This window comes from Noviherbaspirillum soli (genome assembly GCF_015352955.1).
Lineage (GTDB): Bacteria > Pseudomonadota > Gammaproteobacteria > Burkholderiales > Burkholderiaceae_D > Noviherbaspirillum_A > Noviherbaspirillum_A soli.
Genome location: NZ_JACYOX010000025.1, coordinates 1 through 90,686 on the forward strand (window position 1 = coordinate 1; position 90,686 = coordinate 90,686).

General features: G+C 61.8%; 69 protein-coding genes, 3 tRNA genes, 2 pseudogenes and 1 riboswitch. Of the genes and pseudogenes, 38 read left to right on the forward strand and 36 right to left on the reverse strand.

Features of this window, described 5'->3' with window-relative positions; genetic code table 11:
• Positions 1-194: 194 nt before the first annotated feature.
• Together IGW04_RS16810 and IGW04_RS16815 are read right to left on the reverse strand one after the other, a co-directional pair.
• The gene (locus IGW04_RS16810; protein ID WP_194714245.1) at positions 195-2,021 is read right to left on the reverse strand and encodes a PHA/PHB synthase family protein; all 1,827 of its coding nucleotides are present in this window, start codon (positions 2,019-2,021) and stop codon (positions 195-197) included.
• Positions 2,022-2,113: 92 nt separating this feature from the next.
• The gene (locus tag IGW04_RS16815; protein WP_194714246.1) at positions 2,114-3,757 is read right to left on the reverse strand and encodes an ATP-binding domain-containing protein; all 1,644 of its coding nucleotides are present in this window, start codon (positions 3,755-3,757) and stop codon (positions 2,114-2,116) included.
• 601 nt (positions 3,758-4,358) lie between these two features.
• On the opposite strand from IGW04_RS16815, the gene IGW04_RS26070 reads away from it, so the two are divergent.
• Both IGW04_RS26070 and IGW04_RS16825 read left to right on the forward strand, forming a co-directional pair.
• Positions 4,359-5,681 (forward strand): hypothetical protein, encoded by a 1,323-nt coding sequence (locus IGW04_RS26070; RefSeq protein WP_194714247.1) that lies wholly within the window; start codon positions 4,359-4,361, stop codon positions 5,679-5,681.
• A gap of 104 nt (positions 5,682-5,785) precedes the next feature.
• Positions 5,786-7,150 carry an erythromycin esterase family protein gene (locus IGW04_RS16825; protein WP_228527157.1) on the forward strand — a complete coding sequence of 455 codons (1,365 nt, stop codon included), beginning with the start codon at positions 5,786-5,788 and terminating at the stop codon, positions 7,148-7,150.
• A gap of 93 nt (positions 7,151-7,243) precedes the next feature.
• Here IGW04_RS16825 and IGW04_RS16830 read toward each other — a convergent pair whose 3' ends face one another.
• The 3 genes from IGW04_RS16830 to IGW04_RS16840 form a co-directional block, all read right to left on the reverse strand.
• Positions 7,244-8,230: a hypothetical protein gene (locus tag IGW04_RS16830; RefSeq protein WP_194714248.1), complete on the reverse strand. Its 987-nt coding sequence runs from the start codon at positions 8,228-8,230 to the stop codon at positions 7,244-7,246.
• Between the two features lie 173 nt (positions 8,231-8,403).
• Positions 8,404-8,664, reverse strand: a complete 261-nt coding sequence (locus IGW04_RS16835; protein WP_228527158.1) for a hypothetical protein — start codon at positions 8,662-8,664, stop codon at positions 8,404-8,406.
• Positions 8,665-8,798: 134 nt separating this feature from the next.
• Entirely contained in the window at positions 8,799-10,244 is a 1,446-nt protein-coding gene (locus IGW04_RS16840; RefSeq protein WP_194714250.1) for a hypothetical protein, read from the reverse strand.
• Positions 10,245-10,500: 256 nt separating this feature from the next.
• Here IGW04_RS16840 and IGW04_RS16845 point away from each other — a divergent pair, with 256 nt between their 5' ends.
• Positions 10,501-11,199, forward strand: a complete 699-nt coding sequence (locus IGW04_RS16845) for a hypothetical protein (RefSeq protein ID WP_194714251.1) — start codon at positions 10,501-10,503, stop codon at positions 11,197-11,199.
• A 212-nt stretch (positions 11,200-11,411) separates the two neighbouring features.
• Here IGW04_RS16845 and IGW04_RS16850 read toward each other — a convergent pair whose 3' ends face one another.
• The 3 genes from IGW04_RS16850 to IGW04_RS16860 form a co-directional block, all read right to left on the reverse strand.
• The gene (locus IGW04_RS16850; RefSeq protein WP_194714252.1) at positions 11,412-13,166 is read right to left on the reverse strand and encodes a tannase/feruloyl esterase family alpha/beta hydrolase; all 1,755 of its coding nucleotides are present in this window, start codon (positions 13,164-13,166) and stop codon (positions 11,412-11,414) included.
• A 141-nt stretch (positions 13,167-13,307) separates the two neighbouring features.
• Entirely contained in the window at positions 13,308-15,443 is a 2,136-nt protein-coding gene (gene fusA / locus IGW04_RS16855; RefSeq protein WP_194714253.1) for an elongation factor G, read from the reverse strand.
• Positions 15,444-15,451: 8 nt separating this feature from the next.
• Positions 15,452-15,892 carry a CBS domain-containing protein gene (locus tag IGW04_RS16860; RefSeq protein WP_194714254.1) on the reverse strand — a complete coding sequence of 147 codons (441 nt, stop codon included), beginning with the start codon at positions 15,890-15,892 and terminating at the stop codon, positions 15,452-15,454.
• 306 nt (positions 15,893-16,198) lie between these two features.
• Between IGW04_RS16860 and IGW04_RS16865 the strand changes: the two genes are divergently transcribed.
• Positions 16,199-16,501, forward strand: a complete 303-nt coding sequence (locus tag IGW04_RS16865; protein WP_323744872.1) for an HU family DNA-binding protein — start codon at positions 16,199-16,201, stop codon at positions 16,499-16,501.
• 56 nt (positions 16,502-16,557) lie between these two features.
• On the opposite strand, the gene IGW04_RS16870 is transcribed toward IGW04_RS16865, so the two are convergent.
• The 3 genes from IGW04_RS16870 to IGW04_RS16880 form a co-directional block, all read right to left on the reverse strand.
• On the reverse strand, positions 16,558-17,445 hold the full coding sequence (locus IGW04_RS16870; protein ID WP_194714256.1) for a hypothetical protein: 888 nt from the start codon (positions 17,443-17,445) through the stop codon (positions 16,558-16,560).
• 214 nt (positions 17,446-17,659) lie between these two features.
• Positions 17,660-17,736 (reverse strand) — tRNA-Arg (locus tag IGW04_RS16875).
• Positions 17,737-17,817: 81 nt separating this feature from the next.
• The gene (locus tag IGW04_RS16880; protein WP_194714311.1) at positions 17,818-18,069 is read right to left on the reverse strand and encodes a hypothetical protein; all 252 of its coding nucleotides are present in this window, start codon (positions 18,067-18,069) and stop codon (positions 17,818-17,820) included.
• Between IGW04_RS16880 and IGW04_RS16885 the strand changes: the two genes are divergently transcribed.
• From IGW04_RS16885 to IGW04_RS16895, 3 genes are all read left to right on the forward strand, one after another.
• Positions 18,062-18,454: an NUDIX hydrolase gene (locus tag IGW04_RS16885; protein WP_323744869.1), complete on the forward strand. Its 393-nt coding sequence runs from the start codon at positions 18,062-18,064 to the stop codon at positions 18,452-18,454. The genes IGW04_RS16880 and IGW04_RS16885 overlap by 8 nt on opposite strands.
• A 338-nt stretch (positions 18,455-18,792) precedes the next feature.
• Positions 18,793-20,193 (forward strand): DUF2142 domain-containing protein, encoded by a 1,401-nt coding sequence (locus IGW04_RS16890; protein WP_194714258.1) that lies wholly within the window; start codon positions 18,793-18,795, stop codon positions 20,191-20,193.
• Between the two features lie 57 nt (positions 20,194-20,250).
• Positions 20,251-21,666: a hypothetical protein gene (locus IGW04_RS16895; RefSeq protein ID WP_194714259.1), complete on the forward strand. Its 1,416-nt coding sequence runs from the start codon at positions 20,251-20,253 to the stop codon at positions 21,664-21,666.
• A 27-nt stretch (positions 21,667-21,693) separates the two neighbouring features.
• Here the strand turns inward: IGW04_RS16895 and rnk are convergent, their stop codons facing one another.
• The gene (rnk, locus tag IGW04_RS16900) at positions 21,694-22,098 is read right to left on the reverse strand and encodes a nucleoside diphosphate kinase regulator (RefSeq protein ID WP_194714260.1); all 405 of its coding nucleotides are present in this window, start codon (positions 22,096-22,098) and stop codon (positions 21,694-21,696) included.
• A 306-nt stretch (positions 22,099-22,404) separates the two neighbouring features.
• On the opposite strand from rnk, the gene IGW04_RS16905 reads away from it, so the two are divergent.
• Positions 22,405-22,674, forward strand: a complete 270-nt coding sequence (locus tag IGW04_RS16905; RefSeq protein WP_194714261.1) for a hypothetical protein — start codon at positions 22,405-22,407, stop codon at positions 22,672-22,674.
• On the opposite strand, the gene IGW04_RS16910 is transcribed toward IGW04_RS16905, so the two are convergent.
• Both IGW04_RS16910 and IGW04_RS16915 read right to left on the reverse strand, forming a co-directional pair.
• Positions 22,666-22,754: transfer RNA gene (locus tag IGW04_RS16910), tRNA-Ser, on the reverse strand. The two genes, IGW04_RS16905 and IGW04_RS16910, sit on opposite strands and share 9 nt — an antisense overlap.
• A 167-nt stretch (positions 22,755-22,921) precedes the next feature.
• Positions 22,922-24,187 carry an ATP-binding protein gene (locus IGW04_RS16915; protein ID WP_194714262.1) on the reverse strand — a complete coding sequence of 422 codons (1,266 nt, stop codon included), beginning with the start codon at positions 24,185-24,187 and terminating at the stop codon, positions 22,922-22,924.
• A gap of 195 nt (positions 24,188-24,382) precedes the next feature.
• Here IGW04_RS16915 and IGW04_RS16920 point away from each other — a divergent pair.
• Positions 24,383-25,191 (forward strand): IS5 family transposase gene (locus IGW04_RS16920; protein WP_194714263.1). Its coding sequence is split into 2 segments (ribosomal slippage): positions 24,383-24,728 and positions 24,728-25,191, totalling 810 coding nucleotides; the frame shifts between segments, so codons are not numbered across the junction.
• A gap of 75 nt (positions 25,192-25,266) precedes the next feature.
• Here IGW04_RS16920 and hxsC read toward each other — a convergent pair.
• The 4 genes from hxsC to hxsA2 form a co-directional block, all read right to left on the reverse strand.
• Positions 25,267-26,475, reverse strand: coding sequence for a His-Xaa-Ser system radical SAM maturase HxsC (hxsC, locus tag IGW04_RS16925; RefSeq protein ID WP_194714264.1), 1,209 nt, complete (start codon positions 26,473-26,475; stop codon positions 25,267-25,269).
• Positions 26,469-27,944, reverse strand: a complete 1,476-nt coding sequence (gene hxsB, locus IGW04_RS16930; protein ID WP_194714265.1) for a His-Xaa-Ser system radical SAM maturase HxsB — start codon at positions 27,942-27,944, stop codon at positions 26,469-26,471. The genes hxsC and hxsB overlap by 7 nt, the downstream gene beginning before the upstream one ends.
• 8 nt (positions 27,945-27,952) lie before the next feature.
• Entirely contained in the window at positions 27,953-28,270 is a 318-nt protein-coding gene (hxsD, locus tag IGW04_RS16935) for a His-Xaa-Ser system protein HxsD (RefSeq protein WP_194714266.1), read from the reverse strand.
• Positions 28,271-28,410: 140 nt separating this feature from the next.
• Positions 28,411-28,698 carry a His-Xaa-Ser repeat protein HxsA2 gene (hxsA2, locus tag IGW04_RS16940; RefSeq protein ID WP_194714267.1) on the reverse strand — a complete coding sequence of 96 codons (288 nt, stop codon included), beginning with the start codon at positions 28,696-28,698 and terminating at the stop codon, positions 28,411-28,413.
• A gap of 432 nt (positions 28,699-29,130) precedes the next feature.
• On the opposite strand from hxsA2, the gene IGW04_RS16945 reads away from it, so the two are divergent.
• A complete protein-coding gene (locus tag IGW04_RS16945; RefSeq protein ID WP_194714268.1) occupies positions 29,131-29,271 on the forward strand; it encodes a hypothetical protein in 141 nt (46 codons plus the stop codon).
• 115 nt (positions 29,272-29,386) lie between these two features.
• Here the strand turns inward: IGW04_RS16945 and IGW04_RS16950 are convergent.
• From IGW04_RS16950 to pepN, 3 genes are all read right to left on the reverse strand, one after another.
• A tRNA-Thr gene (locus IGW04_RS16950) sits at positions 29,387-29,462 on the reverse strand.
• 62 nt (positions 29,463-29,524) lie between these two features.
• Positions 29,525-30,535 carry a class 1 fructose-bisphosphatase gene (locus IGW04_RS16955; protein ID WP_194714269.1) on the reverse strand — a complete coding sequence of 337 codons (1,011 nt, stop codon included), beginning with the start codon at positions 30,533-30,535 and terminating at the stop codon, positions 29,525-29,527.
• Positions 30,536-30,586: 51 nt separating this feature from the next.
• Positions 30,587-33,259: an aminopeptidase N gene (pepN, locus tag IGW04_RS16960; RefSeq protein ID WP_194714270.1), complete on the reverse strand. Its 2,673-nt coding sequence runs from the start codon at positions 33,257-33,259 to the stop codon at positions 30,587-30,589.
• Positions 33,260-33,534: 275 nt separating this feature from the next.
• Between pepN and IGW04_RS16965 the strand changes: the two genes are divergently transcribed.
• Entirely contained in the window at positions 33,535-35,169 is a 1,635-nt protein-coding gene (locus tag IGW04_RS16965) for a leucine-rich repeat domain-containing protein (RefSeq protein ID WP_194714271.1), read from the forward strand.
• 79 nt (positions 35,170-35,248) lie between these two features.
• Here the strand turns inward: IGW04_RS16965 and IGW04_RS16970 are convergent, their stop codons facing one another.
• A complete protein-coding gene (locus IGW04_RS16970; protein WP_194714272.1) occupies positions 35,249-36,979 on the reverse strand; it encodes an alkaline phosphatase D family protein in 1,731 nt (576 codons plus the stop codon).
• A gap of 413 nt (positions 36,980-37,392) precedes the next feature.
• Between IGW04_RS16970 and IGW04_RS16975 the strand changes: the two genes are divergently transcribed.
• The 3 genes from IGW04_RS16975 (at position 37,393) to IGW04_RS16985 (ending at position 41,051) form a co-directional block, all read left to right on the forward strand.
• Positions 37,393-38,481 (forward strand): acyltransferase family protein, encoded by a 1,089-nt coding sequence (locus tag IGW04_RS16975; RefSeq protein WP_194714273.1) that lies wholly within the window; start codon positions 37,393-37,395, stop codon positions 38,479-38,481.
• A gap of 139 nt (positions 38,482-38,620) precedes the next feature.
• Positions 38,621-39,376 carry an endonuclease III domain-containing protein gene (locus IGW04_RS16980; protein ID WP_194714274.1) on the forward strand — a complete coding sequence of 252 codons (756 nt, stop codon included), beginning with the start codon at positions 38,621-38,623 and terminating at the stop codon, positions 39,374-39,376.
• Between the two features lie 124 nt (positions 39,377-39,500).
• On the forward strand, positions 39,501-41,051 hold the full coding sequence (locus IGW04_RS16985) for a methyl-accepting chemotaxis protein (RefSeq protein WP_194714275.1): 1,551 nt from the start codon (positions 39,501-39,503) through the stop codon (positions 41,049-41,051).
• Between the two features lie 75 nt (positions 41,052-41,126).
• Here the strand turns inward: IGW04_RS16985 and IGW04_RS16990 are convergent, their stop codons facing one another.
• From IGW04_RS16990 to IGW04_RS17000, 3 genes and pseudogenes are all read right to left on the reverse strand, one after another.
• Entirely contained in the window at positions 41,127-42,290 is a 1,164-nt protein-coding gene (locus IGW04_RS16990; protein WP_194714276.1) for a hypothetical protein, read from the reverse strand.
• Between the two features lie 208 nt (positions 42,291-42,498).
• Positions 42,499-43,425: a UDP-glucuronic acid decarboxylase family protein gene (locus tag IGW04_RS16995; protein WP_194714277.1), complete on the reverse strand. Its 927-nt coding sequence runs from the start codon at positions 43,423-43,425 to the stop codon at positions 42,499-42,501.
• A 92-nt stretch (positions 43,426-43,517) separates the two neighbouring features.
• A pseudogene (locus IGW04_RS17000) lies at positions 43,518-44,450 on the reverse strand (carbamoyltransferase C-terminal domain-containing protein); the annotation flags it as partial.
• 125 nt (positions 44,451-44,575) lie between these two features.
• On the opposite strand from IGW04_RS17000, the gene IGW04_RS17005 reads away from it, so the two are divergent.
• The 7 genes and pseudogenes from IGW04_RS17005 to IGW04_RS17040 all read left to right on the forward strand — a co-directional run bounded on the left by IGW04_RS17005 (position 44,576) and on the right by IGW04_RS17040 (position 51,875).
• Entirely contained in the window at positions 44,576-44,770 is a 195-nt protein-coding gene (locus tag IGW04_RS17005; protein ID WP_194714278.1) for a hypothetical protein, read from the forward strand.
• Positions 44,771-45,009: 239 nt separating this feature from the next.
• Positions 45,010-46,716 carry an ABCB family ABC transporter ATP-binding protein/permease gene (locus tag IGW04_RS17010; protein WP_228527159.1) on the forward strand — a complete coding sequence of 569 codons (1,707 nt, stop codon included), beginning with the start codon at positions 45,010-45,012 and terminating at the stop codon, positions 46,714-46,716.
• Between the two features lie 130 nt (positions 46,717-46,846).
• Positions 46,847-48,328 carry a glycosyltransferase gene (locus IGW04_RS17020; RefSeq protein ID WP_228527160.1) on the forward strand — a complete coding sequence of 494 codons (1,482 nt, stop codon included), beginning with the start codon at positions 46,847-46,849 and terminating at the stop codon, positions 48,326-48,328.
• On the forward strand, positions 48,279-49,064 hold the full coding sequence (locus tag IGW04_RS17025) for an SDR family oxidoreductase (protein WP_194714279.1): 786 nt from the start codon (positions 48,279-48,281) through the stop codon (positions 49,062-49,064). The genes IGW04_RS17020 and IGW04_RS17025 overlap by 50 nt, the downstream gene beginning before the upstream one ends.
• A 16-nt stretch (positions 49,065-49,080) precedes the next feature.
• Positions 49,081-49,646, forward strand: a pseudogene (locus tag IGW04_RS17030) (D-glycero-alpha-D-manno-heptose-1,7-bisphosphate 7-phosphatase).
• Complete coding sequence (locus IGW04_RS17035) at positions 49,643-50,707, forward strand: glycosyltransferase family 9 protein (protein ID WP_194714280.1); 1,065 nt, start codon at positions 49,643-49,645, stop codon at positions 50,705-50,707. The pseudogene IGW04_RS17030 and the gene IGW04_RS17035 overlap by 4 nt, the downstream one beginning before the upstream one ends.
• Before the next feature lie 238 nt (positions 50,708-50,945).
• Positions 50,946-51,875, forward strand: a complete 930-nt coding sequence (locus IGW04_RS17040) for an IS5 family transposase (RefSeq protein ID WP_194714281.1) — start codon at positions 50,946-50,948, stop codon at positions 51,873-51,875.
• A 34-nt stretch (positions 51,876-51,909) separates the two neighbouring features.
• On the opposite strand, the gene IGW04_RS17045 is transcribed toward IGW04_RS17040, so the two are convergent.
• Positions 51,910-52,713 carry an RHS repeat domain-containing protein gene (locus tag IGW04_RS17045; RefSeq protein WP_323744871.1) on the reverse strand — a complete coding sequence of 268 codons (804 nt, stop codon included), beginning with the start codon at positions 52,711-52,713 and terminating at the stop codon, positions 51,910-51,912.
• Positions 52,714-53,390: 677 nt separating this feature from the next.
• Entirely contained in the window at positions 53,391-54,464 is a 1,074-nt protein-coding gene (locus IGW04_RS17055) for an RHS repeat-associated core domain-containing protein (protein ID WP_194714283.1), read from the reverse strand.
• A gap of 68 nt (positions 54,465-54,532) precedes the next feature.
• Here IGW04_RS17055 and IGW04_RS17060 point away from each other — a divergent pair, with 68 nt between their 5' ends.
• Entirely contained in the window at positions 54,533-54,736 is a 204-nt protein-coding gene (locus IGW04_RS17060; protein ID WP_194714284.1) for a hypothetical protein, read from the forward strand.
• Positions 54,737-54,753: 17 nt separating this feature from the next.
• Here the strand turns inward: IGW04_RS17060 and IGW04_RS17065 are convergent, their stop codons facing one another.
• The 6 genes from IGW04_RS17065 to IGW04_RS17090 all read right to left on the reverse strand — a co-directional run bounded on the left by IGW04_RS17065 (position 54,754) and on the right by IGW04_RS17090 (position 67,894).
• Complete coding sequence (locus IGW04_RS17065) at positions 54,754-57,966, reverse strand: RHS repeat-associated core domain-containing protein (protein WP_194714285.1); 3,213 nt, start codon at positions 57,964-57,966, stop codon at positions 54,754-54,756.
• Between the two features lie 20 nt (positions 57,967-57,986).
• Positions 57,987-58,358, reverse strand: a complete 372-nt coding sequence (locus IGW04_RS17070; protein ID WP_194714286.1) for a hypothetical protein — start codon at positions 58,356-58,358, stop codon at positions 57,987-57,989.
• Positions 58,359-58,368: 10 nt separating this feature from the next.
• Positions 58,369-59,112 (reverse strand): RHS repeat-associated core domain-containing protein, encoded by a 744-nt coding sequence (locus IGW04_RS17075; protein WP_194714287.1) that lies wholly within the window; start codon positions 59,110-59,112, stop codon positions 58,369-58,371.
• A 61-nt stretch (positions 59,113-59,173) separates the two neighbouring features.
• Positions 59,174-59,464: a hypothetical protein gene (locus tag IGW04_RS17080; protein WP_194714288.1), complete on the reverse strand. Its 291-nt coding sequence runs from the start codon at positions 59,462-59,464 to the stop codon at positions 59,174-59,176.
• 3 nt (positions 59,465-59,467) lie between these two features.
• Positions 59,468-64,894: an RHS repeat-associated core domain-containing protein gene (locus IGW04_RS17085; RefSeq protein ID WP_194714289.1), complete on the reverse strand. Its 5,427-nt coding sequence runs from the start codon at positions 64,892-64,894 to the stop codon at positions 59,468-59,470.
• A 267-nt stretch (positions 64,895-65,161) separates the two neighbouring features.
• The gene (locus IGW04_RS17090) at positions 65,162-67,894 is read right to left on the reverse strand and encodes an IPT/TIG domain-containing protein (protein WP_194714290.1); all 2,733 of its coding nucleotides are present in this window, start codon (positions 67,892-67,894) and stop codon (positions 65,162-65,164) included.
• Between the two features lie 600 nt (positions 67,895-68,494).
• Between IGW04_RS17090 and IGW04_RS17095 the strand changes: the two genes are divergently transcribed.
• The 14 genes from IGW04_RS17095 (at position 68,495) to IGW04_RS17160 (ending at position 83,022) form a co-directional block, all read left to right on the forward strand.
• Entirely contained in the window at positions 68,495-69,661 is a 1,167-nt protein-coding gene (locus tag IGW04_RS17095) for a cytochrome-c peroxidase (RefSeq protein WP_194714291.1), read from the forward strand.
• A gap of 363 nt (positions 69,662-70,024) precedes the next feature.
• The gene (gspG, locus tag IGW04_RS17100; RefSeq protein ID WP_194714308.1) at positions 70,025-70,456 is read left to right on the forward strand and encodes a type II secretion system major pseudopilin GspG; all 432 of its coding nucleotides are present in this window, start codon (positions 70,025-70,027) and stop codon (positions 70,454-70,456) included.
• Between the two features lie 46 nt (positions 70,457-70,502).
• Entirely contained in the window at positions 70,503-71,705 is a 1,203-nt protein-coding gene (locus IGW04_RS17105; protein ID WP_194714292.1) for a type II secretion system F family protein, read from the forward strand.
• Complete coding sequence (locus tag IGW04_RS17110; RefSeq protein ID WP_228527161.1) at positions 71,702-73,414, forward strand: GspE/PulE family protein; 1,713 nt, start codon at positions 71,702-71,704, stop codon at positions 73,412-73,414. Before IGW04_RS17105 ends, IGW04_RS17110 begins: the two co-directional genes overlap by 4 nt.
• Positions 73,407-74,228 carry a hypothetical protein gene (locus IGW04_RS17115; RefSeq protein WP_194714293.1) on the forward strand — a complete coding sequence of 274 codons (822 nt, stop codon included), beginning with the start codon at positions 73,407-73,409 and terminating at the stop codon, positions 74,226-74,228. Before IGW04_RS17110 ends, IGW04_RS17115 begins: the two co-directional genes overlap by 8 nt.
• The gene (locus IGW04_RS17120) at positions 74,225-74,776 is read left to right on the forward strand and encodes a hypothetical protein (RefSeq protein ID WP_194714294.1); all 552 of its coding nucleotides are present in this window, start codon (positions 74,225-74,227) and stop codon (positions 74,774-74,776) included. Before IGW04_RS17115 ends, IGW04_RS17120 begins: the two co-directional genes overlap by 4 nt.
• Positions 74,777-74,808: 32 nt before the next feature.
• Complete coding sequence (locus IGW04_RS17125; protein WP_194714295.1) at positions 74,809-75,396, forward strand: hypothetical protein; 588 nt, start codon at positions 74,809-74,811, stop codon at positions 75,394-75,396.
• A complete protein-coding gene (locus IGW04_RS17130; protein ID WP_228527162.1) occupies positions 75,393-75,911 on the forward strand; it encodes a hypothetical protein in 519 nt (172 codons plus the stop codon). Before IGW04_RS17125 ends, IGW04_RS17130 begins: the two co-directional genes overlap by 4 nt.
• 47 nt (positions 75,912-75,958) lie before the next feature.
• Entirely contained in the window at positions 75,959-78,334 is a 2,376-nt protein-coding gene (locus IGW04_RS17135) for a cohesin domain-containing protein (protein ID WP_194714297.1), read from the forward strand.
• Positions 78,335-78,336: 2 nt separating this feature from the next.
• Positions 78,337-78,825 carry a type II secretion system protein gene (locus IGW04_RS17140; protein ID WP_194714310.1) on the forward strand — a complete coding sequence of 163 codons (489 nt, stop codon included), beginning with the start codon at positions 78,337-78,339 and terminating at the stop codon, positions 78,823-78,825.
• A gap of 40 nt (positions 78,826-78,865) precedes the next feature.
• Positions 78,866-79,243, forward strand: coding sequence for a type II secretion system protein (locus IGW04_RS17145; RefSeq protein ID WP_194714298.1), 378 nt, complete (start codon positions 78,866-78,868; stop codon positions 79,241-79,243).
• Positions 79,243-79,740, forward strand: coding sequence for a type II secretion system protein (locus IGW04_RS17150; protein WP_194714299.1), 498 nt, complete (start codon positions 79,243-79,245; stop codon positions 79,738-79,740). Before IGW04_RS17145 ends, IGW04_RS17150 begins: the two co-directional genes overlap by 1 nt.
• Positions 79,741-79,979: 239 nt before the next feature.
• The gene (locus IGW04_RS17155; protein WP_194714300.1) at positions 79,980-82,523 is read left to right on the forward strand and encodes an excinuclease ABC subunit UvrA; all 2,544 of its coding nucleotides are present in this window, start codon (positions 79,980-79,982) and stop codon (positions 82,521-82,523) included.
• A 112-nt stretch (positions 82,524-82,635) separates the two neighbouring features.
• Positions 82,636-83,022: a cupin domain-containing protein gene (locus IGW04_RS17160; protein WP_194714301.1), complete on the forward strand. Its 387-nt coding sequence runs from the start codon at positions 82,636-82,638 to the stop codon at positions 83,020-83,022.
• A 34-nt stretch (positions 83,023-83,056) separates the two neighbouring features.
• Here the strand turns inward: IGW04_RS17160 and IGW04_RS17165 are convergent, their stop codons facing one another.
• On the reverse strand, positions 83,057-85,375 hold the full coding sequence (locus IGW04_RS17165; protein ID WP_194714302.1) for an EAL domain-containing protein: 2,319 nt from the start codon (positions 85,373-85,375) through the stop codon (positions 83,057-83,059).
• A 159-nt stretch (positions 85,376-85,534) separates the two neighbouring features.
• Between IGW04_RS17165 and IGW04_RS17170 the strand changes: the two genes are divergently transcribed.
• Positions 85,535-86,173: a glutathione S-transferase family protein gene (locus IGW04_RS17170; protein ID WP_194714303.1), complete on the forward strand. Its 639-nt coding sequence runs from the start codon at positions 85,535-85,537 to the stop codon at positions 86,171-86,173.
• Between the two features lie 585 nt (positions 86,174-86,758).
• Positions 86,759-87,406 (forward strand): PEP-CTERM sorting domain-containing protein, encoded by a 648-nt coding sequence (locus tag IGW04_RS17175; protein WP_194714304.1) that lies wholly within the window; start codon positions 86,759-86,761, stop codon positions 87,404-87,406.
• Between the two features lie 144 nt (positions 87,407-87,550).
• Here the strand turns inward: IGW04_RS17175 and IGW04_RS17180 are convergent, their stop codons facing one another.
• Together IGW04_RS17180 and IGW04_RS17185 are read right to left on the reverse strand one after the other, a co-directional pair.
• Positions 87,551-89,392 carry a S8 family serine peptidase gene (locus IGW04_RS17180; protein ID WP_194714305.1) on the reverse strand — a complete coding sequence of 614 codons (1,842 nt, stop codon included), beginning with the start codon at positions 89,390-89,392 and terminating at the stop codon, positions 87,551-87,553.
• A 144-nt stretch (positions 89,393-89,536) separates the two neighbouring features.
• Positions 89,537-89,624, reverse strand: a riboswitch (cyclic di-GMP riboswitch).
• Positions 89,625-89,795: 171 nt separating this feature from the next.
• Positions 89,796-90,224, reverse strand: a complete 429-nt coding sequence (locus IGW04_RS17185) for an OsmC family protein (protein ID WP_194714306.1) — start codon at positions 90,222-90,224, stop codon at positions 89,796-89,798.
• Between the last annotated feature and the right edge of the window lie 462 nt (positions 90,225-90,686).

The following is a 90,686-nucleotide window of genomic DNA, read 5'->3' on the forward strand; positions in this document are numbered from 1 at the left end:
TGCCGCTCAAAACCTTGGTCTGCCGCCATCGCCAGAGTCTGCTGTTTCATTATTCATCGCCATGCTTGTTGTTATCGGTCCTTACAACGTTTTACGTCCTCAATCCGTTTACTTATTCAGCATTGCCCTAACCCGGGGCCACGCATGGTGCTGAGCCTGCAGCATGAGGCTAGGCTGGCCAAATTCGCTCCAGTTCACGCTTCCATCACATACCTGCCCGGCGCATCGCACAGCGCTTCGCCCATTGGCGGCGGCGCAATCATCTCGCCGGCATGCCTGGCCAGCCAGTACTCCCAGGCCGGCCACCACGAGCCCTGCTGCTCGGGCACCGAGTTCATCCAGGCTTCCGGGTCGACGTAGGCATCGCGGTGCTCGCGCGTGGCAATCCGGTAATGGCGGTTGGCCTTGCCGGGCGGCGACACCACGCCGGCATTGTGGCCGCCGTTGGTCAGCAGGAAGGTGACTTCGGTATCGGTCAGCAGATGGATCTTGAAGGCCGAGCGCCACGGTGCGACATGGTCGGTCAGCGTGCCTACCGAAAAGATCGGCGAGCGGATGTCGGTCAGGGCAACCGGCCGGTTGTCTATCAGGTAGCGGCCTTCGGCCAGGTCGTTTTCCAGGAACAGGTGGCGCAGGTATTCGGTATGCATGCGGTACGGCATGCGGGTGGCGTCGGCATTCCAGGCCATCAGGTCATTCTGGATGTCCGGCTGGTTCAGCAGATACTGGTTCACGAGGCGCGACCAGATCAGGTCGTTGGAACGCAGCAGCTGGAACGCGCCGGCCATCTGGGTGGTGTCCAGGTAGCCCTGCTGCCACATGGCCGCTTCCAGCATCGCCACCTGGCTTTCGTCGATGAACAGCGACAGCTCGCCTGGCTCCTTGAAATCGACCTGCGAGGCAAACAGGCTGATGCTGGCCAGCCTGTCGTCCTGATCGCGCGCCATCGCCGCCGCCGCGATGGACAGCAGCGTGCCGCCCAGGCAGTAGCCGACTGCATTCACCTTCTCCTGGCCGGTAATGGCATTGATGGCGCCGAGCGCGGCCATCACGCCCAGCCGCCGGTAATCATCCATGCCCAGGTTGCGCTCCTTGTGGCCCGGGTTTTTCCAGGAAATCATGAACACCGTATGGCCCTGGCCGACCAGGTAGCGCACCAGCGAGTTTTCCGGCGACAGGTCGAGGATGTAGTACTTCATGATCCAGGCCGGCACGATCAGGAGCGGCAGCGCATGCACCTTGGGCGTGGCCGGCTCGTACTGGATCAGTTCCATCAGGCGATTGCGCAGCACCACCCTGCCCTTGCTGACCGCGACATTCATGCCGGGCCGGTACAGGTCGCTGGCCGGCGGCCGCTGGCCGCTCAGGTGATGCATGGCATCGAGCCAGAACTGGGCTGCGCCCTGCAGCACGTTGGCGCCGCCGGTCTGCATGGTATGCCGCAGCAGCACCGGATTGGTGGCGATGAAATTGGACGGCGCCGCCATGTCCAGCAACTGGCGCATGGTGAAGGTGACCACATCCTCATGATGGGCGGCCACGCCGCGCACGCCGAAGGTGGCGCGGTGCCACCACTGCTGGTTCAGCAGGAAGCTCTGCGAGATCACGTTGAAGGGCCAGTGCTGCCAGGCCGGATCGTCGAAGCGCCGGTCCTGCGGCAGCGGCGACACCGGCGCACAGGGCGGCCTGCCGAACTGCGCGCAGCACAGCGCATACAGGCCCAGCCGGGCGAAGCGGCTGCCGGCCTCGGTCAGCAATTCCTGCTGCTTGGATGGCGAGATCTGCAAATGCACCACCCAGTCGAAAAACGCCATGGCCAGCGAGGCCGGCGAGATGGTGCCGGTAAACCGTGCGATCCAGGCATGCAGCATGTGGTCGATATCGCTGGCCGCCGGCGGCGTTTCGGCATGCGCGGGCGCGCCCAGCCAGGCGCTGGCCTTGCGCTCGGGCTGCTCGTGCGCGGGCAATTCAGGCGGCGCAGCCAGGGCCTGCTGCAGCGGCGGGGATGTGATGTCGTTCATTGGATGCTCCTTGCTCCGTCGTACCGGATCGGCGCACCTTAACCCCTATCCGCCAGCGAAAAATTGACCCATGTCAAGCCGGCAGGACAGCCTCACCCGGCATGCAGCCGGGCGCGCAGCAGCGCCGCCGCGCGGTCGCTGATGACCAGCACCAGCTTCAACCGGGCGCGCGTCATGCCGACGAACAGCTTGCGCACCGCGCGGTCGTCCAGCGCCTCGAAGTCGATCTCGGCCAGGATCACCGCCGGCGCCGACTGGCCCTTGAAGCGGTACACCGACTCGGCCAGCAGCTGGCCGTCGCGGTAGACCGGATTGCCCAGCAGGTCATAGCCGCCGGTGAAGGAGCGCAGGGTGTGCTGCCCGAGCCGGTCGGCCTGCAGCAGCGCCGAATGGGCGCGCCCCTGGAACGACAGCAGCGCAATGTCGCTGCGGGCGAAGTTGGCGGCCAGGCAGCGGGTGATGGCCTGCTTGGCGGCTTCGGCCATGGCGACGGCGTCGTTGTCGGGATAGACCAGCCAGTCCACCTCGACGCCCAGGAACGGGCTGGCTGCCTGGATGCGCTCGGTGTCGGGCACGATGGCGGTCAGCAGGTCGACGATCTGGCGCGGACTGCGGTAATTCGACTGCGAATGCAGCGTGACCCAGCCCGGCAGCGGCACCGGCGAGCGGCCGTACAGGTTCTGCAGCGGATCTTCCAGCCACAGCGCCCGGCCTTCGGGCCGCAACAGGCGCAGCATGGCGTCGCGCCAGGGCTCGGCGAAGTCCTGGCCTTCGTCGATGATCAGCACATCGTGCATCCACGATGGCGGGATGGGCGCGCTGTCGAAGGCCTTTTCCATGTCGGCCCAGGCGCCGGGCGCGCTGTAGTCGGGCGTTGCGCCCGACTCGCGGGCAAAGGTGTCGCACAGCATGTGGAAGGTGCCGACCCGGCCGCCGGCCGGCACCAGATGCTGCACGCGGTCGGCCAGGGGCCGGTTGTAGCAGACATACAGCGGCCGCAGGCCCGCTTCCACCGCGGCCTGGAATTCGGCCAGCGCCAGTTGAGTCTTGCCGCTGCCGGCGGTGCCGACCACGCGCAGGCGGAATGGCGAGAACTCCAGCTGCCGCGCCCACACTGCCAGGCCCTGCGACAGCCGCGTGACCAGTTCCTCGGCGCGGCCCACCATGGCGCTGGCATCCGGCGTCAGCTGCAGCACATCGCCCAGGAACTTGCGCACCCGGCCGTGCTGCGGCGTCTCGGCCGTCACCGGCAGCAAGGCGGTGATCAGTTCGACCAGCCGGGTCCGGTTGCCGGCATCGACCACGCGCGACGGCTCGATGCCGGCCAGCGCCGGGTTCTTCACCTTATAGTCGGGAAAGTAAAGCAGGTAATCCACATCCAGCCTGTCGCCGCCGGTCTTGTCGAAGCGCGCCGCCAGGCCTTCCACCATCTGCAGCATCTGCTGGCGCACATGCTCCGTGCGGCCCGGATAGTTTTTCACCAGCCCTTCCGGCGTTTCCGACAGGAAGCCGGCCTTCTGCTCGATCAGCAGCATGCGGCCGTTGGGCGCGACGATGATGAAGTCGATCTCGCCATAGACCGAAAAGCCGTTCTCGATCTTGGTCCAGTGCACGCCATGGTAGACCGTCAGCGCATCCGGCAGACGCGCCGCGAACAGGTTCAGGGTTTCGATTTCACGGGCGGCGGCGCCGGTGACGGCCAGCTCGCGCCAGCCGGAAGGATAGATCTGCGGCATGCATTCGGGCGCCTGCTGCGGCGCGATGTTGGAATGGCACGATTGTATTGCAGGCGCGAAGGAGTGCTGTCCTCGAATCCGCAAGTCAAGAGCGCATGGGACATTATTTTCAAACCAGGCGGTGCCAGGCACTACGGCGATAACCCATCTGTTTATGCGAATGACCCGATGCTTGATGCTTGATGCTTGTTACCGTCAGTTGACATCGTGGCGCATGCAACGGGGTTGTCTTGTCCTGGCAGAAAAGTACGTCCTTTCCCGGCAATCGGCATCAACCCACGGCAGGGGCTGGGTCTCTTTGGCGCATGGTCCGCACATTGCACCAAACCTACGCTTCATGATGACTGCCGGCCATACGCGCACTTGAAAGCTTTCGTCGCCTTTCGGGAATACAAGCGCGAACAAGCCATTTCAGGATTAACCCATGCCCGTTGCGCCGAACCAGGGCCATGCCACATGGTCAAAATCAGTGCAGGTCCCACCAGGCGCGTTATTCATAAAACTTCTCCCTTTGTCCTACATCGATACGCGCTACGCGCCGACATACCTGCTCAACTGTATTGTCTAAACTGCAATCCTTCATTCAAACAAGGAGATCGACATGGCTGATACATATGAGAACAAGAATCCACGCATGGTGACCGGCCTCTTCAACGACCGTGAAAGTGCGGAGCGTGCCTATAGCGCAGTCTCGGAACGCGGCTACACCAAGGATGACGTCAACCTGGTGATGTCCGACGAGACCCGCAACCGTTACTTCGCAGGCGACCAGTCGATTGAAACCGAACTGGGCAGCAAGGCGGCAGAAGGCGCCGGCATCGGCGCAGGCATCGGCGGCGCGCTGGGCGCGATCGCGGCAGCCGTTGCGGCAGTGGGCACCACGATTGCCCTGCCGGGCCTGGGCCTGGTGATCGCCGGCCCGCTGGCAGCGGCACTGGCCGGCGCTGGCGCCGGCGGCGTGACCGGCGGCCTGCTGGGCGCGCTGATCGGCTCCGGCATCCCAGAGGAACGCGTGAAGCACTATGAGGAAGGCATCCGCCGCGGCGGCATCCTGATGGGCGTGAATGCACGCTCGGACGAGGATGCAATGCACCTCGAACAGAAATGGCGTGAGAGCAGCGGCGAGCATGTGGTCGGCACGGGCCTGGGCGCCACTGGCGGCGCGCTGGCTGGGGCTGCAATGGGTTCCCCTGCAGGTCCGGTAGGCATGGCGGCAGGCGCAGCCATTGGCGCGGTATCGGGCGGCCTGGCTGGCAAGGGCGCGGCTGAAGTCGTGAATCCGAAAGCCGGCGATGATCTCGGCGACCACAACATGGCCAAGGGCGTAGGCGCTGGCGGCGGTGCGATGGCAGGCGCGGCAGTCGGCGCGGCCGGCGGCCCGATCGGCATGGCGGCAGGCGCCGCGGTTGGCGCGGTTGCCGGCGGCATGGCTGGCAAGGGCGCTGGCGAAGTGGTGAACTCCAAGCCGCAGGATGACCGCGGCGAGCACAACCTCTCCACCGGCGTTGGCGCAGGCGGTGGCGCCATGGCTGGCGCGGCGGTTGGCGCAGCCGGCGGCCCGGTGGGCATGGCGGCAGGCGCTGCCATCGGCGCACTGGCTGGCGGCGCAGTCGGCCATGGTGCTGGCGCAATGGTCAATCCGGCCGAGGAAGACGCCTACTGGCGCAATTCCTATGACCGCGAGCCGTACTACACCTCGGGCTATTCCTACGAGGACTACGCGCCGGCATACAGCCTGGGCTACAACAGCCGCAGCCGCTACAACAGCGACTTCGACACGGCCGAGCCGCAACTGCGCAGCGAGTGGGACAACGTGCGTGGCGCGTCCCGCCTGAGCTGGGACCAGGCCAAGCATGCCAGCCGTGCCGCATGGCATCGCGTCGAGCGCGCGATCCCGGGCGACCTGGACCGCGACGGCAGGTAAGCAGGCAGCAAGCGGAAAAGCCGGCCTTCACAGGCCGGCTTTTTTTCGTCCGCATCAAACCTCTGCGGTATGGCAGCGGCACTTCCCCGGCTTGCCGCAGTCACATGGCCATCAAGCTCACAGGAGAACAGGCCATGTTCGACCGCACCGTGATCAAGGCCATCAAGGCCGCCGCCGTGCCGCTGCACGGCGTCACCGACACCGATGCCATCCTCGATGCCATCGGCGACGCCGACATCGTGCTGCTGGGCGAAGCCACCCACGGCACCCATGAGTTCTATCGATCCCGCATGGAGATCAGCCAGCGCCTGCTGCGCGAAAGGAGTTTCGCCGGCATTGCCGTCGAATGCGACTGGCCGGACGCCTTGCGGGTAAGCCGCTATGCCCAGGGCCGCGGCAACGATGCCAGCGCCGAACAGGCGCTGGGCGACTATGAGCGCTTCCCCCGCTGGATGTGGCGCAACCATGATGTGCTGGACCTGGTGGCATGGCTGCGCGAGTTCAATCGTGGCATCGCCGAGGAAAGGCGCCAGGTCGGCTTCTACGGCCTGGACCTGTACAGCCTGCGCCGTTCGATGTCATCGGTGGTGGAGTATCTGAACCGGGTCGACCCGGAAGCGGCGCGACGCGCGCGCGAACGCTACAGCTGCTTCGACCACCTGGCCGAAGACCCGCAGCGCTATGGCTATGCCACCACCTTCGGCATGAAGAAGGATTGCGAGACGGAAGTGATGCGCCAGCTGATGGGCATGACGGCCAACCTCGAGAAGTATGCCGGCATCGACGGCGTGCCCGGCTTCGATGAAGCGTTCTATGCGCATCAGAACGCACGCGTGGCGCAGAATGCCGAAGCGTATTACCGCGCGATGTTCGAGGGCCGCAATGCCTCCTGGAACGTGCGCGACACCCATATGGCCGACACCCTGGATGCGCTGCGCGAGCATCTGGCGCGGCGCCGCGGCGAGGATGCGAAGCTGGTGGTCTGGGCGCACAACTCGCATATCGGCGACGCCCGCTGCACCGAGATGGGCTGGCATGGCGAGGTCAACCTGGGTCAGCTGGTGCGCCAGCGCCATGGCGAGCAGCACGCCTTCCTGCTGGGCTACACCACCCATGCCGGCACGGTGACGGCGGCATCGGAATGGGACAGCCCGGCGCAGTTGAAGCACGTGCGGCCGTCGCGCGAGGACAGCCATGAAAACCTGATGCACCGCACCGGCCATGATTTCCTGCTGCCGCTGCGCGGCAATGCCGAACTGCAGAAGCAGCTGGGCCAGCGGCTCGAGCGCGCGATCGGCGTGGTCTATCTGCCGGAGTCGGAACGGGTCAGCCATTACTTCCAGAGCGAACTCGGCCGGCAGTTCGACGCCATCGTGCATTTCGATACCACCCGTGCCGTCAAGCCGCTCGATGCGCCCGCCGACATGGTGCATGACGAACTGCCGGAAACCTATCCAACCGGCATTTAACCCGCAGAGGGCGAAAGCAACGCGGACACGACAGGACGCTTTGCCAGGCAGTGCGGCCGCCGCCCCTCCTTCGCACCGGGCTGCGCGGAGCGTCTAGAACGGCATCGACATGCGCGCGATTTCCCAGGCGGCGGCTTCCTCGGTCTTTTCAAGAGGCACTGTCTGCTGCCATTCCCTGAGCGTGCTCCAGGCAATGGCGCGATCGCCAATCACCGCGATCCTGGCTGGCTCGACCGTGGCCAGCAGGTTGGCATCCCAGCCGTGTTCGCCGGGCTCGTCGCAGCGCCGGTTCTCGTGGCCAAACCATCCCCAGTAACGCTGCCTGGCAAGGCCGGCGCATGTGCCCGCCAGCTCGCCATCGAATCCGTGCAGCATGCCTTTGGCCAGGCTCAGCTGCACCAGGCACTTGCCGGGGAAAACAATCTCGGCGCAGCGGATGCGCTCACGGCTGATCACGCCCAGGTCGGAGCCTCCCAGCACGAGGCGCCACGGCCGATCGGAAATCAGGGTGTAGTTCAGCGCCATGTTGCGGGCATGAACCGCCTCGCGCCCCTGCAGCGAAAACCGGGTCAGCCAGAGTTTTTCCTGCACGTGTTCTTCATCGGGATCGTAGAGCGACACCACATTGGCAAAGCGTGCGCCGCCGGGAGTGCCTGGCGCAAGGCTTGCCGGGCCGGCAACAGGCTCGTCATGGCTTGCCTGCATCAGCAGTTGCGCCTGGATGTCGGCAACGGGCTGGCCGACGCGGCATGCCATGCCCCTGGAGACCATCAGCAGCTGCTGAATCTGATGCGGCATCAGATCGCTGGCGCGCGGACCAGGACCGGTGCGGACGGCAGCGCCGGCCGTGCTGGCGGTGTTGCCCGTGTTGGCTGTATTGGGAGTAGTGGCCATGTTGCCCGTGTCGGCGGGCTTGTCCGGCCCGCTGCTGAAGTCCAGGCTGTAATAGCGCCGCACTATGGGATGCGGCCTCGGCAAAACGCTGGTTCGCGGTGAAGGGAGCACGGCCTTGCGGCTCTGCGCCGGCCCGCGGCAAGCGGGGCGGCCAATACGCTGCATGGAATGGATGGTGGCTTGCATGGATGGCTCCTCCTGATGATGGGAGGCCCGATGCTAGCCGCAGACGGACTGCCGGCGGCATCAACCAGCGCCCGGGCTGAGCCAGCTCACGCGGCGTGTGCGGATATCACATCATTGCGGGGATGTTCCGCCAGGTGGGGACCGCGTCGCCGCAAAAAGCATGTCCTGCCGCTTCAGGCGCCACCACCACCACCGCCGCCGGCGCTGCGCCTTCGGTGCACTACCTGCACGAAGCAGGCCCATTCCCATTCCTCGCGGTAGACATCGCAGCCATGCTCGATGAAGGCATGCACCGGGCCGCAACAATCCGGACAGTCCAGCTCGGCCAGCGCCTGCGCCATGCGGTAGGCGAGTTGCCGCAGCTCCTGCTCCAGCGCCTCTTCCCTGCTCTGTTTCTGCACTTGGTTCTGCTCGTCGTCATGCTGTCGATTCATCATTGGCTCCGCTTGCTTTAACACGCAGGTATGGGCGCGACGGGCTTATACAACCCGTGGCATGGACAAGCCCGTTCCGCCCCGGATCAGGTGCGCTTGCCCGCTCGCAACAGACTTGCCTGACAGACCATGCATCATGGCCGGTACAGCAGGATCACTGTCGCCAGCAGCAACACATAGCCGATCGCATAGGGCAGATTCCACCAGGCCAGCCGGTAACTTGAAATCCGGGTCAGCGACTGCATCAGGCCCAGCGTGCCGCTGAATGGCCCCAGCATGTAGGTCAGCACCGAACTGCCGATCAGGGTCACCGCCAGCAGCTTGACATCGATGCCCAGCACTTCGGGCTTCAGCGACTCGCCCAGAAGCGCGATCGCCACCAGCGGATGCACGCCCAGCATGGCAACGGCCAGCGCCATCAAGGGCATGGAAATCAGGAACAGCCGGGTGCCCAGCGTATTGTGCAGCGCCAGGAAAGCCTGATTGACCGCATGGTCGACGCCGGAAAGATGCATGGCGCTGACAAAGAAGCCGGCCGCCAGAAAGATGGCGAACTGGTCCGCCATGCGCGGCAGCCGCGAGGCCATCTGCACCCTTGCCGCGCGCAGGAAGTCGCCGCCTTTGCCCAGCGTCATGCTCCAGGCCAATGCAAACGGAATCGCCAGCAGCGTCACCACGGTGAGCATGCCGATGCGCAGCAGATGGTCCAGCACGCCGATGGCGGCCACCATCAGCACGATGGCCAGCAGCATCTGCCCGAGATGGCGCAGGGCCGGCCGCAACTGCGGCAGGTCGGCCGCCGGCTGCGCCGGCGCCTTGATCGCGGCCGGCTGGCCGCGCAGCTCGAACAGCCAGAACAGCACCCAGTTCAGCAGCAGGCCGGCCAGCGACATGGCCATCAGCAGGGGCAGCAGCGCTGTCCATTCCAGCTTCAGGCTGTGCAGCACCACGCCGACCACGCCCGACACCGGCGTCCACAGGATCGGCAGCACATAGCCGAACACGGTGGAGACCGTGGCAAAGCGCACCGGGTCGCGCAGCGGATAGCTGCCTGTCACGGGCGAGATGCTGGTCATCATGATGGGCACCGCCGCCAGGCTCATGAAGGAGCCGCACAGGAAGGCCAGTACCGTGACCACGCAGTTCAGCTGGAACAGGCCGGCGATGCGGGCCCGCAGCACCGCCTCGATCGAATGGCCGTAACGCCCGAGCTGCACCGGAATGGATAGCAGCGGCAGCACCGAGAACAGGGCCATCAGGTAGAGCATGCTGCCGTGGGCCAGCAAATAGTCGGACCACGGCCGGCCGCTGCGCCACAGCATCAGGTAGCCGCCGCCCAGAAACAGCAGCGCCAGGATGCGGGCAATCGGTCCGCAGGACGGCAGGGACACGAGAATCGACAGCAGCGCCAGCAGCGCGGCCGCCGGCATCAGCGCCGGCAGGTGCGCCACCGTGGCGAGCAGGAAGGTGACGATGGCGGCGAGATAGAGCAGACCGCGCCATGCATCGGCCGTCGCTTCCATGCCGGCTACGCCCGGCCTATCCGACGCCAGTGCCATGACCACCAACAACCCATCCAAGCCGCATGCCTTGTTCTCCCTGCGTTGCGCCGATCCTGTGAGCAAGGCCCATGCCGCGCCACCTCCGCGACCTTAGAGGCTGCCGCATGGAGTGTCAACGCGGGCGCGCGCATGCTGCCGAATCGAGCAAGAGCGCAGGACGTTGCGCTTGCCTTCATGTTGCAGGTTGTGACGGCGGCGTGCCTGACTTACCATTCAATTGGTCAACATGGTTGACGTCAGCCTTTCCACCGCCGCATACACCAGGAGACACCTCATGCGTCTTACCCGCAATCGCCATGCCCGTCTTGCCCTCTGCCTTGCCCTTGCCGCTGCTGCCGCCGGCTGTGCCGGCAGCCGTTACGCACCGGGCGACAATGCCTCCGCGCAGGCGGGCAGCCCGATGACCTTCTTCGTGACCAGCGCCGGCAGCGGCAAGGGCGCCAACCTGGGCGGCCTGGCCGGCGCCGACCAGATCTGCCAGACCCTGGCCGCCAAGGCAGGCGCGGGCGACCATACCTGGCGCGCCTATCTGAGCACGAGCGCCAACGGCATGGGTCCGGCGGTCAATGCGCGCGACCGCATCGGCCGCGGCCCGTGGCAGAACGCCAAGGGCGTCGTGATCGCGAAGGACGTGGAAACCCTGCACGGGACCAATAACCTGAACAAGGAAACCGCGCTGACGGAGAAGGGTGAAAAGGTCAACGGCCGCACCGACCAGCCCAACTTCCATGACATCCTGACCGGCTCGCAGCCCGACGGCCGCGCCTTCGGCGGCGAAAAGGACATGACCTGCAGCAACTGGACCAGCAGCGGCGAAGGCGCCGCGATGGTGGGCCACCATGACCGCATGGGCCTGAACACCGAGCCGCCGGCGCTGTCATGGAATTCCTCGCATCCGAGCCGCGGCTGCAGCCAGGAAGCGCTGCGCGGCACCGGCGGCGCCGGCCTCCTGTACTGCTTCGCGGCCAAGTAGAAAAATCCGGGCGGAGCGCAATGCGTCAGGCTTGCTTGACACGCCATTGATGTCGCATGGTGGAATGCCCCGAAGGGATATTCCACCATGCGTGGACCAGGGAAGGTCCTTGGCATGACCTCTGCAGCATGCAACCGCGGTGCAATGCCCTTCGGGTATTGCACCCTACGAATCGCGGTGCGGCGCTGCCCAAGGCAATCTGGCCTGGCCGCCTATTGCGCCGCGCAGGTAAAGCTGGCCGCCGCGTTGATGTCTCCCGTCAGGTTATAGCGCGGGAAGGTCGGATACTCGCACAGCGGCCGGGTGCGGCCGGGCACGCCGGTGCGGTCGGCCACCACCTGGGCCGGCGGCGCAATGCCTTTCTCCACCCAGTTCTCCAGCGTCGTCACCGAGTCCCATGCGGCATTGAACACCGTGCTGGTGGAATGGCCATAGCCGGGGATCTCGTAATAGCGCATGAAGCCGGTCACCGCGGCCGCGCCCATGGTATTGCGGATGCGGTTGAAGTATTGCTCGGTGGCGCGGGTGCTGACCAGCGCATCGTGCGAGCCGTGCGCCATCAGGATCTTGCCGCCGCGCGCCTGGAAGGCCGACAGGTCGGTCCTGTTCGCATCCTGGATGCCGCTCAGCTCCACGATCCGGTTCTGCCAGATGGTGGGGTTCTGCGGGCCCAGCTGCAGCGAATTGAAGTTGGGGTTGCGGGTGACGAAATACTTCACCCACTGGTCCCAGAAGGTGCTGCCATACGGCGGCATGCTGGTCGCGGTCACCGCCGGCATCGGGTTGGCCGGCTGCTCGGTGCCCATCGACAGCGTCAGCACCGCGGGCTGCAGCGGATCGTTGCCGGGGTTGCCGAAGTCGGTGCCCCAGGTATTGAAGCCGGGATAGCTGCGCTCGCCGCTGGCCAGCGCATAGTTCAGCTGCAGCGGCGTGTTGATCACATTGAAGGAAGCGATCTGCACATCCGACAGGCAGGTGTCGCCGCTGTCGGCGCCGTTGGCGCAGCGCACCGGCTGACCGCCCGGCGAGGCGTCGACGGTGGCGGTCGTGGGATTGAAGCTGGCATTGCAGGCGACCACATTGCTGATCACGCCGTCGCGGGCGCCGTCCAGCCCGTCGCAGGCCGCGATGGCAGCGTCGTACAGCACGCGGCGCTTGGCGCGGTTCGGATACGCATTCGGCAAGGCCAGCTGGCGGGTGATGCGGCCGAACTGCAGGTCGAGGCTGGCCGCATTCCAGGCTGGGTACAGCACGATGGCGCCGTCGAAGTCGGACGGCCAGTTCTGCACCGCCAGCAGCGCTTCGCGCCCGCCGGTGAAGCCGCCGGCGAAATAGGTCTTCTGCACCGCGTCCGCATAGCGCGCCTTGATGATGGCCATGGCAGTGTCGCGGGTTTTCTTGATGGCGTTGCCGGCGAAGTTGCGAAGCGCCTCTTCATTGACGCCGAAGCTGCCGTCGCGGCTGCCGTTGGCATTGGCCTGGTGGCCGGAATCGCTGCCGAAGGTGGCATAGCCGCGTCCAAGCGGCACCTGCCTGTCGGTCGGGCCGGCTGGCACATTGGCCACGCCGGTGGCGATGGTGCCGTCATAGCCGCTGCCGCCGAACATCATGGCCTTGCGGTTCCAGTTTTCCGGCAGGTTCACCTGGAACTTGATCTTCGGCGCGTTTGCATCCACCGGATTGATATCGCCCAGCACCCGGCAGTATTGGCCGACCGCGCTGGCGCCGCTGCCGGCTGCCGGGACCACGGTCGCGCTGGTCACCGTGGCGCCGGTGGTGGCCAGGCCGATGCTGGAAGCCGGTATCGTCATGCCGGCCAGCTGGGCGCAGGCCACGGCGGCCTGCGTGGGCGCCAGGTTGCTGTCATGCCTGCTCCCGCCGCCGCAGGCGGACAGGCCCGCTGCCGCCAGCACGGCGATAGTGATGATGATGGGCGCGGCCTGGCGTTTCCTCGTGTTGAAGCGCATGTCTCCTGCTCCTGCTCCTGTTCGTATCGTTATGGCCGCAATGGCGGCACGACCATCATAGGAAACAACCAGCCAGGAAAGATTGAGTCGGCGCAATGTGCGCAGAGCGCAAAGCGGCGCCCTGCCCGCTGCCTGGAAGCCTTACCGGGCCTGCCTGCCGCCAGCCACCGCCTGCGCCAGACTGGCGGGCAGCCTTGCATAGCGCAGGAACTCCATGCTGAAGCTGGCCCTGCCCTGCGTCAGCGAGCGCAGCGTGGTGGCGTAGCCGAACATCTCCGCCAACGGCACCTCGGCCCGCAGCAGCCGGCCGCCGGCGATCTCATCCATGCCGCGCACCTGGCCGCGCCGGCTTGCGAGGTCGCCCAGCACGTCGCCGGTATGCTCGTCCGGCGTCTCCACGCCGACCGCCATCACAGGTTCGAGCAGCACGACGCCGGCTTTCCTGCAGCCATCGCGCAACGCCATCGCGGCCGCCACCCGGTAGGCGTTTTCGCTGGCGTCGACCTCATGCCAGGAGCCGCCGGTCAGCGTGACCGTCAAATCCGTCAGCGGATAGCCGGCCAGCACGCCGCCGGCCATCGCGTCGCGCACGCCCTTTTCCACCGCGGGAATGAATTCGTGCGGAATGGCGCCGCCCCTGACCGCATCGACGAAGGTGAAGCCGGCGCCGGCCGGCAGCGGCGCTATCCTCAGCACCACATGGCCATACTGCCCGTGGCCGCCTGACTGGCGGATGAACTTGCCCTCGCTGGCCTCGCAGATGCCGCGCACGGTTTCGCGGTAAGCCACCTGCGGCGCGCCGACCTGGGCATCGACGCTGAATTCGCGGCGCATGCGCTCCACCAGGATTTCCAGGTGCAGTTCGCCCATGCCGGAGATCACGGTCTGGCCCGACTCGGGATCGATGCGCACATGAAACGACGGGTCTTCCTGCGCCAGCCGCTCCAGCGCATGCGCCATGCGGTCATGGTCGGCCTGGGTGCGCGGCTCCACCGCCTGCGCAATCACCGGCTCCGGGAAGGCGATCTGCTCCAGCATCAGCGGGTGCGTTGGGTCGCACAGGGTGTCGCCGGTCGACACGGTCTTCAGGCCGACAGCGGCGGCGATGTCGCCGGCATGGACTTCGCTGATCTCGGTGCGATGGTTCGCATGCATCTGCAGCAGACGGCCAATGCGCTCGCGCTTGCCGCGCAGCGTGTTCCATACCGTGTCGCCGGCATGCAGCGTGCCGGAATACACCCGGAAGTAAACCAGCTGGCCGGCGAACGGGTCGGTCATGATCTTGAAGGCCAGCGCGGCGAACGGCGCCTTGCTGTCGGGCGCGCGCTCGACCGGCCTGCCCTCGCTATCGATGCCGACCACCGGCGGCAGGTCCGACGGCGCCGGCAGATAGTCGAGCACGGCGTCGAGCAGCGGCTGCACGCCACGATTGCGATGGGCGCTGCCGCACAGCATGGGCATGATCTCGCCGGCGATGGTGCGGCGCCGCAGCGCCTGCCTCAACTCCTCGACGGAGATGTCGGCGCCGTCGAGGTATTTCTGCAGCAGCGCGTCGTCATCCTCGACCGCCGCCTCCACCAGCGCGGCGCGCCACTGCGCAGCGCGTTCCAGCAAGTGCGCCGGGATCTCGGCCATATGGAAGCGCTGCCCCTGCCCTTCCTCGTCCCAGACGATGGCGCGCATCGTCAGCAGGTCGATCATGCCGTTGAAGTCGGGGCCTTCCTCCAGCGGCAGCTGGAGCGGCACCGGCGTGCCCTTGAGCCGGTCGATGATCTGCTGGCGCACCCGGAAGAAATCGGCGCCGGCCCGGTCCATCTTGTTGACGAAGGCAATCCGCGGCACCCGGTACCGGGCAGCCTGGCGCCACACGGTTTCCGACTGCGGCTGAACCCCGCTGACAGCGTCGTACAGCATGCAGACGCCGTCGAGCACCCGCAGCGAGCGCTCGACCTCGACCGTGAAATCCACATGGCCGGGCGTGTCGATGATATTGATGCGGTGCGCCGGCCGGCCGCCGTCCATGCCTTGCCAGTAGCAGGTGGTGGCGGCGGCGGTGATGGTGATGCCGCGTTCCTGCTCCTGCTCCATCCAGTCCATCGTGGCCGAGCCTTGGTCGACCTCGCCGATGCGGTGGCTGATGCCGGCATAGAACAGGATGCGCTCGGTCAGCGTGGTCTTGCCGGCGTCAATATGGGCGGAAATGCCGATGTTGCGGTAGCGCGTGACCGGCGTGGCCGCCGCGACGCCATCGGACCGCGCAACGGGTCCCGTGGCCATGCGTCACCTCAGGCATGCTGGCCGCTGATGTAGTGTTCCAGCTGCTCGATGGTGAACTGCTGGTCCGAGATGATGTCCTTGACCAGGTCGCCCATCGAGATCAGGCCGATCAGCCGGCCGCCCTCCATCACCGGCAGGTGGCGCACCCGGCTGTTTGCCATCAGCGCCATGCAGTCTTCATTGCTCTGCTGCGGACGCACGTACAGCACCGTGGGACTCATGATCTCGCGCACCGCGGTCTGGTCGGAATTGCGGCCCATCAGGATGACCTTGCGCGCATAGTCGCGCTCGCTGACCATGCCGACGATGGCGCCGCCTTCCATCACCACCAGCGCCCCGATGCCATGTTCGGCCATGCGGCGGATCGCCTCCAGCACGGTCTCGCCGGGACTGATGGTGTGCACTTCGGTCCCGCCCTTGGCATGCAGTATCTGGGAAACGGTCTTCATCGTTCATCCTTTCGCTGGGTTGGTCATACGGAAAATGGCTTTGCCTGCGGTGTGCTGCCGCGCCGGAAGACAGCTGCATTCTGCCGGCGAATGACGAATCGGATGGAAGCAGTATAGACACTATCGCCCGCTTCATGGGCGTCGATAAAGCGCTGTTGGCGTGGATCAGGCCGGCGGCGGCGGCATTTTTGGGCCCGATCCGGCTTTCATGCGGCCAGATAGGCACATCCCGCGTTTTATTTGCAAGAAAAGCGGGCTGACGGCTACTGTTTTCGCTTGTTATTCCGCTAAAATTCAAGCCCCTCTATCTCACAGGCAAGTACCATGAAAAAATCAGAAATGATCGATCACATCGCGCAGACGCACACCCTGACCAAGGTCGAAGCCAACCGTGTGCTCGACACCGTGATTGGCATCATCCACACCGACCTGAAGAAGGAAGGCCGCTGCTCGATTCCCGGCCTGGGAACCTTCAGCGTGACCAAGCGCGCCGCCCGCACCGGCCGCAACCCGGCCACCGGCGAAAAGCTCAAGATCAAGGCGTCCAAGAACGCCCGCTTCAAGGCCGCACCGGCCCTGAAGGAAATCATCGCCAAGGTAAAGATCTGAGCCAGGCTTGCTGAGAAGTCCATGCGCGGCGCAACGCGCCGCGCAGTTTTTCCCGCCTAGCGCGGTTCCCGCTGCCGCTGATATTCGGCGCGCTTCATGTCCATGTAGTCTTCCCGCTCGACCTCGCGCAACTGGCGCGCGTAACGTTCGGTCGCGCTGAACCAGTCCTTCAGCCGTCGCTCGAACTGCTCGCTTCCTGGCGCATCCACTTCCTTCAGATAGGAATCGATTGCCAGGTAATAGCGCATGGTGTTGCGCTCCACCACGCCGCGCACGCCGCCGATATAGGCTGGCTTGCCGCCCTCGTCGCCGGTGACGGTGAAGCCGACCTTGTTGGCGCCGACGGTCGCCAGGTAGCCCTGCATGCCCAGCTTGCCGGCCATGCCGTAGGAATAGGAATAGGTCAGGTGCAGCAGCGTCCTGCGGCTGTCGACCGCGCCGGCCTCGACCAGGATGCGATAGTCGCTGGTGCCCACCGGCCCCTTGTCGGCCGACATCTTCACGTCGAGGTAATCGGGCGTACTCTCGGCCTTGTAGCCGAAGTCGACGCGGTAGGCCTGGTCCAGCGGCTGCGGGTCCTTCTTGCCGATATAGACCGTCAGGCCCGGCCCGCCATCGACTTCGGCCGCGCGGCAGTACTTGGTGTTGAGATGCAGGATCAGCACGTCGCACCACTGCTCGCGCGTCTTCAGCGCGGCTGCGACTTTCTCCAGCGGATAGTCGAGCAGCGCATAGGCTTCGCCCTTCAACTGCTTGGGATTCTCGGTGGATTCGATATACAGCGGCTGGCCGAACTGGTTGCTGGCAAGCCGGGGCTTGAGTTCCGCATACTTCTGGCGCAGCGCCTCGGCGCCGTCGGCGGCATGGGTCAGGGCCGCGGCGGCAAGGCCGACGGCAAACGAGATGGCCTGGAACAAGCGCAGGCAGCGGGAACGGTAGGCCATGATGGTGGCGGCACATGGCCCGCGAGCTTGCTCAAGGCACGGTGCCGCAAGATGTGTTTGAAAACCTTATCTTAAATCCGCTATGGCAGAGCATCGGTACGACAGCGCACATCCTCTATTGAGGTACCTCCAACAAGGTCGTCGACAGGAAGGTATGGAGGGGAAGGAAAACACAAAAGAAAAAGGGCCAGATCTTGCGATCTGACCCTTAAATTGGTGCGGCTGGCAGGAATCGAACCCACGACCCCTTGGTTCGTAGCCAAGTACTCTATCCAGCTGAGCTACAGCCGCTTGGTAATGCACCGTCTTTTTAAAACGGTTTGTCAGGCTCTGACGGCATTGCCGTCATCAATGACTGTTTCTGCGACTCGGTTACTGCTGTTCGTCGTCAGGAGCCGGGATTCTAACAAAGGTTTTCACGATCGGCAATGCCCAGGGAAATTTTTGTGATGTGGCAAACTGCGGCTGCCACCACAAAACCATGCAGGCCGGCGCCGACCTGCCTATAGTAGCGCCGTAGCGCAAGGCCATTCCCATCCCATCCATCGTTGCCATCGACACCATGCCTCCCAGGTCCGTTTCCAGCAAACCCGTTCCTACTTCCTGCGGCACGCTGGTGATCAATCAGCGCGGCCAGATCCTGCTCTGCCATGTCACCGGCACCCGCAACTGGGATATTCCCAAGGGCATGCAGGACCCTGGCGAGTCCACGCTGCAGGCGGCCATGCGCGAGCTGGTCGAGGAAGCCGGCCTGGCCTTCGACAGCGACGCCTTCGAGGATCTCGGCAGCTTCGACTACCGGCCCGACAAGCGGCTGCATCTTTACAAAGTGCGCGCGCCCGAGACACTGGATTGCCTCGACCATCTCTGCTGCACCAGCCATTTCCCGCATCACATTACCGGCAAGGCCACGCCCGAGGTCGACGGCTTCCGCTGGGCTGCCCGCGATCAGGTACGCAGCCTGTGCTGGCCGCGCATGGCGCAGCGGCTGCTGTCACTGGACTGGTAGATCGATTCGGCTACCACTGCAGCCCGCACCAGGGGCAGCCAATCGCCAAACTGTTGAGCGCAATCTCCTTCGATGCGCGAAGTGGCAACTAAAGCATGCGCACCTTGTCAGACTGCCATGTTCGCCTGGCAAGGCAACAGGTTTATTGACGCCGCACGAGTGCTTTCGACAGTGGCGGCCACCTTGGCCGCCCTGCGCCTGGCCTGTGGCGAACAGGCATTGCCGTAATAAGGCCTGCGCGCATCTGCGCTGATAAAGGGCTTTGTTGCCGGCCGCCTGCGGGCCAGTAGCGATGGCCCGGCAAGCCATGCCTGGCCATCGCGCTTCACAACGACAACATGAATACACACATCGCCACATTCCATTCCATCCGAACAAGGAGCATTCTTCTTCTGAACCGAAGAACGCAGCTGATCGCCTGCCTGATCTTCATCGGCACCATGCTGTCGTCCATCATTCCGCCGTTCCAGTCGCCGGATGAATTCGACCATATCAAGCGCGCCTACCTTCTGTCGCAGGGGCAGTTGATCCTGGTCAGCCCGCCCAACGCCAGTTCAGGCGGCTATATCGACAACGGCCTGCTGCAGTACATGGATGGCTTCACCCATCTGCCATTCGAAGAAAAACACACGGTGGCGCGCGAAACGATAGAGCATGCCAGGCAGTCGCGCTGGCAGCACACGGCCAACTTTTCGATCGCACCCGGCACCGGCTATTACTTCCCGCTGGTCTATCTGCCCCAGGCCGCAGGCCTGCTGATCGGGCAGGCGCTCGATCTGTCGGTCGACCTGTCCTACCGCCTGGCGCGGCTGCTGGCGCTCAGCGCCACGCTGGGCCTGCTGTTCTTCGCCGCCCGGATTTACCCGACCAACCTCCTGACGCTGGCCCTGCTGGCGCTGCCGATGACGGTGTTCCAGATGGTATCGGCCACATTGGACGGCACCACGACCGCGCTGGCGATCCTGTGCCTCTCGCTGTTCATGCGGGCCTGCGACCGCAGCATGGCCTATCCGAAGTGGATGTCATGGTTGCTCGGGATGGCGCTGCTGCTGCTGGTAAACAGCCGCACGCATCTGCTGCCGCTATTGGCGCTGCCGCTGGTGATCTATTTTTTCCGCAAACGCACGCTTGACCTCGCGCTATGCGCCGGGCTGACGGTGACGGCGCTGGCATGGCTGTTCATCGCCATGCGCTACACGATAGACCTGCGGGTGGCGCGCAGCGCCTCCCTGGGCGAAATCATCGGCTATTACCTCAGCAAGCCGCTCGCCTTTCCCTCGGTGCTGTGGGCGACCTTGATGGATAGCGAGACCAGGCAATACTATCAGCAGGCCTTTGTCGGCAAGCTGGGCTGGCTCGACCTGCAATTCCAGGACTGGTTCTACAACCTGTCCCTGCTGTTCTGCGCCGCGATGGCCGCGCTATCGGTGCAATGGTCCACCCTGCGCCAGGACTGGCGGGTGCGCGTCTGCCTGGCGGCCTGCGCCGGCATCTCACTGCTGCTGGTGTTCTTCCTGCTGCTGGTGACCTGGAGCAAGCATCCGGCCGCACTGATCGAAGGCGTCCAGGGCAGGTATTTCCTGGTGCCCTGCATCCTGCTTGCCTATGCGCTCAAGGGCCAGGCCACGCTGGTGTCGGGCAACCGCAGGATCATCGGCCTTTTGCTGCTCTATCTCTATCTGCTGATGCTGTCCGTCGTCATGCCGCAGGAACTGATCTACCGTTATTTCGCCAACTGACCTGCTGGCCGGCGCCGATTTGCGCCGGCCAGCAAGCTCCACACCCGTTACCGACCTATGGATGCACACCCTCAAGCAGCAGTCCGGCCACGCGGCAATGCCAGAAAGGCCGGGCTGGTTTGTCTGATTGCCCTGGCCTGCGCGCTGGCCCTGGCCTATGAATTTTCACCGGGCTTCATGTCCTTCGACACCCTGTACCAGTACCGGCAGGCAAAAGGCCTGGCCGCGCTCAACGATGCGCATCCGGTCATCATGGTGATGTTGTGGCGCTTCTTCGACAGCGTAAGCGACAGCACTGGCGCCATGCTGCTATTTCACCAGTTGCTCTACTGGCTGACAGTCGCGCTGTTTGCGCTGCTGGTGGCGCGCCGCCTGGCCTGGCGCATCGCACTCCTGCTGGCCATCGGCTTTTGCCCGCCTCTGGTGATTACCTCGCTGCACATCTGGAAGGACGTCGGCATGATGTGCATGCTGGCATTGGCCTGCGCGGCCCTGCTTGGCTACCTGCGTTACCGACATTGGGGCTGGCTGCTGCTGGCTGCGCTGGCACTGTTCTATGCAATCGCCGTCAGGATCAACGGCTTCATTCCCGGCGTGTTCCTGATGGGCTTCCTGGCCTACGCGGCTGTATCACGCGCACGCCTGCCAGTGCTGAAAAAGACGGGTATGGCCCTGCTTGCGGTGGCGGCGCTGAGCCTGGCTTACTTCCAGGGCATTGCCGTCCTCAATGCCAACGCCGAGAAAAGCAATGGCCTGGGCACCCTGCTGGTGTGGGACCTGGCCGAAATCTCGCTGGCGCGCGGCGAGGACGTGATACCGCCCTACATCCCGCGCGTCGGCACCGGAGCGCTGCTGCAGGATCTGGCGCGGGTCCGCGTGCCGGACACCAATTACCCTTACTGGGCCGTAGTCTGGCCTTTCCCGCCACAGGAGTTCCAGGGCCGCCTCCTGCCCGACTGGCTGAAGGTAGTGGCTGCAAATCCCGGCATCTACCTGAAGCACCGCAGCCACCTGTTCCTGACCATGCTGGGGATAGGCGTGCCGAAGATTTATTACCCCTATCATCCGGGCATCGATGGCAACGAGTTTGGCTTCCGCTTCAACCACATCAGCGAGCAGCGCGCCGGCAGCTATTTCCGCGCCTTCGACCGCCTTGCGGCGACCCTCTTCTACAAGCCCTGGCTTTATCTGTTGCTGTGCATCGCGACACTGGGGCTGTCCTGGCAGCGCTTCCGTGGCGCACGCGGCAACCGGGATGAAAACCTGCTGGCCGCCACGGTGGCCGTGAGCGGCATCGCCAACATGGCGTCCTTGTTTTTCCTGGCGACAGCGGCGGACTATCGCTATGTAATCTGGACCGTGTTCGCCGGTTTGCTGGGCGGGGTGATGGTGGCGGCGGACATGCTGCGGGAACGCAGGATGGGAAGCGTTGCGGCGCAGGCCATGCCGCGTCGGGAACGTGGCATGGCCTGAGGCGGGCTCAACGGAGCGGCCAGGCTTTCAACGGGAAAAGTCCCCGGCCCGCTCCGGCTGATAAATCACCTCGACGATCCTGACCTTCACCAGGCGCCCGTCCGGCCCCGGCCAGTCGATGCTGTCGCCGACCGACAGGCCCAGCAGCGCGGTGCCAACCGGTGTGAGGATGGAAATGCCGTCAGGCACATCCGGCATTTCCCTGGGATAGGACAGGGTCAAGCAAAACGTTTCCGGCGACTCGTCGATCTGGAACCGCACCGTCGAGCGCATCGTCACCACGGTCGGCGGCATGTCTTGCGGCGCGAGAATGTCAGCCCTGTCGAGTTCTTCGAGAAGGGACTGCGCGGCTAGGGAATCGGGCGGCAGGGTATCGAGCAGGCCCTCGATCCGTTCGAGGTCCGTCGAGGACACGATGATGGATGGTTTCATGGTTGGAACTCCCGGCAGGCCTTAAGCCTGACAATTGATTGAAGGGATGGACCGGCGGTACGCCCCGGACGCCATTTGCGCGGAGCGGACAAAGCCAGTCAGATGCCGTTTGCCGGAGATGCGCGACAGCTCAGCTATCGGCGGCGGCACAGCGGCGAAGCTGTTGCGTCGGGGCAGGCTCGGGAGGCTGGAAAACCCGGGAGGGTTATCAGGCGCTCACCGAGCCCAGGAAAGGCAGGCAAGATCCCGGACGGACAAGGATGCCGTGCCGATGCGTGGAAACGGCACGGCGGGCGTAGCGAGGCGATGCGCAAGAAGATCGCCGGCAAGGACGCGCGGCAGCGACTTCCCCTGTTTCAGGGAAGAACAATCGTCATTCAGGGGAATGCGGGGCTTGTTCACTGTGAAGTCTGCGGATGCGGGCTGGCCGGAATGGTCGAGTATATAGGCTTTGGCCGGATCTTCAATGACATGACGGGCTGCGTTTTGTGCCAGGGCGCGGCTCCCCCAAGGCATCGCCAGAAACGGAAAAGGGGATTGGCTTCAAGTCAACCCCCCTTCAATCCCTGGTGCTGATGAGACGAATCGAACGTCCGACCTACTGATTACGAACCAAATATCGAATTTTAAACACGTATATCAATTAACCACTTAGCGCGCTTGCCCAAGGTTAGGCCTATATCGACTCAGTCACGAACCGCATTAGTTAGGTTATCTCTCGACACAAACTTGACACACCATTTCACTGACACCTTAGCGACGCAAAGGAGAATAAACTAGAGACTGGCACATTGCTTTCTAATTCTAGAAGCAGACAACCTATTTAAACTCTATCCATTGGAATCTTGTCCACTTTGTCGCCTTCGATCCTTAACATGGCACGGATGCACATGCGAGACTGAGGGTCGACAAAAATGAAGGCGTCACCGTTTGCTGCCTTGCGAAGTACCGGTTTTATATGCTCTTCTGGTTTATCTTCAGCTAGTTCAGATAAACAATTGCCTACACCGCCGATAGCGGTCCCCGAGTCATTCTGATAAAAAATCTTACGAATTTCAGCCTCGACTCTGGCTGTCTTAAATTCATTCTCAGGCAGCTGCCCCAGTACATAAAGCACTTGGTTCCGTCTTTGAATCTTAGTATCGCGTTCGTTGAGGTGGCTTTCAATCAAGGTATAAGAGGAACTTAACGTTCCATCTAACCATTTTCTATCCGCAAGCTCAACAGCGGTTTTGTTGACGATGGCATCTTTTTCGCATACCTGAGCGAGCTCAAGACAATACTCATGTAAAGCTTGTGGGATTTTGTCAGTAACCCAAAGTATATGACCTAACAATTCTTCTTGGAAAGCTGGCGCAATTTCATAACCCAGTTCAGTCTTAAATCCTCGCAGGACAATGGCTTCCGCTTCGGCTTTTGAAAGGCGAGCTACCTCCTTCAATTCAATAAGACGATTTGCTACTGTCCTGTAACTGGGCGTCTTATTGAAGAAATCCTTAATTCCATTTGGCACACCAACTATAAGGAACTTAACGTTTTCTTTAACGAAGTTTGGGTCATCTGCAACAGTAATGATGTCTGCGAGCTCATCCATGAGCTCGCGTTTATCGAAGATGCGTTCAAGGTTGTCGAGGACAATAAATGCTTTTTTATTGCCTGCGTCTTTGCGAGCTTGCTTAATCGCATCCTGCAACGGGTCTTCGTCCGTAATTTGGTACTTCTTGTTGTGTTCGAGTCCGCCCGAGGCTACCCCGGGAAGGCCCGCTTGAGCCGCTTTCTTTTCATCATATCCAGTCACTCTAGCAGCGCCAGGAGTTTGCATCGCTTTCTGCAACTCTTTTGCAATGCTCTTATTTCGGCTTGCATGAGCCAAATTGACTACTTTGTAGTAGACGTTATTCTTTTTAAAGAAGTCGGTATATAGCCAAGATTTTCCGCAACCGCTTTCACCGTAGATGATTATGTGTTCCTTTCGCAGAATTTTTTTTTCGAAGTCGTCCTCAAGCTCCGAACGATTTGCATACATCTTTGGGTTGTATTCACCACGAGGCGTAAACACTTCTTGTGGCTGGGGTCTTTTGGTTGCCATTCAAATTCCGTGCGTTGATTGTCCCGATAAGTAACGCAGAAGCGCGTAACTACAAAGCGGTATAATTGCAAATCTACCACATACGGTTAGCGACCACTAACAAACAGAACATTTTTCAGGAATAGTAAGAGCATCTAACAAAATGGAATTTTCGTTGTCATAGCAACTCGTCGATAATTATCGTGGCGAGGCAATATGGCACGCGAACTGGTTGATGATGAATTGTGGGAAACAGTCCGACCCCTACTACCAGTCAGGCGACGGCGCAAGACGCATCCCGGCCGCAAGCCGTTGGACGATAGGCGTGTACTGACGGGCATTCTGTTTGTTTTGCAGTCTGGAATTCCTTGGGAAATGCTGCCGCAGGAAATGGAATGCGGCTCTGGCCTGACCTGCTGGCGGCGTTTGCGTGCTTGGCAAACGGCCGGGGTATGGCGCAAGCTGCACTGCGTCCTGCTAGACAAATTACGTGGCGCCGACAAGCTCGATTTCTCCCGGGCTGTTGCCGACAGCTCGTCGGTACGTGCCGTGCACGGCGGAAAAAAAGTGGACCGAACCCAACCGATCGCCGTAAGGCGAGCAGCAAGCACCACCTCCTCGTCGATGCACAGGGCATTCCGGTCAACGTCAGTCTGACCAAGGCCAACCGGCATGACGTCACGCAGTTGTTGCCCTTGGTCGATGGCGTCCACCCCATTCGAGGAAAACGCGGGCGGCCTTTGAAAAAGCCCAAGTCCGTTCAAGCCGATCGTGCCTACGACAGTCGCGCCCACCGCCAAGCATTGGAGCAGCGCGGTATCGGGCACCAGATTGCCAAGCGCCGAACAGCGCATGGCAGTAATTTGGGAAGGACCCGGTGGGTAGTTGAACGCACTATCGCCTGGTTGCATCAGTTCCGGCGACTACGTGTACGCTACGAACGACTGCCCTCGATTCATGAAGCATTCCTTCACTTGGGCTGCGCCCTTATTTGCTGGCGCATTTTGAAAAACTCATTTTGTTAGATGCTCTTAATCATACGAAATCAAAAAGCATATATGTTCAGTGGATATCCGCATTGCGGATATCCTTTTAAGTAGCTATAGAAAAGGGCTGATATTCTCGCTGTGTCTGTACATCACTTGAGTAGAAAAGAAGCCACCACATTCAGATTTTCTTGCGCAACTGCCGCATTGAGGAAGGTATTCATTTTTCCAATCTGAAATAGATTTCCGATAAACGTCTTCAACATCCCGGTTTACCAAGCACAACTGATGGTTGTAAACAGAGCAGTGCATGCCATAAGCGCGAAGAACTTCAATAGCTTCCGACAAGGTATCCCGGTATGTGTAAGGGTCAGCCCAAAGGCTATCGAGATTGGCACGGGTAAAACCGGTAATCTCCAGCCCCATCAACGCGACATGGTCAACGAACAACAGATTGCGAGCAATGAACTCGCAGGTCTGCACCAGCCGAGGAAGCGACTGCTGATGCACCACGACGCGAACTTCGACGCGAACGCCATGGCGTTTGAGATTAAGAATGCCATGAATTGTCTCGTCAAAGGCTCCTTGTGACTGCACGATATAATCGTGACGCACAGGGTCGTCCGAGTAAAGCGGAATACCAAGCTGCAGATCCGGATGCTTCACACGTCCCAATTTTTCGGCGTAAGCCTCATTCTTGAAGCTCCGGCCGTTTGTGAGAACGTCCAGAGACGTACCGGGTAGGCTAACTTTGGCCGTGTTCACGAGTTCAATAAATCTGTCTCCGTAAGTGGTCGGCTCGCCGCCGGTGAATCCAATATTCTCGGTTCCCTGTGGAATCATGCGAATTAACTCGAACGCGTCATCCATCAACCATGAGTCGTCAGCGCTTTTCGGCGGCTGGCTACACATTAAGCAGAGGTGGTTGCAGCGTTCCGTAAGCAAGATAGAATTGTTCGGCGCATTTTTCCGGAAGACCGCGGAAATGCTTTGCCCACTGGGGTTCAGGCGAACGATGTCCCCTTCATCTAAATACCCGTAGTCGCTTGGCAGGAGATAAACATCCAATACTGCATCGGCTATATGTTTTACAAGGTCCAACTCCTCATCCGTCCCGCATAGAAGCAATGCGGAAAAAGGTTTGGAGCTACGAATGGATACTACGAAGTCCTCTGTCAGCTTTCGGACATCGGCGCCTTTGAGCAAGAGCGCAGTTTTCTTACGCAACGCTGCCGGAAGATTTGCATTTCGAGTCACATGCGCCAAGCTTGGGTGCAACGTGGTGGTGTTGCGCGTCTCGACTTTTCCTCTTAATTTCAGCATATATTCGCCCACCTTGTGAATAATCGGCGCACAAACGAATCAGCTTCCATTCTTCGAATGAGCCCTCTGTAAATGTGCATATTACGTTGGCAGAATTCGCTCTCAGGCTTACGCCCGACCATGTCTTGCTGCTGCCCCCAATGGAAAATAGGGTCGGAACCGCACCAAGGCTCAAAGGCGCAGTCATTACACATGGGTGCCGAGTAAGCGAAGCTTTCATCCAACGCTTCTAGGAATGTCTCATTGGTGAAAAGTGTTTGGAAGCTATCGTCAACGGTACCCAGTTTAAACTTTGTGTCCTTCATTTCAGCCAGCATGCGCGCTTCATCGCTGGCGTATACTGCACCGTCATAGTTGTAGACGACTGCCCCTAAGCCAATGCCGGCAGGAGACATCAAGTCGACGTAGCCGGGGTCGCGGCACGTAAGCATTTTGGTCAGAATGGTCGCGGCGTAATATTCGCGAAATTCGATTCCTTGCCGGTTCAGTTCTATGATGTAGTCCAGCGCCTCATCATAGAACTGCAGCCAACGCTCAGCGTTGTAAGCGCGGTAGAACTTCGTTTTAAGGGCAAAACCGTACGGCGATAGCGGACGTAGAAAAATGCCGCTGAATTCCTGCTCCAGATATTCATCAATTATTTCGTGAACTAGAGGAAGGCTCGCTTCGGTGGTAGTCATGAGTGCGCTGACCGACCGACGGCCGAGACGCTGCCGCACCTTGGAAATTCCCGCAATTGTGCGTTCGTAAGAATCGCCACCCGGACGCGGCCGATTTTTGTTATGCAGTTCGCGTGGGCCGTCTAAGGACGTTGAAATGCCGATGTCATGTTCTGCGCAGAAGTTGAGCATTTCATCGTCAATGACCGCCAAATTGGTCGCTGCAATAAAGGTCAACCCCTTGGGCTGGGGCAGATTTTGATTGGCGGCCTTCGCCCTCAGTACTACATACTTCATCATCTCAAAATTTAAAAACGACTCACCGCCTTGGAATTCAATCTTCACTGCGGGGTTGGGAGACTGCAGCACCAAGCCGATGGCTTTTTCCGCATGTTCTCGGCTCATGTCGAAGGTCGCCTTGTCCTCGGACTGCCGGGATACTTGGCAATAGGGACAGGCGTGTTCACACCGAAGGGTAAGCACGAAGATATGAAGTCCCGTCCAGTTCGCTAACTGCTCATGGCGGGTGCGGACCTTAATCGCTAGCAGGTCAGGCGCCATGCGAGAGTGCGCGTCGGTCAGGAAATGCCGCGCGCGTAAGTCGGCATAATGTGGGTCCTCTGCTCGCATTTGCCCGCTTACGAGGCGCTGTAGCGGTTCGCGTTCGATGAGCGCGTATTCCCCAGCGAGGTTGGTAGCAACATAGCGGGAGTCGTCCAGCGCGGTGAAGCGAAATGGCAAAATGTCGTACTGCGCGGGTCGGTCAACCGGGATACGGTTGAAAAACGTCATTGGCTGAAATTTGCTCATACCAATCCTCACACCGCTGGAGCTGCGCCATCCGGCGCAATGAGGCCCGTTTTGGAGAATGCATGCGCCAAGATAAGGTTGCGCACTCCTTCTGTCTGAATGCGTATTTGCTCACGCAACTGCTGGTCGAGTGCTTCGTTACGGAGCAGTTTTCCAAGATGGTCAAGCCCCTCCTCTGACTTCATCCCAAGGGGGCTAGCCGTGACGATGATGCAATTTTTACCGTCTCGTGATTGCAAATTGACTCCAAAAGAAGCGACGGCTGTGAAACGGTGGCAAGCTTTCTGAATCGCCAAAAGCGAAAATGCATTGGCGTCAAATTCCATTACAAGTGGTTCTTTCAAAATATTCTCTGAAAAATGGGATGGATAGTGCCCACGCGTATTGATGGCGGAAGCGGGTGGGAAAAGAACATATGAATGGAAACGCCCCAACTTCTGGGGCGTTTATGCGAGGCTTAGCTGAATTAATACCCCGAACGGTGACTGTGGTGGCTGCTGTGAGACGAATGCGAAGAATGCGAACTATGCCAAGCAAGCATTTGGCCCGCCTCGGAACGCTTCATCATCAGCGAATGCAGTTCTCCATCTTTGACGTAGAAGCTCTCGGTGGTGCCAAGCGCTGCTATGTTGGTGGCAGACGCCGCCTTAATGTTGTCAGTTACAGGGTTATCGGTAGCCACTTTCGCCTCCACTTGGCCGCTTAGTGCAGCCGCAGCTGCAGCAACTGGTATCAAAAATGTGAATTTTTTCATCCTGTCCTCAGTTTTTGTTCGTTAATTTCGTGGTATTGCCGCTCTAGTATATATAACAATATAAATTTGAAACATGATTTTTTGAAACTTTTTATGCAGGAACTAACCGCTCTCGCATCGTTGCTGGCGAGATTCATTCGCGACAATTTCATTGGTTTAAGAGTTGCGAATTATCTATTCTTGCGAGGGGAAACAAGGTAGCGAATTACACGTTTAATATGCGCCATGGGCAAGGTGAGAGCGCAATCGACGGTTTCGATGGGCTTCATTCGAGGTGAGGACCGCTGTCAGAGATGCCATGCTGGCAAAAAAATATGCCTGCATAAGTTGCGTAAAATACAAAACATATTCCAAAAAGTGGAAGTGTCGTTTCTCCGACCTAAGTTTGTGGAAACAAAGGTACTGCATTGAATATTGTTAAACGGATTTCGCATGTATGTGCTGGAAAATATAAAATTTCCCAATGCCAATGCCAATGTAAATGCATCGTATCGACTCCGTTACCCGTTGGGGCAGGTGAGCATGCCAATTGCAGGCCAGGCCGATGCTGATGCTGAAAGTACAAACTTATAACAGCCAACGACTTGCTTCGTCGGCTGCAATCCCAAAATGGGTTACACAGTAGTTACACGGAGACCAGAAAGCAAAAAGCCCAACCTTGTGGGCTGGGCTAAATGCTTGATTCTATTGGTGCTGATGAGACGAATCGAACGTCCGACCTACTGATTACGAATCAGTTGCTCTACCGACTGAGCTACATCAGCGAAGACGCGTATTCTAACAAGAAATCCGCGCAACTTGCCACATCAATCTTGATCCGCGCGGATCAGGCGTCGCGGTGGTAGGACGTTACCAGGTCCACCTCGTTCTTCGAGCCCAGGAAAACAGGCACGCGCTGGTGCAGCTTTTCGGGCTGGATGTCCAGGATGCGCTGCTTGCCGTCGGTGGCGGCGCCGCCGGCCTGCTCGACGATGAAGGCCATCGGGTTGGCTTCGTACATCAGGCGCAGCTTGCCTGGCTTGTCCGGGTCGCGGGCGTCGGCCGGGTACATGAAGACGCCGCCGCGGGTCAGGATGCGGTGCACGTCGGCCACCATCGAGGCGATCCAGCGCATGTTGAAGTCCTTGCCGCGTGGGCCCGTCTTGCCGGCCTGCATTTCGTCAACGTAGCGCTTGACCGGCGCATACCAGTGGCGGGCGTTGGAGGCGTTGATCGCGTATTCCTTGGTATCTTCCGGAATCTTCGCCTCTTTCTGCGTCATCACCCAGGAACCCATCTCGCGGTCCAGCGTGAAGGACTGCACGCCGTTGCCGGTGGTGAGCACCAGCACGGTCTGCGGGCCATACACCGCGTAACCGGCGGCGACCTGCTGGCTGCCGGGCTGCAGGAAGGCGGCTTCGGTCGGGACCGTCATGCCGTGCGGCGCCTTCAGCACCGAGAAAATGGTGCCGATCGAGACGTTGACGTCGATGTTGGACGAGCCGTCGAGCGGATCGAACAGCAGCAGGTACTCGCCCATCGGGTAGCGGTTGGGAATCGGGTGGATGGTTTCCATTTCCTCGGAAGCCATCGCGGCCAGGTGGCCGCCCCATTCATTGGCCTGCAGCAGGATGTCGTTGGAAATGATGTCCAGCTTCTTCTGGATCTCGCCCTGCACGTTTTCGCTCTCGGCTTCGCTGGTGCCCAGCACCTCGCCCAGCGCGCCCTTGCCCACCGCGTGGCTGATGGTCTTGCAGGCGCGCGCGACGACTTCGATCAGAAGCCGCAGTTCGGCGGGAATGGTGTTGTGCAGGCGCTGCTCTTCGATAAGGTGCTGGGTCAGGCTGATACGTTTCATGTTGGCTTTCTTGACGGCGTTAATCGTTAATCGTTGATCACTGACTGGTGATCATTCATCGGCGGCGAGTGCCTTGCTGACCACTTCATAGACATCCTTGGACAGGCGCGGCGTGGCGGCGACCCGCTGCAATGCTTCCTGCATCTGCTCCTGCAGCGCCGGCGCGTACTTGCGCCAGCGATCCAGCGTGCGCGCAAGGCGGGCGGCAACCTGCGGGTTCAGGGTGTTCAATGCAATCACCTGCTCGGACCAGAACAGGTAGCCGCTGCCGTCGGCGGCATGGAATTGCGCCGGGTTGCCGTTGCAGAAGCTGAAGATCAGGCTGCGCGCCCGGTTCGGGTTCTTCAGGCTGAAAGCCGGATGCTTCATCAGCCTGCGCACCGCATTGACGTCGGTGGCGGGCGCCATGGCCTGCAGCGAGAACCACTTGTCGATCACCAGCGGCTCATCCTCGAATTCGCTGTAGAAGCGCTCCAGCGCATCCTTCCTGCCGGGAGCGCTGCTGTTCTGCAGCGCGGCCAGCGCGGCGATGCGGTCGGTCATGTTGCCGGCCTGGTCGTACTGTGATTGCGCAATCGCGTGGCTGTCGGTGTCGTCCAGTTCGGCCAGGTATTGCAGCGCAACGTTCTTCAGGCCGCGCTTGCCGGCCGACAGCGCATCCGGGCTGTAGTCGCCGGGCGTCTGGTTCAGCTGGTGCAGCTGCACCAGCTCGTTGCGCAGGGTGCGCGCCAGCAGGCGGCGCATGAACTGGCGGGCGGTGTGGATGGCCTGCGGGTCGATCACGTCCATCTGCTCGGCCAGCACGCCTTCGCTGGGCAGGGTCAGCACCAGTTCGCGGAAGGCCGGGTCCAGCGTGCTGTCGGCCAGGGTCTTGTGCAGCGCCGCCGCATAGGTTTCCAGGTTGGCGGTGGATTCGCGCATCGGTTCCTGGTTCTGCACCATGCGGGTCAGGCTCAGCAGCCGGCGGGTGGCCAGGCGCTGGCCGGCTTCCCAGCGGTTGAACGGGTCGCTGTCATTGGCCATCAGGAAGGCCAGTTCCGCGTCGCTGTATTCATAGTCCAGCACCACCGGCGCGGAAAAGTCGCGCAGCAGCGAAGGCACCGGCTTTTCCGGCACGCCGACGAAGCGGAAGGTCTGGCTTTCCCCGGTCAGTTCCAGCACGCGGGTGGTCGGCGCGTCGGCCACATCCTCGCCTTCTGCCGTCAGCGGCAGATCGGCGCCGACGGCATCCAGCAGGCCGACCTTGACCGGGATATGGAACGGCAGCTTGGTCTTCTGGCCGGGCGTGGGCGGACAGGACTGGCTCAGCGTGATGTCGTAGGTGCGGCTCTCTTCGTCGTAGCGGGTCTTGACGGTCACGCGCGGCGTGCCGGCCTGGCTGTACCAGCGCTCGAACTGGTCGAGGTTGCGGCCGTTGGCATCGGCCATCGCGGCGCGGAAGTCGTCGCAGGTCACGGCCTGGCCGTCATGCCGCTGGAAGTACAGGTCCATGCCCTTCCTGAAGCCGTCGCGGCCCAGCAGGGTCTGGTACATGCGCACCACCTCGCTGCCCTTCTCGTAAATGGTGACGGTGTAGAAGTTGCTGATCTCGACATAGCTGTCGGGCCGCACCGGGTGCGCCATCGGGCCGGCATCTTCCGGGAACTGGGCCTGGCGCAGCACCCGCACGTCGTCGATGCGCTTGACCGCGCGGCCGCTCTCGGTGCCCACCATGTCGGCGGAGAATTCCTGGTCGCGGAACACGGTCAGGCCTTCCTTGAGCGACAGCTGGAACCAGTCGCGGCAGGTGACGCGGTTGCCGGTCCAGTTGTGGAAGTACTCGTGGCCGACCACGGCTTCGATGTTGGCGTAATCGGCATCGGTGGCGATGCGGGAATTGGCCAGCACATACTTGGTGTTGAAGATGTTCAGGCCCTTGTTTTCCATCGCGCCCATGTTGAAGTCGCCGACGGCGACGATCATGAAGCGGTCCAGGTCAAGCTCCAGGCCGAAACGCTCCTCGTCCCAGCGTATGCTGTTCTTCAGCGAGTCCATTGCATGCTGGGTCTTGTCGAGGTTGCCCTCCTCCACCCACACCTGCAGCAGCACCTCGCGGCCCGACTGCAGGGTATAGCGTTCCTCCTGGCAGACCAGGTTGCCGGCCACCAGCGCGAACAGGTAGGACGGCTTCATGAACGGGTCTTCCCACAGCGCGTAATGGCGGCCGTCGCCCAGGTCGCCTTCCTCGATCAGGTTGCCGTTGGACAGCAGCACCGGATACTTCTGCCGGTCGGCGCGCAGCATCACGGTGTAGCGCGCCATTACATCTGGCCGGTCGGGAAAGTAGGTGATCTTGCGGAAGCCCTCGGCCTCGCACTGGGTAAAGAAATTGCCGTTGGACACATACAGGCCCATCAGCGAGGTATTGGCGTCGGGATGCAGCGCGGTCTCGATTTCCAGCGTGACATTCTCTGGCGCATCCGGGATCACCAGTTCGCCGCCGTTCAGGCGATAGGCGCGACGGTTCAGGAGCTTGCCGTTCATGCGCAGCGCCACCAGTTCCAGGGTGTCGCCATGCAGCACAATATCGTTGGCGCGGCCATCGGGATTGCGGGTCATGGTCAGGCGCGCCGCGACCCGGGTCAGCTTGGGATCGAGGTCGAAGCCCAGTTCGACGGTTTCTACACGGTAGTTCGACGCGGCATAGTCGCTGCGATAGATTGCCTGGGAAGTATCGGTTCGCATGGGATGTCGGGACGGGTGAAAAGGCGAACGGGCATTTTACCAATGCACGGCGGGCGTGCATTGATTTTATGGCCATCCCTTGCGGCAATGCGGGGGCTAGTCTGGCTGGTGGGAAAGGCGGCTTCGCATGCGCTTTCCGGAAAATGCGCATCGGGCTTGCCCTGCCATTAGGCGTGCGAACAAGGAACATCGCCTGGGGCAGGCGTACTTACCGCCTCGTCCTCCAGGTCTTTCAGTCTTCTTTTTTAAATCCCACCATATGCAGGAGCCAATTCATGCAACCCGTCAGTCCACGCACCAGAAACAACCAAACGTATGACAACACCGAAGCAGGGAACTTATCATCCAGCGAACAGCGCACGAGCGCAGGTACCTGCAAGGAGGAAAAACCGCCCCGTCCTCCCTTGCGCAGGCATCCAGCGACTTACGAAGGGCTAAATCAGCCAAAATGGCTTACAGCCTTCATGGAAGGCAACGTGCCGCCCTATCGGAAAAGAGAGGACATCGCCAAGTTTTTATGGAAAGAGAGCGGCACAAAAGAGCCTTTCGAAGCGTGGGATAAAAAGCCCGATAGTGAGGAAGCTATTCACGAGTATTGGGAGAACAGCCAATCTCTTGAGCGCTGGTGCATTGACAATAATGAGCCGGCAGCCCTGCTCTGGCTGCTTGAAACATCAAATATGCACCAGCTGCACTGGAATTTAAACGCGATTTCCAATGAAGACGCAGCTGTCTGGTTTGAAGCAATAGCAAAGGATGTGAACATTACCACCTTGTTTTTCAACAACGCGACGCTTGATGGGGAAATGGCGAAGTTGTTCGAAAGTTGCCTAAGCAGAAAAAAGAATCTTGTCGACCTTGCCCTCCGAAATGTTCACATTCCCCAAACGCCTTCCGGCGCATGCAGCGGATTCCTTCTGGCGAACGGGATCGCGGCTAATCAAGGTTTGAAAGCGCTTTTCCTGGCAGGCTCCGATATCGAGGAGACGGATTGGATATTTCTTATGGAAAAAATTCGTAATCACAGCAGTCTCCGTGTTGTCCATATCAGCAATGTCGCCATAACGAAGAAACAGCTAACGGTCATTATTGATAACATTAATTTAAATCCCCACATCCAGGAGCTTCATTTTTCCCACGTCAAATTGGATTCAAAGCAGGCTCAGGTTATCGCCAATTTCCTTTCCAACAATTCGTCTTTGAAAATACTAGCGATTGAAAATGCTGATCTCGAGGCGGCTAGCGGTTGCCTGATCGCCGAGGGGTTGGTCAACAATACTTCGCTTACCGAACTGAATCTTTCCGAAAACAAGCTGAACGAAGAATTCGCCGCCACATGCGCCACGCTTCTGCAAAAAAACAATCATCTTGAAACGCTCATTCTGAGTGTGAACAAGCTAGGCGACAAAGGCGCCGAAGCACTTGCAAACGCATTGCGGACAAACGAAAAGCTTTCTTATCTGTGCCTTCAGTCGAATAACATCGGTGAAAAGGGAGGGCTGTCGATTGCCAACATGCTGGCCTCGAATCCTTCGCTTTCCCAGATGTTCATTTCCAACAATGCTTGCGGGCCGAATGTAGTCAAGGAATTGTCGCTTAGCCTGCAAACCAACTCGTCGCTTCAGTACCTGCAGCATTCCGAATGCGGATTCGAAGAAAAGGATGTGGAGTTCATTGGCCAGGTCGTGACACGCAACACGGAAACACACGCCAGCAGAGACCACGACGCCATACTGTTTAGCCGTTCTGGCGCCGGTCCGGGAGGCTGGCTCCCCCCTGAAATCAGCTACCAGATCATGAACTATCTGCGGATGCAATCGGCCAACAGGGACGAATACGAATCAACTGCCACCGCCATAGAGCTTGCGATCAACGCCATGAAGGTACCGCCACAGGAAAAAGCCAGTTGAAAACTTGCCTTGCTGACGGTCAGCGCCGCGTTCCTCACGACCTGACAGGTGCCCGCATGAAGCCAGACGTCTTACCGCCTCAGGGCGCCGGCGCCGGCGGGTTGGGCCGCGGCGCGGTCTGTACGCCATCGCTGACGTGGTTGGCGCCGGCCAGCACCTGCACCGCGCGGCCGAAGGCCTGGTTGGCGCTGCGGCCGGCGATGGTGTCGACATACCACCATTCCGCCACCACGCGGCTGGCATTGATGTCGAGCAGCATGTAGCCGCGCTTGTCGAGTTCGACGTACTTGACATGCGGGTTGACCAGCTTCACCGCCGCGGCGATGGCGCCGCGCTCGTCATCGACCGCGGGTGAGGTGACCGAGGTGGCGATCAGCTCCACGCCATGCGAGCCGGCGCCGGTGTCGGCGTTGTAGCCACCTTGGGCAACATTGCCGTTGTTCGGGTCCTGTGTGAGGTCGGCGGCCCATGCGCTGTGGATGTCGCCGGTGAGGATTACCACATTGCCTACCGCCGGCGCGCCGGCGCTGCCCTTCAGGATATTGAAGACACGGTCGCGCGCCGGCTGGTAGCCGTCCCACTGGTCGGGGTTGAGAAAGGTGCCGCCATCGGGCAGCACGCCGGGCCTGGCCTTTAACTGCGCAAACATCACGCCCTGCCCGACCAGCTTCCATGTGGCGCCAGAGCCGCGCAGGCGCTCGGCCAGCCAGCCCTCCTCTTCCGTACCCAGCATCTGGCGCGCCGGGTCGGCGAAGGCGCCCGTCTGGGTGAAGGTGCTCGCACCAAGGATGGTGTTGATGTTGATATCGGGCGTCGGCTGCGCCTGCTGCGAGCGGGCATTGAAGCGCTCTTCCAGCATGATCAGGTCGGCCAGCTTGCCCAGCGCAAAGCTGCGGTTATTCTTTTTCAGGTTGGCCGGATCGACTACCCGCACCGGCATCCATTCATAGTAAGCCTGCAGCGCGGCGGCCACGCGCGCGCTCCAGCTGCCTTCCACGCCTTCGGTATGGTTTTGCGCGCCGCCGGCCCAGGCATCATTGGCCACCTCATGGTCATCCCAGATTGCCACCATCGGGTGCTGGCGATGCACTTCCTGCAAGTCGGCATCGCGCTTGTACTGGGCATGCCTTGTACGGTAATCCGCCAGCGTGATGGCCTCGGTGGCAGGCTCGTAGGACCGCAGGCTGCCGTACTGGCCGTTGCCGTATTCATAGATGTAATCGCCCAGGTGCACCACCAGATCGAGGTCGGCACGCTCGGCGACGCGGCGATAGGCATTGAAGAAGCCGTGGGCCAGGCTGGCGCAACTGGTCACGGCGATGCGAAGGTTGGCCGTATCGCCGGCAGGCAGGGTCCTGGTGCGGCCGACCGGCGACTGGCCGCCGGATGCGGAAAAGCGGTAGTAATAACTGGTGCCGGGCTGCAGCCCGCCGACGTCGACCTTGACGGTGTAGTCGCGGCTGGCATCGGTGCTGATGCTGCCGCGCCTGACCACATTGGCCAGGGCCGGGTCGGTGGCCACCACGTAATCGACGCTGACCGCGGCATTGCCGGCCGGGCTGACCCGCGTCCAGAGCAGCACCGCATCGGACAGCGGATCGCCGCTGGCCACGCCATGCAGGAACTGGTTGCCGCCGGAAGGCGTCGCGCCGCCGGTGCCGGTGTTGCCGGTGTTGCCGGCGTTATCGTCGTCCCTGCCACCGCAGGCATCGAGCAGCGGTATGGCCAGCATGGCGGCGCCGGTGCGCTTCAGGAAATCGCGGCGGCTGGGGCCGCGACGGCGGGGCTTGAGATTGCGGGGGCGTCCCATGGCATTTCCTTCCGAAGCGACGCGGCCGGGGCATCCATCCGTTCCGGCCTGCCCGTGTGCCGCTTTCCAATGATGGCGCGAGCCCCAACGCTAGCCTGCCTGCAATGAACCCGGTTTAAGCCCGCGCAAAGGGCGTGGCATGCGGCTTGCGACGCACTGGCCTGGCTCGCCGGCGGCATTGCATCGCCCCGGCATGAGCGTGCATGAGAGGCTGGTCAGGGGATAAGGCTGCAATTCGATGTCATCGGTCCGGGAGCGGCATGCGCCGTTGCATGCGGCATTGCCGTGGCGCATCCACGGCAATGCAATGGCGAATCGATCAATATCCCTGTCCAAGGCAGTCACTGCTTGTCTGAACAACAAGTAAGCTTTGGCGCTTCATCGACCTGTGATCATTTGTCCCCAAAGAAACAATGCCGCTGAACTTTTCTTCTTACCTGGACGTGGTTCGCTTCCTGGCTGCCATGGTGGTCTTCCTCGGCCATGCCTCCGGCATCCACTGGACTGCCGGATTGCTCTGGCAGCTGGGTGACTATGGCGACACCTGCGTGGTGATCTTCTTCGTGCTGTCGGGCTTCGTGATTGCCTATGTCACCGATGTAAAGGAGCGCACCTGGCAGGCCTATCTGAACAGCCGCGCGTCGCGGCTATGGTCGGTCGTGCTGCCGGCGCTGGCGCTGACCTTCGTGATCGACTGGTTTGGCGTGCGGGTGGCGCCGGCGCTTTACCTCGGACAGCCGTGGTTTGCAGGCGACCATCTGCCGTTGCGCTATCTCGCTTCCCTGCTGATGCTGCAGGAAGTCTGGCATCTCAAGCTGGTGCCGGGCATCAATGCGCCCTTCTGGTCGCTCAGCTATGAAGCCATCTATTACCTTCTGTTCGGCATCATCTTCTTTTCGAAACGGCCGGTGCGGTGGTTGTGGGTAGCGCTGCTGCTGGCGCTTTCCGGCCCGGTGATCGCGGCGCTTTTCCCGCTATGGGGCCTGGGCTTCCTGGCCTACCGGTTCTGCAAGAAAAGAACGCTGCCCAAGGCATGGTGCTGGCTGCTGGCCATCGCCGGGCTGATCCTTCTGGTGGCGTCGCCGCATGTGCGCTACCTGGCGCCGGCACAGTTGCGCATCATGGATGAGGAGATCGTCGGCCGCTATATCGATGCGCTTGCCTTCCTGATGCATCTGATCGGCGTATACGGACTGGCAAACGCCTTCCCGGAACTGCCCGGCCGCCTGCGATCGATGATCACGACCGTGGCTGCCACCACGTTCCCGCTCTATCTGCTGCATCGGCCGCTGATCCAGTTCTTCAGCTATGCCGGGCCGGAAGATCCGTCGGGCTGGCAACGCAGGGCGCTTGTGATCGTCGGCACCCTGCTTCTGGTATTCATCGCAACGCCGCCAATTGAAAGATTCCGCCTGTTCCTGAAGGCAGTTTTGAACGGCCTTCTGCAACGGGCAAGGATTCGCAGGCAGCATGCAGCCATGTCCGCCCGCTCAGGCAATTGAGCGTGGGGGCGCCTGGCAGGTTTGACGGCAAGCAAGGCAAGCGTCCGATGCAAACGCAGCAAGGGCAGGCAGGGAAACGAATCTTCCGTGCGCAAGTCTATGCTGAGGCCGTTATTCCTTCTGCCATGGAAAGAACCGCATGCCCGCTTCCTCCCTATCGTCAGACCTGCAGGCCAAGGCGCTGGAAATCCACCAGCGGCTGTGCGGACACTATCATTGCCCCATCAAGTACTTCCACACCATCGATCCGCTCAGTGAGCTGGTGTCATCGCTGCTGTCGCACCGCACGCTGAACCGCGACTCCGGCCTGGCATTCCGGGCGCTGCGCGAGCGCTTTGCCAACTGGGAAGCAATGCGCGACGCGCCAGTGGCCGAGGTGCAGGAAGCCATCACCGCCTGCACCTGGCCGGAACAGAAGGCGCCACGCATCCAGCAGGTGCTGCGTGAAGTGACCGCGCGCGGCAATGGCGTGATGTCGCTGGAATTCCTGCGCGACTGGCCGGTGGCAGAGGCCCGCGCCTGGCTGGAAAGCCTGCCGGGCGTCGGCCCCAAGACCAGCGCGGCGGTGCTGTCCTTCAGCAACCTGCGCGGCAGGGCGCTGCCGGTGGACAGCCATCATCATCGGGTGGCTGCCAGGCTCGGGCTGATCCCGGCCAACATGGCGGTCGGGCCGTCGCACCGCGTGCTGGAAGCGCAGCTGCCGCCGCAATGGGACGCGCAGCAGGTCTACGACAATCACCAGGTGCTGATGCGGCACGGCAAGGACACCTGCACCTGGCGCGCGCCGCGCTGCAGCGCCTGCATCCTTCTCGACCTGTGCCCGCATGGCCAGGCGCGCCTCGGAACGGCCGGCGCCCGGAAGCTGGCGGAACAGGGCAGCGACCAGCCGACTTAAGTTTCCTTTTTTCATGCCGTTTACCCTGTACCACAAGGCAGGGCCGGCACTGGCGGCCCCATGCCGCGTTATTTTTTCGACATCCGCCCGGGCCATGCGCCCGGGTTTTCATTACGAGTGCTCCATGAATGTCTTGCAGAACATGAAAGTCGGCCGTCGCCTTGCATTGGGCTTCGGCCTTTTGCTGGCGCTGTCGATCCTGATTACCCTGATCGGTGTGATGAAGCTGGCCGCGGTCGGCCAGGCTTCGCGGGAAATGATGGCGCTGCCCCTGATCAAGGAAAGGCTGATCAGCGACTGGAACAGGAACATCAGCAATGCGGTGGTGCGCACCACCGCCATCTCGAAGAGCGCGGATCCGGCCCTGGCCACCTTCTTCAAGGAAGATGCGGCCGAAACCACCCGAAGCTCCAGCGAGTTGCTCAAGAAGATCGAGCCGCTGCTGGCAGACGAGGACGAGAAAGCGCTGTACGCAAAGATCACCGGGGTGCGCAAGAGCTATGCCGCCGCGCGTGACGAGGTGATGGCGAAGAAGGCCGGCGGCGACGCCGACGGCGCGGCCCGGGTGCTGGAAGAAAGCTACCTGCCCCAGGCGAAGCTGTACAGCAAGCTGACCGGCGAACTGCTGCAGATGCAGCGCGACCATCTCGATCTCAAGGCGGCTGAAATACTGGGCATCGAACGCGCCAGCCGCAGGCAGATGATGGCGCTGGCCGCGGCAGGCGTGCTGCTTGCCGTATTGTGCGCCTGGTTCATGACCATCAGCATTACCCGCCCGATGGCCACGGCGGTGGCGGCTGCGCGCAGGGTGGCCGCTGGCGACCTGACCGGCGAGATCGAGGTGCGGTCTGCCGATGAAGCCGGCGAACTGCTGCATGCATTGAAGGACATGAACGGCAACCTGCTGCGTATCGTGTCGCAGGTGCGGCGCGGCACAGAAACGATGTCGACCGCGTCGAGCGAGATCGCGGCCGGCAACCTCGACCTGTCGGCCCGCACCGAGCAGCAGGCCAGCGCACTGGAAGAAACCGCGTCGTCGATGGAAGAGCTGACATCGACCGTGCGCCAGAATGCCGAGAATGCGCGCCAGGCCAATCAGATGGCGATCAGCGCGGCCGATGTAGCGGCACAGGGCGGCGTGGTGGTGTCGCAGGTGGTCGATACCATGGCCTCGATCGACGCCTCTTCCAAGCGGATTGTCGACATCATCGGCGTGATCGATGGCATCGCCTTCCAGACCAACATCCTGGCGCTGAACGCGGCGGTGGAGGCGGCCCGCGCCGGCGAGGAGGGCCGCGGCTTCGCAGTGGTGGCGAGCGAGGTCAGGAGCCTGGCGCAGCGCTCCGCCGCGGCGGCCCGCGAGATCAAGGAATTGATCAGTGAATCGGTGGCGCGGGTGGGCGACGGCGCGGAACTGGTGCATCGGGCCGGCGGCACCATGGAGGAAGTGGTGACCAGTGTACGGCGGGTGACCGACATCATGGCCGAGATCAGCGCCGCCAGCAATGAGCAGAGCGCCGGCATCGAGCAGGTCAATCAGGCCATTGCGCAGATGGACCAGGTAACCCAGCAGAATGCGGCGCTGGTGGAACAGGCTTCGGCGGCGTCGGCCTCGATGCATGAGCAGTCGCAGCTGCTGGCGCAGGCAGTCAGCGAGTTTCGCATCGGCGGCTGAGACGCAACGAGGTCGCCGGCATCAACTGCTGGCGGCCGCCAGGCGTCCGGCCTGGCGGCCCTGCTGCCGTGACGGCTACAGCGCGCCCAGCAGGTCTTTCCAGAGCAGGGTTTGGGAGGCTGCATAGCTTCCATCGCTGCGCGTCGCCTGTACGGCCAGGCGCGCAAGGAAGGCGGGGACAAGCCCTCCGGATTTTTCCGCCTCCAGGGTGGCATTGCTATCCGCGCCGGTGATGGTCATCTGCCCGGAAGAAGGATAGACATCCACCTGGCGGATGCCATCCGCCGGCGGCGCGCCATCCGGCGGCGTAACCGGAATCGCGTCCTCGATATTGACCGTGAAAGGCTTGCCGGTGGAGACGCCGACAAGCAGCGTACCCTCATCAAGCTTGATGGTGCTAAAGGCGAAGTTGCCGCCGAAGGAAAGATCGTCGCCGGATTTGCGGATGTCAGCCCGGTAGTCCCGCAGCACAAGTTCCTGCGCTGCCCTGCCCGGCGCCTGCTGCTTAAGCCGCAGCTCCTTGCCCGTTGCGGCAAGCACCTGGCTGTCGCTTGCGGACTGGCTGATGCTGACCTCCGTATCGCCGTTCAGGCTTTCGGTGCCGGTGTCGGAGACCGTGACCAGATTGTCGTAGCGGACCGCAATGACGCCGGACCAGACCGAATCGGGGCCTGGGATGCCGCTCATCTGCTTCACCGACAGGCTCATATTGCCGTTGATGAGATCGCCGGCGACATCGGAGGAGCCGTCCGGACGCCGGCAATTTTCCGTGACGACCCTGACCTCATCGCCTTGCGTCAATCGGTTCTGGTTTGCCATCGCGCCCGAAAGGGTGATCGAGCCGCCGAATTCGCAGTCGAATTTCTGCGCAACGCCTGCCGCCAGCTGGAAGCCTGCCAATTTCATCGCGAGGCCAGGCAACGGGACCGCAGCATTGCCGACGTCCGCATCGCTGCCTGGCATGCCGGGAAGCTCAAGCGCGCCCGGAAAGTCCGCGGTGGCGACACCGATGCCCTCGGCGACTTCGGCCAGGCTTTCCAGTGCCCGGTAGGAGGATGCGACGAGGTAGGCGAAATTCGTCGCTGTGATGGGGGAACGAAGCGGCGTCAACGGGACTGGGTCTTTACCAGCGTTAGCGCTGTCGGCATTGCCGCTGCTGCTTCCCCCGCAGCCGCACAGCAATGCTGCGAAACCAAGACAGGCAGTGCGAAACAAATCCCGATACAAGTTTTTTATCATTGCATTCCTCGCATGTAATCATCGTGCCGCGACATTTCTGCGCACAGCCGATGGGACAAATCCACTCCGTGTGTTCCCTTGGACGATCACCGATGGGCACCTTCTGTAGTGAAGTTCGCCGCCATTTCGTTGCAACGCATGCCGCATCCCGCAAATGCAAAAGGCGCCCGATGTGGGCGCCCCGCAGATCAGGAGTGGGAAACGGTGCTCAGTGATGGGCAAGGCCGGGAACGGTGCTGGCCTGCTGCTCGCGCCCCATCGCCAGGCGCAGGTCCATGAAGTAGGCAATGGTGCGCTGCAGCCCCTGTTCCAGCGGCATCTTTGGCGCCCAGCCCAGGTAGGAACGCGACAGGGCGATGTCTGGCTTGCGCCGCACCGGGTCTTCGCAGGGAATCGGCCGGTGCTCGATGTGCGAGGATGAGCCGGTCAGCCGGATCACTTCCTGCGCCAGCTGCAGCATGGTGAACTCGACCGGGTTGCCGAGGTTGACCGGGCCACAGAAATCGTCCGGCGTCTGCATCAGCCGCGCCAGGCTGTCGATCAGGTCGTCGACGAAGCAGGACGAGCGGGTCTGCATGCCGTCGCCGTACATGGTGATGGGCTCGTTGGCCAGCGCCTGCATGATGAAGTTCGATACCACGCGGCCGTCGTCGGGATGCATGCGCGGTCCGTAGGTGTTGAAGATGCGGGCGATCTTGACCGCCATGCCGTGCTGGCGCCGGTAGTCCATGAACATGGTTTCGGCGCAGCGCTTGCCTTCGTCATAGCAGGAGCGCGGGCCGATCGGGTTGACATGGCCCAGCATGTTGGTCGCCCCATGCACGCTGGTCTTGGTGGTCTGCACAGGGTCGTGCTGGTAATGCACGGGCGACGCCGGACAGGCCAGGTTGCAGATCTCGTCCACCTCCAAGTAAAGCGGGAAGGTCACGTCATGCCGCAGCAGCTCGAAGTTCGGCCGGGTCAGCAGGTGGCAGATATTGAGCTTGCTGCCGGTGTAGAAGTCGTCCACGCACAGTACGTCATGGCCCTGGTTGAGCAGGTGCTCGCACAGATGCGAGCCGAGAAAGCCGGCGCCGCCGGTGACCAGGATGCGCTTGCAGGCAGTTCCTTCATGATGGAAGCCTCCAGCTTTCATGTCACGGTTGAGTTGACGCTTCGCGGCACAGCGCCTCGGCGCTGGCCAGTACGCTTGCGCTGGCAACGCCGACGGCGCATGGGTGGCCGATCGTCGACCGCATCGCGCGGGCTGCAGACGATCGGCTCGCCGCGGGTATTGAAGGACGTGTTGACCAGCACCGGCACGCCGGTGTGCTTGCGAAATTCCTGCAGCAGGTCGTAGTACACCGGGTTCTGGCTGCGGTTGATGGTCTGTATGCGGGCAATGCCGTCGACATGCCGCACCGCCGGGATCTGGCCGACACGGTCCGGCCTGACGTCATTGATGAAAACCATCATGGGCGACACGCCGGCATTGGCGAACCAGTTGGCCGCCTCCTCTTCCAGCGCCACCGGGGCGACCGGCCTGAAGTCTTCCCTGTCCTTGATCTGGTTGAGCCGGGCCTGCATGTCCGCCTTCACCGGCGAAGCCAGGATGGAGCGCGCGCCCAGCGAGCGCGGCCCATGTTCCATGCGGCCCTGGAACCAGCCCAGCACCTTGCCCTGCGCCAGCAGCGCGGCGGCGTCGGCGGCGATATTGTCGCGGCGCCGGTACGGCACCATGGCCTGGCGCAGGAAGGCTTCGATCTCCCCGTCGCCATACGATGGCCTGCCCTGCCCTGCCCTGCCCTGCCCTCCATGGTCAGCACGGCGCAGTCGCCAAAAGGCGCGGCGCATTCACAATATAGGAGAGCGACAGGGCATCCCATGGCGCCGGCCCGCCATCCTTCGAAGGTTGCAGGGGCAGCGCAAGCGTGGGTCCATCTGCAGACAGGGATCACAGGAATACGCCACATGATCCACGTCGCGCAGGCTGATGCCGGCCTCCTTCAGGCAATAGTCGATCGCATGACAAGGCAGCTGCCATACGGTGAATGGCACTGGCCGCTTGCCGTGCTTGACGCGGGTGAAGCGCTCCTCTTCCGCGGCGGCAAGCACCACGCCATCGGAAACCATGCAGGTGGAACAATTGTGGAGTGCGGCATTGATACCCAGTGTGAACATGGAACCTCTCCAGTTTTTCAGGCGCAGGCTTGCATCGCCGGACCGGTTATGCGCTAGCAAGCGATACACCTTTATCCGCAAGAATTACACCGCGCAACATAGCATCGAGAATATAGGCACCAGACATGCCGAAACAGCAGAGCTTCTTTATTTACAAGGCGAAACCTCTTCCTTCTCTCTTCCCCGAAAACTCTTTTCCCGATGCCATGCGGTTTTATAAAGCGGCTTTATTTCGAGAAACGGTGCTTCATAAAATCGTCAAAAATTGTGCGCCTGATGCCTGCAAAAGTTGCACCACGCATGCAAGCGATGCCGGGTAAGAAGTACACGAACTTGTAAATGGTTCAATGGACGCAGCAAGATTTATTGCAGGAAAAATCGACAGCGCCGCTGAACAAAACCTTGCCTTGCCGTTCTGAGCCTTAACGCTTGCCAACCATGCGCCATTGAAACCCGTGCTGCCTTCCATGACTGCAGGCGTAAGGCCGAGCCAGCGTCATGGGGCCGCCCGATGTCCGCATGGCATGGGACAACATCCCGATAACAGGCGACATTTCAGATGTTGGACAACAAGCCAGCGCTATCCAAAGTCACTGTGATGCATGACCTGATGAAGGTCGTTGCGCCATACCGCTGGCGCATTGCCGCTGCCTTGCTACTGCTGCCGGTATCGGCCAAGATCAGCACTGTGCTGGTGCCGTTGCTGCGCTTTTCCAGCACGCTGTTCAATGAACTGCGCGACATGGTGTTTTCCCGGGTTACGCAGCGCACCGTGGCCAACTATGCGCAGATGACATTCGAGCATCTGCATCTGCTGCGTGCGCGCTTTCATGCGAGGCGACGCATGGGCGGGCTGCTGCCCGACATCGACCGCGGCACCGCCGGCATTGCCTTCCTGCTGGGCGCGGGCCTGTTCACCCTGGCGCCGACGCTGATCGAGATCCTGCTGGTGCTGGCCATCATCACCTCGCGCTATCAGGCCTGGCATGCCGGCTTCATCATGCTGACATTCGCGGTCTATACCGGCTTTACCGTTGTCTCCACCGCGCGCCGCACGATACATCAGCGGCGCGTGAACCGGCTCGATTCCAGCGCCAAGAGCCGGCTTGCCGACAGCCTGATCAACTATGACACGGTGAAATACTTCACCAATGGAACGGTGGAAGCACGGCGTTTCGAAGACATCATGCGCCACTGGACGAAGGCCGACGTCGCCAACCAGAAGGCGCTGTTCGCCTTGCATGTCGGGCAGAGCGCCATCATTGCCTGCGGCGTGGCGGCGATCATGCTGCAGGCAGGCAGCGACGTGATGGCGGGCCGCATGACGGTCGGCGACCTGGTGCTGATCAACGCCCATGTGTTGCAGGTCTGCCTGCCATTGAACGCCCTGGGCTTCGTGTATCGCGAGGCGCGCGATGCCTGGATCAATGCGGAACGGCTGTTCGACATCCTGCATGAACGGCCAGAGATGGAAGAGCGGCCCGGCATGCCGGCGCTTGTGCCCGGTCGCGGCGAGGTGGTGTTCGAGCATGTCAGCTTCAGCTATGACCCGTCACGCCCCATACTGCGCGATGTCAGCTTTCGCATAGCGCCCGGCGCCACATTGGCGGTGGTAGGCGGCAGCGGCTCGGGCAAGTCGACGCTGGCGCGCCTGCTGCTGAAGCTCTATCCGCCAGCGGGCGGACGCATCCTGGTCGATGGACAGGACATTGCCAAGGTCAGCGCCACCAGCGTGCGCGCAATGATAGGCGTGGTGCCGCAGGATACCGTTCTGTTCAACGACACCATCGGCTACAACATTGCCTATGGCCGGATCAGCGCCAGCCAGGAAGAAACCATCCATGCCGCGAAGGCGGCCCATATCCACGACCTCGTCACCACGCTGGAAAAACAATATGACACCGAAGTCGGCGGGCGTGGCGTGACGCTGTCCGGCGGCGAGCGGCAACGCATCGCCGTGGCGCGCGCCGTGCTGAAGAACCCGCCGATCCTGATCTTCGATGAAGCCACGTCGGCACTGGACTCTGCTTCGGAACAGCCGATCCAGCAGGAGCTGAATCGATTGTCGGAGAACCGTACTGTATTGGTGATCGCGCATCGTCTTTCCACGGCCCTGGATGCGGATGAAATCATCGTTCTCGAACAGGGCCGCGTGGTTGAGCGTGGCAGTCACGAGGAACTGCTGAGCCTGCATGGCGCGTATGCCCCCCGTGGCACCTGCAGCAGCGTGAAGACATGGCGCAGCGCGGCCGCCAGCCGCGCATGAGATTGCCGCAAGGCTGTTTTCGGTTCTGGAACGGGATTTGCATCTGCAACGCCCGAGGTTGGTCTTGCCGCTCCCGGTGTTGTGCTTCCGAGCCAGACGGTGCTTTGCACACTTTACGGATATCAAGCGCATGGACAGACATGCTTACCCGGCGTCATTGCCGCAAGCCAGCATCAATGAGGGCAGCTTGCATCATGGCGTTGCGGAGGGCCGTATAACGCCAGGCGGCCTGGCGCTGCACCTGCCGGTATCGGTCGTGGTGCCCACCTGCGGCCGTGCCGGTCTGCTCAACCGTTGCCTGGCAACGCTCACGACGCAGACGCTGCGCGGCGCAGGCATGGAAATTATCGTGGTGGACGATGCGCCCAGCGATGCCACCCGCGATGTGGTGGGCCAATGGACCACGCAGGCGGCACAGCGCGGCCTGCAGGTGCGCTATGTCGCCAACCACGGCCCGCATTGCCCGGCTGCCGCCCGCAACCGCGGCTGGCGCCATGCCCGCTCGGCGGTGATCGCCTTTACCGATGACGGCGCCGTGCCGGATGCCGACTGGCTGCGCCATGGCCAGATGGCGCTGGACGGCTTCGATGAGCAGTTCCGGCTGGCCTGGCGCGAGGACAGCGACTTTCATATCCGCCTGCTGGCGCAGGGCGCCCGCATCCGGCATGCACCGGATGCGCTGGTGGTGCATCCGGTGCGGCCGGCGAAATGGGGCGTGTCCATCAGCCAGCAGAAGAAGATCCAGTTCGACGCGCTGCTGTACAAGAAGCCTCCGCTGCTCTACCGCGAAAAGATACGCGCCACGCCGCGCTGGGACTACTGCCTGACCGTCGCCTCGCTGCTTGCCGCCTTGCTGGGCGCGGCAACGGGCAACTGGACGTTGGCCGCGCTGGCGGCAGCGGCATGGCTGGCCATGACCGCCTGGCTGTGCGCGATCAGGCTCAGGAACACCTCCCGCACCGCGGCCCATGTACTGGAAATGGCATTGACCTCGGCCGCGATACCGGTGCTGCAACTGGGCCGCATGGTGCCGCGCAAGGGCGTCGACACCACGATCGAGGCCATCGCAGCCCTGCGCGACCGCCATGGCGTGACGGCGCGGCTGATGGTGGTCGGCAGCGATTGCCAGGACCATGGCCATGGCGGCCCTGGCGGGCCGGAGATGGCGCGCCTGAAGGCGCTGGCCGAGCAGCGCGACATGTCAGGGCAGGTTTATTTCGCGGGCCAGCGGCCGCGCAGCGAATTGCGCGATTACTACAGCGCGGCCGATGTGTTCGTCACCACGCCCTGGCATGAGCCCTTCGGCGTCACGCCGCTAGAGGCAATGGCCTGCAGCGTACCCGTGATCGGCTCGGCCGTCGGCGGCATCAAGCACACGGTGGTAGACGGCAGGACGCCAGGCGCATGGGCCGGGACGGCCTGCGCCGGGTGCACGGCCGCTATACGTGGCGCCATGTCGCCGCCCGCATTGCCGATGTCTATGAAGCGGTCCTCGGGGCCGCGCCAACCAGCCTGCCGCAGTCGCTCGTGGCCAGCGGCGGGTCCAACCATATGGAGCTCGAATGGACCAATTGAATCAATCGTCAGGCACAAGGAACGGCGCATCCACTGACAACAGCCTGGCCGGCCGCACGGTGCTGGTGACCGGCGGCGCCAGCGGCCTGGGCGCGGCGCTGTGCCATATGCTGGCGTCGTCCGGCGCCAACGTGGTGGTGGGCGACCTGCACCGGGAGAAGGCCGAGGCGCTGGCCCGCTCGCTGGCCGAGACCGGCAGCGGCGTTGCCGAACGCATCCATGCGATCGGCTTCGACGTCGGCGACCCGGCCGGCGCGGAGCAGGCCATCACGCAGACCGTCAGCCGCTTCGGCACCATCGATGTGCTGATCAACAATGCCGGCACCGACATCACGCTGTCGATGGCCGAGCTGACGCCGGAGCAGTGGCTGCGGGTGATCAACACCAACCTTAGCGGCCCTTTCCTGCTGGCCAAGCATGCGTCGGAGGAAATGAAGCGCAATGGCCGCGGCCATATCGTCAACATCGCCTCCACCGCCGCCAAGCGGGCGTGGCCGAATGCCTCGGCCTACCACGCCAGCAAGTGGGGCCTGCTGGGCCTGTCGCATGCGATGCATGCGGAACTGCGGCCGCATGGCATCAAGGTGACCGCGGTGGTGGCCGGCGGCATGCGCATGCCCTTCCTGCTTGACCGCTTCCCGGACATCGACGTGGCCACGCTGCAGGAGCCGGCCAATGTGGCGCAGGCGGTGAAGTCGGTGCTGCTGCTGCCGGACGAAACCGTGGTGGCGGAAATCATGGTGCTGCCGATGCGGGAGACTTCGTGGCCATGAGAAGAGGCATGCGGCGATGCATGGCATGACGCGGGCGGTGTTCCTGGACAAGGACGGCACCATCATCGACAACGTGCCCTACAACGTCGACCCGGCCCGGCGCTGCGCCTGATGCAGGAGCTGGACTACCGGCTCATCGTGGTGAGCAACCAGTCGGGCGTGGCGCGCGGCCTGTTCAGCGAGGCCGTACTGCCGCCGCTGTTTTCAGCCCTGCGGGACATGCTGGCGCGGGAAGGCGCCAGGCTCGACTGCTGGTACTGGTGTCCGCATCATCCGGAAGGCGCAGCAGCAGCCTATGCGCTTGAATGCAACTGCCGCAAGCCCCTGCCCGGCATGCTGAAGCAGGCCGCCCGCGAGCACGGCATCGACCTTGCGCGCTCATGGATGGTGGGTGACATCCTGAACGATGTGGAAGCCGGACGCCGCGCCGGCTGCCGCACGGCACTGATAGACAACGGCAACGAAACCGAATGGCTGCGTTCGCCGCTGCGCACGCCCGACATCAGCGCGCCGGACATGCTGAGCGCGGCACGGGCGATGCAGCGGTTCGATGCGGCCATGCCGGTGCGGGAGGCGTCATGAGCGGCATCAGCGACGCCAGCGATGTCAGCGGCATGCGCTGGAGCGGCGCCCGCCATATCCTCTGCATCCGGCTGGATTACCTGGGCGACGTGCTGAGGTGCACGCCGGCCATGCGGGCGTTGCGCGACAGCGCACCGGGCCGCCGGCTGACCCTGCTCAGCTCGCCCGGCGGCGCGGCGGTGGCTTCCTTCATCCCCGAAGTCGATGCCGCCCTCGCCTTCCAGGCGCCGTGGATGAAGCATGGCGCCATCCAGGATGCCAATGCGGTGCCGGCCATGGCCGAGACGCTGCGCGCCGGCCGCTTCGATGCCGCCGTCATCTTCACCACCTACAGCCAAAGCGCGCTGCCGGCAGCCATGCTGTGCCAGATGGCCGGCATTGCGCTGCGGCTGGCGCACTGCCGCGAGAATCCCTACCACCTGCTGTCGGACTGGGTGCCGGAGACGGAGCCGCAGCAACCGGTGCGCCATGAAGTGCAGCGGCAGCTGGACCTGGTGAGCGGCATCGGCTGTCGCACGCAGGACGAACGCCTGTCGTTCTCGGTGCCGCAGGCCGACCTGGCGTGGGCCCGCGCCGCACTGGCGCAGTGCGACATCGGCACCGGCACGCGCTGGGTGCTGATGCATCCCGGCGCCACGGCCGCATCGCGCCGCTACCCGCCGGCGCAGTGGGCACAGGCCCTGCGGCTGTTGGCAGAGGACGGCATGCAGGCGGTCTTTACCGGCAGTGCCGAAGAAGGCGCGCTGATCGACGGCATACGCGACGCCGCCGGCATGCCCAGCCACAGCCTGGCAGGCCAGGCCACGCTGGGCCAGCTGGGCGCGCTGATTGCACTGGCGCCTGTCATGGTGTCGAACAACACCGGCCCGGCCCATATCGCCGCCGCGCTGGGCACGCCACTGGTGGATCTTTATGCGCTGACCAATCCGCAGCACACGCCGTGGCAATCGCCGAGCCGGGTGCTGTATCACGACGTGGCCTGCCGCAACTGCTACAAGAGCGTCTGCCCGCAGGGGCATCATGACTGCCTGCGCAAGGTGGAACCGGCCCGGGTGGTGTAGGCGGTGCGCAGCTTGTTGGGGTGAACGAGGCAGTGGGGAGACGCACAGTGCTGGTCGTTCTGCTGTCTATGCGGATTGGGTGCTGGCGCGTGTTCGCTCAGACTGAAATTTTTATGTAGGCAGGGTTTGGGTTTTCTGGGGAAGAATTGCTGTGTTGGAGTAATGGCGTCATACATAAATTTTGTTGCACAAATCATGCAGTCCAGCACATCTGCGGGAGCTCAGATAGGCTGCGCGTATGAAACCCGCTCCTCAGAAGTACCGAACGACGAACTGGAAGGCGTACAACGCGGCCTTAAAAGCGCGCGGCTCGCTGCTCATCTGGCTTGACCCCGCGATGAACTGGCACGGCCAGGCCAATGGCAAGCGTGGCCGCAGTCCGAGCTTCAGTGCCGAGGCGATCCAGTTCTGCTTGAGCATCAAGTGCCTGTTCAGCTTGCCACTACGCCGGGCGATGGGCATGGCGCAAAGCCTGCTTGGGCTGGCAGGCCTGGATTGGCCCGTTCCGGATTACAGCACCGTGAGCCGCCGGCAAAAGACAATGCGTGTCGCTATCGAAGTCGTGCCGACCACGACCGGCCTGCACCTGCTGGTCGACAGCACCGGCATCAAGATGCTGGGCGAAGGCGAATGGAAGACCAAAAAGCACGGCGCTGACTACCGCCGCCAATGGCGCAAAGTCCATCTCTGTATTGATGCCGCCACGCTTGAGATCCGGGCCATGGAAGTGACCGACAACAGCATCGGTGATGCGCCTATGCTGCCCAACCTACTAGGGCAGATTCCTCCGGAAGAGCAACTCGCCAGCGTCAGCGGTGATGGCGCTTACGATACGAAGGGCTGCCATGAGGCCATCGCGCTGCGTCAGGCGGATGCCATCATTCCGATCCGGAAGAATGCCAAGCCATGGAAGGCGAACCGTACTGGCGCCGCGGCGCGCAATGAGATTCTGCGAGCGAGACGGCGACTAGGACGAACAATCTGCAAAAAGTGGAGCGGCTATCACCGACGCAGTCTGGTCGAGACCAAGATGCGCTGCTTCAAGCTGCTTGGCGAACGCATCATGGCCCGCGACTTCGACCGCCAGGTCGCTGAGCTGCAGGTCCGTGCCGCCGTGTTGAATCGCTTTACGCGTCTTGGCACGCCTATTACTGTCACGATGGCATAACTCCGCCGACAGAAAGGCAAACTCTGCCTTCACCTTATTTGTGCAACAAAGCCCCCGTGTACTGGAACGAGTTCGCGCTCGCCTCGCCCTGCACCGTCGTCGCCCCGTATGGCTCGTACTGGTACGTCGTCCTGACTTGCCCGGCTTCGTCCGCCAGCGCCAGTACCGAGCCCAGCGCATCCGTCACCATGTCTCTTGAACCGGCTGCATCCGTGCGGCGGTAGTACTCGTCCACGCCCAGACCGGTCAGCAGGCTGGCGCTTGTCCCCGTGGCGCCCAGTTCCTGTACCGGGTTGATGCCGTCATATACATACCCTGTCTGCACCCCGTTGACCGTCCGGCTCACCCGCCGGCCGAATGCGTCGTAGCGGAAGCTCGCCTGCATGCTTTCGGGACCAGTGATCGATGCCAGCTGGTTCTTGGCATCCCACGTATAGCTGCGCGTGCCGTCGCTGGTCATGTTGCCGTTGGCATCATGTGTGATGGCTTGTCCATTCCAGCTCTGCAGCCGGTTGCCCGGCCCATACGTCGCCACCGGCATGGGCTCGGGCACGCTGTTCGGCGCCAAGCTGCCGCCGGTGGCGATGCGCCGGCCGGCTGCGTCGTAGCGGTAGCTCAGGTCGCCTAGCTGCGTGCCATCCGCCTTTGTGTAGACGATGGCCGTCAGACGTCCGGCGTCGTCGTAGCTATAGGCGGCGCGGATGCCGCTCGGTAGAGTGAGGCTGGTGCGGCGGTCGGCGGCGTCGTAGCTGATGCTTACCGTGTCACTGCCCTGCGCGATGCCGGTCAGGCGGCCAGCGGCGTCGTAGCGGTAGTTCACGGGCAGCTGGCCGGACACCTGCACGCTGCTGCGCCGGCCTTCGGCGTCGTAGCTGTAGCTGACCTGGCCCTGTGGTGTGGTTTCGCTCAGCAGGCGGTCGAAGCTGTCATAGCTATAAATAATCTCTTATACAAAATAATACACAAGAGACAAAACCAAAAAAATTACAGCCGACAAAAAACTCTAATAAAAATTACGGATACTTGATTAACTACCACAATCTGGCCTGCCCTGTATAAAAACAGTTGCTGTAATACTTAACTCTGCACGATGAAGAGAAGGCCAAATAGTATACGAAACAAAACGTTGCGGATCCAATTTACTACAATAGCTAAATACAACCAAATCACTGTGAATACCACTATTCAGAAACGCCGGAATATCATAATCGCGCTTATGCATAGAAAAATATCCTTTATTATTTAATACTTCAGGCAAAACTTTTGATAACCTATCAACCTCATTTTCTAAAAGCAAAATTCTAACCGAAGCAATTTCTTTTTTTTGTCAAATACTACAGGATTGGCTGCGGGCCTTATATGACTTTCTTCGACTATTGAAATGAGCTCTGCTTGCAACTGAGGAATCTTAGAAACAACCTCGCCCCCATCACAACCAAATAAAACACTCGACCCTACAACATAAGGAATACAGCACAAGCCAAATGGAGAAAATTTTTTCATCTATTAACCCAATCAATTAATTGGAATTGAGTATGAGCCTCCCCCGCTTGGCAAACTAGGTGTACCTATATTGATCGTTGTTGCACTTTGTCCGCCGGAAAACATTTGACCAGCACCCGCTCCAATTCCGACACCATAGTTTCCAGAACTTATACCTCCGCCTGCTCCACTCAGGAAGTTTTGAATAGTTTGCGGAGAGTTGTTTATAGTTGAACCGTTATTTATATATCCAATAGAAAGAGTGAGATTAGGTACCGGCGTTACTCCCCCAGTACCCAAGCCAAAATATATTTTTCCACCGCCAGCCGTTGCACCATAACTAAAGCCAGGTCCGCTGATCGTAATAGAACAAAAATCAGGGGTTTTTCCAACTCCACTCCCCGGCCCACGTCCAGCGCCTCTACCCATTAAGCCTTCAGGATCTATATATAAAATTGGGTTTCCTCCAACGTAGGCGTAGACATTAATCCCACCCGCCAACCCAATCGGATCTTCCGCCGCAAACCGACCCAACCCCGGGTGATAGTATCGCGCCCGGTAGTAATACAGCCCCGTACCGTCATTCTCCCGACCCGTGTACTGGAGCGAGTTTGCACTCGCCTCGCCCTGCACCGTCGTCGCCCCGTACGGCTCGTACTGGTACGTTGTCCTCACCTGCCCCGCCCCGTCCGCCAGCCCCAGCACCGAGCCTAGCGCATCCGCCAGCATGTCCCTCGGCCCGGCTGCATCCGTGCGGCGGTAGTACTCGTCCACGCCCAGACCGGTCAGCAGGCTAGCGCTGGCCCCTGTGGCGCCCAGTTCCTGTACCGGGTTGATGCCGTCATACACATACCCAGTCTCCATGCCGTTGACCGTCCGGCTCACCCGCCTGCCGAATGCGTCGTAGCGGAAGCTCGCCTGCATGCTTTCGGGGCCAGTGATCGATGCCAGCTGGTTCCTTGCATCCCATGTATAGCTGCGCGTGTCGTCGCTGGTCATGTTGCCGTTGGCATCATGTGTGATCGACTGCCTATTCCAGCTCTGCAGCTGGTTGCGCGGGCCGTACGTCGCCACCGGCATGGGCTCGGGCACGCTGGTGGGCGCCAAGGTCCCGCCGGTGGCGACGCGCCGGCCGGCCGCGTCGTAGCGTAGCTCACCGGCGCCTGGCCGGCTACATGCAAGCTGATATTGGCAGTAACTCACGTCAAACGGTAGATGCTGTTATGCAATCAAAACTGTATTTTTCAGATACGACTTCAATTTATTCAATTATCATCATCTCCTCGTTCGTGGAGTTTTTCGTTCTTTTGATGCCGCCCTGTCAAAAACCGAAAAAAGCCTTGGAACAAGGTAAATATGGCATCAAAAAAATTAACTAAGATTTCGAGCATGGCTTTCACCTGATGACCGGTGCATATTTGGTGCATATACAGCTTGCCTCACTTCCGGGCGACGAAAAAAACGGTCCTCCAGATTGGATCTTTGACGTGCCGCTTGCGTTATTAGGCGTACATTGATTTGGGGACTGTGGAATTGCACAGGAGCTATGCACACAAATCATAACAACCTGTGGAGGTGGTGACCACGCGTCAGGAATCTTATCGGTTGCTGCCCTTTGTTCAGGGGGAACATAGGGTGTTCTCTCGCCTAGTTCAGGAGGAAGATTTGGATTATTGTTAGGCCTTGGTTGTGGGAGCCGAAACCTAAGTCCATCTGGATCGGTAAACGAAACCGGATCTCCTTTCACGTAAGCATAAGTATTGATCCCACCTGCTAAACCAATCGGATCCTCCGCTACAAACCGCCCCAGCTCCGGGTGATAGTACCGCGCCCGGTAGTAATACAGCCCCGTACCGTCATTTTCCCGACCCGTGTACTGGAACGAGTTTGCACCCGCCTCGCCCTGCACCGTCGTCGCCCCGTATGGCTCGTACTGGTACGTGGTCCTCACCTGCCCGGCTTCGTCCGCCAGCCCCAGCACCGAGCCTAGCGCATCCGTCAGCATGTCCCTCGGCCCGGCTGCATCCGTGCGGCGGTAGTACTCGTCCACGCCCAGACCGGTCAGCAGGCTGGCGCTGGCCCCTGTGGTGCCCAGTTCCTGTACCAGGTTGATGCCGTCATATACATACCCTGTCTGCACCCCGTTGACCGTCCGGCTCACCCGCCGGCCGAATGCGTCGTAGCGGAAGCTCGCCTGCATGCTTTCGGGGCCAGTGATCGATGCCAGCTGGTTCCTTGCATCCCATGTATAGCTGCGCGTGCCGTCGCTGGTCATGTTGCCGTTGGCATCATGGGTGATGGCTTGTCCACTCCAGCTCTGCAGGCGGTTGCCCGGGCCATACGTTGCCACCGGCATCGCTTCGGGCACGCTGGTGGGCGCCAGAGTCCCGCTGGTGGCGATGCGCCGTCCGGCGGCGTCGTAGCGGTAGCTCAGGTCGCCCAGCAGCATACCGTCCGCCTTTGTGTAGACGATGCCCGTCAGACGTCCGGCGGCGTCGTAGCTATAGGCGGCGCGGATGCCGCTCGGTAGAGTGAGGCTGGTGCGGCGGTCGGCGGCGTCGTAGCTGATGCTTACCGTGTCATTACCCTGCGCGATGCCGATCAGGCGGCCGGCGGCGTCGTAGCGGTAGTTCACGGGCAGCTGGCCGGACACCTGCAGGCTGCTGCGCCGGCCATCGGCGTCGTAGCTGTAGCTGACCTGGCCCTGCGGCGTGGTTTCGCTCAGCAGGCGGTCGAAGCTGTCGTAGCTGCGGGTGATGCTGTTGGCGGTGGTGCTGTTGGTAGAAGTGCCAGTGCCGTCGGCGGAAGCGCCGGACGCGTCGCCTGTGTCGCTTCCCGCGCTGTCGACCACGCTGACCAACCGGCCTGCACTGTCGTAGCTGTACAGCACGCTGCTGCCGTCGGCATGCTCTACCTGCACCGGGCGGTTCAGGGCGTCATGGCGCACGCTGGTCACTTGCCCCTTCGCGTCCGTAGCGCGCAGTACATTGCCCAGGCCATCGTACTCCACGCTCTGCACGCCACCGGCCGCATTGCCGTGCCGGACCAGCCGATGCCGCGCATCGTAGCTGTGCACTGTGGCGTTGCCCAGTGCGTCGGTCACCGTCAGCAGGTTGCCAGCCGCGTCATAGTCCAGCTGCGTGCGGCTGCCCAAGGCATCGACCTGGGCAATGACCCGGTCCATTGCATCGTATTCCAGCACTTGCCGGTTGCCCAAGGGATCGGTGGTCGACGCCAGACGCCCCAGCAGGTCGATGAACTGCCGCGTCTGCTGGCCCAGCGGGTCGGTGATGCCGACCAGGTCGCCGGCGCTGTACGCGAACTGCACCGTCTTGCCCAGCGGGTTGGTGATGCTCAGCACCTGGCCGGCACTGTTATAGGTGAAGCGGGTGATGCGACCCAGCGGGCGGGTGATGCTGGTCAGCTGGCCCAGGTTGTCGTAGGTGTAGGTCGTGGTCTGGCCCAGCGGGCTGGTGTGGCTGGCCAGCTGGTTCCAGGTCGGCTCGTAACTCATGCGCTCGGTGGCCGCCTGCGCGGTGCCGGCCAGGCGGGTGCGGCTGGTGAGGTTGCCTTTGGCGTCGTAGCTGTAGTCGGTGCGGCGTCCGGCACTGTCGGTTACTGCCGCCAGCTGGCCATCGGGCGTTGGGCGGCTGTAGACGGTGGTGCTGGCCAGGGCGGTGCCATGGGCTTCGGTATCGCTCAGCGGGTAGCCGCTCTGGTGGAAGGTGACCCGCCGTACCAGGTTGCGCGGGTCAGTGACGTCAGTCTGGCTGATCCTGCCGGCGGCATCGCTGCTGTAGGCGAAGGTGTAGATGCTGCCGTCGGCCAGGGTCTGGCGCGTGACGCGGTTGCTGGCGTCGTACTCGTTGCGCACCATGGTGTTGCCGCGCCGGTCCGTCACGCTCACCATGCGCCGCTTGCTGTCGTAGCTGTAGCGTTCGGTGCTCTGGTCCGGGAAGGTGATGGACGACAGCATGCCGTCCTCGTAGGCATAGGTCCACGCCCGGCCAGCAATGTCGAGGATGCGGCTGATGCGGTTGGCGCTGTCGTAGCTGAAGTCGAGATAGCGGCCGTTGGGTGTGGCGATGCGCTGGATCTGGCCAGTGCTGCCGCTGACCGTCACCTGGTTGCCCAGGCGGTCGGCGATGGACTCCAGCCGGCCGTAGAGCGAGAAGGCGAACTGCTGGCCATCCTTGCGGGTGATGACGTACTGGCCGTTGCGGTAGGCAAACACCGAGCCATAGAACTCGCACGGCGGGATGTCGCGCGGCTGCGCCACCACGTTGGTGTAGTAGTCGCCGGCGGTGCGGTAGTAGCGGATGGCTGCGCCGTTGGACAGGATCAAGTCGAACTGCTGGTAGCGCCCGGGCGTGCCGGAGACTTCGCGCAGGTACATCGCGTAGTAGTGCGTGGTGCCGAAGCCGAAGGGGCGCGAGACCGGGTCGCCGGGACGGTAGGTGCTGTTGATCGAGACCGGCAGCACGTCCTTCAGGCTGGCATGCTGCTGTTCATGCAGGAACAGGCCGGTGGACAGGTCGACCGGGTCGCCGCCCTGGGCGGCGCGCGGGCAGCAGCCCGGCAAGAAGTTGACGCATCCGGCGCAATGCATAGCCCTACGATCCTGCAGACTTATTCCAATTTTCGGGCAATAAATCCGAAGTCAGTTTGCTCAAACTTCGAGAAGCCAAGATCAAGAAAGGCATTCTTTTTCGACTTCGCTAAGGTTAGTCCAAACACTAGCAACGTATCGTAAGGGTCATCCTGCGAATGCGCGTCGTGATGCTCGTCCAGCGTATAGATGATCCGCTCTGCCAAATCAGTTTTTGATTCCCCGTTTCTGGAAGGGAAAGTGGTGATTACATTGCCTGATCTTTGCCGCAACTCGTCAATAAATGCAGCATTTTCCTGCGTCTCAACGATCCAAATAGGCATTCCCTTGATGAGGGGTTTAATCGTTTCTGCAACCTTTTCATTCAATACCAATGCAACCTGTTTATTCATACCGCACCTCTCATTTAGCCTGACACGTATTTGGCTTACGTCCAGGAGGCCAAGGTGATATCGGCCAGCCGTCATCTCGTTTTCCATTGTTCCAGTTATGACCATGAGGAGAACCTTGCCCATGATCATGATCCCAATCAATGTCTAATTCGGGCCGTCCGTCTGGACCATATTTGCGTTCCTGTCCGCTTCCAGGATTTGTATGCCACGAACCCGGCTCTCCGGCATTCGGCGTTTTGTTTTGATTGATGACTTGCTGGCTGGCCCACCAAGTTGCTCCAACAACAATTGCTTCAGGAATGTACGGCAACGCCGGCACAATGCACATCGGGCACAGTCCAAGAGGATCAATAAACGAAATTGGATCGCCCTCTACATAAGTGTAGGCATTAATCCCGCCCGCCAACCCAATCGGATCCTCAGCGACGAACCGCCCCAACCCCGGGTGATAGTACCGCGCCCGGTAGTAATACAGCCCCGTCCCGTCATTTTCCCGCCCCGTGTACTGGAACGAGTTTGCGCTCGCCTCGCCCTGCACCGTCGTCGCCCCGTAGGGCTCATAACGGTACGTCGTCCTCACCTGCCCCGCCCCGTCCGCCAGCCCCAGCACCGAGCCCAGCGCATCCGTCACCATGTCTCTCGGCCCGGCCGCGTCCGTGCGGCGGTAGTACTCGTCCACGCCCAGACCGGTCAGCAGGCTAGCGCTTGCCCCTGTGGCGCCCAGTTCCTGTACCGGGTTGATGCCGTCATACACACCCGCTTACGCCCCATTGACCAGCGTCGAAGATATTGTAGTGCTTTACGGATTTATTGCTTTATCGAACAACGCGATATTGTTGAAGAACATTTTTCAATTTTTTCATCGACTCAGCAACGATCATTTTTTCGTTCGCATCCAAACTGCGATGCTCATCCAAAGCAAATGAATTCACTTCCTCCAAAGGGTCAATTATTGGAGAGATAATATTTTCCCAAAAATCATTCCCGATCGCAAGTGCAACCCCTTCAATACGTTGAATAAAAATATTCAAGCTGATCAACTCAATTTCATATTCAGAAATGAGCTGCTCAGCTATACCGAGCTGCCTATTAGAAAAATCGCACATAATTTATCTTCCAACGGTTTTTACAGTTACAACTCTACCGGAGTCATTCACAATTACCTGAATACCATTTTCGCCGCTTGTGTAAGCATTCGCTCCGGGCTTATTACCGGCCGCCTTTACACCATTCTGAATAGCGTCTTCTACTGCCGATGGCGGCACTCCTCTCCCTTGCATTCGGTCTAATGCATGGCCTGAATATTGGCGGTCATTAATATTGGTAGGTGAATTTGTACCATCCTTTATTTCTAATGGAGATCCACGCTTGCCGACTGGCGTGGAAGCTGGCGTATTTTCGAATTTTCCTCCGCCAAAGCGCGAAGCGCCAGAAGTAGTTGCTCCTCCAAATCCAGAGCCACTGCACGCACCTTCTAATGGGGGAAGGTCGGTCAACCTCTGCGGAAATCCTCTAGGGGCTAAGCCGAATGGATCGGTGTAGCTGATAGGGTCGTTCTCAACATACGCATAAGCATTAATCCCGCCCGCCAACCCAATCGGATCCTCTGCGACAAACCGCCCCAACCCCGGGTGATAGTACCGCGCCCGGTAGTAATACAGCCCCGTCCCGTCATTTTCCCGCCCCGTGTACTGGAACGAGTTTGCACTCACCTCGCCCTGCACCGTAGTCGCCCCGTATGGCTCGTACTGGTACGTCGTCCTCACCTGCCCCGCCCCGTCCGCCAGCCCCAGCACCGAGCCCAGCGCATCCGTCAGCATGTCCCTCGGCCCGGCTGCATCCGTGCGGCGGTAGTACTCGTCCACGCCCAGACCGGTCAGCAGGCTAGCGCTTGCCCCTATGGCGCCCAGTTCCTGTACCGGGTTGATGCCGTCATACACATAACCTGTTTCCACCCCGTTGACCGTCCGGCTCACCCGCCGGCCGAATGCGTCGTAGCGGAAGCTCGCCTGCATGCTTTCGGGGCCAGTGATCGATGCCAGCTGGTTCTTCGCATCCCATGTATAGCTGCGCGTGCCGTCGCTGGTCATGTTGCCGTTGGCATCATGGGTAATGGCTTGTCCATTCCAGCTCTGCAGGCGGTTGCCCGGGCCATAGGTTGCCACCGGCATCGCCTCGGGCACGCTGGTGGGCGACAAAGTCCCGCTGGTGCCAATGCGCCGGCCGGCGGCGTCGTAGCGGTAGCTCAGGTCGCCCAGCAGCGTGCCGTCAGGCTTGGTGTAGACGATGCCAGTCAGGCGCGATGCGTCGTCGTAGCTGATGCTTACCGTGTCATTGCCTTGTGCGATGCCGGTCAGGCGGCCAGCGGCGTCGTAGCGGTAGTTCACGGGCAGCTGGCCGGACACCTGCACGCTGCTGCGCCGGCCTTCGGCGTCGTAGCTGTAGCTGACCTGGCCCTGTGGCGTGGTTTCGCTCAGCAGGCGGTCGAAGCTGTCGTAGCTGCGGGTGATGCTGCTGGCGGTGGTGCTGTCGGTAGAAGTACCAGTGCCGTCGGCGGAAGTGCCGGACGCGTTGCCTGTGTCGCTTCCTGCGCTTCCTGCCCTGTCGACCACGCTGATCAACCGGCCTGCGCTGTCGTAGCCGTACAGCACGCTGCTGCCGTCGGCATGCTCTACCTGCACCGGGCGGTTCAGGGCATCATGGCGCACGCTGGTCACTTGCTCCTTCGCGTCCGTGGCGCGCAGCACATTGCCCAGGCCGTCGTACTCCACGCTCTGCACGCCACCGGCCGCATTGCTGCGCCGGACCAAGCGGTGCCGCGTGTCGTAGCCATGCATCGTGGCGTTGCCCAGTGCATCGGTGACCGTCAGCAGGTTGCCGGCCGCGTCGTAGCTCAACTGCGTGCGGCTGCCCAAGGCATCGACCTGGGCAATGACCCGGTCCATTGCATCGTATTCCAGCACTTGCCGGTTGCCCAGGGGATCGGTGGTCGACGTCAGACGCCCCAGCAGGTCGATGAACTGCCGCGTCTGCTGGCCCAGCGGGTCGGTAATGCCAACCAGGTCGCCGGCGCTGTACTCGAACTGCATCTTCTTGCCCAGCGGGTTGGTGATGCTCAGCACCTGGCCGGCGCTGTTGTAGGTGAAGCGGGTGATGCGACCCAGCGGGCGGGTGATGCTGGTCAGCTGGCCCAGGTTGTCGTAGGTGTAGGTCGTGGTCTGGCCCAGCGGGCTGGTGTGGCTGGCCAGCTGGTTCCAGGTCGGCTCGTAACTCATGCGCTCGGTGGCTGCCTGCGCCGTGCTGGCCAGGCGGGTGCGGCTGGTGAGGTTGCCTTTGGCGTCGTAGCTGTAGTCGGTGCGGCGTCCGGCACTGTCGGTCATGGCCGCCAGCTGGCCGTCAGCCGTTGGGCGGCTGTAGACGGCGGTGCTGGCCAGGGCGGTGCCATGGGCTTCGGTGTCGCTCAGCGGGTAGCCGCTCTGGTGGAAGGTCACCCGCCGTACCAGGCCGCGCGGGTCGGTCACGTCGGTGCTGCTGATCCTGCCGGCGGCATCGCTGCTGTAGGCAAACGCGTAGACGCTACCATCGGCCAGGGTCTGGCGCGTGACGCGGTTGCTGGCGTCGTACTCGTTGCGCACCATGGTGTTACCGCGCCGGTCCGTCACGCTCACCATGCGCCGGCTTGCGTCGTAGCTGTAGCGCTCGGTGCTCTGGTCTGGGAAGGTGATGGACGACAGCATGCCGTCCTCATAGGCATAGGTCCACGCCCGGCCAGCCATGTCGAGGATGCGGCTGATGCGGTTGGCGCTGTCATAGCTGAAGTCGAGATAACGGCCGTTGGGTGTGGCAATGCGCTGGATCTGGCCAGTGCTGCCGCTGACCGTCACCTGGTTGCCCAGGCGGTCGGTGATGGCTTCCAGCCGGCCGTAGAGCGAGAAGGCGAACTGCTGGCCATCCTTGCGGGTGATGACGTACTGGCCGTTGCGGTAGGCAAACACCGAGCCATAGAACTCACACGGCGGGATGTCGCGCGGCTGCGCCACCACGTTGGTGTAGTAGTCGCCGGCGGTGCGGTAGTAGCGGATGGCCGCGCCGTTGGACAGGATCAGGTCGAACTGCTGGTAGCGCCCGGGCGTGCCGGAGACTTCGCGCAGGTACATCGCGTAGTAGTGCGTGGTGCCGAAGCCGAAGGGGCGAGAGACCGGGTCGCCGGGACGGTAGGTGCTGTTGATCGAGACCGGCAGCACATCCTTCAGGCTGGCATGCTGCTGCTCGTGCAGGAACAGGCCGGTGGACAGGTCGACCGGGTCGCCGCCCTGGGCGGCGCGCGGGCAGCAGGTGCCGGCGCCGCACGGCGGCGGGGGCGCAACGGGCGGGGCGATCGGGTTGGTGGACGTGTACATGAAGCCCACCGAGTCGTACAGCGCCACGGAGGCGTCGGGCACGATCTGCCGGCCGTCGGCGCTGGCCTGGCCGCGGCCGTAGACATACCAGCCGCGGTTGCCGGCGTCATAGCGCCAGAAGTCGGCCGGGCTGCCAGGGGCTTCATGGGACAGGTTGGGGTAGATCACGCGGATGCCTTTGGTCACGCCCGGTGTCAGGCCCTGCACCACCATGCCGGCTGGCTGCACGCTGACGTACACCGGCGCGTTCTCGGGAAAGGCAAAGGGCATGCGGTCCAGCGGCACCGGCACCAGCGCGATGCGGGTGACGAGCTTGCCTTCGCGGTCGCGCAGCACCGTGCCACGGGGCAGGTGGATTTCCATGCCGGGCACGTTGGGATGCTGGATCACGGTGTCGGCCTGCAGCGGCGAGGCAATGGGAATCCAGTCACTGGCGCGCAGGCGCGGCAGGTAGATGGGCGGCACTTCGGCCGCGCCCTGCTCGTCGACCGTGACGCCCAGGATGAAGCGGGCATACTGACGGCCTTCGCCGCCGGCCGTGGCGCCGTCGACCAGCAGTTCATGGCGGCCGGCGGGAATGCCCGTGAGCTGGAAGCGGCCCTCGGCATCGCTGCGGGTGCTCTGGCTGCCGATCTGGATCAATGCATTCGACAGCGGCCGGTCATTCAGGCGCAGTACCTGGCCGGTGACACCCGCCAGCGCCGGCGTGCCCGAGCGGGCTGCCTGACCAGGCGGCGTGGCGCGCCTGGATGGCTTGCGTTCGTTGGCATAGGAATCGGGGCCGTGCTTGAGCAGCAATGCATTGCGGCGCAGTTCAAGTGCCTGCGGCAGCGGACGACCGGTACGCCAGCGCGCGCCGGCATGTTCCGGGCCGGGCAGGAAGACTTCATCGTCGACGTCGCCGGCCGCGGCGGGCTGGGCGACCAGAACCTCGGGCGCCTTGCCAGCGCCAGCCTTGGCTGCGGCGGCAGCCTGGTTGCCAACGCTGGCGCTGGCGATGACGGTAACGCTGCCGCTGCTGGACTTGCCTGGCAGGAGTTGCGCAGTGTTGAAGCCGATAGACTGGAAGGCCAGCGGTGCGCCGGCCACGTCGGCGACGCCCTTGATGAACAGGCTGTAGCGGGTAGCGGGAAGCAGGTCGGCTTTCGGCACCAAAAAAGCCAGCATGCCGTCCTGTGAAGGCGTCACCCGGCTTTCGACCATGCCGAACGGGCCCAGCAGGGTGATGCTGGTGTTGTTGACCGTGGCCAGGCTAGCCGGGCGGGAAAAGCGCAGGCTGACCATGCCACCAGGCAGGAAGTCGCCGGCCTCGGCCACTGGCGCAGTGGCCGCCAGCGTGATGGCCGGTCTGCTGTCTTCTGCCTGGAGCAGCGCATTGGCTGCGTCGATGCCGATGTCCTCGAACCGTTCGCGGGCTGCGTCAAACAGCAGCGCCGTGGCGGACTTGCTGCTGGCATCTGCCTGCCGGTCGAGGTACAGCACATTGCCATCAGCCAGCAACCTGGGGACGGTGCTGCTGCGGGCAAGCCGGTTGCCGCGCTCGACCAGGCTGACCTGCCCCGTTGTTGGGTCCCAGGACTCGGCCTGCGCGAGCGGCTTGCCGGAGGCAGACAGACCGCCGACGAGCAGCACCTTGCCATTGCTGAGCAAGGTGGCGCTGTGATGGGAGCTGGCTTCCATGCCGGGCTGGTCGAGCAGGCTGACCCGGTTGCTGGCCAGGTCGATGAGTTCGGCGCTGGCCAGGGTATTGCCGCCGGCATCGATGCCGCCGAAGAGGAACAGCCGTCCGTCGGGCAGCAGGGTGGCGCTGTGATAGGCGCGTGGCTGGTGCAGTGTGGCGCCGAAACGGGTGGCCTGGCCGGAGGCCGGGTCGTAGAACTGCAATGCGGCGCCGGGCTTGTTACTGGCCTTGCCATTGGCCTTGTCGCTATCGCCACCAGCGATCAGCCAGCGGCCATCCGGCAAGGGGGTGGCTGTCTGGCCGGCTTCGATCCTGGGTGCGGTGGCGGCAGTTGATTGGGCTTGGTCGGGCGTGGTGTTGGCTGCGCCGGCAGCGGGCTTCGCATGGGTAAAGGCGCTGGTCAGAATAAAGAGAATACCGAGCAGCCAACGCCAATTGATACCGGGCAGCGGCATCAGTCTGCAATGATTGCAAATCAACGCCAAAAGGAAAGATTTGATATTCATTTCGAATGTCTTATTCATGCTTTGCCCAGCTCCCCAGATCAACAATTGCGTCAGCGATTTTTCAGTCACCGCCATGAATGCCTGCTTCTTCGAATGCAACGCCCAGCGCCTAATGGTTGCCTGATGGCCTCGGCGCGCAGAAATGTCGCAGGTATAGATACCGTGTGTGCGGAACGGCGCGCCGCCGGATACCTTTTATGCGCTGGTGCGGAATCTTCATGGGATGGATAGGCCAACTTTTATTGCACCAACCGCCATCTCGGCTGGGTCAATACTGAGACTGTAAGTACCAGTCGTTGGCAGAAGCTGAGCATCAAGCTTGCCGCTCGAGCCGCACGCATACTGTGATCTGATTGAGCCGCCAGCCGGATTGCGCAGGCGTATGGCGAAGCAACCGAATCCGTTGTCGGTGTAATAAATCGTCACCATTTGTCCAGCATTGCCATCGAAACTCAGACTGAGGTTTTGGCCTGGCACTGTGGTCAGGATTGTTGCAGCCGGCTCCCCTGGCACGAGCGCTGTGATCACTTCTTCTGGAAGCACGTAGAGCTGCACCGTCATGTTCCCCACTGCCATTTCCCGTGGATCCAGCTTGACGGTATAGGTGCCGGTCAGCCGCAATTCCATGACGTCGAAGAACGCGCCGTAGGAACTGATGTAATTGGACGACGCCACGGTCGTGCCGTCTGGCCGCAGCAGCGTCATGGCGATGGCATTCGGGCTACTGATTCCGAACACACGCATACTAATGCGCTGTCCTGCCACGCCGCTGAATGTCAGGCTGGCGTTTTGCCCGATGACTGTAGTGGCTACGGTCACAGCAGGGCCACCCGGCTGGATCTCAGCTCGTACATCTACGGGGACATCGTAAAGCTCCACCGCCATGCTGCCGACCCCCATCCCCCGTGGATCCAGCTTGATGGTGTACGTGCCGGTCAGGGTCAGTTCCATCGCGTCGAAATACTCGCCGTAGGAACTGATGTAACTGGACGACGCCATGGTCGTGCCGTCTGGCCGCAGCAGCGTCATGGCAATGGCACTTGGAACAGTGACCCCGGATACCCGCATGCCGATGCGCTGCCCTGCCACGCCGCTGAATGTCAGGCTGGCGTTTTGCCCGATGACTGTAGTGGCTACGGTCACAGCAGGGCCACCCGGCTGGATCTCAGCTCGTACATCTACGGGGACATCGTAAAGCTCTACCGTCATGCTGCCGACCCCCATCTCCCGTGAATCCAGCTTGATGGTGTACGTGCCGGTCAGGGTCAGTTCCATCGCGTCGAAATACTCGCCGTAGGAACTGATGTAACTGGACGACGCCATGGTCGTGCCGTCTGGCCGCAGCAATCTCATCGCGATGGCACTTGGAACAGTGACCCCGGATACCCGCATGCCGATGCGCTGCCCTGCCACGCCGCTGAATGTCAGGCTGGCGTTTTGCCCGATGACTGTAGTGGTTACGGTCACAGCAGGTCCACCCGGCTGGATCTCGGCCTTCACATCTGCAGGGACATCGTAGAGCTGCACCGCCATGCTGCCGACCCCCATCCCCCGTGGATCCAGCTTGATGGTGTACGTGCCGGTCAGGGTCAGTTCCATCGCGTCGAAATACTCACCGGAGGAGCTGATGTAACTGGACGATGCCATGGCCGCGCCATCTGGCCGCAGCAGCGTCATGGCAATGGCACTTGGAACAGTGACCCCGGATACCCGCATGCCGATGCGCTGCCCTGCCACGCCTCTGAATGTCAGGCTGGCGTTTTGTCCCGGCACTGTGGTCATCACCGTGACTGCCGGTCCGCCTGGGGTAATAACCTCAACCAAATCGTCAAACCCATTTAACTGCATGGTGATTGCGCCGGCATACGAAGGCACTACCACAATGGCGTAAGTACCCGTAGTTGGCAGTGCCGGGAAATCAACGATTGTGCTGTCCATCCAGAAGGGATCGCTTTTCATCGTAGTTCCGTCTGGCTTGACAAGCAGTATCTTGCCGTAGGAAATCGTGATCGCGCTAAGCGATATGCTTACCCTTTGTCCGGCCGTTGCATCGAACAGGATCATCGCCAGTTTTCCTTCCGATATCTTCGGAATGGCCACTGTTTCCCCGAGTCCCATACGCTTCTTCACCTCGATTTGCTGAGCGCCATATGGCGATGGGGGAATAAAGAAATCGGCGCTGCTGATAGCCGTGCCGTATGCATTGGTCACCTGAAATTTTCCGGACCCGGCCTGAGTTGGGACCGTCACTGTCAGCAGAGCGGGTTGCGCCGACTTCACGGAGGCGGTGCGCTGACTGAGCGTTACCCTGTTATCTGCGGTGCCAGGCAAAAAATTACTGCCGCTAATGCTGACCATGGAGCCCGGCATGCCAACGTCTGGTGTAATCGCGCTTATGCTGGGAACCAATGACCCAACCACTCTGTAATCCGTCCCGGTGCTGGCGACGTCTCTTGCATTTTGGACCGTAATTTTTCCTGTTGTCGCACCCGGCGGAACGATTACCGTCAGGCTGCTTGCCGATGCAGCAGTGGCCCGCGTCTCAATGCCGTTAAATGTGACAGTGTTATTTGCTGCGGCCAAGTCAAAACCACTGCCCACGATATTGACGGTGGAACCGATCGACCCTTGGCCCGGTGAGAATCCGGCTATGTTCAGCGCGCCGATGCCAACGCTGCGTACAGCCAGGATATTGCCAAGCGCGTCGTAGTCGTAAACGGCATTCTGCCCCTCCGCATTGATCACACTGGTCAGTCTGCCTGCTGCATCGTAGGTATAGGCAGTTTCGGCGGCTTGCGTGCGTGAAGCCGGGCACAACACCAGAAAGAACAGACCAAGGACTGGCACCAGATAATAAAAAGCAGATAGCAGGCACCAAAAAAGGGAACCACGTGACGCTGCATATTGCGTAGAACGGCTACTGTCAGGCTGCAACGAGGCATAGTGCATGACCCATCCCTTATGATTTGAAAACGTCTACATCAAAAGTGCCGTTGAGAAGCAAACACACCCCCCCTGCAGGCCGGAAAAATGGCGACCTGGATCCATTCAGGCAGCGGGTGGCCAGCAGCCCTCGAATCGAAACCAGAGCGACAAAACTGGAACATGCGGATGCCATGCGCCGCGCTATACCAGATCCGCAAAGCGTCAACCCAACGCTGCAGCCGGGTCAGGCGTCGTTAAACGAGCACGATGGAATTAACTCGAACTTTGATGACGTTAAGATGCAGGAAGGTGCCGCAAGCACCACGGTCTTGCTATCAGCAAGATAGGGTAAGACTATCTGCCAGGGTAGCCATAGCAGTTCAGCGTAATTCAGAGGAGATCACGCAGGTAGTTCAGGCTGCGCGCTCTGTGTGAAGCCGGGGCGGCGCATGATGATTCTGTTTGATGCTGGGCGCATGAGTTGCGTTGCCAATTCATGAGTTCCATCAAAAATTTTCGTCATGCAGGCTTAACGCCTGGCACACGGCGTACTGCATTGACACAGAGCGAGCTTCTTCCTGGCTGCACTGATGCATACACCCGGAAGCCGATTTCTCGCCACCGATGAAGGGATCAGGATTGCACTGCCCAGACACCGCCCGCTCTTGCCAGAACGCTCATCCGCTTCTGTCTATTGCCATTGTGCTTGCCTGCACTTATGGCACTTTCCTTGCGCCCGCACAGGCTCAGGATGCACAACTGGGACTACCAGTGAGCAGCAATAAACACACACCCCGTGAGGCAGCCCTTGTAGCAGCAGGCAAGACATTGTTCTTCGACAGGCGCCTGAGCGCCGATGGCTCTGTCAGCTGCGCCACTTGCCATCAGCCGGCACGGGCATTTACCGACGGCAGGCCGCTGGCACAAGGCATCGCCGCCCGCCTGGGCAGCCGCAATACACCGACCCTTCTTAATGCCGCCTACAACCTGTCCCAGTTCTGGGATGGCCGCCGCGCCACATTGGAGGAGCAGGCAGTCGACCCGTTTTTCAATCCCCTCGAACATGGGCTCAAGGATCAGGAAGCCTTGCTAGGGCTGGTGCGCCGCATACCTTATTACCGCAAGCCCCTGACCGCTGCCTTCAATATCGCGCCTGAAGAGATTGGTATCAGCCATGTGAGCAAATCGATCGCCGCGTATGAGGCCACCCTGGTTGCCGGCGGCTCTGCATTTGACCGCTACTACTTTGGCAAGGACCAGGCGGCCCTGTCGCCGGCCGCACAGCGCGGCCTCGCACTCTTTACCGGGCAGGCCCGGTGCGCAAGCTGTCATCTGATCGGCAAGGACAGTGCCTTGTTTTCCGACAACCGTTTTCACAGCATGCAGATCGGGCTGGACCGCATTGCAGGACAACTGCCCAGCCTGACAGCACGCCTGGTACAGGCGAGACAGCAAGGCGCTGGACTGGACCAGACAATCCTCGGCCATGGCGACATTGCCGAGCTTGGCCGCTTTGTGGTGACGCTGGAGCCATCTGACATCGGCGCCTTTCGAACGCCGGGCTTGCGTAATGTCGCCCTGACTGCGCCTTACATGCACGATGGCAGTGTGGCCACGCTGGCCGAGGCAATATCACTGGAAGCGGATTATCGCCACGCACTGGCGCCAGGGCAGTTGCCACTCGGCGCGGATGAGAAGGCCGATCTGCTTGCCTTTCTCCAGTCCCTTACCAGCCCCATTGCAAAGCGCTTCAGCCGTCCGGCCAAGGACGGGCATGCCGGCAGCAGGTAAGGCCGGATTAGCAATGGCTCATCCGCTGTATTGGATGTATTTACTGGACCGGAAAGATTGCGGCGCCGATGGGGTTGGCGCCATGCCATGCAGCAGGTTATGCCTGCCGGGTCGGGGACGCATTGTGAGTCCGCGTTTACAAAGTTGGTTATACCAATTGGGGCATGCTAGCCTCCCCCGCCTGGTTGATCACAACGACCATGAAGCGCAGTTAATCACATTGCATGCAGCCCTGCCGGCTGTATGACAACCTGCCGGGCCGCATTCCTGGCGTTGAGCCCGACGATCGAACCTAGCAGTATTACCGACCATTTGCCTGAACCGAAAGGACCTGCCGTGCCGCCAGATGCCTATTGTCAGCGCATGCATCGCAAAGGACGACCGTTGCATAACCAATTCCGCACCGGGTTCACCCTGCTTGAACTTCTGGTGGTAATCGTGATTCTCGGTCTGCTTGCGGCCTATATCGGGCCAAAATATTTTTCTCAACTAGGCAAGGCCGAGGTGACGGCTGCCAAGGCGCAGATCGAGGCGTTTGAAAAAGCGCTGGACACATTCCGCCTGGACGTAGGCCGTTATCCCACGACCGAGGAAGGCTTGAACAGTCTGCTGGTCAAGCCGGCTTCGGCTGAGAGGTGGAACGGGCCTTACCTGAAAAAGGCGGTTCCACCTGACCCATGGGGGAAACCCTACGTCTACCGTTTTCCCGGCACACGCGGCGAGTACGACATCGCTTCCCATGGCAGGGACGGACAGCCTGGCGGCAGCGCTGAAGATGCGGACATCAGCAATTGAGCCGCCCCATTTCCGGGCTACAACGCCCAACCTACCGCTAAATACCATGCGCTACCGGATCCGGGCCATTTCCGAGACGAATCTCATCATGCAACTGATGGTGGAGGCAGACGATGAAATGGCGGCCCGGCGCCTGGCCGAGCAGCGGGGACTGCGAGTAGCGACGATCGTGATGGCGCGCCGGCCGCTGGCAGAATTGCTGCGCCCCTCCATGAACAAGGCAGCGCGACTACCACTGCTGCTGTTCAGCCGGGAGCTGCTGGCCCTGCTCGAAGCCGGCCTGGGTATTGTGGAAAGCCTGGAAGCGCTGCTTGAGAAGGAAACCGCGGCTGGTGGGCAGAAGGTGATGCGGCAATTGCTTGCGTGCCTGCGTGAGGGCAAGCGGCTTTCCGTCGCGCTGGCCATGCAGCCCGACGTCTTTCCGCCGCTGTATGTCGGCATCATCCGCGCGGCCGAAGGCACCAGTGATCTGCCCCGTGCGTTAAGCCGCTTCATTGATTACCGGCAGCGCATGGATAGCCTGCGCGGCAAGATTGTCAGCGCGGCGATTTACCCGGCCATACTGCTGCTGGTCGGCGGTGGCGTGACCCTTTTCCTGCTGGGCTATGTGGTGCCAAAGTTTGCCCAGGTCTATCAAGACGTGGGCACTGAACTTCCCTGGCTTTCCCGTCTGATGCTGGAATGGGGCCGGCTTCTCGACGCGCATGGCCTGCATGTCGCTGGTGTGGCTGCCGTGCTTGTGCCTGTGGCGGCATGGTTGCTGCGTCGCTTCCTGCAAGGAGGTGGGCTGGTGCAACTTGCATCGGCGCTGCCTGGCATGCGGGAGCGATTGCGCATCTATGAACTCTCCCGGCTCTATCTGACATTGGGCATGTTGCTGGAAGGCGGCATTGCCGTCGTGCCTGCGATTGATGCGGCATACGGCACGGTTTCTGCCCCTGCCCGCACTGGCTTGCGGCATGCCGCCGCGCTGATCCAGTCCGGCATGCCGCTTTCAGCAGCGTTCGAGAACCATGGCCTGGTAACGCCTGTTTCGCTACGCATGCTGCGTGTCGGTGAGCGCGCGGGCCAGCTCGGAAAGATGCTGACCCAGTCAGCAAATTTCTATGAAGGCGAGATCGGACGCTGGATCGATCGCTTCACCCGGACCTTCGAGCCCCTGCTGATGGTGGCGATCGGACTGGTGGTCGGCACCATCGTCGTACTGCTGTATATGCCGATTTTTGATCTGGCAGGCAGTATCGGATGAATGTGCCCACCCTTTCCATCTGCCTGTGCCGCCGACCATGTACGCCGGCCGTGTTCACGCCTGAGCTGTTGCAGCAGGCGCGTGTGGCTGTGGCAAGTGGCGGCAATGCATTCGAGATGCTTGCCTCGCTTGCCGGCGGCTGCCCGCATTGCGCGCTGGGGGCGATATCCCGGCGGCTGAACTGGCCTGCCATGGAAATCGGCGAGATGCAGGCCTGCACGCCGGCATTTGATCTGGCAAGCCTGAACAAGGCCATGCAGAAACAATGCGTGCTGCTGCGCCAGGCGGCAGGCGCGCTGCTGGCAGTCATTGGCAATCCCTTCGATGCCGACCTGCAGACATGGGCACAGGCGCAGGCAAGCCAGCCCGTCTGCTTCCGCCTCGCACTGCCTGCCGACATTCAGGCGTATCTGTCGGCACAGGAAAAGTCGGCACGCACCATGGACCAACTCGCCTCCGCCAGCCCGGCCGACCGACGCGACACAAGAACCGCCGCCGTGCTCTCATTCGCCTCCGTCAGTGAAGGCGATAGCGGTGCTGTGCAGCTGGTAAATTCGACGCTCTATGACGCGCTGAAAGCGGGCGCTTCAGACATTCATCTGGAATGCACCGCCGATGGCCTCGTGGTGCGTTACCGTATCGACGGCGTGCTGGCCCATGCTGCCACGTTCCATGGCGGCGAGCGGGCCGAGCAGGTGATATCGCGCCTGAAGGTGCTGGCGGAACTGGATATTGCGGAGCGGCGGGTGCCTCAGGACGGCAGCTTCAGGGTAGAGGCCAGCGCCCGTGAAATCGACCTGCGCCTGTCCATCATGCCCAGCATTCATGGTGAGGATGCGGTGATCCGGGTGCTGGACAAACAGGCAATGATCAAGACCTGCGGCACGCTGACACTGGAAGCGCTGGGCTTTGATGCTCTCTCGCTGGCGACGCTGCGCCAACTTGCCAGCGAACCGTACGGCATGCTGCTGGTGACTGGCCCAACCGGTTCGGGCAAGACCACCACGCTGTATGCCGCACTGACTGAAATCGACGATGGCTGCGACAAGATCATCACCATTGAAGACCCGGTTGAGTACCAATTGCCCGGCATTCTGCAAATTCCGGTGAACGAGAAGAAAGGGCTGACCTTTGCCCGAGGCTTGCGGTCGGTGCTGCGCCATGATCCAGACAAGATCATGGTTGGTAAGATCCGCGACCGCGAAACCGCGGAGATTGCCGTGCAATCCGCCCTGACTGGCCACCTGGTACTCACCACTGTGCATGCCAATAATGTTTTTGACGTGCTTGGTCGCTTTACGCATATGGGCATTGATCCGTATGCATTCGTTTCGGCTCTCAACGGTATCTGGGCACAGCGGCTGATCCGCATCAATTGCCCGCATTGTGCGCAACCTTATGTGCCAACGCATGCCGAATTGGCGCTTGCCGGGCTCGATGCCTCTGCAATTGGCAATGACTGCTTCAGGCAAGGCGCCGGCTGCAGTGACTGTCGGGGCACCGGGTATAAGGGACGCAGGTCAATTGCAGAAATCCTGGTTCTCAATGACGAGATCCGTGAGCTTATTGTTGATCGACGGCCTTTGCGGCAGATTAAGGACGCGGCCCGTCAGGCCGGCACCCGAAGCCTGCGCTCTGCTGCGCTGGAATTAGTAAAAACCGGCGACACCACGCTGGCCGAAATCAGGCGGGTAACCATGCATGCGTAATCTACTGTTTACGCAACTACACATCGGCATCGGCCAAAGGTCGATGGGCATGGCCTTGTTCAAGGGCGGGTTACGTCCCGGCATGCCCCGATTCATTGAGCATCCGCGCAGTGGCACGGAAGCGCATGACCTTGCCCATTTGCTGAAGAGCCTGCCCGCGCGGAGCGGCTTTTTTCGGCCCCGGTTCGCAAGCATCACCATTGCCGACAGCCTGGTGCGCCTGTTCATGGTAACGCCGCCGCCGAACGCGGCAGGGCGAGCCGACCTTGAAGCAGCCGCGGCGATACGATTTCAGACCCTGTATGGCGGGCCGCCCAGCCAGTGGACGATACAGGCGCCATGGCATCCCGGCCGGGCATTTCTCGCCTGCGCCCTCCCTGCCGCGCTGCATGCCGTGCTATTGCAAGGCATGGCTGAGCACAATCTGGTGCTGATGGAGATTGCCCCACGCTTCGTGGCGGTGTGGAACCGTTGGCGGCGACATATTCGGCTTGACACCTGGTTTGTCGTCATCGAGGAGGATCACCTGACCCTGGCGATACTGTCCGGATATAACGTGACCGCATTGCGCGCCACGCGCTTACCACAGCCTTTGTATAACCTTGCGCACTGGCTGACAGCGCATCTGCAATGTGAGGCGCTGGTGCTCGGTTTTCCATTGCCGGCATTGGTCCAGTTCTGCGGATACCTGGTTGAGGCACTTCCTGAGAAGTGCGACGGCATGGTGTTCCAGCGGCTTGGCATGCGAGCCCCGTTTGCAGCGCCACGCGCAGATGGGCCAGGAATAGAGCTGGCGTTATCCGGCGCACCATGATGAAACGACTGCCTATTGACTTTGCGCCCCACTCCCCAGCCACGGCACTGGCACGCATGGGCGTGCCGGCGCTGATCACTCTGGCGTTGGGTATCGGCATTTTCCTGTACGGCGCACTGCAAGCGGTGCGCTGCGTCGGCATCCTGCGCCAGCAGGCCGCGCATTTACAAACACTGCGGCAGCAAACAGAGCGACGGCCTGCCATTGCAGCGCCGGCAGAACCGGTGCCAATCCCGGCGAGCCAGGCCGCGGCTGTTAATCGCGCGGTACGGCAACTCAATTTGCCATGGCGCGATGTATTCGATGCGCTTGAAGCGGCAAGCCGCCCCGGACTGGCGTTGCTCGCGCTCGAGTCCAAGGCAGGCGCTCATGTCTTCAAGGGCGTAGCGGAGAGCAAGGAAATGGAGGACATGCTCGCTTACATTGACCGCCTGAAGCAACAGCAGCTGGTCCGGTCGGCCGTGTTGACCAGGCATGAAACCAATGAGCGCGAACCCGGCAAGCCGATTCGCTTCCATTTCGAAGTGCAATGGAAAACCGGGCCATGATACGGCCTGGCCAGCATGTTGCACGGACCAGGATGGTGCTGGCGCTTTATTGGCCTGGCTGGACCTGGTTCATGGGCCTGCTTTTTTCGCTGACAGGCGCGGCACTCGTGCTTTTGGCGGTTCCCGCCTGGCAGGGGCAGATCAGGCAAGGCGAGCATGCGCTCCTGCAGAGGCAACAGGAAAGCGAACTCAAAAGCGCGCTGCCGGCAGTGCCAATGCAGCCGGTGGCTTCCCGTGAGCGGAAGCAGCTACAGGCATTTTATGCACTGCTCGGGCAGACGCGTCATGTTGAACAGCAGCTCAGGACGATCTTTGCGCTGGCCGAGAAGCATCACATCGCTTTCCGGCAGGCTGACTACAAGACCAGCCATCATAGGGAGGGCCGCTATGCGACATTGCAGATTGGCTTGCCGGTCCAGGCCACTTATCCTGCGATTCGCCGGTTCGTGGAAGACGTGCTGCTTGCCATTCCGTTTGCTTCCCTCGATGAGATCGCGCTGCGCCGTGAAACACCTGCCAGCACGGTGCTGGAAGCGACGTTGCGGTTTACCGTGTTCCTGGAAAGCGATGAGACAGAGCTGATCTCAACATCGGTCGCAACAGAGGGCGGCGCGCCATGAGCCGGCGTCACTGGCTGCTTGCTGCATGCCTGATGGGCAGTCTCTGGCTGGTGCTCTCCAGGCCTGATACCGCGGACAGCGCCAGGAACGCGCCCAGCCGAACGGCAGCCGTACCGGCACCCGTCGGGAAACCATCACAAGGTAGGCGGCCGGTGCCAGCCGAGTTGCATCTGTCTGGACTGCATGAAAGGGAAACACGGATAGGCGGCGCGGGGGCCGGCATTGCCGGCGCAAACCTGTTCGACAGCCAGTCATGGACACCGTCACCGGTTGTTCCTGCCAGCCGGCGGGAACAGCCGGCCGCGCCGCCGCTGCCCTACCGCTACGTAGGCAAGAAGTTCGACGGCATGGAATGGGAAGTGTATCTGGCGCGTGGCGATGAGCCTGTCGTTGTGCGGGAGCAGTCCGTTCTTGACGCAAGCTATCGGGTTACCCGCATCAAGCCGCCATTACTGTCTCTGATTTTTCTGCCCTTGAACCAGGTACAGACCATGACTATTGGAGATGCTGACTGATGCATGTCGCGCCACATGACTATCCCAGACATGGGCGAAGGCCTGGCATGCACAGGAAGATCCTCATTGTCTGCATCGGCATCGGCATGCTGCTGGCCGGCTGCGCCGGGCAGGACGCTTATCTAAGCGGCAGGAAGCTGCTTGCCGAAGGCAACGCTTTCGCGAGCCTTGAGAAATTTCAGGAGGCATTGCGGCAGGCCCCCCGCGCCGCGCCGTACCGGACAGCCTATCTTGCGGCCCGCGAGCGCGCAGTGGCAGACATCATGGCGCAGGCTGGGCAGGCAGAACAGGCCGCGCGCTGGAGCGAGGCCAGGGGGCTTTACCTGCGGGTGCTGCAGGCTCACCCGGCCAACGAGCCGGCACGTGCCGCCTTGCAGTCGCTGGACGTCAAGACGCGCCATGCGGGGCTGCTGAAACAAGCTCGTCAGGCCATGGACAGCAAGGACCCGGACAGCGCGATGGCGACCTTGCGCGTCATCCTGACTGAAGACCCGCAGCAGGAGGAAGCGCTGAAGCTGCGCCGCCTGCTGGCCGGTAAGGCAGACCGTGCGGCAGCCGAGCCTGCGCTGGCGACAGCCTACAAGATGCCTGTCACCATCGAGTTCCGGGAAGCATCGTTAAAGCAGGTGTTCGAAGTACTGTCGCGCACATCGGGCCTGAATTTCCTGTTCGACAAGGATGTGAAGACGGAGCAGAAAACCTCGATTTTTCTGAAGAACAGCACGGTTGCTGCTGCAGTCCATTTCATCCTGCTGACCAACCAGCTGGAACAGCAGGTGCTCGACGCCAACACCATCCTGGTTTATCCGAACACGGCAGCCAAGCAGAAGGACTATCAGGAAATGATGGTGAAGACCTTCTTCCTCGCCAATGCCGATGCGAGGACCGTGGCCAATTCTCTCAAGACCATTGCCAGAACAAGGGATGTGGTGGTCGATGAAAAGCTCAATCTGCTGATTGTGCGGGACAGCCCGGAAGCCATCGGCATTGCCGAAAAGCTGGTTGCCATTCAGGATCTGCCGGAACCCGAGGTGATGCTGGAGGTCGAGATCCTGGAAGTCAAGCGTACCCGGCTGATGGAACTGGGCGTCAAATGGCCCGACACCCTGACGCTGACGCCACTGCCGGCAAGCGCCGGCGCGGCGCTGACGATGCGTGACCTGGGCGGCCTCAACGCCGCTGGCATAGGCGCCTCGCTTGCGCCTGCCATCATCAATGCCAGGCAACAGGATTCCGATGCCAATATTCTGGCCAATCCCCGCATCCGCGCTCGCAATCATGAAAAGGCGAAGATCCTGATCGGCGAGCGCGTGCCCAATATCACGACCACATCCACGGCCACCGGCTTCGTGTCGGAAGCGATCAATTATGTCGACGTCGGCCTGAAGCTCGATGTCGAGCCGACAATCTATCTCGACGGCGATGTCGCCATCAAGGTGGCGCTCGAAGTCAGCAATATTGTCAGCCAGTTGCAGACCAAGTCCGGCACGGTCGCTTACCAGATAGGCACACGCACCGCCAGCACGGTGCTCAGGCTCAAGGATGGCGAAAACCAGGTGCTCGCCGGGCTGATCAATGATGAAGATCGCAACAGTGCCAGCAAGCTGCCCTTCCTGGGCAACATCCCGCTTGTTGGCCGTCTGTTTGGCAGCAGGACAGACAACAACCAGAAGACCGAAATCGTTCTGTCGATTACGCCCCGCATCATTCACCAGCTGCACCGCCCTCAGGCCGAACTGGCCCAATTCCGGGCGGGAACGGAAAACAGCCTGCGCAATCGTCCGGACGGCGTGCCGGCGGCCAGCGCCGGACCCGCTGTGGGGCAAGCAAAGCCGGTGTTGACGCCGGCTGCCACAAGATCGTCGCCAGCACTGACAGCACCAGCGGCACCGGCGGCAGGCCAGAACAGTGATCCACGGTCGATGGCGGTTTCCGACCCGGGATATCGGACAGCCCAGGCCGACGCCAGCCCTGGCAGCCAGAACGGCCTGGCGGCCGCCGGCGCCGAGCCATCGTTCCTGCAGTGGCAAGGTCCGGCACAGGTCAATGCCGGCAACAGCCTGTTCATGCAGATCGTCGTGCAGGCCAGGCAGCCGGTAGTGAGCTTGCCGCTCACGGTGGAATTCGATCACAAGGTGTTGCAGGTCATCATGGTGGCGGAAGGCGAATGGTTAAAGACGGATAATGCGCAGACCAGCTTTTCGAGCAGGGTGGAGCCGCAGGGGCAGGTTACGTTGAATGGCCAACGCAACGGTGCGGATGGCGCTATCGGCAGCGGTGTCTTTGCCACGATACAGTTTCGTGCCCTCGGGCCGGTGGAGGCAAGCAGCATCCGCTTGTCCCGCGCTGCGCCAGTCGGCGCCAACGGCCAGTCCATTCCCATGCCGCTGCCGGCGGCGCACCTCCTGCGGATACTGCCTTGAACATGCGCTTGCACCAGGCAGGCAAGCGCCGTGGCTTCACGCTGATCGAGCTCCTGTTAACGCTTGCGATCCTGGCGGTGATGTCCAGCCTGGTGCTGCCACTTGCGCAAATCTCGTCGCAAAGAGTACGCGAGCAGGCATTGCGGCAGGCATTGTGGCAGATACGTCATGCGCTGGATGAGCACAAGCGTGCCGTTGATGAAGGGCGGGTTGCGCGGGAAGCCGGCACATCGGGCTATCCAAAAAGTCTGGATGTCCTGGTGAAAGGCGTGCCCGACCAGCGCGACCCCGGACGCCGCAAGATTTACTTTCTGCGCCGCGTGCCGCCGGATCCGATGCAGAATAATCCGGAAGGCTCTGCCTCGGCGTCGTGGGGCAAGCGCAGCTACGCCAGCGAGGCGGCCGATCCGCAGGAAGGGGACGATGTCTATGACGTCTACTCCACCGCGCCGGGGACAGGCTTGAATGGCATTCCTTACAGGAACTGGTGAGCCAATGAAGCGCCGAGCCACGAGACGGGTGAGACCTACCATGGGTAAGGCAGGCAGCGGTTATACCCTGATGGAGCTGCTCGTCGTGCTGGCCATTGTTGCGCTGCTGCTCAGTGTGGCGGCACCGCGCTACTTCCAGAGCCTGGATACGGCCCGGGAAACCATCCTGGTGGAAAATCTGGCGCGGGTCCGGGAAACCATCGACAGGTTTCATGGCGATACGGGTCGCTACCCAGAATCGCTGGAAGAGCTGGTGGAACAGCATTACTTGCGCGCCTTGCCGGTCGATCCGGTGGCCGAGAGCCAGACTAGCTGGATCGTCATTGCCCCAGAGCCATCGGACAAGGGCGCAGTCAAAGACATCCGAAGTGCTGCGCCAGGCACAGCGCGTAACGGTCAGGCTTATTCAGCACTGTGATGCAGCGCCACGCGACGCCTATCCAGACCGTGCGTGGCCGTCACAGTGCTTGCGCCGGCTTCACTTATCTGGCCCTGCTGATCGCCCTTGGCCTGATGACGTTGACGAGCACAATGACGGTGCGGCTAGGCGCACGCTTTGCTCGCGCAGCGGCGGAAGAGGAACTGATTGGAACAGGCATGGCTTACCGCGCTGCGCTGCTCAGCTATGCCCGTGCCACGCCAGTGGATATGCAACGCCGGCCAGCCCGGCTGGAAGACTTGCTGAAGGATCCGCGCTATCCAGCCGTACGCCGGCATTTGCGCAAGCTGTATGCTGACCCGATCACAGGCGAGGTTTCCTGGGGAATCGTGTATGCCAATGACGGTAGCGGGATCATTGGCGTCTATAGCCTGTCTGATGAGCCTGTCACCGTAAAGCGGGCTGTCAGGCCCGGGATTGCAGGCCAGGGGCAAGCGCAGTCCTATCGGGACTGGAAATTTCTCAGCACGCAATAGGCAAGGCACCTGCCACACGAGACATAGCCAGCGCGCTACAGTGCCCTGCCCGCTTCCTGCTTTGCCGCGCTGCCTCGTCGGATGCCATGTCACGCTGCTGCCGACGCGTGGCGGCAGACAGCAGGATGAGAAAGGCCATTGACCGCAACCTACTGATGGCGTCCAAAGTGACCCAGGACACCGACACGGCGCTTACCGCCGGCTTATCCTGTGTCATCGACCAGCCCTGATATCGATCCATGCCGCAATCCCGCCCTGACGATTCCGCCATGCCGCCGCCCGCCCACGTCCGCGTGCGCGGCGCCCGCGAACACAACCTGAAGAATGTCGACGTCGACATACCACGCGACGCGCTGGTGGTCTTCACCGGCGTTTCCGGCTCGGGCAAGTCATCCCTGGCCTTCGGCACGCTGTATGCCGAGGCGCAGCGGCGCTACCTGGAATCGGTGTCGCCCTATGCGCGCCGGCTGTTCCACCAGATGGCGGTGCCGGAAGTCGACGAGATCGACGGCCTGCCGCCGGCGGTGGCGCTGCAGCAGCAGCGCGGCACGCCGACCACCCGCTCCTCGGTCGGCAGCGTCACCACGCTGTCGAACCTGATGCGCATGCTCTATTCCCGCGCCGGCGACTATCCGCCGGGCCAGGAACTGCTGTATGCCGAATCGTTTTCCCCCAACACGCCGGAAGGTGCCTGCCCGGAATGCCATGGCCTGGGGCGGGTGGTGGAAGCCACCGAACAGTCGATGGTGCCGGACGACAGCCTGACCATACGCGAGCGGGCGGTGGCGGCCTGGCCCACCGCCTGGCATGGCCAGAACCTGCGCGAGATCCTGATGACGCTGGGCTATGACGTCGACACACCCTGGCGCGACCTGCCAAGGAAGCAGCGCGACTGGATCCTCTTCACCGACGAGCAGCCCACCGTGCCTGTCTATTCCGGCCTCAGCGCAAAAGAGGTGCAAACGGCCCTGAAGCAGAAGGCCACGCCCAGCTACCAGGGCACCTTCACCAGCGCCCGCAAGTACGTGCTGCAGACCTATGCCACGACCCAGAGCCCGCTGATGAAGAAGCGGGTGGCGCGCTACCTGGTCAGCAATGACTGCCCCGCCTGCAACGGCAGGCGGCTGCGGCGCGAGTCGCTGTCGGTCACCTTCGCCGGCCATGACATCAGCGCGATCTCGCGCCTGCCCCTCAAGCAGCTTGCGGCCCTGCTGGCGCCCTATGCGGCGAACACGGCCAGGGGCAATGCGCGGCATGACCGCGAGCATCCGGAGCAGGTGATCGTGCGCCAGCGCATCGCGGCCGACCTGGCGGCCCGGCTGGCGGTGCTGCTCGACCTGGGCCTGGGCTACCTGACCCTGGAGCGCAGCACGCCGACGCTCTCTCCGGGCGAGCTGCAGCGGCTGCGGCTGGCGACCCAGGTGCGCTCCAACCTGTTCGGCGTGGTCTATGTGCTGGACGAGCCGTCGGCCGGCCTGCATCCGGCCGACACCGAGGCCCTGCTCGATGCGCTGGACAAGCTGAAGGCCTCGGGCAATTCGCTGTTCGTGGTCGAGCATGAGCTGGACGTGATCCGCCGCGCCGACTGGATCGTCGATGTCGGGCCGGCGGCCGGGGAAGGCGGCGGAACCGTGCTCTACAGCGGCCCGCCGGAAGGCCTGGCGGCCGTGGCGCTGTCGCAGACCCGGCGCTACCTGTTCGACGTCGCGCCGCCTGCGGCGCGCGCCGTGCGCGAGCCGGCGGGATGGCTGCGGCTGGAAGGCATCAGCCGCAACAACCTGCAGGCGCTGGACGTGGCGTTTCCGCTGGGCGTCCTGACCAGCGTGACCGGCGTTTCGGGCTCGGGCAAGTCCAGCCTGGTCAGCCAGGCGCTGGTGGAGCTGGCGGCCGCCTGGCTGGGGCATGATGCCGGCGAAGCCGAGGAAGAAGCCGATGCCCTGGCCGATGCGATCGCCATGCCGGTTGGCGGGCGCATCGGCTCGGGCATGGAAGCGATACGGCGCATGGTGCGGGTGGACCAGAAGCCGATCGGCCGCACGCCGCGTTCCAACCTGGCGACCTACACCGGCCTGTTCGACCATGTGCGCAAGCTCTTTGCCGCCAGCCCGGATGCGCGCCGGCGACGCTTCGACGCCGGCCATTTCTCGTTCAACGTGGCCAAGGGCCGATGCCCCAACTGCCAGGGCGAGGGCCAGGTGATGGTGGAGCTGCTGTTCCTGCCCAGCGTCTACACGCCCTGCCCCGCCTGCGAAGGCGCGCGCTACAACGACCGGGTGCTGGCGGTGCGCTACCAGGACCGCAACATCGCCGATGTGCTGGGCATGACGGTCGATGCCGCCCTCGATTTCTTCGCCGATCACGAGGCGCTGGCGCGGCCGCTGGGCGTGCTGCGCGAAGTCGGCCTGGGCTACCTGCGCCTGGGCCAGTCCGCCACCGAGCTGTCCGGCGGCGAGGCGCAGCGCATCAAGCTGGCCACCGAGCTGCAGCGGCCGCAGCGCGGCGACACGCTCTATATCCTGGACGAGCCCAGCACCGGCCTGCACCCGTCCGACATCGATCGCCTGCTGGCCCAGCTGCAGACCCTGGTCGACGCCGGCAACACCGTCATCGTGGTGGAGCACGACATGCGCATCGTCGCCGCCAGCGACTGGGTGATGGATATCGGCACCGGCGCCGGCGACGAAGGCGGCCGCGTGGTGGCCAGCGCGCCGCCGGCGCAGGTTGCCAAAAGCCGTGACAGCCGCACCGCGCCCTATCTGGCGCGGGCGCTGCAGGGCGGATGAAAGGCGGCCGGACAGCACCGGCATGATCGGCCGCATGCCCCCGGCGCTTGCCTCTTATACAATGCCCTCCCTGGGCGGCCATGGTTGGCCGCTTTCCATCAAGGAGGAAAGCATGTCAGGCTACAGCATCAACATCGAGGAAAAGACCCTTGCCGGAAACAACTTCCGCGAAGTCCTGTACACCACCCAGCGCAGCCAGCTGGTCATCATGACCCTGCAGCCTGGCGAGGAGATCGGCATGGAGCATCATGAAGGCCATGACCAGTTCATCCGCGTCGAGGAAGGCGAAGGCGTCGCCATCCTCGACGGCGAACGGCATGCGCTGGAAGACGGCGTGGCGGTGGTGATCCCGGCCGGCACCGAGCACAATGTGATCAACACCTCCACCAGCGCGCCGATGCGGCTCTACACCCTGTACACCCCGCCCGAGCATCCGGACGGCATCGTGCACCGCAACAAGGCCGAGGCCGACGAGTACGAAAAGCAGCACGGCCACTGAGAGCACGGCCACAGCCGGCCGCGCGCCGCGGGCATCAGGCGCGCAGCCGGCCGCGCACGCCCGCTTCCGCCGGCGCATCGACGAGCAAGGGATCCAGCGCCTCGGCCCGCATCGGCGGGCTGATCATGTAGCCCTGCATGGTGTCGCAGCCGCAGCGCGCCAGGTAGATCAGCTGGTCGGCATGCTCCACCCCTTCCGCCACCACCGTCATGTCCAGGCTGTGCGCCAGCGAGATGATGGCTGCCACGATGGCGGCGTCATCGGCGTCGCTGACGATGTCGCGCACGAAGGAACGGTCGATCTTGAGCACGTCGATCGGGAAGCGCTTCAGGTAGTACAGGCTGGAATGGCCGGTGCCGAAGTCGTCCACCGCTACCCTCACGCCCAGGCGCTTCAGGTCGGCCAGCGTGGCCACCGCCTGCTCCACGTCGGTCATCATCATGCTTTCGGTGATCTCGATTTCCAGCAGCGACGGCTGCAGGCCCGAGCGTTCCAGCGCCGCCGACACCGCGGCCACCAGCCCCGGCTGCGCGAACTGCCGCGCCGACAGATTCACAGCCATGTGCATGGGCGGCAGGCCGGCCCGCTGCCAGGCCACCGCCTGCAGGCAGGCCTGGTTCAGCACCCAGTCGCCGATCGGCACGATCAGGCCGATCTCCTCGGCCACGCCGATGAACTCAGCCGGCTGGCGCAGCCCCGGCCGCATATGCTGCCAGCGCAGCAGCGCCTCGACGCCGACGATGCGGCCGCTGTCCAGGTCCATCTGCGGCTGGTAATGCAGCACGAATTCATTGGTCTGCAGCGCGCTGCGCAGGTCGCTTTCCATGCGCAGCCGGTTCATCGCCAGCGCATTCATCTCGGCCTTGTAGAAATGGGCGCTGTTGCGGCCGGCTTCCTTGGCGCGGTACATAGCAACGTCGGCCCGCTCCACCAGCAGCTCGGCGGTGGAGGCATCGCCCGGATAGACCGCGATGCCGACGCTGCAGCTGATCAGGATGGCGTTGCCATTGGCGGCGTACGGCGCGCGCACCGCATCCATCATGCGCTGCACCAGCCCGAGCGACAGGCTGCCGGCCGGCCAGTCCGGCAGCACCAGCACGAATTCGTCGCCGCCGAGCCGGGCAATGGTATCGGCCGGCCGCAGTTGCGCCTGCATGCGCTGGGCCACGCTTTTCAGCACGGCATCGCCGGCCTTGTGGCCCAGGCTGTCGTTGATGCGCTTGAAGCGGTCCAGGTCGACGAACAGCACCCACAGCGCATGGCCGTCGCTGTCGGCCTGCGCCATCGCATGCTCCAGCCTGTCGATGAGCAGCATGCGGTTGGCCAGGCCGGTCAGCGCGTCATGATGGGCCTGGAAATGGATGCGTGCTTCCACCGCCTTCCTGGCGGTGATATCGCGCCCGGTGCCGTAATAGCCCAGGAAGCGCTGGTCGGCGTCGAACAGCGGCTCGCCCGACAGGCTGAGCCAGCGCAGCGCGCCGCTGTCGTCGCTGGCCTGGAACTCGACATGGGCGAACGGCAGGCGCGCCGCGCTCGCCTCCTGGTGGACATGCCAGTCGGCATGGAACGGCGCCGTCGTGATTTCCGGCAGCGTCTTGCCGATCAGCCGCCATGGCGCGATGCCCGCCTTGGTTTCCAGGCCGGGCGACAGCGTGGTGAAGCGCAGGTCCTGGTCCTGTTCCCAGTACCAGTCGGAAGACAGCGCGGTCAGGCGCCGGAAGCGTTCCTCGCTGGCGCGCAGGCGCTGCATCGCGGTGCGGCGCCCGGCCATGATCTCGCCGCCGATCAGCGCAAACAGCGGCAGCGCAATAGCCAGCGTGAGCCAGCGGGCAATGTCGGGCGCATGGTCGGCTCCCGGCACGCCGGCACGCCAGGCGGCGAAGATCACCCCGGCATAGCCCAGCAGCATCAGGCCGCTCTGCAGCAGCAGCGTGCGCGTTGAAAAGCGGAAGACGGCGAACAGCAGGATCAGCCCGAAGAAGCTGACGAAGGTGTCGCGCGCGGCACTGGAGCCGAGCATCACATACAGCACGCACAGCACCGCCGCCGTGGTCATGGGCAATGTCATGCTCGGGTCGCGCGCCTTCTCGTTGAACCTGGACCGGAACACCAGGTAGAACAGCAGCACGCTGCCCATGATCAGCACGGCGCCGCTGGAGGCGACCGCGGCCGGCATCAGCCCGAACAGGTAGAGCAGTCCCATCAAGGCGCACAGCGCAACCGAGCTGACGGCCGCCATCATGAAGCGTCCCTTGATCAGCGCGGTGCGATTGCGGTGCACGGCTGGCGCCCTGACCGGAACGGGGCCGGATGGGTCGGGCGCGGGAAACTCTGCTTTGATGCGATCGGACATGATGCTCTTTTAACCAGGGAATCTGCGCATCATATACCCCGCGCATGCCCTGTTGCGGCAGACCGGTTCTGGCGTGGAACAAAGTACGTTTAGACAAATCGGACTGATGTCGCGGCGCAGCCGCCCAATCGACGTTTTCACGCCAAGGAGAAACCGACCATGATCACCCTTCATACCTGGACCACGCCCAACGGCCGCAAGGTGCCCATCATGCTGGAAGAACTGGGCTGGCCCTACGAGGTGCGCACGGTCGACCTGAGCAGGAACGAGCAGCATGCGCCGGACTTCTTGAAGATTTCGCCGAACAACAAGATCCCGGCCATCGTCGACCACGACGCCGAGGGCGGCCCGCTGGCCATCTTCGAGAGCGGCGCCATCCTCACCTACCTGGCGGAAAAGAGCGGACGCTTCCTGGCTGCCTCGGGGCCGGAACGGTACAAGGCGCTGGAATGGATGCACTGGCAGATCGGCAGCCTGGGACCGATGCTGGGCCAGCTCGGCTATTTCGCCAAGCGCTCCCAGGAGAAAACCCCGGCCGCGATTGCGCGCTTCACCGAGGAAGGCGAGCGGCTGCTTGGCGTGCTGGAGAAGCGGCTGAAGGAATCGGCCTATCTGGGCGGCGAGGCTTACTCGATCGCGGATATCGCCGCCTACCCGTGGACGCTGGCGGCCACCACCTTCCTGCAGGAACCGCTGGCGCAGGCGCTGCGGGACAAGGAAGCGGTGCGGCGCTGGCTGCAGATGGTGGGGGAAAGGCCGGCGGTGCAGCGGGGGATGGAAGTGCCGTCCACTACGTGAACGTGCAGACATAAGGAAATCCAGTCTGGTCTTAAACAGGTCAGTTAGCTGATTGCCGTTGCTGAACTTACTGCTTGCGGTCACGGGTTTTATTGCATGGATAAAACTTTCATCAATGCAATAAAATGTTTTACTCGGATTCCTAATTCAGTGCATTCACCTGCCTTCTACAAAGTGAGGCATTCCAAAATGATTTGACGGAAAACTTTACAGTCCTTTCTTTCCAAGCTGAATTTTTATTTAATGAACGTCGCCATTAAATTTAAACATATTTCTTCATGTAATTATTTTTGGCTGTTACGAAACTGATGTTCATAGCAGCAGTTAGCGGTAATAGAGCCCGACTCCAGCAGTCATAGTTACTTCTTGGAAATTTACTGCAGGTTCTGATGTCGGCATTCTTTACACCATAAGTAAATATTATTATTTAACTACTTGTATAATTTTGATTATTAAAGGAAATTTTCTGTTGGCACAAAAGATGCTAAATGGCTAGCGTTCCGACAATAAAGGAGAAAAATCTTATATTTCAAAAATAATTCTGAGTGCCTCATCACTTTGGCAAAAATTTTCAGGGAGTTTTAAATGATCAAAAAAACCTATCTCAATTCTCTCCTTGCTGGACTGGGATTGTTTGCCGTTGTTACTAGCGGCCAGGCAGCCACCATTTCATGCACAGGAGCAAGTTACGATATCAGTACGAAGGTGGATGGTGCCTCGGATTGCTTGATCCTCAGTCCGCTTGACGGTGCAGTCAATGACTCCGTTAGTCCACCTGCCTCGAGCTACACCGTAAATACAGAAAGCTTTTTTGGGAAAAACATTTGGCAATTCGATGGGCGATTCGATGTTACAGAACAAACAAATTCTTCGAATTTCTTTAACTTTTCAGGCGCCGGCCAATCAGGCGGCTATGGTTTCATAGGTGCTGATGCCTCCATCCAGTTCATGTTTGTCATGAAAGATGGTGCCAACACAAATCTGGTGGCCTATCTGTTGTCCACCCCAGTAGCATCAGGTACCAATACCTACAGCACGCCTTTCACAGCTCCGCCTTTCTCCCTTAGTGGCCAATCAACCTCCAAGGACATATCCCACATCAGTGTCTATTACCTTTCGGATCCTGGGGGCTCTGGCAACCAGATTCCCGAGCCAGGCACGATTGCCATTCTGGGAATGGGCTTGCTGGGCATGGGACTGGTTTCCCGTCATAGAAAAAACGGACTATATTGATTTGATTCGTACAAGTGGTCCTGAAACAGAAATGCTTGCAGCCACTGATGCGGGTGCAAGCATCGATGTTCTGAAAGCAGCAAAAAGCCGCTGCCCAACCTGGCGCCAGATCTGCCTGCGCCAGGCTTTTTCATTCTCCGCCACTCAGTTCATCACGCTCACCGAGGTCGTGCTGCTATTGCCCGCCGCATCGCGCGCCGTCACTGCGATGGTGTGAGTGCCCTTACTGGCCTTGCGGGTGTTCCAGTTGTAGGCCAGGCTGGAGCCCTTGCCGGTGGCGACCAGGCTGCCATCGATGTAGATCCACTGGGTGATGCCGGCCGAGCCGCTGTCGTCCTGGGCGCTGCTGCTGACCGACACGTTGCCAGATACCTTGCCCGACACCGGGTTGGCGATCTTCACCGCTGGCGGCGTGGTGTCCTTCGCTACCACGGTGGTGCCGTTGGCCACGTTGACCGCCACCGTGGACGATGCCGCCACGTTGCCGGCGGCGTCATAGGCGTACGCGACCAGGTTGGCCATGCCGTTGACCACGCCGGCCGAGTCCCAGCTGAAGGCGAACGGCGCGGCGCTGTCGACCGATACCGTGCTGCCATTGACCTTCAGTTCCACCCGCGCCACGCCGACATTGTCGGTGGCGCTGACATTGACCGGCACCACGCCGGTGACGGTGGCATAGGCGATCGGATCGGAAATCGAGACCGCCGGCGCCTGGGTGTCCACGGCTACCGTGGTGTTGACTGCTGCCTGCACCGCGGCGGCGGCATTGACCCGGCCATAGCCGTAATAGATGTCGCGGCCGGCGGCGCCGATGTCGACCGCGGTGGAGAACATCAGCTTCTCGATATCGGCGCTGCCCAGCGAGGGCTTGGCCGCCATCATCAGCGCCGCCACGCCTGCCGTCAGCGGGCTGGAGAAGGAGGTGCCCATCCAGTTGCCGTAGGAACCGCCGCGGCTGGTGGTGTAGGTGATGCCTGGCGCGGCCATCGACACGAAGTTGCCGTAGCTGGACCAGCTGGTGCGGTAGTCATTCTCGTCAGTAGCCGACACCGCGATCATGGTGGTGGTTGGCGTGATGTTTTCATCGATGCCGTTGTTGCCGGCCGAGACGAACATCAGGCCGCCCTTGTTCTTCAGGTACTGCGCCGCGCTCTGGATGGTGGAGCTGCCGGCCACGCCGCCGTAGCTGCAGTTGACCACGCGCGCGCCATTGTCGGCGGCATAGGTCACGCCCTTGGCGATGGTGCTGTAGTAGGCATAGGCATTGGCGTCGGCGATACGCACCGGCATGATCCTGGCCTGGCCCGCCACGCCGGCCACGCCCAGCGCATTGTTGGTTGCAGCGGCGGCTACGCCGGCCACCGCGGTGCCGTGGCCGTTGACGTCGGCGGTATTGGTGTTGTTGTCGTAGAAGTTATAGCCGGGCACCATCTGCGGCGCCAGGTCCGGGTGCGTGCCATCGACGCCCGAATCCAGGATCGCGATGATCACGCCCGCGCCCTGGGTGGTGTCCCAGGCGGTGGTGGCGCCGACCTTGTTCAGGTGCCATTCGCTGCCCATGTAGGGATCGTTGCTGACGAAGTTGGGTTTGACCAGGCGGTCCAGTTCGGCAAACTTGATATGCGGATGCCGGTTCAGGCGCTCCACCACGGCTTTTTCGGAAGCGTTGGCCGGCAGTTCGACCACGTGCAGGTCGCTCTGGCCGATTTTCTTGCCTTTGCCGCCGTGCGGCGCCAGCGCCTTGGCGAATTCTGCTTCGCTCAGGCCGGCACGCGGCATCACCAGGATGCGGCCGCGGGCGTACTGTTCAGCGCTGTTGGCAACCGGCTGCGCCGCGATGGCTGCCGGCGCCTGCAGGGCGGCAGCGCCGACCAGCATGGAAGGCAGCAGGAACGCTGCCTGGCAGGCCAGATCGATGGCGCGCTGGCGCAGGGAGGAATGACTGTTTCTGTGTCTTGCGAACTTCGATGCGTTTTGCTGGTTCATGTTGAGTTCCTGTCCAAGGTTTAAAAGCGGTACCTGGACAGAACTGCTTGGATACGCCGTCAGCGCATGTCTGCCGGAAGTTGTGGCGACCCCGGTATGGAAGACTAGTACTTTGAACGAGCAAAGAAACCCACTGGCGGCGTGTCTGGCAGTCCTGCCGTCATAGGGCGTTTCGCCCGGTAGACCGATGACTTTGCGTCCCTGGCTTTCGCCAGGTTTGCCTTTTCAGACCACGAGCCAATACTAGCGAATATATTTCTTGTCGGCAATAAGAATTTTGTCCAACAGGAAATAGATTGCTTTTTATCAATAAATATGGTGCCCGAACCGAAGCAGTGCCCGGCCGGGCTGATGCCTGGCCGGGCCAGCTGGCGCAGGCCCCGCTACGTTTTGCAAGGAAAGCTCAGCCTTCCAGTCTGGCGTCCATCGTGATATTGGCGTTAAGCACCTTGGAAACCGGGCAGCCGGCCTTTGCCTTGTTGGCAATCTCTTCGAACTTCGCCTTGTCGGCGCCGGGAATGCGGGCCACCACGGTCAGGTGGCTGGCGGTGATCTCAAATCCGTCGGCCGACTTTTCCAGGGTGATGGCTGCGTGGGTATCGATCTGTTCCGGCTTCAGGCCGGCCTCGCCGAGCATCAGCGACAGCGCCATCGAAAAGCAGCCGGCGTGCGCGGCGCCGATCAGTTCTTCCGGATTGGTGCCGGGACCATCCTCGAAGCGCGACTTGAAGCCATAGGGTGCTTCCTTGAGTACGCCGGTCTCGGTGGAAATCGTGCCGCCGCCGTCCTTGATGCCGCCCCGCCATACCGCCCATGCTTTCTTGACTGTCATATATTCCTCCATCGTCGCTGATTAATACGCCGCCGGCCGGCGGCGTCTGGCTCAGACAACGCATGACTGAAATAATTGCAATTTGCGAAAGCCGCGTCGCTTTCAAATGCTCGTTCAGTAGGCTGCGACGGCGCCGGCTGAAGCAAGCGCGGCCTGGGATGTGCGCGGGGAAGCCCGGATCTTTCGGCGTTAAGGGATGGTCGCTGGCGCTTTGAAGTGGCCGTTGCGGTGGCAGTGCGGTGGCAGTGCAGTGGCAATTGCAGTTGCAGTTGCAGTTGCAGTTGCAGTTGCCGTTGCCGTTGCCGTTGCCGTTGCTTTTGAAGTTGCCGTTGCTTTTGAAGTTGCCGTTGCAGTGGAGTCCCGTTGAGCGCGCCGTGTCAGCGGTACCCGGAGCGGGAAAAGGTGCGGCGTCTGTTTGAGCGCAACGAAGTGGAGCGAGTTTAGCCGCGCCCCGCTCCGGGT

What these genes read in the sequence shown, in the direction of transcription:
- IGW04_RS16810 (WP_194714245.1), bottom strand. Translation starts at nt 2,021, where the DNA reads ATGAACGACATCACATCCCCGCCGCTGCAGCAGGCCCTGGCTGCGCCG.
- IGW04_RS16815 (WP_194714246.1), bottom strand. Translation starts at nt 3,757, where the DNA reads ATGCCGCAGATCTATCCTTCCGGCTGGCGCGAGCTGGCCGTCACCGGC.
- IGW04_RS26070 (WP_194714247.1), top strand. Translation starts at nt 4,359, where the DNA reads ATGGCTGATACATATGAGAACAAGAATCCACGCATGGTGACCGGCCTC.
- IGW04_RS16825 (WP_228527157.1), top strand. Translation starts at nt 5,786, where the DNA reads ATGGCCATCAAGCTCACAGGAGAACAGGCCATGTTCGACCGCACCGTG.
- IGW04_RS16830 (WP_194714248.1), bottom strand. Translation starts at nt 8,230, where the DNA reads ATGCAAGCCACCATCCATTCCATGCAGCGTATTGGCCGCCCCGCTTGC.
- IGW04_RS16835 (WP_228527158.1), bottom strand. Translation starts at nt 8,664, where the DNA reads ATGAATCGACAGCATGACGACGAGCAGAACCAAGTGCAGAAACAGAGC.
- IGW04_RS16845 (WP_194714251.1), top strand. Translation starts at nt 10,501, where the DNA reads ATGCGTCTTACCCGCAATCGCCATGCCCGTCTTGCCCTCTGCCTTGCC.
- IGW04_RS16850 (WP_194714252.1), bottom strand. Translation starts at nt 13,166, where the DNA reads ATGCGCTTCAACACGAGGAAACGCCAGGCCGCGCCCATCATCATCACT.
- fusA (WP_194714253.1), bottom strand. Translation starts at nt 15,443, where the DNA reads ATGGCCACGGGACCCGTTGCGCGGTCCGATGGCGTCGCGGCGGCCACG.
- IGW04_RS16860 (WP_194714254.1), bottom strand. Translation starts at nt 15,892, where the DNA reads ATGAAGACCGTTTCCCAGATACTGCATGCCAAGGGCGGGACCGAAGTG.
- IGW04_RS16870 (WP_194714256.1), bottom strand. Translation starts at nt 17,445, where the DNA reads ATGGCCTACCGTTCCCGCTGCCTGCGCTTGTTCCAGGCCATCTCGTTT.
- IGW04_RS16890 (WP_194714258.1), top strand. Translation starts at nt 18,793, where the DNA reads ATGAATACACACATCGCCACATTCCATTCCATCCGAACAAGGAGCATT.
- IGW04_RS16895 (WP_194714259.1), top strand. Translation starts at nt 20,251, where the DNA reads ATGGATGCACACCCTCAAGCAGCAGTCCGGCCACGCGGCAATGCCAGA.
- rnk (WP_194714260.1), bottom strand. Translation starts at nt 22,098, where the DNA reads ATGAAACCATCCATCATCGTGTCCTCGACGGACCTCGAACGGATCGAG.
- IGW04_RS16905 (WP_194714261.1), top strand. Translation starts at nt 22,405, where the DNA reads ATGCGCAAGAAGATCGCCGGCAAGGACGCGCGGCAGCGACTTCCCCTG.
- IGW04_RS16915 (WP_194714262.1), bottom strand. Translation starts at nt 24,187, where the DNA reads ATGGCAACCAAAAGACCCCAGCCACAAGAAGTGTTTACGCCTCGTGGT.
- hxsC (WP_194714264.1), bottom strand. Translation starts at nt 26,475, where the DNA reads ATGCTGAAATTAAGAGGAAAAGTCGAGACGCGCAACACCACCACGTTG.
- hxsB (WP_194714265.1), bottom strand. Translation starts at nt 27,944, where the DNA reads ATGAGCAAATTTCAGCCAATGACGTTTTTCAACCGTATCCCGGTTGAC.
- hxsD (WP_194714266.1), bottom strand. Translation starts at nt 28,270, where the DNA reads ATGGAATTTGACGCCAATGCATTTTCGCTTTTGGCGATTCAGAAAGCT.
- hxsA2 (WP_194714267.1), bottom strand. Translation starts at nt 28,698, where the DNA reads ATGAAAAAATTCACATTTTTGATACCAGTTGCTGCAGCTGCGGCTGCA.
- IGW04_RS16945 (WP_194714268.1), top strand. Translation starts at nt 29,131, where the DNA reads ATGTATGTGCTGGAAAATATAAAATTTCCCAATGCCAATGCCAATGTA.
- IGW04_RS16955 (WP_194714269.1), bottom strand. Translation starts at nt 30,535, where the DNA reads ATGAAACGTATCAGCCTGACCCAGCACCTTATCGAAGAGCAGCGCCTG.
- pepN (WP_194714270.1), bottom strand. Translation starts at nt 33,259, where the DNA reads ATGCGAACCGATACTTCCCAGGCAATCTATCGCAGCGACTATGCCGCG.
- IGW04_RS16965 (WP_194714271.1), top strand. Translation starts at nt 33,535, where the DNA reads ATGCAACCCGTCAGTCCACGCACCAGAAACAACCAAACGTATGACAAC.
- IGW04_RS16970 (WP_194714272.1), bottom strand. Translation starts at nt 36,979, where the DNA reads ATGGGACGCCCCCGCAATCTCAAGCCCCGCCGTCGCGGCCCCAGCCGC.
- IGW04_RS16975 (WP_194714273.1), top strand. Translation starts at nt 37,393, where the DNA reads ATGCCGCTGAACTTTTCTTCTTACCTGGACGTGGTTCGCTTCCTGGCT.
- IGW04_RS16980 (WP_194714274.1), top strand. Translation starts at nt 38,621, where the DNA reads ATGCCCGCTTCCTCCCTATCGTCAGACCTGCAGGCCAAGGCGCTGGAA.
- IGW04_RS16985 (WP_194714275.1), top strand. Translation starts at nt 39,501, where the DNA reads ATGAATGTCTTGCAGAACATGAAAGTCGGCCGTCGCCTTGCATTGGGC.
- IGW04_RS16990 (WP_194714276.1), bottom strand. Translation starts at nt 42,290, where the DNA reads ATGATAAAAAACTTGTATCGGGATTTGTTTCGCACTGCCTGTCTTGGT.
- IGW04_RS16995 (WP_194714277.1), bottom strand. Translation starts at nt 43,425, where the DNA reads ATGAAAGCTGGAGGCTTCCATCATGAAGGAACTGCCTGCAAGCGCATC.
- IGW04_RS17005 (WP_194714278.1), top strand. Translation starts at nt 44,576, where the DNA reads ATGCCGAAACAGCAGAGCTTCTTTATTTACAAGGCGAAACCTCTTCCT.
- IGW04_RS17010 (WP_228527159.1), top strand. Translation starts at nt 45,010, where the DNA reads ATGTTGGACAACAAGCCAGCGCTATCCAAAGTCACTGTGATGCATGAC.
- IGW04_RS17020 (WP_228527160.1), top strand. Translation starts at nt 46,847, where the DNA reads ATGGACAGACATGCTTACCCGGCGTCATTGCCGCAAGCCAGCATCAAT.
- IGW04_RS17025 (WP_194714279.1), top strand. Translation starts at nt 48,279, where the DNA reads ATGGACCAATTGAATCAATCGTCAGGCACAAGGAACGGCGCATCCACT.
- IGW04_RS17035 (WP_194714280.1), top strand. Translation starts at nt 49,643, where the DNA reads ATGAGCGGCATCAGCGACGCCAGCGATGTCAGCGGCATGCGCTGGAGC.
- IGW04_RS17040 (WP_194714281.1), top strand. Translation starts at nt 50,946, where the DNA reads ATGAAACCCGCTCCTCAGAAGTACCGAACGACGAACTGGAAGGCGTAC.
- IGW04_RS17060 (WP_194714284.1), top strand. Translation starts at nt 54,533, where the DNA reads ATGCAAGCTGATATTGGCAGTAACTCACGTCAAACGGTAGATGCTGTT.
- IGW04_RS17065 (WP_194714285.1), bottom strand. Translation starts at nt 57,966, where the DNA reads ATGCATTGCGCCGGATGCGTCAACTTCTTGCCGGGCTGCTGCCCGCGC.
- IGW04_RS17070 (WP_194714286.1), bottom strand. Translation starts at nt 58,358, where the DNA reads ATGAATAAACAGGTTGCATTGGTATTGAATGAAAAGGTTGCAGAAACG.
- IGW04_RS17080 (WP_194714288.1), bottom strand. Translation starts at nt 59,464, where the DNA reads ATGTGCGATTTTTCTAATAGGCAGCTCGGTATAGCTGAGCAGCTCATT.
- IGW04_RS17085 (WP_194714289.1), bottom strand. Translation starts at nt 64,894, where the DNA reads ATGCCGCTGCCCGGTATCAATTGGCGTTGGCTGCTCGGTATTCTCTTT.
- IGW04_RS17090 (WP_194714290.1), bottom strand. Translation starts at nt 67,894, where the DNA reads ATGCACTATGCCTCGTTGCAGCCTGACAGTAGCCGTTCTACGCAATAT.
- IGW04_RS17095 (WP_194714291.1), top strand. Translation starts at nt 68,495, where the DNA reads ATGAAGGGATCAGGATTGCACTGCCCAGACACCGCCCGCTCTTGCCAG.
- gspG (WP_194714308.1), top strand. Translation starts at nt 70,025, where the DNA reads ATGCATCGCAAAGGACGACCGTTGCATAACCAATTCCGCACCGGGTTC.
- IGW04_RS17105 (WP_194714292.1), top strand. Translation starts at nt 70,503, where the DNA reads ATGCGCTACCGGATCCGGGCCATTTCCGAGACGAATCTCATCATGCAA.
- IGW04_RS17110 (WP_228527161.1), top strand. Translation starts at nt 71,702, where the DNA reads ATGAATGTGCCCACCCTTTCCATCTGCCTGTGCCGCCGACCATGTACG.
- IGW04_RS17115 (WP_194714293.1), top strand. Translation starts at nt 73,407, where the DNA reads ATGCGTAATCTACTGTTTACGCAACTACACATCGGCATCGGCCAAAGG.
- IGW04_RS17120 (WP_194714294.1), top strand. Translation starts at nt 74,225, where the DNA reads ATGATGAAACGACTGCCTATTGACTTTGCGCCCCACTCCCCAGCCACG.
- IGW04_RS17125 (WP_194714295.1), top strand. Translation starts at nt 74,809, where the DNA reads ATGGTGCTGGCGCTTTATTGGCCTGGCTGGACCTGGTTCATGGGCCTG.
- IGW04_RS17130 (WP_228527162.1), top strand. Translation starts at nt 75,393, where the DNA reads ATGAGCCGGCGTCACTGGCTGCTTGCTGCATGCCTGATGGGCAGTCTC.
- IGW04_RS17135 (WP_194714297.1), top strand. Translation starts at nt 75,959, where the DNA reads ATGCACAGGAAGATCCTCATTGTCTGCATCGGCATCGGCATGCTGCTG.
- IGW04_RS17140 (WP_194714310.1), top strand. Translation starts at nt 78,337, where the DNA reads ATGCGCTTGCACCAGGCAGGCAAGCGCCGTGGCTTCACGCTGATCGAG.
- IGW04_RS17145 (WP_194714298.1), top strand. Translation starts at nt 78,866, where the DNA reads ATGGGTAAGGCAGGCAGCGGTTATACCCTGATGGAGCTGCTCGTCGTG.
- IGW04_RS17150 (WP_194714299.1), top strand. Translation starts at nt 79,243, where the DNA reads ATGCAGCGCCACGCGACGCCTATCCAGACCGTGCGTGGCCGTCACAGT.
- IGW04_RS17155 (WP_194714300.1), top strand. Translation starts at nt 79,980, where the DNA reads ATGCCGCAATCCCGCCCTGACGATTCCGCCATGCCGCCGCCCGCCCAC.
- IGW04_RS17160 (WP_194714301.1), top strand. Translation starts at nt 82,636, where the DNA reads ATGTCAGGCTACAGCATCAACATCGAGGAAAAGACCCTTGCCGGAAAC.
- IGW04_RS17165 (WP_194714302.1), bottom strand. Translation starts at nt 85,375, where the DNA reads ATGTCCGATCGCATCAAAGCAGAGTTTCCCGCGCCCGACCCATCCGGC.
- IGW04_RS17170 (WP_194714303.1), top strand. Translation starts at nt 85,535, where the DNA reads ATGATCACCCTTCATACCTGGACCACGCCCAACGGCCGCAAGGTGCCC.
- IGW04_RS17175 (WP_194714304.1), top strand. Translation starts at nt 86,759, where the DNA reads ATGATCAAAAAAACCTATCTCAATTCTCTCCTTGCTGGACTGGGATTG.
- IGW04_RS17180 (WP_194714305.1), bottom strand. Translation starts at nt 89,392, where the DNA reads ATGAACCAGCAAAACGCATCGAAGTTCGCAAGACACAGAAACAGTCAT.
- IGW04_RS17185 (WP_194714306.1), bottom strand. Translation starts at nt 90,224, where the DNA reads ATGACAGTCAAGAAAGCATGGGCGGTATGGCGGGGCGGCATCAAGGAC.